General features: G+C 47.2%; 126 protein-coding genes, 1 other RNA gene, 3 pseudogenes and 1 other annotated feature (1 of these 131 running past the window's edge). Of the genes and pseudogenes, 34 read left to right on the forward strand and 96 right to left on the reverse strand.

Translation table 11 applies throughout. The features are described 5' to 3' along the window. Positions 1-46: the 3' end of a L,D-transpeptidase gene (locus HPY27_RS20205; RefSeq protein ID WP_017247654.1), read on the forward strand. The gene continues 326 nt to the left of window position 1, outside the view; 46 of the gene's 372 nt are visible here — the last part of the coding sequence; its start codon lies off the left edge, out of view; it ends in the stop codon at positions 44-46. 47 nt (positions 47-93) lie between these two features. On the opposite strand, the gene HPY27_RS20210 is transcribed toward HPY27_RS20205, so the two are convergent. From HPY27_RS20210 to HPY27_RS20225, 4 genes are all read right to left on the reverse strand, one after another. After that, positions 94-315: a hypothetical protein gene (locus HPY27_RS20210; protein WP_017247653.1), complete on the reverse strand. Its 222-nt coding sequence runs from the start codon at positions 313-315 to the stop codon at positions 94-96. A gap of 90 nt (positions 316-405) precedes the next feature. Beyond that, positions 406-2,322 carry an ABC transporter ATP-binding protein gene (locus tag HPY27_RS20215; RefSeq protein ID WP_069850380.1) on the reverse strand — a complete coding sequence of 639 codons (1,917 nt, stop codon included), beginning with the start codon at positions 2,320-2,322 and terminating at the stop codon, positions 406-408. A gap of 250 nt (positions 2,323-2,572) precedes the next feature. Beyond that, a complete protein-coding gene (locus HPY27_RS20220) occupies positions 2,573-3,295 on the reverse strand; it encodes an NAD-dependent deacylase (RefSeq protein ID WP_017247651.1) in 723 nt (240 codons plus the stop codon). A 103-nt stretch (positions 3,296-3,398) separates the two neighbouring features. Then, positions 3,399-4,154 (reverse strand): cupin domain-containing protein, encoded by a 756-nt coding sequence (locus HPY27_RS20225; RefSeq protein WP_173622490.1) that lies wholly within the window; start codon positions 4,152-4,154, stop codon positions 3,399-3,401. Positions 4,155-4,332: 178 nt separating this feature from the next. On the opposite strand from HPY27_RS20225, the gene HPY27_RS20230 reads away from it, so the two are divergent. The 6 genes from HPY27_RS20230 (at position 4,333) to HPY27_RS20255 (ending at position 8,665) form a co-directional block, all read left to right on the forward strand. Then, positions 4,333-5,118 (forward strand): metallophosphoesterase family protein, encoded by a 786-nt coding sequence (locus HPY27_RS20230; RefSeq protein WP_017247649.1) that lies wholly within the window; start codon positions 4,333-4,335, stop codon positions 5,116-5,118. A gap of 171 nt (positions 5,119-5,289) precedes the next feature. Next, positions 5,290-5,718, forward strand: coding sequence for a disulfide oxidoreductase (locus HPY27_RS20235; RefSeq protein ID WP_017247648.1), 429 nt, complete (start codon positions 5,290-5,292; stop codon positions 5,716-5,718). Between the two features lie 3 nt (positions 5,719-5,721). After that, positions 5,722-6,192, forward strand: coding sequence for a thioredoxin family protein (locus tag HPY27_RS20240; protein WP_017247647.1), 471 nt, complete (start codon positions 5,722-5,724; stop codon positions 6,190-6,192). A 177-nt stretch (positions 6,193-6,369) separates the two neighbouring features. Next, on the forward strand, positions 6,370-7,239 hold the full coding sequence (ctaG, locus tag HPY27_RS20245; RefSeq protein WP_017247646.1) for a cytochrome c oxidase assembly factor CtaG: 870 nt from the start codon (positions 6,370-6,372) through the stop codon (positions 7,237-7,239). A gap of 34 nt (positions 7,240-7,273) precedes the next feature. Next, positions 7,274-7,885, forward strand: coding sequence for an SCO family protein (locus HPY27_RS20250; protein WP_173622488.1), 612 nt, complete (start codon positions 7,274-7,276; stop codon positions 7,883-7,885). A 6-nt stretch (positions 7,886-7,891) separates the two neighbouring features. Then, positions 7,892-8,665, forward strand: coding sequence for a FixH family protein (locus HPY27_RS20255; RefSeq protein ID WP_174225810.1), 774 nt, complete (start codon positions 7,892-7,894; stop codon positions 8,663-8,665). 59 nt (positions 8,666-8,724) lie between these two features. On the opposite strand, the gene HPY27_RS20260 is transcribed toward HPY27_RS20255, so the two are convergent. Next, on the reverse strand, positions 8,725-9,075 hold the full coding sequence (locus HPY27_RS20260; RefSeq protein ID WP_174225811.1) for a transporter: 351 nt from the start codon (positions 9,073-9,075) through the stop codon (positions 8,725-8,727). 132 nt (positions 9,076-9,207) lie between these two features. Further along, entirely contained in the window at positions 9,208-10,374 is a 1,167-nt protein-coding gene (locus HPY27_RS20265; protein WP_173622546.1) for a UDP-N-acetylmuramoyl-tripeptide--D-alanyl-D-alanine ligase, read from the reverse strand. Between the two features lie 151 nt (positions 10,375-10,525). On the opposite strand from HPY27_RS20265, the gene HPY27_RS20270 reads away from it, so the two are divergent. Together HPY27_RS20270 and HPY27_RS20275 are read left to right on the forward strand one after the other, a co-directional pair. After that, entirely contained in the window at positions 10,526-11,593 is a 1,068-nt protein-coding gene (locus HPY27_RS20270; protein ID WP_026042978.1) for a CapA family protein, read from the forward strand. A 151-nt stretch (positions 11,594-11,744) separates the two neighbouring features. Further along, on the forward strand, positions 11,745-12,713 hold the full coding sequence (locus HPY27_RS20275) for a GNAT family N-acetyltransferase (protein WP_174225812.1): 969 nt from the start codon (positions 11,745-11,747) through the stop codon (positions 12,711-12,713). Positions 12,714-12,781: 68 nt separating this feature from the next. Here the strand turns inward: HPY27_RS20275 and HPY27_RS20280 are convergent, their stop codons facing one another. The 5 genes from HPY27_RS20280 to HPY27_RS20300 all read right to left on the reverse strand — a co-directional run bounded on the left by HPY27_RS20280 (position 12,782) and on the right by HPY27_RS20300 (position 15,657). Next, a complete protein-coding gene (locus tag HPY27_RS20280) occupies positions 12,782-13,285 on the reverse strand; it encodes a CarD family transcriptional regulator (protein ID WP_017247639.1) in 504 nt (167 codons plus the stop codon). 102 nt (positions 13,286-13,387) lie between these two features. After that, positions 13,388-13,855 (reverse strand): DMT family transporter, encoded by a 468-nt coding sequence (locus HPY27_RS20285; RefSeq protein ID WP_017247638.1) that lies wholly within the window; start codon positions 13,853-13,855, stop codon positions 13,388-13,390. Between the two features lie 21 nt (positions 13,856-13,876). After that, the gene (locus HPY27_RS20290; protein ID WP_017247637.1) at positions 13,877-14,575 is read right to left on the reverse strand and encodes a Crp/Fnr family transcriptional regulator; all 699 of its coding nucleotides are present in this window, start codon (positions 14,573-14,575) and stop codon (positions 13,877-13,879) included. A 23-nt stretch (positions 14,576-14,598) separates the two neighbouring features. Beyond that, entirely contained in the window at positions 14,599-15,024 is a 426-nt protein-coding gene (locus HPY27_RS20295) for a DMT family transporter (protein WP_069850407.1), read from the reverse strand. Between the two features lie 138 nt (positions 15,025-15,162). Then, positions 15,163-15,657 (reverse strand): DUF1648 domain-containing protein, encoded by a 495-nt coding sequence (locus HPY27_RS20300; protein WP_017247635.1) that lies wholly within the window; start codon positions 15,655-15,657, stop codon positions 15,163-15,165. 314 nt (positions 15,658-15,971) lie between these two features. Here HPY27_RS20300 and HPY27_RS20305 point away from each other — a divergent pair, with 314 nt between their 5' ends. From HPY27_RS20305 to HPY27_RS20320, 4 genes are all read left to right on the forward strand, one after another. Further along, the gene (locus HPY27_RS20305) at positions 15,972-16,160 is read left to right on the forward strand and encodes a hypothetical protein (protein WP_017247634.1); all 189 of its coding nucleotides are present in this window, start codon (positions 15,972-15,974) and stop codon (positions 16,158-16,160) included. A 210-nt stretch (positions 16,161-16,370) separates the two neighbouring features. After that, positions 16,371-17,162 (forward strand): DUF2935 domain-containing protein, encoded by a 792-nt coding sequence (locus tag HPY27_RS20310; RefSeq protein ID WP_026042976.1) that lies wholly within the window; start codon positions 16,371-16,373, stop codon positions 17,160-17,162. Positions 17,163-17,363: 201 nt separating this feature from the next. Continuing rightward, positions 17,364-18,251 carry a discoidin domain-containing protein gene (locus HPY27_RS20315; protein ID WP_174225813.1) on the forward strand — a complete coding sequence of 296 codons (888 nt, stop codon included), beginning with the start codon at positions 17,364-17,366 and terminating at the stop codon, positions 18,249-18,251. Positions 18,252-18,443: 192 nt separating this feature from the next. After that, positions 18,444-18,596, forward strand: coding sequence for a hypothetical protein (locus HPY27_RS20320; protein WP_170831622.1), 153 nt, complete (start codon positions 18,444-18,446; stop codon positions 18,594-18,596). Positions 18,597-19,181: 585 nt separating this feature from the next. Here the strand turns inward: HPY27_RS20320 and HPY27_RS30165 are convergent. The 11 genes and pseudogenes from HPY27_RS30165 to HPY27_RS20375 form a co-directional block, all read right to left on the reverse strand. Continuing rightward, positions 19,182-19,355, reverse strand: a pseudogene (locus tag HPY27_RS30165) (glycoside hydrolase domain-containing protein); the annotation flags it as partial. A gap of 47 nt (positions 19,356-19,402) precedes the next feature. Continuing rightward, positions 19,403-19,549, reverse strand: coding sequence for an XkdX family protein (locus tag HPY27_RS30625; RefSeq protein ID WP_174225814.1), 147 nt, complete (start codon positions 19,547-19,549; stop codon positions 19,403-19,405). Beyond that, positions 19,495-19,671, reverse strand: a complete 177-nt coding sequence (locus tag HPY27_RS20335; protein WP_174225768.1) for a hypothetical protein — start codon at positions 19,669-19,671, stop codon at positions 19,495-19,497. Before HPY27_RS20335 ends, HPY27_RS30625 begins: the two co-directional genes overlap by 55 nt. A gap of 28 nt (positions 19,672-19,699) precedes the next feature. Continuing rightward, positions 19,700-20,074 (reverse strand): annotated as a pseudogene (locus tag HPY27_RS20340) (sigma-70 family RNA polymerase sigma factor); the annotation flags it as partial. A gap of 185 nt (positions 20,075-20,259) precedes the next feature. After that, a complete protein-coding gene (locus HPY27_RS20345; protein ID WP_174225815.1) occupies positions 20,260-20,814 on the reverse strand; it encodes a GNAT family N-acetyltransferase in 555 nt (184 codons plus the stop codon). A gap of 383 nt (positions 20,815-21,197) precedes the next feature. Then, entirely contained in the window at positions 21,198-21,857 is a 660-nt protein-coding gene (locus HPY27_RS20350; RefSeq protein ID WP_254612949.1) for an anti-sigma factor, read from the reverse strand. A 59-nt stretch (positions 21,858-21,916) separates the two neighbouring features. Further along, positions 21,917-22,462, reverse strand: a complete 546-nt coding sequence (locus HPY27_RS20355; RefSeq protein WP_174225817.1) for an RNA polymerase sigma factor — start codon at positions 22,460-22,462, stop codon at positions 21,917-21,919. 96 nt (positions 22,463-22,558) lie between these two features. Beyond that, positions 22,559-23,047, reverse strand: a complete 489-nt coding sequence (locus HPY27_RS20360; protein ID WP_017247625.1) for a hypothetical protein — start codon at positions 23,045-23,047, stop codon at positions 22,559-22,561. Between the two features lie 38 nt (positions 23,048-23,085). Continuing rightward, positions 23,086-23,889 carry an extracellular solute-binding protein gene (locus HPY27_RS20365; protein ID WP_173622481.1) on the reverse strand — a complete coding sequence of 268 codons (804 nt, stop codon included), beginning with the start codon at positions 23,887-23,889 and terminating at the stop codon, positions 23,086-23,088. 255 nt (positions 23,890-24,144) lie between these two features. Beyond that, positions 24,145-24,459: a hypothetical protein gene (locus tag HPY27_RS20370; protein WP_017247623.1), complete on the reverse strand. Its 315-nt coding sequence runs from the start codon at positions 24,457-24,459 to the stop codon at positions 24,145-24,147. A 440-nt stretch (positions 24,460-24,899) separates the two neighbouring features. Continuing rightward, the gene (locus HPY27_RS20375) at positions 24,900-26,399 is read right to left on the reverse strand and encodes a recombinase family protein (RefSeq protein ID WP_174225818.1); all 1,500 of its coding nucleotides are present in this window, start codon (positions 26,397-26,399) and stop codon (positions 24,900-24,902) included. A 245-nt stretch (positions 26,400-26,644) separates the two neighbouring features. Here HPY27_RS20375 and HPY27_RS30630 point away from each other — a divergent pair, with 245 nt between their 5' ends. The 3 genes from HPY27_RS30630 to HPY27_RS30640 all read left to right on the forward strand — a co-directional run bounded on the left by HPY27_RS30630 (position 26,645) and on the right by HPY27_RS30640 (position 27,348). Beyond that, entirely contained in the window at positions 26,645-26,749 is a 105-nt protein-coding gene (locus tag HPY27_RS30630) for an IS3 family transposase (protein ID WP_174225819.1), read from the forward strand. 252 nt (positions 26,750-27,001) lie between these two features. Then, entirely contained in the window at positions 27,002-27,247 is a 246-nt protein-coding gene (locus tag HPY27_RS30635; protein ID WP_174225878.1) for a DDE-type integrase/transposase/recombinase, read from the forward strand. Further along, positions 27,181-27,348 (forward strand): IS3 family transposase, encoded by a 168-nt coding sequence (locus tag HPY27_RS30640; protein ID WP_100169671.1) that lies wholly within the window; start codon positions 27,181-27,183, stop codon positions 27,346-27,348. The genes HPY27_RS30635 and HPY27_RS30640 overlap by 67 nt, the downstream gene beginning before the upstream one ends. A gap of 188 nt (positions 27,349-27,536) precedes the next feature. Here HPY27_RS30640 and HPY27_RS20395 read toward each other — a convergent pair whose 3' ends face one another. The 4 genes from HPY27_RS20395 to HPY27_RS20410 all read right to left on the reverse strand — a co-directional run bounded on the left by HPY27_RS20395 (position 27,537) and on the right by HPY27_RS20410 (position 30,189). Further along, complete coding sequence (locus HPY27_RS20395; RefSeq protein ID WP_017247620.1) at positions 27,537-27,722, reverse strand: hypothetical protein; 186 nt, start codon at positions 27,720-27,722, stop codon at positions 27,537-27,539. 249 nt (positions 27,723-27,971) lie between these two features. After that, a complete protein-coding gene (locus HPY27_RS20400) occupies positions 27,972-28,559 on the reverse strand; it encodes a hypothetical protein (RefSeq protein ID WP_017247618.1) in 588 nt (195 codons plus the stop codon). Between the two features lie 132 nt (positions 28,560-28,691). Continuing rightward, the gene (locus tag HPY27_RS20405) at positions 28,692-28,892 is read right to left on the reverse strand and encodes a hypothetical protein (protein ID WP_174225820.1); all 201 of its coding nucleotides are present in this window, start codon (positions 28,890-28,892) and stop codon (positions 28,692-28,694) included. 106 nt (positions 28,893-28,998) lie between these two features. Next, on the reverse strand, positions 28,999-30,189 hold the full coding sequence (locus HPY27_RS20410) for a hypothetical protein (protein WP_174225821.1): 1,191 nt from the start codon (positions 30,187-30,189) through the stop codon (positions 28,999-29,001). A gap of 369 nt (positions 30,190-30,558) precedes the next feature. On the opposite strand from HPY27_RS20410, the gene HPY27_RS20415 reads away from it, so the two are divergent. Next, positions 30,559-30,969, forward strand: coding sequence for a hypothetical protein (locus HPY27_RS20415; RefSeq protein ID WP_173622475.1), 411 nt, complete (start codon positions 30,559-30,561; stop codon positions 30,967-30,969). A gap of 143 nt (positions 30,970-31,112) precedes the next feature. On the opposite strand, the gene HPY27_RS20420 is transcribed toward HPY27_RS20415, so the two are convergent. Next, positions 31,113-31,649: a sigma-70 family RNA polymerase sigma factor gene (locus HPY27_RS20420; RefSeq protein ID WP_254612950.1), complete on the reverse strand. Its 537-nt coding sequence runs from the start codon at positions 31,647-31,649 to the stop codon at positions 31,113-31,115. A gap of 127 nt (positions 31,650-31,776) precedes the next feature. Continuing rightward, positions 31,777-32,337, reverse strand: coding sequence for a hypothetical protein (locus tag HPY27_RS20425; RefSeq protein WP_174225822.1), 561 nt, complete (start codon positions 32,335-32,337; stop codon positions 31,777-31,779). Positions 32,338-32,448: 111 nt separating this feature from the next. On the opposite strand from HPY27_RS20425, the gene HPY27_RS20430 reads away from it, so the two are divergent. Further along, a complete protein-coding gene (locus HPY27_RS20430; protein WP_174225823.1) occupies positions 32,449-32,646 on the forward strand; it encodes a hypothetical protein in 198 nt (65 codons plus the stop codon). A gap of 20 nt (positions 32,647-32,666) precedes the next feature. Here HPY27_RS20430 and HPY27_RS20435 read toward each other — a convergent pair whose 3' ends face one another. From HPY27_RS20435 to HPY27_RS20445, 3 genes are read right to left on the reverse strand one after another with little or no spacing between them, the layout of a single operon-like run. Next, positions 32,667-33,161, reverse strand: coding sequence for an ankyrin repeat domain-containing protein (locus HPY27_RS20435; protein ID WP_254612951.1), 495 nt, complete (start codon positions 33,159-33,161; stop codon positions 32,667-32,669). Positions 33,162-33,174: 13 nt separating this feature from the next. After that, a complete protein-coding gene (locus tag HPY27_RS20440) occupies positions 33,175-33,603 on the reverse strand; it encodes an immunity 22 family protein (protein WP_017247611.1) in 429 nt (142 codons plus the stop codon). Positions 33,604-33,659: 56 nt separating this feature from the next. Next, a complete protein-coding gene (locus HPY27_RS20445; RefSeq protein ID WP_174225824.1) occupies positions 33,660-34,985 on the reverse strand; it encodes an SMI1/KNR4 family protein in 1,326 nt (441 codons plus the stop codon). 184 nt (positions 34,986-35,169) lie between these two features. Between HPY27_RS20445 and HPY27_RS20450 the strand changes: the two genes are divergently transcribed. The 4 genes from HPY27_RS20450 (at position 35,170) to HPY27_RS20465 (ending at position 40,373) form a co-directional block, all read left to right on the forward strand. Further along, positions 35,170-36,870, forward strand: coding sequence for a molecular chaperone HscC (locus HPY27_RS20450; protein WP_174225825.1), 1,701 nt, complete (start codon positions 35,170-35,172; stop codon positions 36,868-36,870). Continuing rightward, positions 36,870-38,864, forward strand: coding sequence for a J domain-containing protein (locus tag HPY27_RS20455; RefSeq protein WP_174225826.1), 1,995 nt, complete (start codon positions 36,870-36,872; stop codon positions 38,862-38,864). The genes HPY27_RS20450 and HPY27_RS20455 overlap by 1 nt, the downstream gene beginning before the upstream one ends. A 20-nt stretch (positions 38,865-38,884) precedes the next feature. Further along, entirely contained in the window at positions 38,885-39,577 is a 693-nt protein-coding gene (locus HPY27_RS20460; RefSeq protein WP_174225827.1) for a DUF1266 domain-containing protein, read from the forward strand. A gap of 166 nt (positions 39,578-39,743) precedes the next feature. Beyond that, on the forward strand, positions 39,744-40,373 hold the full coding sequence (locus HPY27_RS20465) for a LysE family translocator (protein WP_174225828.1): 630 nt from the start codon (positions 39,744-39,746) through the stop codon (positions 40,371-40,373). Between the two features lie 73 nt (positions 40,374-40,446). Here HPY27_RS20465 and HPY27_RS20470 read toward each other — a convergent pair whose 3' ends face one another. Both HPY27_RS20470 and HPY27_RS20475 read right to left on the reverse strand, forming a co-directional pair. After that, positions 40,447-41,013, reverse strand: a complete 567-nt coding sequence (locus tag HPY27_RS20470) for a GNAT family N-acetyltransferase (RefSeq protein WP_017247605.1) — start codon at positions 41,011-41,013, stop codon at positions 40,447-40,449. A 190-nt stretch (positions 41,014-41,203) separates the two neighbouring features. Then, positions 41,204-42,268 carry an HD-GYP domain-containing protein gene (locus HPY27_RS20475; protein ID WP_017247604.1) on the reverse strand — a complete coding sequence of 355 codons (1,065 nt, stop codon included), beginning with the start codon at positions 42,266-42,268 and terminating at the stop codon, positions 41,204-41,206. Between the two features lie 217 nt (positions 42,269-42,485). On the opposite strand from HPY27_RS20475, the gene HPY27_RS20480 reads away from it, so the two are divergent. Next, the gene (locus tag HPY27_RS20480; protein ID WP_082192159.1) at positions 42,486-42,977 is read left to right on the forward strand and encodes a Mov34/MPN/PAD-1 family protein; all 492 of its coding nucleotides are present in this window, start codon (positions 42,486-42,488) and stop codon (positions 42,975-42,977) included. Here the strand turns inward: HPY27_RS20480 and HPY27_RS20485 are convergent. From HPY27_RS20485 to HPY27_RS20525, 9 genes are all read right to left on the reverse strand, one after another. Continuing rightward, positions 42,889-44,715, reverse strand: a complete 1,827-nt coding sequence (locus HPY27_RS20485) for a peptidoglycan D,D-transpeptidase FtsI family protein (RefSeq protein WP_174225829.1) — start codon at positions 44,713-44,715, stop codon at positions 42,889-42,891. The genes HPY27_RS20480 and HPY27_RS20485 overlap by 89 nt on opposite strands. Before the next feature lie 106 nt (positions 44,716-44,821). Next, positions 44,822-45,466, reverse strand: a complete 645-nt coding sequence (gene udk, locus HPY27_RS20490) for a uridine kinase (RefSeq protein WP_017247602.1) — start codon at positions 45,464-45,466, stop codon at positions 44,822-44,824. Between the two features lie 36 nt (positions 45,467-45,502). Continuing rightward, positions 45,503-46,153 (reverse strand): O-methyltransferase, encoded by a 651-nt coding sequence (locus HPY27_RS20495; protein ID WP_017247601.1) that lies wholly within the window; start codon positions 46,151-46,153, stop codon positions 45,503-45,505. Positions 46,154-46,259: 106 nt separating this feature from the next. After that, entirely contained in the window at positions 46,260-47,360 is a 1,101-nt protein-coding gene (mltG, locus tag HPY27_RS20500; RefSeq protein WP_017247600.1) for an endolytic transglycosylase MltG, read from the reverse strand. 147 nt (positions 47,361-47,507) lie between these two features. Beyond that, positions 47,508-47,798 carry a DUF1292 domain-containing protein gene (locus tag HPY27_RS20505; protein WP_007727932.1) on the reverse strand — a complete coding sequence of 97 codons (291 nt, stop codon included), beginning with the start codon at positions 47,796-47,798 and terminating at the stop codon, positions 47,508-47,510. A 5-nt stretch (positions 47,799-47,803) separates the two neighbouring features. Next, positions 47,804-48,220 carry a Holliday junction resolvase RuvX gene (gene ruvX, locus HPY27_RS20510; protein WP_012685619.1) on the reverse strand — a complete coding sequence of 139 codons (417 nt, stop codon included), beginning with the start codon at positions 48,218-48,220 and terminating at the stop codon, positions 47,804-47,806. Between the two features lie 9 nt (positions 48,221-48,229). Beyond that, positions 48,230-48,490: an IreB family regulatory phosphoprotein gene (locus HPY27_RS20515; RefSeq protein WP_007727936.1), complete on the reverse strand. Its 261-nt coding sequence runs from the start codon at positions 48,488-48,490 to the stop codon at positions 48,230-48,232. A 110-nt stretch (positions 48,491-48,600) separates the two neighbouring features. Beyond that, the gene (alaS, locus tag HPY27_RS20520) at positions 48,601-51,249 is read right to left on the reverse strand and encodes an alanine--tRNA ligase (RefSeq protein ID WP_173622470.1); all 2,649 of its coding nucleotides are present in this window, start codon (positions 51,247-51,249) and stop codon (positions 48,601-48,603) included. A 313-nt stretch (positions 51,250-51,562) separates the two neighbouring features. After that, complete coding sequence (locus HPY27_RS20525; protein WP_174225830.1) at positions 51,563-52,627, reverse strand: AI-2E family transporter; 1,065 nt, start codon at positions 52,625-52,627, stop codon at positions 51,563-51,565. 379 nt (positions 52,628-53,006) lie between these two features. On the opposite strand from HPY27_RS20525, the gene HPY27_RS20530 reads away from it, so the two are divergent. Beyond that, positions 53,007-53,693 carry a TerC family protein gene (locus HPY27_RS20530; RefSeq protein WP_017247595.1) on the forward strand — a complete coding sequence of 229 codons (687 nt, stop codon included), beginning with the start codon at positions 53,007-53,009 and terminating at the stop codon, positions 53,691-53,693. A 119-nt stretch (positions 53,694-53,812) separates the two neighbouring features. Here the strand turns inward: HPY27_RS20530 and HPY27_RS20535 are convergent, their stop codons facing one another. The 7 genes from HPY27_RS20535 to cymR form a co-directional block, all read right to left on the reverse strand. Further along, positions 53,813-54,007 carry a hypothetical protein gene (locus HPY27_RS20535; protein ID WP_371814350.1) on the reverse strand — a complete coding sequence of 65 codons (195 nt, stop codon included), beginning with the start codon at positions 54,005-54,007 and terminating at the stop codon, positions 53,813-53,815. 27 nt (positions 54,008-54,034) lie between these two features. Further along, positions 54,035-54,241 (reverse strand): hypothetical protein, encoded by a 207-nt coding sequence (locus HPY27_RS20540; protein ID WP_007717618.1) that lies wholly within the window; start codon positions 54,239-54,241, stop codon positions 54,035-54,037. Between the two features lie 34 nt (positions 54,242-54,275). Continuing rightward, positions 54,276-54,755 carry a PRC-barrel domain-containing protein gene (locus HPY27_RS20545; protein WP_017247593.1) on the reverse strand — a complete coding sequence of 160 codons (480 nt, stop codon included), beginning with the start codon at positions 54,753-54,755 and terminating at the stop codon, positions 54,276-54,278. Between the two features lie 74 nt (positions 54,756-54,829). Continuing rightward, positions 54,830-57,091, reverse strand: a complete 2,262-nt coding sequence (recD2, locus tag HPY27_RS20550; protein WP_069850476.1) for an SF1B family DNA helicase RecD2 — start codon at positions 57,089-57,091, stop codon at positions 54,830-54,832. An 80-nt stretch (positions 57,092-57,171) separates the two neighbouring features. Then, complete coding sequence (locus HPY27_RS20555; protein ID WP_174225832.1) at positions 57,172-58,836, reverse strand: methyl-accepting chemotaxis protein; 1,665 nt, start codon at positions 58,834-58,836, stop codon at positions 57,172-57,174. A 168-nt stretch (positions 58,837-59,004) separates the two neighbouring features. After that, positions 59,005-60,150, reverse strand: coding sequence for a cysteine desulfurase family protein (locus HPY27_RS20560; protein WP_174225833.1), 1,146 nt, complete (start codon positions 60,148-60,150; stop codon positions 59,005-59,007). A gap of 27 nt (positions 60,151-60,177) precedes the next feature. After that, entirely contained in the window at positions 60,178-60,597 is a 420-nt protein-coding gene (gene cymR, locus HPY27_RS20565; RefSeq protein ID WP_017247589.1) for a cysteine metabolism transcriptional regulator CymR, read from the reverse strand. Between the two features lie 97 nt (positions 60,598-60,694). On the opposite strand from cymR, the gene HPY27_RS20570 reads away from it, so the two are divergent. Beyond that, positions 60,695-60,868, forward strand: a complete 174-nt coding sequence (locus HPY27_RS20570) for a hypothetical protein (protein WP_016739245.1) — start codon at positions 60,695-60,697, stop codon at positions 60,866-60,868. 16 nt (positions 60,869-60,884) lie between these two features. Here the strand turns inward: HPY27_RS20570 and HPY27_RS20575 are convergent, their stop codons facing one another. The 7 genes from HPY27_RS20575 to HPY27_RS20605 form a co-directional block, all read right to left on the reverse strand. Next, entirely contained in the window at positions 60,885-62,243 is a 1,359-nt protein-coding gene (locus tag HPY27_RS20575; RefSeq protein WP_173622467.1) for an AAA family ATPase, read from the reverse strand. A gap of 6 nt (positions 62,244-62,249) precedes the next feature. Next, the gene (locus HPY27_RS20580; RefSeq protein ID WP_017247587.1) at positions 62,250-63,005 is read right to left on the reverse strand and encodes a tRNA threonylcarbamoyladenosine dehydratase; all 756 of its coding nucleotides are present in this window, start codon (positions 63,003-63,005) and stop codon (positions 62,250-62,252) included. 92 nt (positions 63,006-63,097) lie between these two features. Further along, positions 63,098-63,279: non-coding RNA, 6S RNA (gene ssrS, locus HPY27_RS20585), on the reverse strand. Between the two features lie 50 nt (positions 63,280-63,329). After that, positions 63,330-65,120 (reverse strand): aspartate--tRNA ligase, encoded by a 1,791-nt coding sequence (aspS, locus tag HPY27_RS20590; RefSeq protein WP_017247586.1) that lies wholly within the window; start codon positions 65,118-65,120, stop codon positions 63,330-63,332. Between the two features lie 24 nt (positions 65,121-65,144). After that, the gene (gene hisS, locus HPY27_RS20595; RefSeq protein ID WP_017247585.1) at positions 65,145-66,419 is read right to left on the reverse strand and encodes a histidine--tRNA ligase; all 1,275 of its coding nucleotides are present in this window, start codon (positions 66,417-66,419) and stop codon (positions 65,145-65,147) included. A 600-nt stretch (positions 66,420-67,019) separates the two neighbouring features. Next, a complete protein-coding gene (locus HPY27_RS20600) occupies positions 67,020-68,543 on the reverse strand; it encodes a coproporphyrinogen III oxidase (RefSeq protein WP_174225834.1) in 1,524 nt (507 codons plus the stop codon). Positions 68,544-68,637: 94 nt separating this feature from the next. Then, positions 68,638-68,808, reverse strand: coding sequence for a hypothetical protein (locus HPY27_RS20605; RefSeq protein WP_017247583.1), 171 nt, complete (start codon positions 68,806-68,808; stop codon positions 68,638-68,640). A 155-nt stretch (positions 68,809-68,963) separates the two neighbouring features. Here HPY27_RS20605 and HPY27_RS20610 point away from each other — a divergent pair, with 155 nt between their 5' ends. Both HPY27_RS20610 and HPY27_RS20615 read left to right on the forward strand, forming a co-directional pair. Further along, positions 68,964-70,853, forward strand: a complete 1,890-nt coding sequence (locus HPY27_RS20610; RefSeq protein WP_017247582.1) for an N-acetylmuramoyl-L-alanine amidase family protein — start codon at positions 68,964-68,966, stop codon at positions 70,851-70,853. 235 nt (positions 70,854-71,088) lie between these two features. Then, positions 71,089-71,583 carry a DinB family protein gene (locus HPY27_RS20615; RefSeq protein WP_026042973.1) on the forward strand — a complete coding sequence of 165 codons (495 nt, stop codon included), beginning with the start codon at positions 71,089-71,091 and terminating at the stop codon, positions 71,581-71,583. Between the two features lie 65 nt (positions 71,584-71,648). On the opposite strand, the gene HPY27_RS20620 is transcribed toward HPY27_RS20615, so the two are convergent. The 8 genes from HPY27_RS20620 to HPY27_RS20655 form a co-directional block, all read right to left on the reverse strand. Then, the gene (locus tag HPY27_RS20620; RefSeq protein WP_017247580.1) at positions 71,649-72,209 is read right to left on the reverse strand and encodes a short-chain dehydrogenase; all 561 of its coding nucleotides are present in this window, start codon (positions 72,207-72,209) and stop codon (positions 71,649-71,651) included. 26 nt (positions 72,210-72,235) lie between these two features. After that, a complete protein-coding gene (dtd, locus tag HPY27_RS20625) occupies positions 72,236-72,673 on the reverse strand; it encodes a D-aminoacyl-tRNA deacylase (protein ID WP_017247579.1) in 438 nt (145 codons plus the stop codon). A gap of 51 nt (positions 72,674-72,724) precedes the next feature. Further along, on the reverse strand, positions 72,725-74,896 hold the full coding sequence (locus HPY27_RS20630) for a RelA/SpoT family protein (RefSeq protein WP_017247578.1): 2,172 nt from the start codon (positions 74,894-74,896) through the stop codon (positions 72,725-72,727). Positions 74,897-75,279: 383 nt separating this feature from the next. After that, a complete protein-coding gene (locus HPY27_RS20635; protein ID WP_017247577.1) occupies positions 75,280-75,792 on the reverse strand; it encodes an adenine phosphoribosyltransferase in 513 nt (170 codons plus the stop codon). A 12-nt stretch (positions 75,793-75,804) separates the two neighbouring features. Continuing rightward, entirely contained in the window at positions 75,805-78,153 is a 2,349-nt protein-coding gene (gene recJ, locus HPY27_RS20640; RefSeq protein WP_173622462.1) for a single-stranded-DNA-specific exonuclease RecJ, read from the reverse strand. 164 nt (positions 78,154-78,317) lie between these two features. Further along, positions 78,318-79,235, reverse strand: a complete 918-nt coding sequence (secF, locus tag HPY27_RS20645) for a protein translocase subunit SecF (protein ID WP_083261699.1) — start codon at positions 79,233-79,235, stop codon at positions 78,318-78,320. Beyond that, positions 79,225-80,463, reverse strand: coding sequence for a protein translocase subunit SecD (secD, locus tag HPY27_RS20650; RefSeq protein ID WP_083261700.1), 1,239 nt, complete (start codon positions 80,461-80,463; stop codon positions 79,225-79,227). The genes secF and secD overlap by 11 nt, the downstream gene beginning before the upstream one ends. A 185-nt stretch (positions 80,464-80,648) precedes the next feature. Beyond that, complete coding sequence (locus HPY27_RS20655) at positions 80,649-80,885, reverse strand: post-transcriptional regulator (protein WP_017247573.1); 237 nt, start codon at positions 80,883-80,885, stop codon at positions 80,649-80,651. Positions 80,886-80,972: 87 nt separating this feature from the next. On the opposite strand from HPY27_RS20655, the gene spoVB reads away from it, so the two are divergent. After that, positions 80,973-82,559 carry a stage V sporulation protein B gene (spoVB, locus tag HPY27_RS20660; protein WP_017247572.1) on the forward strand — a complete coding sequence of 529 codons (1,587 nt, stop codon included), beginning with the start codon at positions 80,973-80,975 and terminating at the stop codon, positions 82,557-82,559. Positions 82,560-82,562: 3 nt separating this feature from the next. On the opposite strand, the gene HPY27_RS20665 is transcribed toward spoVB, so the two are convergent. After that, positions 82,563-83,276: a DUF421 domain-containing protein gene (locus HPY27_RS20665; protein WP_017247571.1), complete on the reverse strand. Its 714-nt coding sequence runs from the start codon at positions 83,274-83,276 to the stop codon at positions 82,563-82,565. A gap of 67 nt (positions 83,277-83,343) precedes the next feature. Further along, a complete protein-coding gene (gene corA / locus HPY27_RS20670; RefSeq protein WP_007717563.1) occupies positions 83,344-84,321 on the reverse strand; it encodes a magnesium/cobalt transporter CorA in 978 nt (325 codons plus the stop codon). A gap of 131 nt (positions 84,322-84,452) precedes the next feature. Between corA and HPY27_RS20675 the strand changes: the two genes are divergently transcribed. Continuing rightward, positions 84,453-84,869: a TIGR04086 family membrane protein gene (locus HPY27_RS20675; RefSeq protein ID WP_017247569.1), complete on the forward strand. Its 417-nt coding sequence runs from the start codon at positions 84,453-84,455 to the stop codon at positions 84,867-84,869. A 49-nt stretch (positions 84,870-84,918) separates the two neighbouring features. Here HPY27_RS20675 and yajC read toward each other — a convergent pair whose 3' ends face one another. The 9 genes from yajC to HPY27_RS20720 form a co-directional block, all read right to left on the reverse strand. Next, the gene (gene yajC, locus HPY27_RS20680; RefSeq protein WP_017247568.1) at positions 84,919-85,239 is read right to left on the reverse strand and encodes a preprotein translocase subunit YajC; all 321 of its coding nucleotides are present in this window, start codon (positions 85,237-85,239) and stop codon (positions 84,919-84,921) included. 18 nt (positions 85,240-85,257) lie between these two features. Beyond that, positions 85,258-86,388: a tRNA guanosine(34) transglycosylase Tgt gene (tgt, locus tag HPY27_RS20685; RefSeq protein WP_007717557.1), complete on the reverse strand. Its 1,131-nt coding sequence runs from the start codon at positions 86,386-86,388 to the stop codon at positions 85,258-85,260. 117 nt (positions 86,389-86,505) lie between these two features. Further along, positions 86,506-87,534: a tRNA preQ1(34) S-adenosylmethionine ribosyltransferase-isomerase QueA gene (gene queA, locus HPY27_RS20690; protein ID WP_173622460.1), complete on the reverse strand. Its 1,029-nt coding sequence runs from the start codon at positions 87,532-87,534 to the stop codon at positions 86,506-86,508. Positions 87,535-87,577: 43 nt separating this feature from the next. Beyond that, positions 87,578-89,512, reverse strand: coding sequence for a SpoIID/LytB domain-containing protein (locus HPY27_RS20695; RefSeq protein ID WP_069850505.1), 1,935 nt, complete (start codon positions 89,510-89,512; stop codon positions 87,578-87,580). A 173-nt stretch (positions 89,513-89,685) separates the two neighbouring features. Further along, positions 89,686-89,904 carry a DUF2905 domain-containing protein gene (locus HPY27_RS20700; RefSeq protein WP_012685583.1) on the reverse strand — a complete coding sequence of 73 codons (219 nt, stop codon included), beginning with the start codon at positions 89,902-89,904 and terminating at the stop codon, positions 89,686-89,688. After that, complete coding sequence (gene ruvB, locus HPY27_RS20705; RefSeq protein WP_012685582.1) at positions 89,901-90,899, reverse strand: Holliday junction branch migration DNA helicase RuvB; 999 nt, start codon at positions 90,897-90,899, stop codon at positions 89,901-89,903. Before ruvB ends, HPY27_RS20700 begins: the two co-directional genes overlap by 4 nt. A gap of 4 nt (positions 90,900-90,903) precedes the next feature. Next, positions 90,904-91,521: a Holliday junction branch migration protein RuvA gene (gene ruvA / locus HPY27_RS20710; RefSeq protein WP_012685581.1), complete on the reverse strand. Its 618-nt coding sequence runs from the start codon at positions 91,519-91,521 to the stop codon at positions 90,904-90,906. Then, complete coding sequence (ruvC, locus tag HPY27_RS20715; protein ID WP_017247564.1) at positions 91,518-92,018, reverse strand: crossover junction endodeoxyribonuclease RuvC; 501 nt, start codon at positions 92,016-92,018, stop codon at positions 91,518-91,520. Before ruvC ends, ruvA begins: the two co-directional genes overlap by 4 nt. Before the next feature lie 163 nt (positions 92,019-92,181). After that, a complete protein-coding gene (locus HPY27_RS20720; RefSeq protein WP_017247563.1) occupies positions 92,182-92,373 on the reverse strand; it encodes a hypothetical protein in 192 nt (63 codons plus the stop codon). Between the two features lie 129 nt (positions 92,374-92,502). Between HPY27_RS20720 and HPY27_RS20725 the strand changes: the two genes are divergently transcribed. Then, positions 92,503-93,591, forward strand: a complete 1,089-nt coding sequence (locus HPY27_RS20725; protein ID WP_174225835.1) for a hypothetical protein — start codon at positions 92,503-92,505, stop codon at positions 93,589-93,591. Positions 93,592-93,677: 86 nt separating this feature from the next. On the opposite strand, the gene HPY27_RS20730 is transcribed toward HPY27_RS20725, so the two are convergent. Further along, a complete protein-coding gene (locus HPY27_RS20730; protein WP_017247561.1) occupies positions 93,678-94,250 on the reverse strand; it encodes a BofC C-terminal domain-containing protein in 573 nt (190 codons plus the stop codon). Between the two features lie 217 nt (positions 94,251-94,467). Between HPY27_RS20730 and HPY27_RS20735 the strand changes: the two genes are divergently transcribed. Then, positions 94,468-96,456: a bifunctional 2',3'-cyclic-nucleotide 2'-phosphodiesterase/3'-nucleotidase gene (locus HPY27_RS20735; RefSeq protein ID WP_174225836.1), complete on the forward strand. Its 1,989-nt coding sequence runs from the start codon at positions 94,468-94,470 to the stop codon at positions 96,454-96,456. A 55-nt stretch (positions 96,457-96,511) separates the two neighbouring features. On the opposite strand, the gene HPY27_RS20740 is transcribed toward HPY27_RS20735, so the two are convergent. Together HPY27_RS20740 and HPY27_RS30400 are read right to left on the reverse strand one after the other, a co-directional pair. After that, complete coding sequence (locus tag HPY27_RS20740; RefSeq protein WP_017247559.1) at positions 96,512-97,540, reverse strand: phosphotransferase; 1,029 nt, start codon at positions 97,538-97,540, stop codon at positions 96,512-96,514. Between the two features lie 183 nt (positions 97,541-97,723). Next, on the reverse strand, positions 97,724-98,410 hold the full coding sequence (locus tag HPY27_RS30400; RefSeq protein ID WP_256436655.1) for a hypothetical protein: 687 nt from the start codon (positions 98,408-98,410) through the stop codon (positions 97,724-97,726). Between the two features lie 147 nt (positions 98,411-98,557). On the opposite strand from HPY27_RS30400, the gene HPY27_RS30175 reads away from it, so the two are divergent. Next, positions 98,558-98,986, forward strand: a complete 429-nt coding sequence (locus HPY27_RS30175) for a hypothetical protein (protein ID WP_254612953.1) — start codon at positions 98,558-98,560, stop codon at positions 98,984-98,986. Between the two features lie 125 nt (positions 98,987-99,111). Here the strand turns inward: HPY27_RS30175 and HPY27_RS30645 are convergent. The 6 genes and pseudogenes from HPY27_RS30645 to HPY27_RS20770 form a co-directional block, all read right to left on the reverse strand. Then, positions 99,112-99,234 (reverse strand): annotated as a pseudogene (locus tag HPY27_RS30645) (LysM peptidoglycan-binding domain-containing protein); the annotation flags it as partial. 80 nt (positions 99,235-99,314) lie between these two features. Then, a complete protein-coding gene (gene pheA / locus HPY27_RS20750; RefSeq protein ID WP_017247555.1) occupies positions 99,315-100,178 on the reverse strand; it encodes a prephenate dehydratase in 864 nt (287 codons plus the stop codon). 22 nt (positions 100,179-100,200) lie between these two features. Then, on the reverse strand, positions 100,201-101,130 hold the full coding sequence (thrB, locus tag HPY27_RS20755) for a homoserine kinase (protein WP_174225838.1): 930 nt from the start codon (positions 101,128-101,130) through the stop codon (positions 100,201-100,203). Beyond that, on the reverse strand, positions 101,127-102,209 hold the full coding sequence (thrC, locus tag HPY27_RS20760) for a threonine synthase (RefSeq protein ID WP_174225839.1): 1,083 nt from the start codon (positions 102,207-102,209) through the stop codon (positions 101,127-101,129). The genes thrB and thrC overlap by 4 nt, the downstream gene beginning before the upstream one ends. Further along, positions 102,209-103,510, reverse strand: a complete 1,302-nt coding sequence (locus tag HPY27_RS20765) for a homoserine dehydrogenase (protein ID WP_017247552.1) — start codon at positions 103,508-103,510, stop codon at positions 102,209-102,211. The genes thrC and HPY27_RS20765 overlap by 1 nt, the downstream gene beginning before the upstream one ends. 38 nt (positions 103,511-103,548) lie before the next feature. Continuing rightward, positions 103,549-103,992, reverse strand: coding sequence for an ACT domain-containing protein (locus HPY27_RS20770; RefSeq protein WP_017247551.1), 444 nt, complete (start codon positions 103,990-103,992; stop codon positions 103,549-103,551). A gap of 185 nt (positions 103,993-104,177) precedes the next feature. Between HPY27_RS20770 and HPY27_RS20775 the strand changes: the two genes are divergently transcribed. Continuing rightward, positions 104,178-104,330: a hypothetical protein gene (locus HPY27_RS20775; RefSeq protein ID WP_007728640.1), complete on the forward strand. Its 153-nt coding sequence runs from the start codon at positions 104,178-104,180 to the stop codon at positions 104,328-104,330. A 50-nt stretch (positions 104,331-104,380) separates the two neighbouring features. On the opposite strand, the gene HPY27_RS20780 is transcribed toward HPY27_RS20775, so the two are convergent. The 9 genes from HPY27_RS20780 to HPY27_RS20820 all read right to left on the reverse strand — a co-directional run bounded on the left by HPY27_RS20780 (position 104,381) and on the right by HPY27_RS20820 (position 111,605). After that, the gene (locus HPY27_RS20780) at positions 104,381-105,559 is read right to left on the reverse strand and encodes an NAD(P)/FAD-dependent oxidoreductase (RefSeq protein WP_017247550.1); all 1,179 of its coding nucleotides are present in this window, start codon (positions 105,557-105,559) and stop codon (positions 104,381-104,383) included. Positions 105,560-105,602: 43 nt separating this feature from the next. Further along, a complete protein-coding gene (locus HPY27_RS20785) occupies positions 105,603-106,058 on the reverse strand; it encodes a helical membrane plugin domain-containing protein (protein WP_007728644.1) in 456 nt (151 codons plus the stop codon). 290 nt (positions 106,059-106,348) lie between these two features. Continuing rightward, positions 106,349-107,014 (reverse strand): PilZ domain-containing protein, encoded by a 666-nt coding sequence (locus tag HPY27_RS20790; protein ID WP_174225840.1) that lies wholly within the window; start codon positions 107,012-107,014, stop codon positions 106,349-106,351. Between the two features lie 8 nt (positions 107,015-107,022). Continuing rightward, entirely contained in the window at positions 107,023-108,300 is a 1,278-nt protein-coding gene (gene obgE, locus HPY27_RS20795) for a GTPase ObgE (RefSeq protein WP_017247548.1), read from the reverse strand. 13 nt (positions 108,301-108,313) lie between these two features. After that, the gene (locus HPY27_RS20800; RefSeq protein WP_017247547.1) at positions 108,314-108,898 is read right to left on the reverse strand and encodes a Spo0B C-terminal domain-containing protein; all 585 of its coding nucleotides are present in this window, start codon (positions 108,896-108,898) and stop codon (positions 108,314-108,316) included. Positions 108,899-109,006: 108 nt separating this feature from the next. Continuing rightward, positions 109,007-109,300, reverse strand: coding sequence for a 50S ribosomal protein L27 (gene rpmA, locus HPY27_RS20805; protein WP_005832382.1), 294 nt, complete (start codon positions 109,298-109,300; stop codon positions 109,007-109,009). Positions 109,301-109,307: 7 nt separating this feature from the next. Further along, on the reverse strand, positions 109,308-109,658 hold the full coding sequence (locus HPY27_RS20810) for a ribosomal-processing cysteine protease Prp (RefSeq protein WP_069850533.1): 351 nt from the start codon (positions 109,656-109,658) through the stop codon (positions 109,308-109,310). Positions 109,659-109,671: 13 nt separating this feature from the next. After that, a complete protein-coding gene (gene rplU / locus HPY27_RS20815) occupies positions 109,672-109,983 on the reverse strand; it encodes a 50S ribosomal protein L21 (protein WP_016739197.1) in 312 nt (103 codons plus the stop codon). 10 nt (positions 109,984-109,993) lie between these two features. After that, positions 109,994-110,072: a sequence feature (ribosomal protein L21 leader region), on the reverse strand. A gap of 57 nt (positions 110,073-110,129) precedes the next feature. Next, positions 110,130-111,605, reverse strand: coding sequence for an Rne/Rng family ribonuclease (locus tag HPY27_RS20820; RefSeq protein WP_174225841.1), 1,476 nt, complete (start codon positions 111,603-111,605; stop codon positions 110,130-110,132). 107 nt (positions 111,606-111,712) lie between these two features. On the opposite strand from HPY27_RS20820, the gene aac(6')-35 reads away from it, so the two are divergent. Further along, complete coding sequence (aac(6')-35, locus tag HPY27_RS20825) at positions 111,713-112,264, forward strand: aminoglycoside 6'-N-acetyltransferase AAC(6')-35 (protein ID WP_017247544.1); 552 nt, start codon at positions 111,713-111,715, stop codon at positions 112,262-112,264. On the opposite strand, the gene HPY27_RS20830 is transcribed toward aac(6')-35, so the two are convergent. The 3 genes from HPY27_RS20830 to HPY27_RS20840 form a co-directional block, all read right to left on the reverse strand. Further along, positions 112,261-113,097: a M50 family metallopeptidase gene (locus HPY27_RS20830; protein WP_017247543.1), complete on the reverse strand. Its 837-nt coding sequence runs from the start codon at positions 113,095-113,097 to the stop codon at positions 112,261-112,263. The two genes, aac(6')-35 and HPY27_RS20830, sit on opposite strands and share 4 nt — an antisense overlap. Continuing rightward, positions 113,090-113,875, reverse strand: a complete 786-nt coding sequence (locus HPY27_RS20835; protein WP_174225842.1) for a M23 family metallopeptidase — start codon at positions 113,873-113,875, stop codon at positions 113,090-113,092. Before HPY27_RS20835 ends, HPY27_RS20830 begins: the two co-directional genes overlap by 8 nt. Before the next feature lie 158 nt (positions 113,876-114,033). Then, on the reverse strand, positions 114,034-114,234 hold the full coding sequence (locus tag HPY27_RS20840) for a cold-shock protein (protein WP_005832370.1): 201 nt from the start codon (positions 114,232-114,234) through the stop codon (positions 114,034-114,036). Between the last annotated feature and the right edge of the window lie 234 nt (positions 114,235-114,468).

The following is a 114,468-nucleotide window of genomic DNA, read 5'->3' on the forward strand; positions in this document are numbered from 1 at the left end:
AAAAATCGTGCCCATTGGTACGCCCGTTCGAATCAGACAGCAATAAATAAACATGCAAAGACCCGCCTCTCTTAAACCAAGGGCGGGTCTTCTTTACATAAGATGAGTCTTTTTCGTTCTTTCTGCTTCCGTTTCATCCGCTTCCAAGAATACAAGATATCTTCTTGCTTGCTTGTACATGATCGATAACGTCATTTCCCTGATCTTGTTCATGATCACTTCTTTATCCTCTGGATGCACTTCGGAAGAGAGCTGTTGTTCTTGTAGCTCTAGGTAAGACATCACCCATTCCGGGTCTAACTTATAGGCAGGCAACGACAGCGACTCCTCTACTCTAGTAATCTACTCTAGTCTACAGGTGGAAGCGTCCCATTCCCAGCCCTCAATTACTGGCTACGCCACTAATTATTTCCCTTGCTCCAATTCCTCTACCAATGCAGATAATTCCGCCCAACGCTCAATGGTTGCTTCCAGCTCTGCCGCCACTTGCTGTTCTTCAGCATAGAGCTTTTCGATTTTGCCGTAATCGCTGCCAGACGCTGCAATCTCTTGTTTTAGCTTGACGCTGCGCTCTTCCAAAGCCGCGATCTTTCCTTCAATCGCATCCCATTCCTTCTGGTCTTTGTAGGACAGCTTGCGCGTGCGGTTGTTGCCGCGATTAGCCCCGCTGTTGCTTTGCGCCTTTTCTGCCTGCTGATCCGCTTCTTGCACCTGTGTTGCTTTTTCCTGACGTCTGTCTTCCAGGTACTCGGAATAGTTGCCGTAGTACTGACGAATGTTTCCTTGCCCTTCAAAGGCAAACAAATGGTCAACTGTACGATCGAGGAAATAGCGGTCATGCGATACCGTAATGACTGCGCCTGGGAATTGCTCGAGATAGTCCTCCAAAATACTGAGCGTTTGAATATCTAAATCATTCGTAGGCTCATCTAAAAACAGCACATTCGGCTCTCCCATCAGTGTACGGAGCAGGTAGAGACGACGACGTTCTCCACCAGACAGGCGGGAAATCGGTGTCCATTGCATATGCGGCGAAAACAGGAATCGCTCCAGCATTTGCGAAGCCGTGATCGACTCGCCATTGCTCGTCTGAATGACCTCTGCTGCTTCCTTTACATATTCGATGACGCGCAGCTTTTCGTCCATCTCGACGCTATCCTGCGTGTAGTAGGCGATTTTAACGGTCGTCCCGATTTCCAATGAACCACTATCCGGTTGAATTCTTCCTGCGAGCATGTTCAAAAGTGTCGTTTTTCCACTTCCGTTTGGCCCGATAATTCCCACACGATCACCCGGCAGGACAATATAGCTGAAATCGTTGATCAGTTTTCGCTCACCGTACGCTTTATTGATATTGGTAAGCTCGATCACCTTTTTGCCGAGACGACTGGCCCCGAGTGCCATTTCCATCTTGGCGGCAGGTCCATCTACGGCTTTATCTCGTAACTCCTCAGCCCGTTGCACACGCGCCTTTTGTTTGGTCGTTCGCGCTTTTGCTCCACGACGCAGCCATGCCAGCTCGCGGCGAAGCAGATTTTGCCGCTTGCTTTCTACGGCCGCTTCATTTTCTTCACGCTCTGCCTTTTTCTCCAAGAACATCGCGTAGTTGCCTTCATAGCTGTACAGCTTGCCGCGATCCAGTTCAAACGTGCGGTTCGTCACGCGATCCAAGAAGTAGCGATCATGGGTGACGAGCAACAAAGCACCCTTGTAGCGTGACAAATACTCTTCCAGCCACTCGACTGTCTCATTGTCAATATGGTTCGTAGGCTCATCCAAAATGAGCAGGTCTGCTGGTTGGATCAAAGCTCGTGCCATTGCTACCCGCTTTTTTTGTCCACCAGAGAGCTCTCCTACCTTTTGCGAGAAATTGTGCAGGCCAAGCTTGGTCAGGATCATTTTGGCTTGCGTATTGCTCTCCCACGCATCAGCCGCATCCATCCTGTTTTGAACAGCAAACAATCGCGCCTGCTTTTTCTCGTCGTCAGGCGACTCTTGAACAGCCTCTAGCGCTGTTTCATAATCACGCAAAAGCTGAATGAGTGGAGAATCGCCGTAAAATACTTGTTCCAGTACGGAGGAGTTTTCGTCAAAATCGGGATTTTGCGGCAAATACTCCACATGGAAATGATTCGCATGAATAATTTTCCCGCTATCCGCTGTATCCAAGCCCGCCACGATTTTCAAGAGCGAGGATTTTCCCGTACCATTTACACCGATCAGACCAATGCGCTCTTGCTCGGCAATATGAAAGGAAATGTTATCAAACAATACTTTTTCTCCATAGCCTTTGGAGAGGTTTTCTACTGATAATATTTGCATGAACGTCACCTGTACTTTTCTATTTGCGTATCGAGAAGCCATATGAATCTTACACTCGATGGTATCATGTTTTTCGCGCAAGCTCTAGGGTGATTCAAATGGATCGCACAAATATTGGAATACCATCTCATTAATGGTAAAATATTGAATATGAAGTAATAATGACGCAAGTATAAAAATAAAATACAATCAGGCATGTCAACGGGCCCAAACCGAAGAAGCGTACTCTTTTCATCGAGCACGCCTGCTTTTACTCTCCTAACGACTGTCCTACTCTTTGCAGCACGCTGCCAATCCGTTCATTTTGGATAACCTCATCTGCCCACGCATCCAATGGGGTTGGTTCCTGATTGACAATGACCAGCTTGGCTCCTCTTTCTTTTGCATGCTGCGGAAACCAATTGGCAGGACTCACGGTAAGCGAAGAACCTAATACGATGAACAAATCGGCTTGTTCCGTCCACGAGATGGCCTGATCGACTTGTGATTGCGGCAAAGATTCGCCAAACAGGACAACACCCGGACGCAAAAATCCTCCGCATGCGCAAATCGTCCCTTGATCCTCCAGATAACGTGTATTGGCATACTCGGTCCCGCAGGCAAGACAGCGGATTTTCGCAAGGGAGCCATGGAGTTCGGCTACAGCCAAGCTTCCCGCCTCTTGATGAAAGCCATCCACATTTTGTGTAATGACTCCATGAACCAATCCACGCCGCTCCCATTCAGCTAAGCACTCGTGTCCGGTGTGTGGCTTGCAAGACAGTAGACCTTGAATGCGCATCTGATAAAATTCCACAAACGCTTCCCGATTCTCCATCATTGCGCGTGTACTCGCGAGTTGCATCGGATCTTTGCCGCGCCACAGCCCAGACTGTGAACGAAAATCAGGCAAGCCACTCTCTGTCGACATGCCTGCTCCGGTGAATACAACGGTAAAGGAAGATGTCCGCAACCAGTGTGCCAGATGATCCATCATGGTTCTCCCCTTCATCTTTGAAAATGTTCTTCTCCTGATTGTAATAGAAGAATGCCGAATTTGGGAGACCTGCCCATCAAGGCACTATCTGTCTTACCATTCAATAGGATGGATAAACGGGTTGTGGCGTATATCCGGTATGGTAGGGATTCGTGCCATATTGTGGATACCCGGTCGATTGTTGATAGACTGGGTGCTGTCCATACCCACCCTGCTGCACATAGTTGGCATCGTAATAACCGTAACTGTCTGGCAACTGGCTCGAGTAGCCATAGTACGGGTACTGGCTTGAGGCAGCTCTATCTGGCAACTGCCCCTGCTGCTGACATCCTACTGGCGGGCCAATCACGACTGTTTTGGTAAGAGGCGCAAAGGTTTCTTTTACCTTTGCTTCATCTAAACAATACGTATGTGCCCACACACTTGCTGGAGTCAACCGCAAAATATCGGAGCCAAAGATCACCTCAGGAGTTGGCGCATCAAAAATAGCCAGTAAGTGCGTATCGTCAGTCAAGGCCATTTCATAGTGCCACCAGCCCTGCGGGATATTGGCAACTTGTCTCGGTTTAATATTGTAATTGAGCAATTGATTGGTAAAAGGATTGATTAGGGACACAATGGCCTCACCAGCGATGCAGTACACCAGCTCCGATGCATTTTGATGGATGTGTGGCTCGACAACATTTCCGGTTGTCAGGAAAATATCCAGCAACGAACTGTTACCTAATGTATTTAACTGTGCGATTCCCAGGGAATCGATGAAATTCCGATCGTCCTTTTTAAAAAACAGATTATTTCTCATATCGTACGTGAACTGAGTATTTGGCGATGTATAGTCGCGATAGGAAGTAGCCATCTGTCGTTTGATCCTCCCACCGTATGGGTATTTGACTCATTTTTGTATCTTTATTCTCTTTCACAAAATATGTGCACCCATCTATTCCATCGAGAAAGAGACACACCTTTCACCCTCCCCTTTACACAAACATATCCTACTAAAAGGCATAACGGGTACTCGAGGAGGGTGATCTTGTTTGGCTACTTATTTGGTCTCGGACATACATGGTCAGAATCAAGCTTTTCAAAAGGCGCTGCGGGACGTTTCCTTCTCTCCCCAAGCTGGTGATCGTCTGTACGTATTGGGGGACATGGTCGATCGAGGACCTGAATCAAAGGAAGTATTGCTCGATCTACTCGCTCTTCGGCAGGCGTATCCGAATCAAATCTATCTCATAAAAGGGAACCACGAGCAAATGCTCGAGGATTGGCTGTCCGGAAACGGCAATCCGGAGCTATACCTGCGCTACAATGGCGGCGATGCCACCATGCGTTCTTTCTTAGGGAATCACCCGCTGCGGCGAGCTTTTCTTAACCGGATGCCTTCTTTGCAGGAACAAGAAGAAGCGCGGCAATTTATTCTTTCTCACTATCCAACAATTTTGCCAGCCTTGTCGTCTCTTCCTTTGTATATAGAACTGCCAGCCGATCCGCGAACCGGAACTCCAGCCGCACTTTTGGTACACGCAGGCATTCGACCCGGCATCCCCTTGCAGGAACAAAACCCACAAGATTTACTATGGATTCGCGAGCCTTTTTACCTTTATTATGATGGAGAACTCCCTATCATCTTTGGCCATACCCCTGTTCCAGGATTACCTCAATACTCAGGCAGCGGTCCTTGGCGCAGAGACAATATGGTCGGCATTGATGGTGGCGCAGGATATTGGCGAGGCGTCATGCTCATCGAATGGCCTTCTCTTCAATCCATTTTCGTACCGATTCGGGATAGGCAATCCTCTCCACAAGTACGGGTCTACTGATCGTGCTAGGGAAAACTGGGAGCTTTCGCACTGGTGCTCCTACCTGCTGCAAGCGCATCGGGTAGTGCATCCAGTATGATTCGAGAGACAAGCCCATTCGTTCAACAAATTATTACTTTTTATAATCTACTTTCGATTTGTAATATGTTAAGATATGGACGAGGTGTTTATATGAAACGTCAGCAAATCGTGGAACAAGCCATGTTTGCCGCTTGGGGTGTGTCCCTGATCGCAACAGGAGGTAGTTTGTTTTTTTCAGAGGTATTAAAGTACATACCATGTGACCTGTGCTGGTACCAGCGAATCTTGATGTACCCGCTCGTCATCTTACTCGGGGTGGCCTCCGCGAAGAAAGATGACAAGATCGCTTCGTACGCCTTGATTCTCTCCATCATAGGAGGACTCACATCGCTGTATCATTACTCGATTCAAAAAATACCTGCTCTGCAAGATCTGGGTAGCGCTTGCGGCATTGTGCCATGCAACACGGACTATATTAACTGGCTAGGCTTTATCACTATTCCGTTCCTTGCTCTCATTGCCTTCACCTTGATCAGCATCCTGCTTATCATCGTTATGAAAAATGCAAAGGAGAAATGATTCATGAAGAAAGTCATCTTTCTATCCATCCTTGTGGCTGCGCTCCTGATCGGTGCGATCGTGTATGCTGACATTTCGAACCGTCAGCTTGCGGAAGGAAACCCTTACGGTAAAGCCAATTTGCACCCCGCTACTCTCGAACAATTGAGTGACCCACTGTACGATAATCTCATTATGCCTAATGAGCTCAAAGGTAAGCTCAATAATCAGGAGGACGCGTTTGTTTACTTTTACAGCCCGGTTTGTGAGCATTGTAAAGCAACTACCCCCGTCCTTGTACCGATCGTGAAAAGCTTGGACATCGATATGAAAAAGCTCAATTTGCTAGAGTTTAACGCCAGCTATGGTGAATACAACATCGAATTCACCCCGACCCTCGTTCATTACAAGGGCGGCAAGGAAGTAGCTCGACTCGTCGGTGGTCGCGAAGCAAGCGAATGGAAAACATGGTTGGAAGAACAGAAAAAATCATAACATTTGGTAGCCTCCCTCGATTCTTTGCGGGAGGCTCTTTTCATATTGGACATACGTGACAAATATGTGAAGATTTCTGTTCCCTTGGAAGAAATAGCCCGAACGAGTCATTAGGCTTTTCCAGTTATTTGCCTATAATGAGTACTGGGGATAATCCTTGAAAACGGAGGTAATCGCATGACCCTCACTTATTTCACTGAAACCTTTGGCTTTCGGGCGACATGGAATCCAGAGCTGATTCTTTTGACCTTTTTGATCGGTCTGGCTTATTTCGCGCTGATCGGACCATTACGCCAAACTTTTCAAGATTCCACACCTGTTACACGAAAGCAACAGACTTTTTTCACTCTCGGCTTACTTGGTTTTTACTTTAGTATGGGGAGTCCTTTAAACGTAGCTGGGCATTTTTTGTTTAGCGCCCACATGCTGCAGCAATCGTTACTCTATCTCGTAATGCCCTTGCTGCTCTTGGCAGGGACCCCGTCATGGTTGATCCGCGGCCTTTTCTATCGCCGAGGGCTCAAGCTTTTCATGCGAATAGCGAGTCACCCGATACCTGCTATTCTCATGTTCAATGCCCTGTTCTCGTTTTACCATATGCCTGTTATTTTAGACTTGGCAATGAACAACCTAGCCCTACATAATTTGATTCATTTACTGCTGCTGGTGACTGCGATATTGATGTGGATGCCTGTTGTCGCACCGATACCGGAAATTCACCGCCTGTCGGAACTGCAAAAGCTTGCCTACATCTTTGCTAACGGTGTTTTGATTACGCCTGCATGTGCACTGATTATTTTTTCAGCCACACCGTTGTATGCGACATATGTAGACGGTCCTTCCATGCTCTGCGCGCCATTCTTTTCCACGCCGATCGACAAATCGATGTTTGCCGTTCCACTGCTCCCTCTGGAGGATCAACGGCTGGGCGGAATTGTGATGAAGCTCATGCAGGAGCTGACGTACGGAGTCGTCCTGGCTTACATCTTCTCTACCTGGTATCGAAAAGAAAAGAATCAGGAAGAGGACGGCCTCATGACGCCATAGCCAAAAAGAATCAGAAAGGAGGCGCCACCCACACGTGAATATCGCCCCTGCTACCGCTATCCGAATCCGACGGTTGCTCTTGTTGTTACCCGTCCTTGTCCTTGTTGCTCTTGTCGCTTCTTGGGTTTGGTTTGGGCCCAAAAACGCCCAGGCGAAATTACCTGATGTGACTCTGCAAACCATCGATGGACAATCCTATTCGCTAGCACCGCAAAAGAAAACGTTTCGCTTGGTGGAGTTGATTTATACCCGTTGCCCGGATATTTGTCCCACGACAACGGTAAAAATGGTTCAGCTGCAAAAGCGCTTGCTCGAAGCAAACTTGATGGGGCAAGACGTTGAATTTTTGACCATCACGATTGATCCGCAAAACGACACCCCTGAGGTCATGCGCTACTATGCCAAGCAGTTGGGGATTCAAGACCAAGGCTGGACCCTGCTTCGGGGTGATGACGAAACGATCAAAACGGTTACAAATTCGCTTGGCTTTTTTGCCAATAAGATGGATGATGGATTCATCTCTCATACATCGAGTACGTATCTCGTGGATGATAACAATGCCGTTATTCAAAAATTCGGCATGGGTGACGATTTCGATCCCGAACAAATTTATCAGGAACTGTTGAAATTGAAGAAGGAAGGGTAAACCAACATGAAACGTACAACGATTCTGCTCTTATCCATGCTCATGCTCCTTTTAGCCGCTTGTGGAAAAGAGAACGAGCAACAAGCCTTGCTACCCGGATCTCCCGTCGAGGCTGCCTTTACATTGGAACCAAAGGAGCTAGTAGCGGGCGACACCGTTACCTTCTCCGTTACAGTTACACAAGATGGCCAACCCGTGGATGATGCCAAGGAAGTGAAGTTCGAATGGTGGAAAGATGGGCAAGAAAAGCATGAAACGATCCCGGCTTCGCTGCAAGGAGACGGTGTTTACACGGCCCAACAAACCATTAGCGAGCCAGGTTCTTATTTTGTCTACTACCATGTAACGGCACGTGATTTCCACAATATGCAGAAGACCCCATTTACCGTAAACAGCAAGGCTGGTGAGACGCCTGGGGTGACGCCATCTGCGCCGCAAGCTGACGCAGGTCAGGCACACGATCATGGGGCTGCAGGTCACGCGAATGGTGAAACAGTTGATTATCATTTCTCCCCAGCCGACAATATTCAAGTAGCATCACCTGCTGCTCTCACTGTTCATCTGATGAAGGACAACAAAGCTTTGGACAAAGCGACAGTCAAATTCGAGTTCTGGCTGGGAAATGACGAGAAGCACAGCTTCGTCGATGCAACGGAAACTGCGGCTGGCCAGTATGAAGGCAACGTACAGTTCCCGACAACCGGAGATTATACAGTGAAGGTCCATGTGGAAAAAGGAGATATTCATGATCACAAGGATTTTTCCCTCACCATAAAATAAGGACTTCAAAATAAAAAGGCCATCCTCCCAGGGATTGGCCTTTTTGCTCGTAAATGGAGTTAGCAGGTAAAATAAGCGATTCGATTCAAGTCTGTCCCGTAATACTCCCATCGATATCCTGTCCAGCGGTATCCAGTTACAGAGTGACGACTGACATGGACGGGGTAAAACCAGAAAGAGCGACCATTTCGCAGCCAAACGTATGTGTAACGATATAAACAGGGATAGAATCCGCCAGCATCAATCCGGCGTGTTCCCCCATAACCTCTTGCTCCCGGTGCACTTGGCGTCCTGCTCGGTGGAGGGCCTGATGGCGGAGGGGGAAAACCTCCTGGTGCACCGGGGGAACCAGGCGAGCCGGGAAAATCTGAGGAACCTTCGCGGCCGCCAGGGGGAAATTGATATGACATGACGTGTCACCTCCTACTAGTCTCCCTATAGGAAATGCATCAAACGCACAGATGGTATGTGCGTTTGCCCGCCGTCATTCACCTATTTTTTCCGCAATAGCCTGTATAGTCCCCGCTGACGTCCTCACTCTTTCATCCTTGCTGATTGCTCCGATTGGCTGTTACTCTGCACAAAAATTGTACAGTCTCTCCCATTTTCAACCGATGCGATCCTTTTACGAGGAAGGCTGTATTTGGCTTCAGTTGTTTTGCTAGACAACGATGCAATCCTGCCTTACTCAAGCAATGCCTGACCCGATTTGCCGGAAAACCGGAGAGAATCGCTGCTCTGGCAATATTCCTAGCACTTCTTCCCAGCGTATATAAGTAGTCTACATTTTTTTGACTCAAATATTTCCCGACATCCTCATGACCTTTCACGTCGTATTTGCCCATTTCCAGCATACTGGCGAGCACCGCAATCTTTGTGGTATGCCCTACCTGGCTTAACACATCAATCGCTGCCTTTGCCGCATCTGGATTCGAGCTGTAGGTATCATCCAGCACCTGAATGTTATTCACAAGTCGATAGCTGGTTAGGCGTTTTCGCTGTCCGCGAAACTGACTTAATCCGCGACGAATATCATCAACGGGAATCCCCATCGTATGAGCGACTGCGATAGCAGCCAATGCATTGTATAAATTATGCTCGCCGGGAATAGGGACAAAAAATGACTCCTTTTCTCCACGCAAAGAACATTCGAATCGAAACCCATTGCCCTCTATTTTCGTTCGCCCCGCCTTATAGTCCGCCTCCTGCTCCTTGCCAAATGTAATGATTTTTCCCGTGAACGAACCCAGATAAGGCTGTTGAATAAACTGGCGAGAATAGGGACAGTCCCTATTCAGAAAAATGGTTCCTGTGGGTTTCATATGACGAATTAACTCCGTTTTTGCTAATGCCAGCTGCCTAGCGTCACCGCCAAAATTTCCGATATGAGCCGTGCCAATATTCGTAATGACTCCCATCGACGGCTGTATGATTTTGCAATGCTGTCGCAAATGACCACTTCGATAAATACCATACTCAAGCACTGCGGCCTTGTGCTCGTCCCGAATTCTTTTGGTATGCGCTCTTGTATTTCCCAGGAAGTTCTTGTTGTGCATCGATTTATATGTGGGCATGCGAAGATTCAGGATGGTATAGATCATTTCCTTTGTCGTGGTCTTTCCTGCACTTCCCGTCACAGCGATAACCGGCTTGTCGAGAATCAGTGTCTTTACCGGTACAGCAGCTCTTCTCTTCTTTTTCACGGGTATCACCCCTTTGCCTCGTTCTTCTCTCGATCAGCTTACCTATTGTATGAACGGCATAGACAGCCTGTATAGACCATTATCTATGAAAACGTTCCGCTACTATCCAAATCAGACGGACGACTTCTGGAATAGAGTGGGAGGGGAGGTGAAGCGCATGAAAAAGAAGGCCACCATCGCCGCTGTAGGCGACATCCTAATGTGGAAAGAGCAGGTGGCAACTGCCAGACTGCCTGGTACAGATCAATTCTCTTTTACGGATATGTTTCATTCCGTGACACCGATTCTCTCAGCGGCAGATCTCACGATTGGCAATTTAGAAACCACCTTTTCCGGGAAAACACAGCCCTATCAAATCGGTTCGGCACGAACCGGTTACCCTCGCTTCAACTGTCCAGATGAATTGGCTCGGGACTTGAAATCATCTGGCTTTGACGTATTGACTACAGTGAATAACCACTGTCTGGATGGCGGAGTAACCGGACTATGCCGAACCCTTGATGTTTTGGATCGATACAAGCTTGCTCATACCGGAACCTATCGAAGCCCTGAGGAGGCAAATACCTACCTGATCAAGGAGGTAAACGGCATTCGCATCGCTATGCTTGCTTACACCTACGGGACAAACAAGCAGGTGATCCCCGCTCATACGCCATGGATTGTCCGACTTCTCCATCTTGACACGATATTATCCGACCTGAGAAAAGTCCGTCCTCTCGTCGATGTTGTGATCATCTCCCTTCACTTTGGGATTGAATTCCGCTATACACCGACGACTCGCCAGCGACAGCTCGTACAAAGCCTGCTCGACAACGGTGCTGATGTCATCCTCGGGGCTCATCCACATGTTCTACAGCCTGTTGTCACCCCGAGTATCACGACTGCTCACGGAACAAAGAGACAAACGCTAGTCGCGTATTCTTTGGGCAATTTCACATCAGAGAAAATGCTCTCGTTTGATCAATCTCTGTGCGGAGCAATCCTGCGATTTACTGTCGAAAAGGATGAGAGGAATCAGATTTCACTCGAGCAAATTTCAGTCATCCCGACGTTTTCGCAACGGTATGTAAGTCAAGGGCGTATACGCTTTCGTGTCATCCCCATGCGTTCCTATTTGAAAAGCCCTGATCTGTATGTACGACCCCTGCAGAGAAAAAAGCTCCTCTTGCTATGGAATCGCGCCATTCGCATCATAGGCAGGTCGCGGGGCGTATTGATTGAATAACACGGGAGCAAACGAGGGAGCGGGCAGTTTGCTCCCTACCCTTCCTCTTTTCCTACATAGACCACGATTGACGATTCACAGAACATTTTGGTAAAATTCTTTTGTAACTAACGAAATTAATTTAGGTAGTTACAAAGGAGAGATGACTTGCATGATCACTGTTCGCCGTATCCACCCAGAAGATTTACCTGCATTTCTTGCCTTCCCGGATCACCCTGCGTCCGTTCTGGATGATATCGCTCTTTACCTCGACAAAATGTTCACACAAGGAGCCATGCGTCAGGACTGGTGCTTCATTCTGGAGGTACAGGGTAAGATCGCTGGTCGTCTTGCCTTCTGGACATTGCCTGGCAGTAAACAAGCAACCGATTTGGTATTGTGGGAGCTTCCATGGAAAGAAACAGAATGTCCTTCGCTCGGAGCTCATTTCTTACGCGAAGTCTTCACACTCATGGCAGGGAATCTTTCGGAGAAAATCGGCTATATTCTGGATTCACCTTCCTCCTCTCCCCAATGGCAAACGGATCACCAAGAGCGAAGAAATGTTCTGGAAGCGCTCGGTTTTCGAATTAGCCGGGAAACAAACCGCTTCGAATGGCATGCACCGATTGAGGCAACTGCTATACCGTCAGAAGGAACGCATGATCTGATCGTGTACAGCAGTCTTCCTGAGGTTGGTGAGGCTGCATTTGTGGATGCCATCATGCGCGTCTCGCAATTCACCCATGATCAACAAATTACAGAGGAGCGCTTGGAAAAAGGCCCTCTAGCCCAAGCACAGGAAATGTTCCAAGATTTGCAACAAATGAAATACGAACCGGAATGGTGGCAGCTCGCCTATACAGAAAAAAATGAGCTCATTGGTTTCTTGATGCCTACGGTCAGCCCCACCTTTGCTACAATTGGATACATCGGTGTTCTCCCCGAGCAGAGAGGACACGGCTATATTGATCGATTGCTGAAGCAGACCACTGACGTTCTTGTACAAGCAGGAGAAACATACATCCGCGCAGATACCGATGTCAAAAACACGCCAATGGCTAAAGCCTTTTTACGGGCTGGATACCACCAGTTTGCCAGTCGCCAAGAATTTTCTCTAGATTCTGGCTTGTTGCTGTAATGGACATACAAAAAAGGGGGCGATTGTAGTAACAATCACTCCCCTTGCTTACCTCATATGAACAAAATTTATGGCACAATCTCAGACATTTCTTCTGGGCATACAGCTTGCTTGAGCATCTCTGTTGCCTGATCTGTATTTACGTCTTTTACCAGTTCAATCTCACTAATGAGGAGCTGCTGCGCATTATCCAGCATCACTTTGTCACTCGTTCCCAATACTTTTTCTTTACTCATGCCAACCAAATCACGAATGACCTCAGATTGCTCGTAAATATCGCCACTCTTCATTTTCTCTGTATGAAGCTTGTAGCGCTGCGCTGCATTCAAGGTGGTGTCGCGTTGCCCCTCTCGCATGGCGGCCAAAACATTCTCCAGAATGTCGGCTTCGACCACCTTTCGAATACCAAGAGCGGACATCTTTTCAACCGGGACCATGATGTTTAACTCTTTCAGCAGCATGTTGAGCACATAATAGAGGTGTTTTTCACCCAGAAATTCTTTCTCCTCCATCGCCTCGATTACGCCTGCCCCGTGCATCGGATAAAAAACCTTGTCTCCAACTTGAAACATACGTCCACCTCCTTCAAAGCAATCTATATCCATTATAGCACAAATATTGAATTTAAAATTTTTTATTTTATCATGACGTTTAAAATTAAGTCAACAAAAAAATTACATCTTACTTATTGAGCGATTCTGTTGCCATTCGCCGCCTAGTTTAAATACGATCACACCGCCGACAATGACCAGAACCCCTAACAATTGCGTAAAAGTAATCGGCACTTGAACCAGCCCTAACCAGCCGATTGAATCCGACCATAAAGCGAAGCCAAGCTGGGCAGTGAGAACGATGGAGATGGCATACGTTGGGCCAAGCAGTCTCATCCCTTGCACCAGACAAAAGACCACCCCAACGCCGATCATGCCACTGAACCAGTACCACGGCTGCATAGATGGAAGTGAAAACAACTGAGTTCCTTCGAAAATGAGACCCATCGTCAAAGAAGACAGAAATCCCATCCCAAGCACAAGTGTCGTCGTAGACCATGTTCCTGCCTGTTCACTTACTTTCCTGTTGAAAATATTTTGCAGGCTGACCAACAAGCCAGCCAGTAACGCGAAGAATAGCCCGACTACCATGATTTTGACACTCCTGTCTCATTATTCATTCGGAGTCTCGCTCGCCATTTTAGCTAAACCTTCCCGATCCTTGATCAGAAGGAATCCATTGGCACGCTCAATCAGTCCCTCCTTGCAGAACTGCTGGATGACCCGATTCAAATGTCTGTAGCTCGTTCCGATCATATTCGCTGCATCCAAGAGATTGCTCGTACTGATCTGTTCTTTGTTGGCAGGATTCCACTCTTCTATCGAAACGGACAACAAATAACGAGCAAAACGTACTTCTACTGGGTACAGAAGGTTGATACTTAATGAGTTGGACTTTACACAAAATTTATGCGTAATGATTTGCAGTAAAAATTGCAGGAGTGGAGCGTAGTCTGTTCCGTATTTTTTTAACCAGCGATAATGAATTCCGATCATCAGAACAGTCGAGGCCGCTTCCACCGAATTTAGATAAGGAATTCCCCTTACATACTCAATATCTCCGATCACTTCAAGCGGTTTTTTAAAGGAAAGGATCAGGGTTTTTCCTTCGGGGGAAGTCGTAAAAATCTTTACTTTTCCCTGCACCAAAACGTACAGATGACAGGCTGATTCGCCTTGAGCACAAATGAGCTCCCCTTGATCAAATTGATACAAGGACAAATGCGGCAGAAAAGGCTCATGAAAAACAGACGCTAACTGATGGGCATGGAGATAATCTTGCAAAAGCTCACGATTTTCGATTTCCTTCATTCCTCTGTTTCACCCTCTCGTCATCAGGCCCTCAGTATCAGTACCCCCAGAATCATCATCCCGATCCCGATAAAATGCGGTAGCCTCATCTTTTGTTTATCAACACCGAACCACCCATTACTGTCAATGAGAAAAGTCAGACTAAGCTGCGCAATCAAGAGGGCTGAAATCGTCATGGTTACCCCGATATGGTGGATAGCCGTAACATTGCTAAAAATGATAAACGCGGCGAATGCCCCACCTGTCAAATATAACGGTTTCACTCGCCTGTATGCCTGCCATTTTCCATCTCGAAAAATCAACAGGAGTAAAAAAGCCGTGAGGAAGCCCGTTAACTGAGTAAGTGTCGCGGTTTGCCAAGTACCAATATCTTGACTGATTCTTGAATTCGCTACACCTTGCAAGGTAATGAAAACACCGCCCAAAATAGCAAAAATAATTCCTTTCATCCTCTCACCTCACACTGATCTGTTCCTAATTAAAAAGGATCGCAAGGTGGATAGGGAAGGACATATGTCCTCATGATTTTCGTTACAAAAAACAAAGGAGAGGACCTTCCCGTTAGAAGGACCTCTCGCTCATTCTTCTCATTGAATCTTCTTTTGTTTCACGATTCCTATCACAAGCAGAACGATCATCCCAATGATGGTGATCGGCAGAAACCACTTCCCAAAGCCGCCTCCCCATCCTAGAGCAATGGAAACCGACTCCAACAAGATTACGGAAAAAATAATTAAGCAGCTATTTTTTATTTGGTTCACGATTTTTCGACTGTGCAAATAAAACTGATCGGCATTCGATTCAGTGAAGCGTGCCGGATAGTTATGGAGCTCCGGATGTTTTTCGAGTACCTGCATGAGGAAAATGATAAAGACGCCAATCCCAGGTAAAAGAAGCAGTTCCCATTTTGAGCCCCAGCGATCTACTTCCCCCAAAGCATTGTAATGGGCAGGCACCTCGTCAGGAAGCTGATTCCAGACAAAGACTAAAAAGAGAAGTGATCCCACGAAAAATAAACAACCAACTACATCCCATAACCATTCGCTGCCTGTCTTTGGTATATCTATGATTGGTCGCTTCATATTCTCCCCCCTTACTGCTGCTCCTCCTACAAGTATTTTACCATTAATGTTTATTTGCGAGTCAAGGTCAATCCGTCACACACTTCTGGGCGATTATGCCCGCTTTATTTTTCAATCACTCACTCCGAATGAAGAGCAGGCGATTGAAAGAGCCGTATACATCGAGTAGAGGATTAACCTTTTTCAGAACAGGGCGAAAGCTAAAGGCTTTACGCCTCTTTTTCATTCCTTCTTTGCGATATCCACTCATGCATAAGCAAGCAGGAAGCTGTCCTCATATCCTATAAAGTACCAACCGTTAAGGGGGAAGTGTCATGGATCCGATTGAGCATCATAGACAGCGAATGCATCACCACATGAGGCAAGCAGAACGTTATCGCTCTTTAGCTTTTGAACATCGCCATGATCGCATGCGTCATCATACCTTTAGAGAAAGAGAACACTTCCATCGCATGCGGGCCCATCACCACAGAACGCAAATGCATTCGATGCGTCGTTATTAACTTGGAAAACTCCCGTTATTGGGAGTTTTTTTTATGGGACAAGCGAGAAAACGCCCGAAACAATCGTATGGAGAAATGGGCTTGGTTCGGATGTGGATTCTGTGCTCATGCCCATTCACGAAACTGGGTAAACGCATAGACATACATCATGTGTGATCAAAAGTGGAAAATGGGCTATGATCCGCCCACATCCTTATGCGGAGGTACTATATGACAAATGTTTTTGTTGAACGCTCGTTAGAGGAAATACGTTTTTGGTCTCGCATCATGAAAGAACACTCCCTGTTTCTCAAATTAGGCTTTAACTGCGAAGACACAAAATTGATTGAAGAAGCGAATCGCTTTTACAGCATTTTTGAAGAAATTGAAAGCCAAGCCCTGGCCTTTTCTTCTGACGTAGACCCCCAACGAATCTATGACTTTAATCAAATGGTTCACAATGCCGTTTCGTATATTTGGGCCTTTAAACGCAAAGTACTCGGACTCATTATTCGTTGCAAAATCGGTGGTAACAACTTTCCGCTGTTGGTCGATCACACAAGTAGAGAGGCTGCCTATTTTCGGAATCGATTAGAACAACTGAATACGGGAAACCTTGATCCCTTACCAGATGCGGTGATTAATGAAAATGTCTTCTTCCTACGAATCATGGCTGACCATGCGAAATTTATTAACCATTTGCTCGATCCTTCCGAAAGAAAGCTAGTGGATCAGGCTAGAGAGTTTAGTCATGATTTTGATCAATTATTGTTCCAAGCTCAGGATCTAGATTCCATGCGCCCCCAGTCTCAAACGAAACCGCTACTGAATCAATTTGTCGATCAAAATCGCGTATCCGTCCGTCAATTGCGTGACTTCAAAAAAACAGCTCGTGATCTGATTGAGGAATGCAAAATTAAGAGCATAATCCCCCCATTGCTCGCTGACCATGTGTTTAGAGAAGCCTCGCATTTTCTAGAGATTTTAGATGCCTTTGAGGTATCCCTTACACACACAAAATAGCTATCAGAAATAAGAATAACCCGTCTCCTATAAAAACAGGGACGGGTTTTGTATTTCTTGAACGACCTAAATAAAATTACAAATTTATCCTTTTATTTGTAATTTATTCCTTTTTATGTTTTGCTTAAACGAAAGAACTATACTATATTTTTATTGAAAATAGACAAATTATCCATTTTTAACAATTCAGGGAGGTTTTTGATGTTTTTAACAAAAAGGTATCGTAAGCAAATTTTTAGTTTGGCACTCATGTTTTCTATTCTATTTTCTGGTCAAAGCATTGGGCATGCAGAAGATCATAACTCAGTTGATTTAATTCCAACGATGACGAGTAACACATCACCTACAGGCATCGCAAGTGCGAATAACATTTGGAATGCAGAAAATGATGCATATAAAGCCTTCGACGATGATGAAAAAACCTCTTGGCATCCGGCCAATATTAGTCATTTCCCCTATTATTTGGGGTATGAGTTTCCAACTGAAACAGTAGTTGGAAAGTATACGATAAAATTAGCCTCTGACATGACATATAGACATTTAGAAGCTCCTACCACTTGGACGTTTGAAGGATGGAATGGTACGAACTGGATTACCCTTGACATAAAAACGAATATAACCGGATGGAAGCTTGGTGAGAAAAGAGAATTTACATTTGATAACTCCAAGCCCTATAAAGCGTATCGCTTCAATATTACTGCCAATAATGGGCATGGCAATACTCATACCGTAATTAGTGAAGTTGAATTCATGCAAGGAAATGCTGAGATGCCAGATCCAGATCCTAATCCAGACCCTAATCCAGACCCTAATCCAGACCCTAATCCCGATCCTAATCCCGATCCTCAGCCATCCGGTGATAACGCACTTCTTGTTATCAAGATGATCAGTGGACTCGAGAAAGAGTTTGAATTAACTACATCCGAAGTTCAAGACTTTATCGACTGGTATAATGGCCGTGCAGACGGACGTGGAAAAGAAACTTATATGTTCGATAAGGACTTTAACAAGGGGCCATTTACCGCTAGAAAAGATTATGTAGCATTCAGTAAGATCCAATCCTTTGAGGTCATGGAATATACCAAATAATACAACGAGGCACCTCCTATAAAACAGGATGGTGCCTCATCGTGTTGATATCTATACTGTCGATATTATCTGTGGCGACCTTCCTAATACCTTTTTTTGCGTCCATTTCCGTCACTTGAGAACACTCGTACAGTCAAAAGGAAAATTATGTTAATACCTTATTTTAGATCATTATAAAGGAGGAAATATCCCATGAAAAAGAAGAAATCTAATTCTAAGAAATACAAGAAAGTAAAAGGTCAATTGGTACAACATTCATCTTATTATCCAGCTCAAGCTGGAGGTTGTATCTGGATTTGCATGCGTCATGGGTGCGGTTGGTGGTGCCCAGAACCCGTTATGTAATGTGACCTTCTCCAAGAAACATCATGCTAAACACATTGGTTGCGTTATCACCACTCCCTGATTATTAGGGAGTTTTTCTTGTTACAATTCCTGGCACCAATTTAAAAATCTTGTGTTTAGTAAACATTGACTATCAAACAACAGACTGATGGCATTCGCTGTAGTGCATACAATCAAATCATCTGTTAAAATTGTTGCGAAAAGGAAAATACTGGTGATCGTTCATGAAAAATAGACCTCTTTGGTTCAATATCTTTTCAGTAGTTGCCCTTTCCATGGTAGTAGTGAACGTTTTTACACATGTGACTTTCTTACGAATAGTAACGATGCTATGCCTTGCCGTTGTCATGGCTTCTTTAGGAACATTTGAACGGAAGAAAAACCGTAAGTTCACAATGATTCCATTGTAAGATACTGGTATTCGACATTATGAGAATGATAAAAATGAGTAAAAAGTTTGTCTTATACACGTTCATTACAAGTTTCCTTTTAGTCGCTTTCACTCCGCTTATTTTTCCAGTGACCATTACTGATGTTAAGCAACTGAATCATGTGCTTATTGGAGCGCCATTTCCTTAAAAGTAACTAAAGGATTTGGAAAGCTGCTGCTTTTCCGTCCCTTCTGCCATTGATTGCTCCACCAGCAGCATCGTTTGTTCCCCGCTGAAAGACGGAGACCATTTGCATCCCAGCTACCGTGATCGCCTCCGCTTCTGCTCGTGTGAGACGTTTCCATTCATACTGCACAGGAACAAGATAGCGGCAGACAAATTACATACCCCACTGCCAAAGTCACTACAAGACGCTTATTGCACCGTTTCCTGCTGTTCTACTACCGATGCATCATATTTTTCACCGGTAATCCCTTCATATTGTTCGGGTGTTAATTTTCCTAGCTCTACAAACGGGTGACATCTTCTGCCGTATACTCGCCGAAACGATACAGCAAGCAAATAGAAAAGCCACCCGGCATCCGAGTGGCTTCATCCCTTTCACTTGTCTGTATGTTACTGGAATAAGCTTTTGTAATGAAATGTCCTTTCTTTGCAGAGAACGAACTACGAAATGCCTCCATCAAAATAGCGTCCTCCGCTGCGAAAAAACTACCGATTCTGCGGCTGTTTCGTCCGATAAAACTCATTAAACAACTTCATTAACGCTCGCTTTTCGATACGGGATACATACGAACGAGAAATGCCCAGCTCACGCGCAATTTCGCGCTGTGTCTTTTCTTTGTCCTGATCCAGCCCAAACCTGCCGATGATCACCTCTTTTTCGCGCTCATCGAGGATGTGGATGTGCTGGTAAATTTTATTGGACTCCAGCTTGAGCTGCACAGCGTCGACCACTTCGTCGGTTTCTGTGCCAAGGACGTCGATCAAAGTGATTTCGTTGCCTTCTTTGTCCGTTCCGATTGGGTCGTGCAAGGATACGTCTTTTTTGGTTTTTTTCAAGCTTCTCAGATGCATGAGGATTTCAATCTAAATGTCAAAAGGGGAGCATCGACAGATTTAGATGTTCATTGAAAATAAGGCAATAGACTGGAATCCTTGATATGCCGGGAGTTGTTTCAAGAAAAATTTATTCCCAAACTTGGGGAATGTCTTAAAGAAGCTGCCATTATTTCGGCTTTTTAAGACATATGCTGAAGATCAATCACTTATTAATCAAGCATGAGATACCAATAAATTGCTATCTCATCACTATCTTTATCTAGACCTCTGTAGACGTAGGAATCGAAACCTCCGATGACAAAACCACAACTTTCGTAGAATTTACATGCGCGGACATTATTACTTTGTGTCTCCAGCATGATTCCCGTCATGCCGCCTTCCTTCGTCCAGCATTTAGCCTGTTCGATTAGTTTTTTACCGACGCCGTATCCTCTATATTGCTTATCAACTTTGATATCTTCCACATAGGCATATTTGTTCCAATTTCTTTTCAAAACAATTTGACCCACAACTTGATTGTTTACGAGCGCTAAATAAATAATTTGATGGGGATTGCCGATATAGTTCGAATAATCCTCAACAGTATCTTCTTCAAGCTGTTCATCATCGTAGCTTTTATTCCTAAGAGGTCTCTCCATCACCGTATATCCGATTCGCTGTCCCATTAGTTGCAAGACAAGGGTAGAGTCTACGATAAAGCTCCCATCAATGTTTGCACCACACTCATCGTCCCCAGCTCTCAGTTCTCTAACTAAAATATCCATATTCGTCCTCCTATATTTTTATAAGGTGAGAATAGAGATAGCAAGGGGGACCACGGACTTAACGGAATACATATTGCTCCATCATTTTCATAACCTCCAAGTATTATGTAGCATTTAGATTCTTTAGATAATTGTACAAGCATTGCTTAGCAGGTGCGACAGCTTTATAATCGTTAAGCCCGTTAGCTTGATCACGCGTATAAACACTGCCTCGTTGTTCCTACTACTTCCGTTAATTATAGGGTGTTTCCTTTTCAATCAACTCACGAATCATGGCGGATTACACGAATCGATCTTGCTCTTGCCACACAGTAATATGCTCTTACAACACGTCAGTCCCGGCCCGCCTCGTAAAACTTCTGCGATAGGTTAGCCAGATATTTCTATGACCCGGCTATTTTTTCCCCCCTTGGTTGTCTGCTATTGGCGTCCGGTTCGACAGTGATGCCGATTTGATCAAAAGTCTGCCCTTCGGCAAGCTGGTAGGTCAGTATTCCGGATCCGTTTTCGTCCGGCTTGAATATGCCACCATTTTCCCTCGTGCTGTTTTTCAGCAGCCAAACCTGATAAACCTGTGAACCTTCGACGCCGGGCAATTCGTGAACCTGCACCACCAAATTTTTCTCTGATCCCTGCTGGACAATATAGGCGATGCCGTTTGTTCCCGGGTGGCTTTGATTGGCTGCTTTTAAGGGAATCGCCGTTAATATTTCAATGGGTATATTTTCGACATGACGATTTTTTACCTGTACATTCGCTATTCCAAGACCAATAAACGCGAGTAACAAGACGGCCACGATACTGGTTGAAACTGGAGTGAACTGGCTTTTGAGCCTCATGGCGAGCTTGCTCATCTTAGCCATGAATGTTTCCGTACCGCTTTTCCTTTTGTGCTCAAAAACAAACCCCAGCACCTCGCCTTTTAGCGATTCAGGCACCTCGATTTCGGTATAATCGAATGGCAAAGCATGCCAGGCCTGGGATAATTCCTGATATTCTTTCTTACACTCCGTACAATTCTTTAAATGTTCAGCAAAGGCCATGTGTTCGCTCTCCTTGAGCTCATTTGCTATATATGGAATTAACTGATCACAAACCCTTCTCATTTTAAATCCTCCAGTTCCAGATGCTTCCTCAATCCTTTAAGAGCCTGGTGAAGCCTGCTTTTAATCGTACCGAGCGGCTCTTGTTCCAGCTTGGCGATCTCTGAAAGAGAATACCCTTTCCAATAAAGCAAATCGATTAATTTTCTTTGCGCCGTCGGCAATTTGTTTTTCGCCATCGCAATATCATTCGTATTTACTCGTTGCTCGACTGCATTAGCAGGGTCAGCGATCTCTTCATGTTCCTCTTGATGGTGTTGCGTATGCCTCTTCTCTTTTCGGAGGTAGTCAATGCAAATATTGCGAGTAATCGTGAGCAGCCAGTTTACAAAGCTGCCTTGAGCAGGATCGTAATAGCAGTTTGTTGTCCATAGCCTCAAAAAGACCAACTGAATAATCTCTTTCGTCTTATCCTCATTCCCATTGCAAAACTTCATAACGAAGCCGTAAACAAGCTTTATATATCGATCATAGAGCTCCTCTAATGCGTGACCATTTTTTTCGTTTACCAATCGCATTAATTCCGCATCGTAATTTTCTTTCATGTGGCACTCCCTGCTTTTGGATAAAAATATATTGCCATAACACTATTTTAAAAGTAAAGATGGGAACGACCGCGACTAATCGTTCCCTGGGCAAGCTTATTCAAATGCTGTTTCGCTGTTTATGACAAACCATACATCTTTTACTCCTTGTCCGTTTACATCCCCTTTTTGCTGGTCTTTTGCAAAATAATAGAGAGGAAAGCCTTTGTACGTAACCTGCTTCTTCCCGTTGTCTTCTCTTGTGATCGTATCGAAATCCTTTTTGTCAAAACCTTCTGGGACGGCGAAATCCTCCTGGGTAAATGCCGGCCAGTTTGCCAGGCAGTCTCCGCTACAATTGCTTTTTCCTGCTTCGTCCTTTTTAAAGTAATACAGGGCCCTTCCCTGTGGGTCCGCCAGGTACTCTCCAGCTTTCTCATTCTTCAAAAGCTGGAGGCTGTCAACCGGGGCTTGTTCCGATTTAGTTGGTTCCGTTTGGGCTTGATCGGGTTGAACCGTCTCTGTTTTTACCTCCGTGCTTTTTCCACAGGCAGCCAAAACAAAAATAATCGAAAGTATCGCAAGGGTAAAAACTGCTTTTTTCATGTATGTTCCTCCCATTTTTTTAGATGTATGACTCGACCTTACTTCCAGCCCCATTTTTGAAAGATTTGGTGAGATTTTTCCGTTCTTAAATAATCAATAAATTGCTGTGCCTCTTTTTTCTGATCAGTGATTTTCGTCAGAGCGATCGGCGTTCCACGATAGAGCTTTTCTTCTTCGGGCAGTTTGACCAGGTCAGTCACATCCTGGAGCCGGTAATGCCACGATTCATAGGTAATCCAGGCGTCCAGGCTGTCATTCGATTTCCATCGTTCAATGGCTTCGGCACTCGACTTTACAGAAAGGTTAATATTTTGGGAAATGCCTTCGATCAGCCCTTTTCTGCCTGCCAAGTCTTCCCACAGGCCAAGCTGGCCAGCCCCATTCACATCGATTATTTTTACTCCCTTTTTCGTTAAATCCTCCAGGCTTTCAATCTTCTTAGGATTTCCTTTCCTCACCAAGATTCCTGCAGCACGCGGGTAAAGCTCCGTACGTGATTTAGTGTCGATCATTTCGGGGTGGTTAAAGATGAAGTCCTGCAACATATACACGGAGCCGCCGAAAATAATATCTGCATCTTGCTTTGCTTGGCCGATCCAATTGCCCTCTGGTCCGGCTGTTACTTCCACCTTCATTCCTGTTTCAGCTGAAAATTGTTCAGCAGCTTCCTTGATCGGTCCAAGTGGTCCACCTGGTCCGTACACCCGGATGACTTTATTACTTTGGCTGGCATTTGATGTTGCCTGGGACGCCTGCTTACCGTCCATTTGTGCATAGGCTGACATTCCAGCAGCTGTAAAGACAAAGAGCAGTAGAGCTGCTAGAAACACGGTCTTCTTCATGATTCTTCCTCCATTTCACACATGTTTTTTAACGGTACTATCAAAGGAAACGAAGGGAGGCTGTAAACGGTTTGATTGTAATCGCAAAATAGTTAGAAAGTTTCATAAATCTATGGAGAACTAGTCTGGTAAAGAATAAAGAAAGATCGCCACACAACCTATGCCAGCTTGGCCAGGTTTTACGGAAGCCTCAAGACGATCCATGGTCTGTTAACATAAATAAAAAAGCCCACAATTTGTGGGTTTTTTGTTACGTTACTTTTTTTGTGTAGGTGTAGCAGCAGGAGCTACTTTTTCCACTTTCTTTTCGACCTTCTTTTCTGAATGCCTGATTGGTCGAGCCATAAATTCAAATACAATGTACCCCATAAAAGCACACAACAATATACCAAGCTGACTAACGGCTTTTAACAAATACTCATTTGAAAGTTGGGTCGCTTGAACAGCAGAAGTATTAGCCCCAAGTTCTACATTAAAGCGGTAACTACTTTGTAATCCACTGAGGTCTGAACCTGTTTTAAAAACCAATAATAGCATGACGATACGGAATAGCCAGATAAAATAGCGCAATGATATCTCTCCCTATGGTTATGATTCTACAAATCTTTTCCCTTTATTTTGGAAGTTCAAACGCATGTTAGTTATTGTGGAGAATGCTTACAAATTAATATGACATTGGTAATAACAAAAAAGCCCACCTTATAAAGAGGCAGGCTTTTGACTTAGAATAAACTCATTTGTTCCGATCCGATTGGTGATACCTCCCCCTCTTCAACAAGGTCTATTTGTAAGGTCTGCTCCCCAAGAACGCTAATGTCCGTCCGCTTATTCCACTCATACCAGGAAGCGCGAAATTGATTTGAGCTGATTTTTTCCTCGTACAACAGGGTTATGACTATATTTCTAATATTTCTGATTGGAGAATTGTAACTATCGGCGGCTCTGTCTAACGCTTTATTTTCCGGTCTAACTCTTAATTTTTCAGTCCACAACTTTATTTACTCAGAACATTAGAACGTGAATATCTCCACACCCTCTTCGAAAACTCTTACTTCCCTAACCACATGACGGATCAGCTCTCTTTTATCCTCAAAGGTGAGCTCATCCTGAGCTTTTGATAAATAAAATTCAGCAGCTTCTTGAATCAAGTTGCGGCTAGACTCATAATCGACCTGCTGTTTCGTTTGTTCCAGCAGCTCGTTTAGACGCTGATTCAGTTTATCTTCCTTCTCCTTCAGTTCTTTCAACTCCTGGCGAATATCTTCTTCACCAATATCTCCTTCACCAGACGCAAACAATTTAAGCAATCTCTTGCGTCCTATTTTTGTTTTTTCGAGTTCCTTTTGCAATCGCTCCAACTCCACTTGCTCGAATGGAGTTTCCACTTTATCTTCCACTACCGCCGCAATCTCATCAGGATTATTCAACCAGGACGCAACCGCTTCCCAAACCTGATTGTCCAATTTCTCACATCTTACACGACGACCGCACCCCTTAGTTTTTGCACCTGCTGTATTCTTAACATCAATATACTCAAAAACATGCTGGCTCCAGTTTTTCGCTTTTCTTCCTGACATCGTATTTCCACAGGACCCACAACGTACTAGGCCGCTTAAGAGGTACTCGTTGAAGCTCCGTCCCGCCCATCTTCTTCTGGATTCCTTTAGTAGTCGCTGGGCATGTTCAAATTTCACTTCGTCAATAATGAATGGGCAGGGTAAAGATATCCACTCTTCTTTTGGGCGCATTTTCATACGGACTTTCTCATCTAGCTGGCGAAACTGATTACCCAGCATCCCTTCTGTATTCCACTTATTTTGATAAAATCTCCCCACGTACGCCTCATTCATCAACATCTGTCGTACCACCTGACGATGCCATACGCTCGCACCGCGCTTTGTAGGGACTCCTTTATTGGTTAAATAAACAGCTATCCCATTGATACCTTGAACTAGCTCGTTGGGCTGAGTAAACAGATCGAATACTAGTCGCACTACTGCTGCCTCAGCTTCATTAATTACGATCTGTTCTTTCTCTGAATCATAACTGTATCCATATATTTGAAAGTCACGGAGAACGCGGCCTTGTCTTGCCTTTTCTCTTCTCCCACGACTCATACGTTCATTAATTTTTGCCTTCTCAAATTCAGCGATCGCTCCACGCATGCTATAAAAGAGTTGACCTTCAGGCGTTTTTGCATATTCGCCATTCACGAACACAAGCTCTATACCACGCTTATCAAATTCATCTGTAATAAGCAGCTGGTTCATTAGCTTACGCGATAAACGGTCAGGGTCCAGACAAACAATTTTTGTAATGACTCCATCTTTCACATCTTGTCTTAGCCTTGAGAGAGCCGGACGATCTAGAAACTCGCCAGATACATCATCTATGTACTCGGCAGCTTCACTCGTCGCTGCCTTTTTCCTGCATTCCCTTACCTGATCGTCGAGGCTGAACCCGCTTTTCGCCTGCTCCTCTGTACTCACTCTGGCATATATTCCGATCATACGGCTTCTCCCTCCTGTATTTTCCTAATAAATAGTGGTAACAGGCGGAACGAATACTGTCAGTAGAACTGCCCGGTATCATCTTTACATTCACCGTTCATCCCCTCCTGTCGAGAAGATATGCGTGAACGGCTTGTCAAAAGTAGTGGAGAAACATGAAAAACCCGTCTCCTCAAAATGAAGTGCACCCCTTAAAGTAGACAGTGGAATAACCCCTGTGGTTCACCCATGAACTTTAAGGGTCTTTGAAAGAGAAGATCAGGTCGCTCTATAAGCAAAGGAAAGGAATTTACGGCTACCGCAGAATCCAAGCAGAACTAGTACGTCAGTATGGCTGTAAAGTAACCTAAAAAAAGTGTTACGGTTGATGCAAAATTTGGGGATAAAAGCAGTTATTCGTCGTAAATGAGCCTATATCACCACTTTTCGAGCCCATTGTATCCGATGGACGTGTAGCCGAAAACATGCTAAATCGTGACTTCGTTGCTCAAAGACCAAATCAAAAATGGGTAACTAACCTTACCCAATATCGAATCGGAGATGAACGCATCTATCTCTCAGCCATTAAAGATTTGTGTACGCGCTAAACGGTTGCCTATCATATCAGCTCTCGAAACGACAATGCGCTAGTTCTTGAGACTTTCAAGAAAGCATTTAAAACACAAAAAGACGTGACTGGTGTGATCGTTCACAGCGATCAGGGTCACCAGTACACGTCCCATGCATACCACGACATGCTGCCTACGGTTGGCGCCCAGATCAGCATGTCACGACGAGGTAATTGCCTAGACAACTCCTCGATGGAAAGCTTCTTTTCTCATTTGAAAACCGAAGCTCTAAATCCCTAAGAAGAATTGAAGAATATATCCATTTTTACAACGACGAACGTCTTCAACTGAAATTAAAAAAGCTGACGCCTAGTGAATTTAAGCGTCAGTTAGCAGCCTAACGGCCTTGTTTTTTCTTACTGTCTCCGAAATGGGGTCTTGACCATTCTTAAACAAAGGTCTTTTCTTTTCTTTTCTTTTCTTCCAAATCCGATTTTCTGCTGCGTGAACATTAGGTACCGCTACCTGAGTGTATCCAGTAAATAGAAAAGCTGTAGTCAATGCGACTGCTAGTAACGATTTAGTTATTTCATTTTTTTTTACCCTTCTTGCCTCCACCTTTATTATCCAGATAAATAATCCCAAAAGCCACCACAACTGTGAGGACTACAACAATCTTTCTGCTTATTCCCATGCTAACGTCAAGATCAAAAAAACTGAAAGCTAGCAGCACCAGAAGTAAGACCAAAAGAATTTTTCTGATAATATCACTCACCTCAAATCATCGTTCTCTTAATCATAATAATAGTAATTAATTGAAAATATTGCAAAAACGTCGACACAAATTATAAAACTTTGTAAAATCATGAACGCTTAGTATGAATAAACAGGAGTCAGCTCGAATCCTTTACTCTTTTTCCATGTACGATTTTTCGCTTGGATATACGCGGTAAGCCCTACAACTGCACCCACTGTCTCACCTCCAAATAGAAAAACCACCTAAATAAGATGGTTTTCGCTTTTGCTATGTATTAGTTAATACTCTCATAAACTCTACAGGAACCTCTTCGTTCTCCAGTCTTATCGAATAGAATACCATTTGTTCCACTCTTCTACTTTCTCTTTTCAAAACAAATCCATTGTGACTAACCTGATCTGTATCTTTCTCTATGCTTGTTTCTGTTATTTGCTTGATTTTTTCATTGGATTCATCTAATGTCCAGCCTGCCGCAGTGGTTATCATCTGGGCTGATGCAACTGCCTTTTCACTCGCGTTCTCATTAAACTTTGGATCCAAAACCGACATTACCAGAACCTGAACTAACTTGTTCTCGTTTTTGTTTACAACTAATCCGAATGCATGAGTACTGTCCTCAGAAAAAGTAAAATATGTCTTGAATCCGTTACCTTCGTCACGTTCGAACCATTTTGATGAAGCTTTAAGATTTGGGAACGATTGCGAATTTTGATACCAGTCAGACGTATTGGTCAACTTATCTTTTATTTCACTAGTAGATTCGCCAAATACCTCAACCAAGGTCTTTTCTTTATCCGATACATTAGAACAGCCAGCTAAAAGCAGAAATACTAATAAAATTAAAATCTGTCTCATATATACTACTCCCTCCTGTCTACATTCTACCTCTCCTACCAAAAGGCGTCAGTCCATATAATTCGAGTGCATACGACAAAATGTGACTTTCTTCCTCTCCCCAGCCCCCTATCGCTCGGGAGAAGGAGAAAGCTATGTGCTAACTTTCTCCTCTTCTTCTGCTTCAATTGCTTGGCAAGCCATAATGAGCTTTTGCATATAAGGATCGACCTCATAATCTAGGTTGTCTGCTGGTCGTCCTCTGCCGTTGAGAAATGCCCGACAGAGGTGGCTTGATTCTCCAGCGGTTCGAACTGGACGAAAGACTTTTACAATCTCGTCCGACTGGCGCACTACATTTCACCCACCTCCATGAAAAAAGCACCACACGGGTGCTTTTGTTCGATAATTGTATATAGATAATTAGGAATGGCCCTCCCCAACCGTTCTCGTCGGACGCTCACCGAATATGATCTAGTACGCTTTTCATAACCTGCGGCGAGTCCTGCCGATCGAATAAATTATAGCGGGCTTTGACTGTTTGAGAGACCTGATTCAGCGCTTTTTGGCTCTTCGTTTTCCGGTACTCGCTCACAAGTTTGACAAAGGAGGGATGCCGGATTACGTCTGTTCGCCAGTCCCACACGCGCGGTTTTTGGACTTCTAGCCGGACCTGTTCCACCATCTCAATTACTTTAGGTGCAAGAGAGGCGCTGAACTGCGTTTCGGCCTTCTTCTTCTCCGGAAGATCAGACAGCATCACATAGTTGGGAAGGGAAGACATTGGCTTGTTGTTAACAAGCAACAATTCGCCCGAATAGTTGTGCACGGTCTCTAGCAACAAGTCTTGATTGACTTCGTATTGAAAATACTCCCATCCAGTCGCAGTTTTTTTGCTCGGCAAAAACAGATGGATGAAGTTGAGCATTTCTGTGTAGTACGGCTGCGATTGCGGATACACATACCCTTTTGCATCGACCTGGAATCCCGGCACTCCCACCTCTACTGCCCAGCGGACCGCTTCACTTTGGCTGTCCTTGGGAGCTACACTCCCCTTGTAAGGCCTAACTTTTTTGTACATGCGGTACAACGTCTCCGCAACAAATTGCTTCGTAAGCCGTTGGTCATTCAGGTCCTCAGGCAGTACGTACCCCGCCTGGACAAGTGCGTTTATCCGCGCTTTTAGTTCCACTTCTCCCCGCTTTTGCCGTAGCTCGCCTTCCCATTGGCCAGAGGCTTGCTGCTGCTTTATTTGCTTGCTGATGGCGGCCGGATCGTAACCTTGGGGATAGACGGGATCCAATATTCCGATCTCATTGTACAAGGTCAGCAAATACCCATCTTTAGAGACACTGAATTCATCGATCATGAAACCGCGCGGCGTGTCTGTACCGTTAAGTTCGCCGACGATTTCCGTGAGGCTTTTTCTGTTTTTGTCCAGGATGTTTGCGGGATGCGGATTTTTGATCTTAAGCGCATCTTTTAGGAGAGAATGAAAAACTTCTTTTTCTTCCAGCGTATGAACCGTGGGCAAATTGTAGGCAATGCGATAGGATGCCGCCGTTGCCGCTCCTGCTTCTTGAATTGGATAGGCGATCTGTCCGACAGACAGAACGGCTGCGATTGCAGCGGTGAACACAACCTTTTTCATGGATTTTGTTCCCTCCTCAGTGTGGTGGCAAACGTATCGGAATTTGATTCACGGGAGTTTGCAAATACATTTGATAGACGAACGCTTCTTGAATAAAGTTACATCTCACCCATGATTCCCCTGAGATACTCAACCTTCGGGCAGAGGTCTCCTCCGCAAGCCACCCCCATTGATGTCCTTTACTAATTTAGGCAGTTAGACTAATCTACACACTTTCAAAAATTATTTGAACATTATTTCGCAAAAAGAAATTGTAACAAAAAATTAAAATTTCCATATATTTACACATATTGGAAAAAGGTGTATATTGTGGTTGTCCAAACAAACCTGTTTTGTATCGGGCGCAAGAAAATAGAAGGAGTGGTTAGAATGAAGAAGTTTATTACTGCTTTCGCAACACTGGCATTATTGACTTCAGCGACACCTGTATTTGCGCAAGAGGGACAGCAGCTTGCACCAGTTACCAATGTTGCCAGCACGAAAAAAGCATCTGATAAACAAGCGGTAAAGCCTTTCGCTGAGTTTGTCACCATAAACTTATATTGGAATCAACCACCAACTGCAACAAGATTTGAAGTTATTGTTACAAACGTTACAGATGGTTATGTTTTGGAAAAAAGCCGACAAACATCTACAGAATTTTCGGCTCGTAGCTTAAGAGTTGGAAATCATTACAGTATTATGGTTCGTGCTTTAGACCAGTTCGGTAATCAAGTCGGACAATCATGGTATAAAGATTTTGAAGCAAAACAAAATGACAATTGGCGTTTTTGGTTTTAATTGGTTGATGATGTAAGTTCAAGCGTGGAGATTGTTAGACTGTCGATTTTTCGACAGTCTTCTTCTTTTCAAATAAAATAATGATACTGTTCTTAGAGTTAGTTTGCTTTAGTACCTATTTTGATTTTTCACTAATCCGCTTTTTATTGGTGGAGAATCTGGACCAGGTGCTCGTCCAAAAAGCAAGAGTGGGTTCGGCGTTCAGAAATATCAAAACGGAAGCATGATTGATGGCCTAACATACGATGAATGCCCAAATCACTTGATAACAGTTTAAAGGGACCATAAGGGTCCCCTTTTTCATAACTCTTCATCACAAGACACCCTTTTGACTTTAATATCTCATTCTCAATACAACGCGCAGCATACGTAGCCAGCTTGGTGCCCTTATCCACCTGATAACTCTCGATTGCTTTGATTAATCCAATGGTACCGATGGAAATCAGATCTTCACTGTCCTCACCTGTGTTCTCGAATTTCTTCACAATATGCGCCACCAAACGCAAATTGTGCTCAATCAGCTTGTTACGGGCGTAAGGGTCGCCTTTGGCCATGAGTCGGAGGTACTTTTCTTCTTCGGTGTCCTGAAGCGGTTGCGGGAAGGCATTGTTCTTGACATAAGCCACGAAAACAAGAAGTTCTTTAAAAACAAGGGAAAGCGCCGCGATAATGCTGGACATGGCTGCCACCTCCACGTCTGGAATAGCTTACTTCTATCCTTATGTGGGCGGTCGCCTATATGTGCATGTACGTTAAAATAACCGAGTCAGTAAGCGAATCCTTCATTGTTACAAAAGACGAAATCGATTAGTGGTTGATTAAACGAAGGTAAATGAACACAAGCGAGTCAGATATTCCAAAAACCGCATGGTCATCCCAGTCGTCTTTTATAGAAATAATTTCAAGATTACTTAATTGCGGTTGCAACATTTGAATAAACTCCTCAGACACACCATCTTCTCTCAGTTCCTTATTCAAGTTTTCCATGTACTCTGTACGGTTCATCCGTTTTATTTGATTTGCATTTACATACTGTGGAAAAATATAGGTATGTAGAATATGAGCGATCTCCTCTTTTGAGAAATCATCCCCATAAAGATCGGACCAACTCTCCCAATGATGGACATACTTTTTAAAGACACCTACAAAGGCATCTTCCCATGACATGAATTGTTTTCTTGGAGCAAATACCAAGGTACCCGTGAAGCCGCCTTGCTTAACATATTGATTAAGTCTACCATCGAGAATCAAAACGCTATCCAATGGAAGATAGATTACGTAAATCTCCTCATGACTTAATTGAGAGTGTAACCATTTTTCGGCGAACACCTCTGTGTATTCAACTAAGTTTCTTATTTTGTCGGGCATATGCGCCTCCCTATTTGTTTTCATTACAATATTTTTAAAATATTACATTTTTTGGTGAAATAATCCAAGCGAATTGACAAATCCAAACCAAACTGATTGGAGTGAACGCGCATGCTAGAATTTGGTGCCGTATCGATCGAATGGGTTACTGTGCTCTTTCAGCTCTTTATCTTCTTCATGCCTATAGCACTAGTCATTGCTTGCTGCTTGTTCATCGTAAAACGCACAGCAACCAAGCAAAAAGCCATCGACGAGCTGGAAAAACGCGTCGCAACACTCGAGCAAGAAATAAAGCGTCCGAAATCATAACGGACGCTTCCCTTTTTCCCCTATTCAAATAAAGCCATCATCTCTTCGTCTTCTCTCTCACGTGCTATATCGTATGGTGTTTGCCCCTCCATGTCCTTTTTGTTAGGATTCGCACCTTTAGCCAGCAGCAGCTCTACCACATCCACACGCTCCTCTCCATCCGCTACCTGTGTATGCAGCGGAGTACTTCCATCATGAGCGCTGGCATGTATGTCTGCACCGTGCGCGATTAGCGCCTCTGCGACCTCTGGATAGAGCGCGATATGCAACGGAGTAATACCCTCATCGTTTTTCCCATGGACATCTGCTCCCTGTGCGACCAAATACGCAATAAGGTCAACATCGTCTGTCATCACAGCGCCATGCAGGACGGAAAACTCATACTCATCCTTTTCATGCAGCAATTCCGGCTGTTTCGTGACGATCTTTTTTACGAGCTCAAGGTCTCCCACTTCAGCTGCATCATATAAATCTGCGAAATTGTAAGCCATATCTGTCTCTCCTTTCTTACGCATTCCTCCCTGCCCCTTACCGCTCCTCTGTCTCAAATACAAGTTTGGCGAGCAGGACCACCGGTGAATCTTTTTCTAACCCGCCCTCAGTGAGATCGAACAATTTTTCGTTAATCGGACCATAGCGTGATTCATTGCCGTACAGCAAAATGACATGGGGGTACTTGCCAATCTCCTCTGTTAGCTGTTTGGGCCATTCTTTTCTATCGAGCGTTGCATTCATCGCATATTCGTTTTCCAAATACGTGAAAAAGTCAGCTCTGGCTTCTGCATCCTGCACCTCATGCACTTCAAAAAAATCTTCGTCTACCCATTCAAGGCCTGACGCTGTTAAAAAGCCAGACGGTATCACATCCCCGTCCTCATCGTAAACCGGAGTCAGAAAATCCGCTAGTTCATCAGAAGACTGCAAGGTTGTTCCCCATACTGTTACCACATTTCTCATTGTCTTTCCCCCTTGGTCCATTCCTCTTGCACAAACACGGGTCAATGCCCCTTCGTCTAATGCTTTGCTGTTTCCAAGGAAGAGAGAATGCGATCTACACGCTCCTTTTCCTTGCGCAAAATGGCTTTCTCGTACGCTACATCCAACAACCGATTGATTTCTTGCCAATTCGCTTCACCAGAAGGCGACTCGCCACTCGTCAGCATTTTCCCCCAAGCACTTAACGCAATCTGCCGCTGTGCTTCATTTCCGTCCAGCCAGCGAATCAGATCATCCCATTGTGGACGTGACATCGCGAAAAGCTCATCCCAGCCTTCAATCGGGTACGCCACATGCGGTTCCATCCACAAAATGACTTCACGGGAGCGAAAGTGATGCAAATGACTGTTGGCAGCATAGCCTACCAGACATTCTTTTCTGGCAACAACTTCGTCCATCTCAGCCAAAACTCGCTGCAAGCCCTCTTCTTCTGGCAAACAAGCTGCCGTCACGTATGCACGTAGACTCGAGCCTATCCGTTCATAATGTGGCCCGGACTCCCAGAGCGAGCGCACCCACCCCTCTGCCTTTTTACCTACTGTCTCGACAATGAGCTGGCACCAGAGTAGCAGATTGCTTGATGAGGTTTCCTGCTCGATTTGCGCTACCCATTTATGCAAAACCGGCTCCCAACCGTACTGAGCAAATGCCTTTTGGATACGTGTATCTCCTGCACCATGCATTTTTGCAAACAAGACCAGCTTCTCGAAATCTTGCGCCGCCTCTTCAAAGGTGAGCGTTCGATAGATTTGCAGCCATTCTTTCCACTCTTGTGCGACTTGCCCCTCGACATCGAGCCCATCTGCACCAGCGAGTGCTTCATAATTCCAGCACTCTGCCCCAATACAGCCCAGCTCCGTGACTCGCTCTACGAACTCTGTGAAGCTTTTGCCGAGTAATTGGAACTCGTCTGTCTCATGCCCCCAAGAATAGACAGGTGGGTCATCCGCGCCTGTCGACAAATCGATGAGGAGCATGTCGCCATTACCGCCGACGTGAAAACAGAGATACCTTTTCTCGTCCTCACTCTCTTCCTCTCCGCCAAAGTACGGCCACTCAAATGCATCCAATGACCATCCCAAATCTCCACTGAGTGAAAAAGGATCTAACGCTCGAGATGGCAACGACCAATTTATTTGAACTTGACTGCTGCCCGCAAGCAAAATGGTACGGATCGTCGGGGGAAAGCTAACCCCGAGACTTTCCTCTCTTCTTTCGATTTCTTCCAGCGCCGCCGGTGGTTCTACCGTGAGCGGCCAAACCTGGGCACCTTGTCGCTCCATATCATACATAAGTAACTTCCACGCTTTAAACCACTTTTCCATTCGCTGCTCCATTGGCATAACGACCTCTCTCGTTTGTCGTTTTCTATCTTCCGAATTCTATTTCTATTTTCTTTATCTAAAATTCGATTTCATATCCTACTAAAGCACCAATTATATCCATTTTTTTCATGGTAAAATTATCTACAAAGTCTCTAATTTTACCGATATTAGTAGAAAAAACACGGAAATGAGGACCTAACTGATGACCACCATTGGAATTGATTTGGGCACGACGAACAGTCTGGTGGCCTACTGGACTGAGAATGGACCCGTGCTCATTCCAAACGCGCTCGGAGAAACACTGACTCCTTCTGTGGTCAGCGTCGATGAGAACGGCGAGATCTTGATTGGAAAAATCGCCAGAGAGCGCCTCTTAACACACCCAGATCGTACTGCTTCTACCTTCAAACGGTTTATGGGGACAGAAAAAAGATACCAACTGGGGAGATATTCTCTTTCTGCCGAAGACCTTTCCTCCTTTGTGATTAAATCTTTGAAGGCCGATGCTGAGGCTCATTTCGGGCACTCCGTTCACGAAGCGGTTATCAGTGTACCTGCTTATTTCAATGACACACAACGCAAAGCAACGAAACGAGCAGCAGAGCTCGCTGGACTGAAAGTAGAGCGTTTGATCAGCGAACCAACAGCCGCCGCGATCTCATATGGGCTCCATCAAGAGGAATCCGAGACACAATTCCTCGTATTCGATTTAGGTGGCGGAACGTTTGACGTTTCTATTTTAGAAATGTTCGAAGGTGTGATGGAAGTAAAATCAATCGCTGGAGACAACTTTTTGGGCGGCGAAGACTTTACCGATCTGATTGCCTCTTATTTTTTAGAAGCCCATCGACTCGATATCAACACGCTGGACAGCAAAACGCGTTCGTCCATCCACAAACAAGCTGAGCTGTGCAAGCGCGCCTTGTTTTCCGACCAAGAAGGGAAAATGAGTGTCAATATCCAGGGAGAGCTGGTTGAAACAACGCTCAGCCGGAATCAGCTGGAAGAACTCGCGTTTCCTCTGCTGCAACGACTGCGTCAGCCGATTGAACGTGCTTTGCGAGACGCTTCCATCTCACCCCGGGAACTGGACGCAATCGTGCTTATTGGCGGTGCGACACGGATGCCGCTTATCAAATCCATCGTTAGCAAGATATTTGGGCGCCTGCCCCATTCCCATATTAATCCCGATGAGGCTGTTGCATTGGGAACAGCGATTCAAGCAGCACTCAAGGAACGCAACGAGGCGTTAAACGAGCTTGTTTTGACCGATGTTTGCCCATACACACTCGGTACGGGTATTGTACAAACCATGGCAAACGGCAAACACGAGGATGGCTACTTCTTTCCGATCATCGAGCGCAATACGCCAATCCCGGTCAGTCGGGTAGAACGGCTATACACCGTTCTCGATAATCAACGCTCTATTCTCGTTGACGTGTATCAAGGGGAAAGCCGACGCGTCGAACATAACCTCAAGCTGGGCGAATTGAATGTAAAAGTTCCTCCTGCCAAAAAGGGCGAGGAATCTATCGATGTTCGTTATACATATGACATCAACGGGATTCTGGAAGTCGAAGTGACTGTCGTATCCTCAGGTGTCAAAACCAAGGCCGTCATCGAAAAAAATCCGGGTAGCCTATCAAAACAAGAAATTGAGGAGCGTTTCCAAGCTCTTCAAAACATTAAGATCCACCCTAGAGAGCGAACCGAAAATCGATTGCTTCTGGCAAAAGGCGAGCGTATGTATGAGGAAGCGTTGGGCGAAGACCGTATGATCATTGCGAATTACTTACGCCGCTTCGAAAGTGTCCTCTCCACCCAAAATGAAAGAGACATCGCCAAAGCAGCAGAAGAATTGAAGCAGCAGCTGGACATGTTTGAAGGGTGGAATGAGTATTAATGGGGATTTGGGAGATTCTCGGGATTGAACCGACGGACAATCCTGCCCAGATAAAAAAGGCGTATGCCAAAATGTTGAAGGTGCACAATCCGGAGGTTGATCCTGAAGGCTTTCAGCGATTGCGAGAGGCGTATGACCTCGCCCTGAAGTACACACGCAATACCAAGCGCAATCGAATGTTCGAAGAAACGCCCCTACCGGAAAGAAGACAGCCGAGACAGCTCGATGAGGGGGAGAATCATGAATCGGAAGAAGAAGAGCAGCCTAACTACGATCCACCGCAGCGACTCACCCTGTTTGACAGGTTTTTAGAGGAAACAACGCAAGAAGTGGTCTCTCAAGAAGAAATCCCCATTCCCCAGCGGTACGATTTCACGGAGAGCTACGCTCATTTCGAACGCTCCATGAACCCCAATGATATGGTGGAGCGTTTTTTCCGCCGTACGCAAGAGTTGTACGATAACTATCACGAACGAATCAAGCTTGAAAACTGGCGTGAGTTGCTGAATGACGAGGCCATGTGGAATGTCGGTTGCCATCAACTCATCGATACGCAATTTCTCCACTTTTTAGAAGAACACTATCACTTGCCTCATGAGGTGTGGAAGCTGCTCGATTCCCATTTTCAATGGCGGGAGAAATCGGAAAAGCTCGCAAGCCAGCTCTCAGGGCGTTTTGTCGCTTACCTGAACGGCCAGCTCAATCAGACCTTCACACTGCGTTACCACTCTTTTGAGAATCGCGAGGACTTGGATATTGAAGCGTTTCTAGAATGGCGCAGCGATGCGTTATTTGCCCTCATGGAAAATGATTGGGAAACGGCTCAGAGCTATTTGGCAAACGCCCATGCCCTGTACCCTCTTGATCCCGATTTGATCCGTTTACAGGGCGAATATTTTTTACGAACCGGAAATAAGAATCGTGCCTTTCATACCTTTGATCAACTGATACGTCTTGATCCAGATAACATCGATGCGTATTTGTATCGTGCCCGACTTTTTCTCGAAAAGGGAGATGCTGCTGATGCGATCAAAGATTGCGAGGAAATCCTCACTCGCATGCCAGAACTGTGGGACGCTCGCAGCTTGCTGGGGAAAAGTTATCTTCAACTGGGCGAATGGGAGAAGGCTCAAGAGGTTTTCCAGGAGATGCTTTCGCATAATCCCTCCGATATTGATGCGAAGATATGTCTGACGCAAATACAATTTCCGTTTAACAAGATGACCGAACCAACTGCGAACAAGCAAGCCAAAGCAGCTAGGAGAAAAACCTTACGCGTACTCGGGCTTCCTGGCAAGCTAGCAAGGTTCAAGCAATTTTTTGCCATCTACACGAGACGTAACATTTGGACGATTATTTTTCTCCTTCTGCTCCATTACGCTATGTTTGCTGTTGTATCCATGAAGCTGGAGATGACTTCGGAGCAGATATTTGACTCCTTGGTCAATAAATATAAGCCTGTCCCAATTGAGACGATGGACGAGTTGAAACAAACGCCTCTTGGCTACCAGGTGCAATTTACATTGACCAAAGCTTCTTATATCAATATGCTTCGCGTCTATGACAAAGAGAAGCATCCCGAGCCAAAAGCCGAGTTCATTCCTGCTGCCAAAGCCGAAGAGCGAGATCTGTTAAACTCTGACACCGGTTATGTAAATGTGGGTTATCTGGATCAACAAGCGATCATTGTCATTACGGACTACGATCATGCCAAAGAAATTCATGACAAACATTCCATTACGATGCGAGGAACGCTCCAGGCGATACCGGATGGTGAGATGTTACCTGTCATTGTGAATGCTTTGGACAAACGCAAGCATCCTCACAATGCAGTTCTCGTGACCGATATGTATATCAATGCCAAGCCTGACTTAGAAGAAAAAGGATGGACGGGATCATGGCTTCTGGGCATTCTCGCAATCATCTCCATGCTGTATTACATCCGCATCATTCGTGAGATTCCCAAAACTCGCAAAGCATTGACATTCCACTAAAGGAGGCAGAGAGGAATTCCATGACAAAAGAAGCAGAAAACGAAAAAGAGATCGACCCAAAATTAAGCCGCTACTTGCATGCTCTCTCCTCTGTTTGCTTAAATCAGAAGCAACTCGCGTATTATTTGGCCATCCACGAATACAACCGCCTGCGCGATACGTTTTTGCGGCTTCGAATTGATAACAGATGGGACACGGGAGATGCCGCCAAAACGCAAGAGCGCTTGACTTGGTTTTTGGAACATGGGCGAAGAGCTGAATTTGATCAGCATCGCCACGTATTATCTGCACTCAGCGCTGCCAATCGTTCCAACTACATCGAGTCCTTAAAAAAAGGCGACACGGAGTCAGCCCGGCAGTTGATCGTGTACTCGTATATGAACAGACTCCCACATGTCGGCATTGCCGCCTTTGATTACGCCTGGTACCTCATTATTTGCAAAGCAGGCGCCCAACAGTCCTATCTTCCCAAGGCGGATGCCGTAGAAAGCATGCTGGACGTAGCCAAGCGAATCCAACTCGCTTATTCGAGCTGGGAAGAGTATTTATTTGCGTATGCCTGTGGCAATCTTTTCGACGAAGCAGGGGCGTCCAAAAATACGAGTAAAGCAACCGAAGCTCATATTTTGAAGCTCCTGACGGGTAAGTACAGTCCGATCCGTGAATTTGACTGGAAATTTGATCTCACACCTTACCTGCCCTCACCCAATTAATCTCTCTGTAAAGGCAGGTTAATAGAAAGAAACTGGGGCTAGACACCGCTTTGCTGCCCCAGTAAGCTGGCTTCGCTCGCCGATGTGTTGCCTGTCTTGGCAGTTTAATGGAATAGTTGCAGCGATCTTGGTAACTTTGATGAACCACGGAGAGGAGTAATGAAAATTGGTGAGTTTTGGTACTCTTATTACCTTTGTATTTGTTTCGCTTGGTATGGTCTGTTCTCCTGGTCCTAACATGATTTACCTCATTTCTCGTACGATTTCGCAAGGTCGCACAGCCGGAGTCATCTCGCTTCTTGGTGTTATACTTGGATTCGTAATTTACATGATCGCAACCATGTTCGGTCTCTCGGCTCTTTTCATAACGGTTCCGTTCGTTTACGAATCAGTCAAGTGGGCCGGGGCTGTCTACCTGCTCTGGCTCGCTTGGAATGCGGTCAAACCAGGTGCTTCCTCCATTCTCAAGCCTGATACTCTTCCTATTGAACCGCCGAAAAAGTTATTTTTGATGGGATTGATCACAAATCTACTGAACCCCAAAATTGCTATCTTGTATGTTTCACTCTTACCGCAGTTTGTAGATCCTGCGCGGGGATCGATGCTCCTGCAAAGTGCTACGTTAGGTCTAACACAAATAGCTGTCAGCTTTACCATTAACCTGCTTATTGTTCTTGTAGCGAGCAGAGTTGCTCTGTGGTTTGGTACACGCCCAATATGGCTACGGGTGCAGCGCTGGCTAATGGCAAGCGTCTTGACAGGTCTTGCTGCGAGTCTTGCTTTTGATCGCAGATAGATCGTTCAATAAAAAACAGCGACCAGTCTAAGACTTTATTTTCAGGTCTTAGGTGGCCGCTGTTGTATTCTTCTTACGCCTTTTCCGCTATGTCCTTCACCATATGGCTCAATTTATGCCCGCTTACGATCACTGTCCCATCCTCACGATAGCCGAGCGATTCATACAGCTTGCGCGCACGTGGTTTTTCCTCGTCTACGAGCAAAGCGATTCGGTCATGCCCGCGCTGAATCGCTTCTTTTTCAAAGGCATCCAGCAGAAGAGATCCGATCCCCTTCCCTCTGCATGAGGAATCAACCGCGACAGAATCCAAATAGAATTCGTCATCCTTTGCTTCTTTTACAAGCGTAATCGTCTCGCCAGTCAAACGTTGGACATGCTCAACGAATGGGCGATCGAGTGCCTCTGTTTGGCTTCCATGATAAAAGAGCGCAAGTCCTACCGGTACATCTCCATCCATGGCAATCACCGCGTTTTCGTAGCTGAGTCGGTTATTTTCCTTCGCAAAAAACTCCTCCATCATGCGAATCGCATCCGCTTCCTCCGTTGCACCTGTCAACGTATGGGCGATATCTCCAATGGCATCATAAATTAATGGCGCAGCAAAAGCTGCATCTGTGGGTTCCGCTTTGCGTATCATGTGTTTCCTCCTTGCGTTTCGAGCATTCGCACGACACGGCTCTTTTCTTTTCTTGGTCTATCATGCACACTTTCATTGTGTCACAATCTGCCAATCTGATCGAGCTTTCCCGATGATCGTTCACAGATCAGCAACAATGAAACCGCTCTCATTTCCCAAGAGCGGTTTCACCTTCTTTGCATCGACTTTCCTATCCTATCATTTTTTCAATCGTCAGTTTACGATCATGCCGCAAATCGAGGAATTCACCCATTCTTCTTACCAACGGACGCATTGGCTCATCCTGATGGATAAGAATCACTTCGACTTCTTCCCCGCTACTCAACCTCGCCTTCGCGCCTACGTACAGCAAGGCAATGTAGCGGACAAACTGTGCAACAATCTCAACGTTCAACGTCCCGTTACAGGCTTCCTTCCACAGGAGCTGTGCCGCCTCGAATGGGGACGTCCTCCCTTTGTACACCCGATCAGAACAGATCGCATCAAACATGTCGGCAACGGCGAGCACCTGACATTCGATCGGAATGCTATCGCCTTTTCTTTGCTCCGGATAGCCAGACCCATCGAGTCGCTCGTGATGCAGCAAGGCACACAATGCCAACAGCTCAGACCCACCCTTCATCTCACGGATCATTTCATAGCCGTAAATGGTATGCTTCTTCATGATCGCAAATTCTTCTTCACTTAGCTTGCCTGGCTTAAGTAATATTTCTTTTGGTACTCTCATTTTTCCAATGTCATGCAAAAATCCGGCTGTCCCCATGAATGATATTCGCTCTTCATCCCATTTCATCAAGCGAGCAATGAGCGAACAGAGAATGCCTACATTTAATGAATGTCGGTATGTATAGCTATCTGCCCCTTCCAGTACGTACAAGTTCCGGAACAAACCCAAATGCTTCGTCGATTTTTCTGATACATCAAAAAAGATGTTGCTAAAATGATCGAGACTCGGTGTCCCGCCAACTGTCAGTTCATCGAAGAGTAGTCTCGTTTTGTCGAGGGCTTGTACATAAGCAGCAACGGTCTCAGAATCTGCCTCTAGTTGGAATAGTTGAGAAGTTACTTCCTCACCGGTTCCCTCCGTAAGACTCTGTATAATGTCAACCTCGCGGACTCGTTGCTTTTGCAATAGGATCACATGGGCCGGCGTGATCGTCGTGTTTTGTCCCAGCAGCAAAATTCCTTGTTCGGTGTACAAATCAGCCGCTAAAACTTGTCCAATCAGTGAGAGATCAACAGGTGCCAAAGGCATACAATCAACCTTTCCAGTCTCCGTCTTTTTAGAGGTTGTTCAAAAAGGCGACTTTTTGAACTCACACTTTTACTCAAATTATAGAAAGGAAGAGGGTGAGTTACAATCTTTTTTTCGACCATTCATAACTTTGCTGGACAACGGTACATTTCACTATTCGCATACATATGATATCAAGCAAATGTCAGTGGTTTTATCAAGGAGGGACGAACGTCTCATGACGACGCTGTACATCACACCAAAAGCGTGGAAACAGATTGAGCAGGCCGTACGAAAAAAACCCTCGCTGGAAACAGGAGGGGTGATGATGGGATACCCACTTGGTGAGGATAGATGGGTCGTTACGTATGCAAGTGAACCAGGCCCAAATGCGATTCACCAGCCACATTCTATTTTTTTCGATGACACACATCTCAATAAGCTCGTCCGCAAATTAAGCACACATCGACAATGGAAATACATTGGTGATTGGCATAGCCATACGGTAAAACGCCTATCTCCCAGCAAAGGTGATAAGCGAACCATTTGGGCAAAAGCGTCGCAATCCATGTACATGTCCTCCTCTCCCCTCATGCTGATCGTCGGGCTAGGTAAAAACAATCAAATTAACGCAAGAGGATTCATCCTCGGAAATACTCTTCGCGAGGTTGGGAAGATTGAGCTGTATGATCGGCAAGCCCAGCGACAGCTCGGTGAAAAAGCTCCATAGCCTGGTTTTTTCCCCAGCTCGGCTGATTTTCTGCCACGACACAAATGGCGTAACGCGGATCTTCTAGCGGAGCGTACCCGAGAAACCACAGATGGTTGTTTCCATTCGCATCCCCGATTTGCGCAGTCCCGCTTTTACCTGCCACCTGCCAAGCGGCATTCATGAGCATCTGTCCTGTTCCCTCTGTGACGACTTTACGCATCATTTTTCGCAATTTATTGGCTGTGACGTAGTCAATTCCGTCCAAAGAGAGCTCCTGCTCGGGGAATGTGTGGAACGACTGACCATTTCGGTATGCGATCTCTTTTACCAGCCGTACCTGAGAGCTTTGACCGCCACGCAAAATCGTTACCATCATGTTGGCTGCTTGCAAGGGGGTAATACGTACATCCCGCTGACCAATGGCGCTTTGAATCAGGACGCCTTCATCGTCGCGGGATATACCCTCTGCAAAGACTCTCCCCGGCTCTTCGCCATCCAACTGCTTAAAGTTTTTGAGTTTATACAGATGAGGGGTAACATGCCCTACTTGAGTGGTCAAGCCTAGCTTTTTTGCATATTCCTCTAACTTTTCTCCACCCACCAGCTTGGCGATATGGGCAATCGCAATATTGCAGGATTGGGCATACGCTTCTTCCAGCGTCACACTGCCGTGACCTTCTTTTTTCCAGCAGGAGAAATGGTACTTCCCGTACTCCCCCGTGCATGTGAAACGGTCAATTGGTGAAACCATTCCTTCCGCCAAAGCGGCTGCCGCTACCACTGTTTTATAGACAGAACCAGGCGGGAGTTGTTTGAATGCGCGATTCTTCCAGTCGCTGATGTTTCCTGCAACATTCGTTTGATCATAGGTAGGGCGGCTCACAGCTGCAAGAACATCGGCTGTTTGTACGTCCAAAACGACGATACTTCCCTCTTTTAATCCTACTTGATCGGCTGCTGACTCCATACTTCTCTGGATTGCTGCATCCAAGGTAGTCGTTAATGAAAGCGGATAGTATTGATTCGACTGCTTCGTATAGCGAATATCCAGCCCTCGGAGCGGTTGTCCGTGCCCATCTACATAATAGGACAAGACAGACGGCTCTACTCCCTGTAAAAACCGGTCAAAGCTTCGCTCCAGACCCGATGCCCCCAGCGTGCTCTCGGCATTCATTTTGCCGCTTGTCCATTCATCTGGATACAGCTTCTGCACCATGTCGGGATTTTTATGAATAAAACCAATCAGATGCTTGGCTACTTCATCAGCGCGGTATCGTTCTGTCACCGCCAATGAGACAACTCCTGGGATGGCAAGTGCATTGATTTCCTCAGCCTGCCGCTCGGTGAGCATCACCAGCTTGCCTGACTCCTCTCGCATGAGCAGTGGTACTTTTGCCTTTTCCATGGTCTCCGACAGCCGTTCCTTGGATTCTCCGGTTATTTGAGCCAATCGCTGCAAGCCATCTGTTCCTTGCAGGCTCCCACGCGCCAATGGGAACAAAATCAAGGCGAGATGCTCTTCTCCGGTAAAGGAGTACCCACTTCGATCCACGATATCGCCACGCCCGCTATGCAGCACGATGCTTTGCTGTCTTTGCTTTACTGCTGCCTTTACCAAATCAACGCCATGCCGAGAAAACCGATGGGGCGATCCGAGTTGAATCCACCACAATCGCATGACCAAACCGAGCCATAACAACGACATGGACAATAATACAAGAAAGTGACGTCTTTTGATTCGTCGATCCAGCTGCATCGAATTCCCTCCCTGGCTTTTTTCACCAGTATTGCCGGAATGTACGCGACAGAAACAACGAACAAAGAAAAAAGCACACCGTATGTCACGGTGCACTTTTAGGTATTTAAGATTGATTGGCGAACTGTTGCTTCTCCAATAAAATATTGCTGATCTTCGTGGATAACAGATCCAATGCTACTCGGTTGTAGCCGCCCTCTGGCATGATGACATCTGCATATCGCTTGGTCGGCTCAATAAACTGCAAATGCATCGGTCGAACGACGGTTAGGTACTGTGTCACGACAGAATCGAGGGAACGACCGCGCTCTTCGATGTCACGTACGATTCGGCGTACAATACGCACGTCCGCATCGGTATCAACGAATACCTTAATATCCATCAAATCACGAATTCGCTCATCCTCCAGAATCAGCATTCCTTCCAGAATGATGACATCCTTCGGGTCGACCTGGATCTGCTCTGGCTTACGGTTATGCTCCTTGAAGTCGTAGATCGGTTTTTGGATCGCCTTTCCTTGCATCAGCTCTTGCAAATGCGTAAGCAACAAATCGTTGTCAAAAGCGAAGGGATGGTCGTAGTTAGTCAACGCCCGCTCTTCTGGGCTCAAATGGCTTTGATCCTTGTAGTAGGAGTCCTGCTCAATCATCGTTACACTATCATTTTGGAACTGGCGGTACAGCTCCTTTGCTACAGTCGTTTTTCCAGAACCACTGCCTCCCGCTACCCCAATCAATACGGGGTTACCCATGCTTCATGTCCCCTTCCTCATGATGCTTTACACCGTTTACGACCCTATGTTTTTACTCTTTTTCATACTGATGGCCAGCCCGTCTCCGACTGGAATAAATGTCGTTTCTAAATCAGGACGCTCCATCAGATGCGAATTATAAGAAAGCAGCTTGTCCACCATCGGACGCTGGCGCTTGCCCGCTTCTTCTGGGGTCGCCACCAGTCCTCGGAACAGGACATTGTCGCTGATTACCAAACCGCCTTCGCGGAGAAGCGGTAGATACAAATCGAGGAATACTCGATACTGACCTTTAGCCGCATCGATAAACAAGCAGTCAAATTGATATGACTCCGGCAACCCTAAAGTGGCGTCACGTGAGAGTATTTCCACACGATCTGCACATCCTGCTTCTTTTATATTTTCCCGTGCTCTCGCCAATCGATCTTCATCTATGTCCATCGTGACAATTCGCGCTTCCGGCGCAGCTTCTGCAAGCCAAATGGTGGAATAGCCAATTGCCGTACCCACTTCCAGAATCGCTTTGGGACGATGCAGCAATAACAACATCCGCATGACTTGAGCGGACGGGAGCTGCACAATCGGAATGTTTTCCTCTGCCGCCTCCTGCTCCAGTCGCTTGAGCAGCGGAGAACGCTCGGGTACCAGGCTTGACACGTAGTCGTCAATTGCCGGATTGGTAATCATGATTTCACTCCTCTTTCGTTACAACCGAATTATTATAGCACACCTTGAGAAAGCTTGGCTACGTCAAGCGCTGTTGATCGCATGCAAAAAAAAAGAGGAAACTTGGTTAGTTTCCCCTGCTTTTCTTATCATTTGCTTCATGCTCTTGCAGTGTTTTGGAAAAGTAATGCTCGGCCGTTCCGTCTTTTTTCGTCACGTAGAAAAAGTAATCGTGTTTAGCTGGATTGACGACGGCTGCAAGCGAAGCTCTGCCTGGGTTGGCAATCGGCCCCGGTGGCAATCCAGGATTTGTGTATGTGTTGTACGGACTTTTTACTTTTAGGTCCTCGAAGGTCAAACGGTCTCGTTGTTTGCCGAGAACAAACTGGACGGTAGCATCAGCCTGCAACGGCCACTTATCGCGAATCCGATTATAGTACACGCCTGCTACAAGTGGGCGCTCCTTGTCTACTGTTACTTCACGCTCAACGATCGATGCGAGATTAACCGCCTTATCCAGTGTTAAATCGTGCTGCTTCAACTGCTCTGTCCACTCTGGCTTCCATTCCTTTTGGAATTGAGCCAGCATACGCGAGACGACATCATGTGCTGTAGCATCTTTGTCCACCTCATACGTTTCCGGGAACAGATATCCTTCCAGACGGTGTTTTCGGTCTGCATGCTTCGGTATGGCTGCGACAAAAGGATAGTCGGGGAATGCACCTTCATTTACTTCTTTTAAGAATGCCGCCTTCTCTACAATGCCTTCTTTATCGAGATGATCTGCGATCTGTTCAACATTCCAGCCTTCTGGGATCGTAAATCGGTTCGCATTGATCACCGTGTTTCCTTCCACCATAGCAGTTAGTATCTCATCAATGGCTTGACCAGTCGTAAATTGGTATTCTCCCGCCTTAAGATCAGGGGCCACGCCTTTATACTTCACGTAGTAATTAAATACATCGGCATTTCGGATCAGACCTTGTTCTTCCAGAAGTCGACCAATTTTTTGTACGGATGACCCGGACGGAATCGCCACGTTTTTCACCGTCTGTTCACCTGCAACGGGTTGTAATTGCTGGTACACGTACCACGCTGCTCCCCCCGCAGCCAAAATGATCAACAACAACAAGGCAACCAGCCACATCACAATTCGTCCGCCGCGTCTGCGTCGATGCGCCAGAGGGCGGCCGGGGTTAAAATCAGGCTTCGCTGACATTGGTTTCAAGCTAGAAATCCTCCCTTTAGGGTCTCTTTATCTCCATCCCATCCATTATACAAGAGGCTTATCCAACTGTCACTTCATGGATGATTTTGGCGAAAAAAGTCATAAAAAAAGAGCCCGCCAGTTGCGGACCCTTTTCTCACGAATCTATTAAATTCCGTCTTTCTCCAAATCGGCAATCAACGTTTCGAAGGTAGCTTCTACTTGCTCCCACTCTTCATCATCTTCGATTGGCATAAGCATGTCTGTACCATCATAACGCAGGAAGTGAACCTCGTACTCTTCTTCCTCTTCCTGATCTACTGGTACGAGCACCAAATAGCTGCGGTCTTCAATGTCAAAAATGTACATGATACGAAAATCTCGCGGTTCCTCGGTACCTTCTTCCGTTAGCGCGATCACATCGCCCACTTCGAACTCTTCCATCATCTCTTCACTCATTGTGGTCACCTCGATTTCGCGTCCAAATATCCTTGGAGGATTAAAGTGGCCGCCATTTTATCTATCACTGTCTTTCGCTTTTGACGGCTGACATCAGCAGAGATCAGCATACGCTCTGCCGCCATGGTCGTCAAGCGTTCGTCCCACATGTGGACAGGAAGAGACGTGCGTTCCTCCAAAAGCTTGCCAAATGCTTGACACATTTCAGCACGCGGGCCTATGGTTCCGTTCATGTTTTTGGGCAGACCAACAACGAAAGCCCCAATTTGATACTGCGAAACTAATTCGCTCAGGCGAGCAAAGTCCTTTTCCTTGGATTGTCGCTTGATGGTCTCTACTCCTTGCGCAGTCCATCCCAGCTCATCGCTGACAGCCACTCCAATCGTCTTGTCGCCTACATCCAAACCCATCAATCGTGTCATCGTTAAGGTCTACTTGCGCTCTGACAAGTAAACGGTCACCAACTCTTCTATGATTTTGTCCCGTTCCAATTTGCCGATCAGGCTCCGCGCGTTGTTGTGGCGTGGGATAAACGCCGGGTCGCCAGAAAGCAAGTAACCGACGATCTGGGTGATCGGGTTGTATCCTTTTTCCTGCAGGGCTTTGTACACCTCTGTCAATGTTTCTTGCACATCCGCCGCATTCGCTTCCTTGGGCACCGTGAATTTCATGGTATTATCCAACGAACTCACAATCAACACCTCGATTTCCTTTGAGACTCTTTTAGTTTCATACTCTTTTTTGTATTCGACTCGGATTTCGTTTACTCCTGTCGATTATACAAATTTCTCGTGCAATCGCACTATTTCCCTACTGCTTGACTCTTCACGAAGTCAACCACTGCATCCAGGGCTTCTTGCAGCTTGGATGGGTCCTTACCGCCGGCTTGTGCCATATCAGGACGTCCACCACCGCCGCCACCGCAACGAGTTGCGACTTCCTTGATGATCTTGCCAGCGTGAATGCCTTGATCCATGAGATCTTTGGTTACACCTGCAACGAGGTTCACCTTGTCGCCATCGACTGCACCCAACACAATGACAGCGGAGCCGAGTTTGTTTTTCAGCTCATCTACCATGCCGCGCAGGTTGTCCATATCGACAGCGGAAACACGTGCAGCGAGTACATTCATGCCGTCTACTTGTTGGAGTTTATCCGTCAACGACGCTGCCTCGATGTTCCCCAGTTTTGCACGCAGGGACTCGTTTTCGCGCTGTACTTCTTTCAATTGTTGTTGCAGACCTTCTACACGTGCAGGTGCTTCTGCCAGTACTGGTGCTTTGAGTGCTTGCGCCACTTCTTTGAGTGTAGTGAACTGCTGGTTCAAGAACTGATAAGCGCCGCGTCCTGTTACTGCTTCGATCCGGCGTGTACCTGCGCCGATACCGCTCTCGCTAACCAGCTTGAACAGACCGATTTCTGCGGTATTGTTCACATGGCATCCACCGCACAGCTCCAAGCTGTATTCGCCCACTTTTACAACGCGTACAACGTCGCCGTATTTTTCACCGAACAACGCCATCGCGCCCATCGCTTTTGCCTCAGCCAATGATTTGTTGGAGATCTCGACACTCAGGTTTGCCCACACTTTTTCATTCACGATCGCTTCGATACGCTCCAGCTCTTCTGGAGTAATGGAGCTAATGTGCGTGAAGTCAAAACGGAGACGCTCTGGTGCTACCAAGGAACCTGCCTGATTGACATGCGTTCCCAAGACATCCTTGAGTGCTTGATGCAGCAAGTGAGTCGCTGTATGGTTTTGTGTGATAGCCAGACGTGCTTCACGGTTCACTTCCGCGCGAACCTCATCGCCTTTGCGCAGGGTACCTGCTTCGACGATGACGGAATGTACATTTTGACCCATTGGTCCTTTTTGTACATCTGTCACACGTGCTTTCACGATATCAGAAATCAGGAAACCTTCGTCATTGATCTGACCGCCGCTTTCTGCATAGAAAGGAGTTTGGCTCAGAACGAGTTGTACGGTTTGACCTTCTTCTGCTTCTTCTACCAGCTGGTTGTCCAAAATAATCGCTTCAACTTTACCTGTTGCTACCAATTCAGTATAACCAACAAATTGGCTCGTAACCGTCAAATCAGACAATGGACCACCTTGGATTTGCATGCTGTCTACATCTTGACGTGCTGCACGTGCACGCTCACGCTGTTCTTCCATCGCTTGATCAAAGCCATCGCGATCGACAGTCAGCCCTTGCTCGTCAGCAAAGTCTTCTGTTAAATCAACAGGGAATCCATACGTATCGTACATTTTGAACACATCTTGACCAGACAGTTGTGTCTTTCCGCTTTCTTTTGCTGCCTTCACCATGTCAGACAGGATCGCCAGACCGTCGTTCAGTGTCTCGTGGAAACGCTCTTCCTCGGCACGAATAACTTTTTCGATAAACACACGCTTTTGGACAACCTCTGGGTAGAATTCGCCCATCATCGTGCCTACTGTCTCAGTCAAGCTGTACAGGAATGGCTTCTCTACGCCCAGCTTTTTCCCCATACGTACGGCACGGCGAAGCAGACGGCGAATGACGTAGCCACGTCCTTCATTGGATGGAAGCGCCCCGTCACCGATCGCAAACACAACCGTACGTGCATGGTCAGCGATTACCTTCAAGGCTACATCCATCTCAGGGCTTGTTTTATATTTCACACCGGAGATTTCCGTGGTCTTTTCGATCAGCGGGAACAGCAAGTCTGTCTCAAAGTTGTTGTCTACGCCTTGGATGACAGACGCCATGCGCTCAAGACCCATCCCCGTATCAATGTTCTTCTTAGGCAGCGGCGTGTAGGTACCGTCTGGATTGTGGTTGAACTGGGAGAATACCAGGTTCCATACTTCCAGGTAACGCTCATTCTCCCCACCTGGGTACAGCTCAGGGTCGCTCGGGTCGTTTCCAAATGCTTCTCCACGGTCATAGAAAATCTCCGTGTTCGGTCCGCTCGGGCCTTCTCCGATATCCCAGAAGTTGCCCTCCAGTCGGATGATTCGCTCTTCTGGAACACCGATTTTCTTGCTCCACAGCTCAAATGCTTCTTCGTCCTCTGGGTGAATGGTAACGGAAAGCAATTCTGGATCAAAGCTCATCCATTTTGGGCTTGTTAAAAACTCCCATGCCCATTCAATCGCTTCTTCCTTGAAGTACTCACCAATAGAGAAGTTACCCAGCATTTCGAAAAAGGTATGGTGGCGAGCAGTACGTCCCACATTTTCAATATCGTTGGTACGAATAGACTTTTGTGAGTTCGTGATGCGCGGGTTATCCGGGATGATACGGCCGTCAAAATATTTCTTGAGAGTCGCTACACCGCTGTTGATCCACAGAAGGGAAGGATCGTCGATTGGAACCAATGGAGCGCTAGGCTCAATGCGATGTCCTTTTTCTACAAAAAAGTCGAGGAACATCTGGCGGATTTGATTGCCTGTCAGTTTCTTCATCTACATTCTCCTCATCTAAAAATAAAAAAAGCCCCCATCCCCTCAGGGACGAGAACTGATTTTCTCGCGGTACCACCCTGCTTACAGGCTCGCTACACGTATCTGAGCCAAGGCCTGTCGCTTAAGTGGCGTCTAACGGTGCCAAGCCGCCGGGTTTTGCCCGGTCTTAGGAGTAGCCTTCTGCTGCTCTTCTTTTGGTCGCCCTCTCAACCATGGAGCGCCCTCTCTGTAAAAGGTCTGCAACATACTCGTTCCCTCATTGATTTCACATAAATCACTTTGTCCATATTATAAATATTTTACCTGATCACTGTCAACTTTCATGCATCATGACAGCGATTCGGCTGACGATCACTTTGCAAACGGCAAGAATCGGGACAGCAACGATTAGCCCGATGATGCCCCCTACAGTCTCCCCTACTAGCAGGGCCAAGATAATGAGAAGCGGGTGCAAATGCAACGAACGACCAACGATGTTCGGGGACAAAATGTTCCCTTCCACGATTTGAATGATGAGATTGACAACGAGAACGAGTAGTAGTGTCTTGGTTGAAATCGTAATGGCGATCACAACTGCCGGGGCCGCCCCAATCAATGGTCCGATGTACGGAATGATGTTGGTGAGACATACGAATGCAGCCAGTACAAAAGGATACGGCATGCCGATCCACCAGTAGCCCAGATATGCAAAAACACCTACGATCAGGGCGACAATCATTTGTCCATGTATGTATTTGCCCAAGGATTCATTAATATCCCGAAGGACGATCAGTACTTGCTTCCGGTAAGCCTTTGGAACAATCGACATCCCCGTCTCATGCAATTGCTTCATATCCTTCAAAAAGTAAAAAGCGATAAATGGTACGATAGCAAAAGCAAACAGCTTTCCCATCGAATGACGAGCATTATCCACGATTTTCGATACGGAATGAGACATTCCCTCATTCGACTGGATGATCACCCGGTCCACACCCTTCGAGATGCTATCCGGCAAGAAATACTTTCGTGCCTCCCACTCACTCATCCATGTATAGTACCAATCCATCAGGCGGGGAATATCGTCTGACAGCTCCACCAATTGTTTCGTAAAAACAGGGATGGCGTTAATGATCGCAATGGTAATCACCAATACAAATGATCCATATATGAGCAGCACTGCCATTAAGCGCGGAACCCTTCTTTTTTCTAGCAATTGCACGACCGGATGGAGCAAGTAAGCGATGACGAGTCCCAATATGACGGGAACGAGCACTTCCTTCATGAGCGAAAACAACTGTGAAAGGACTGGTCGGAGCAGCCAAAGCAGATTGCCGATGACCAAAAGTGCGATGAGCCAAACAGTAGCAGCAAATAGACGACTTCGCCGAAGTTCATCCACGTTCCCCAACTCCTCTCTATTTGCATACATCTTTTTTAGCTTGTCTCATTCACATTAATTTCATGTAACCTATTGACACACAATTTCGTGTTCAGTAGTATGTAATTACAAGAGGATATCTCCAAAGGGGAGTAGCTTTTTCGCAACATAGTCGTCATTACGGGATTTTTCCCCGGCTATGTTGGCAACATTTTCGTAAATGTTGTAAGCAAGACCTTTGCCGACCAGGTAAAAGGTCTATTTTTGTATTTTAAACGACCTTTTCCTGTCCCGGGAAAGGTCGTTTTCTTTTTCGCCCCTTTACACACACTACAGGAGGTATCAAGAAAACGGCCAGCGGATTATTCGCTTCTAAAATGGATTAGGAGGAGGAGTAGAAATGGATTTATTGTTAAGCCCTGAGTTTTGGACTGCATTACTCTCTATCGTTATCATCGATCTGGTGCTGGCCGGGGACAATGCCCTCGTCATCGGGATGGCGGCTCGTAACCTGCCTGCTCATCAGCAAAAGCAAGCTATCATCTGGGGAACGGTTGGTGCAATTGTCATTCGTGCATTGGCGACACTCGCTGTCGTTTGGTTACTGAAAATTCCTGGTCTGCTGCTTGTAGGTGGTTTGATTCTCATTTGGATCGCCCTCAAGTTGCTGGTTCAAGATAATGGTCATGAGAATATGAAGGCAAGCGGAACACTTGGAGCAGCGATTTGGACGATTATCGTAGCCGACACGGTAATGGGCTTGGATAACGTTATCGCGGTTGCTGGTGCAGCACATGGTGATTTCCTTCTGGTAGTTATCGGTTTGATCATCAGTGTTCCGATCATGGTTTGGGGTAGCACATTGATCTTGAAGCTGATCGAGAAATATCCGATCGTTATTTATATCGGTTCTGCCGTATTGGCGTATACCGCTGCGAACATGGTAACGAGCGAGAAGTTCCTCACACCATTCTTTGCCGCTTACCCTTGGGTAAAATGGTTATTCATCGTAGCTGTTGTGGTTGGTGTCCTGTTGATCGGACGCATGAAAAGCCAACAGCAAAAACGTTTGGCAGAACAATCTTAATGCAAAGCAAGACTCCGTCGTTTTACGCGACGGAGCTTTTTCATGTATGGCGATGTAAAAAAAAGCACCCGAACACAGTGTATGTTCGGGTGTTTATTTACGTTCCAATTCACATTTTGTTAACGAGTCACGGCACGTATCAGCTTGCGACCTGATTTCCACATACGCGTTACATCACGCATGGAGAAGGGCAACTGATTCCAATTCAATGAAAACCGACTGCGACGTCGCGGAGCCATCCAATAGCCAATGATCGCCACAATTCCGCTTGTGGCCAGAACCCGCAACAGGCCTCGAATGAACAAGCGTGCCACCTCCATTGGTTTTGCCGCTCAAATCCACTACATATTCAAGTGAGCGGTTACTGTCTGATCCTCAATAAACAGATCGTTGAGCGAATGCAAAGATCCATCTTCCTCAACCTGGTAGACAGAAGCGATCTGCTCATTGGAAACGCTCATTTCTATAAAGCAGTTCCAGCAATAGTATTGATTGGTTCCAATCTTTCCTACGTCTTTGGAACTGCAATTCGGGCATATGACACGCATCACGCTTTTCCTCCCTTTCACGCCTGGCCACGAACTAGTCCGGCACGATCAGGTTTTCTTCCCCGACGATAACGGATGCTGGTGCAGGGAGGCGCTTTCGTCCTTCCGTAATATCTGCAAGCCAGCCATTCGATAGTTCGTACCCTACAAGTTTCTCCCAGTTGGCTGAAAAGTAAACGTCTTCCAGCCTCCCCAAACACTCTCCGGATGCGGTAATCACCGCTTTTCCTTTTAACTTCGTCTTTCCCGTCACAATGCCGACAGGCTCTAGTCCGGCGAGATGAGGTAAGGGCGTGATCGCGTCTTTTCCCGATACGGTAAGGCAGGACTCCCCAACCGCATGAATATGTTCGGTAGGAATATAGGTACCTGATTGGAACCAGCCCTGTTCGCTCAGCAAGACTCCTCGTACATGCCAAGTGGAGTCGCAAAGAATGTCGCGCACGGTTCCAATCGTTTCCCCTGTTTGAAGGCAAACAACTGGCAATCCGACTGCATCCATTGCCTTGCGCATGTGGGACATCCCCCTTCCGCCTTGTTAGTATCAGGCGAAAAGGACACGTCCATTCGGCGCAAATGGTTCCAACTTCACTCTTGCTTTAGCCGTTCCTCCAGGTAACTGTACCGTACTCCCTCCTCATCAGACTCTACAGCAGCGCGGAACGCATCCGGCTCTCCACACATGATGAGGAATGATTTGCTCCGGGTAATCCCGGTATAGACCAGCTTACGTCTGAGCATACGGTAGTAGCTTTTGACAAACGGCATGATCACAATCGGAAATTCGCTGCCTTGAGACTTATGAACCGAGCAGCAGTAGGCAAGCGTCAGCTGATGATAATCCGAACGCTTGTACACCACTTCCCTGTTATCAAAGGCAGCGACCAGCATCTCCTGGTTCTCCGCATTTTCATTCGGGAAAAAGATGGCGACGATCTCACCCATGTCACCGTTAAACACCTGTTCTTCAGCATTGTTCACCAATTGCAGAACCTTGTCTCCTGTACGGAAAGTCGTCTCACCGAAAGTAACTTCACGCTTTTGCGGCGTTTTCGGATTAAACAGCTCCTGCAATTCTTCATTCAACCGGTTCACACCGGCATTACCTTTATAGATAGGGGCTAATACCTGAACATCTTTTGCCGTATACCCTTTTTTTACGGCTCCGAAGCAAATTTGTTTCACTGCTTCCGGAACTTCTTGTGGCAAACTTGTGAAGAATCGCCGATCCGGGGTGGTGTGAAGCAAATCTGCCGGTACATTCCCCTTGCGTACATCATGGGCCAACCGAATAATGGTTGATTCTTCTGCTTGCCGATAAATTTCTGTCAGCTGTACCAAAGGTAGCAATCCAGATCGAATCATATCCAATAGGACGTTGCCTGGTCCTACGGAAGGTAACTGATCAGGGTCACCTACCATGATGATCTGCATGTCATCTGGAACCGCACGAAACAATTGATTGGCGAGCCAGATATCAACCATGGACATTTCATCCACAATTAATAGCCGGCCACGGATTGGGTGCTCCGCATCATGCTCGAAGCTCTCTCCTTTGTAACCGAGTAAGCGATGGATAGTCATTGCAGGTAAACCCGTAGTCTCTGTCATACGTTTTGCAGCACGCCCAGTAGGAGCTACAAGTATGATCGGGAACGGATTTTCTTCGTTGTATTTTTTCAAGTCCAGAGACAATCCATGAAGCTGAGAAAAGACACGACAAATCCCTCGAATGACTGTCGTTTTCCCCGTCCCAGGCCCCCCTGTGAGAAGCATCAGACCTGCTTTGATCGCCTGTTCAATGGCATCTCGCTGCGTCTGGGCATATGTAATCCCCAGCTCATCCTCGACCGCCCCTAACGCACGGTAAAATTCCGATGTCGGGAACGTACCGAATTCATCCCGCGCAGCGAAGTGACGCAGTCTTTTGGCAAGACCGAGTTCGGCAAAAAACAGTGAAGGCAAATACACCCGCTCATCTTCCCAGGCAATTTTACTGGACACAAACAGGGCTTCCACTGCCAGTCGAATATCGTCTCCAGAAAAAACGTGCCCGCCGCACTCTTCGAGAAGGCGCAGTGTTTTTTCACACAGCTCCTCCACAGGCAAATAAACATGTCCCTCTGAATACGAAGCCTCCTGCAACATAAAGAGAGCTGCCGCCTTCACACGTTCTTCTGAGGAAGCATCGATTCCAGTTGCTCGCGCAATGTCATCTGCCCGCTTAAAGCCGATTCCAACGACATCTTCAATCAACCGGTAAGGCTCTTCCTTCAGTACTGTCATCGTTTCCAGCTTATAGGTCTGATAAATACGCAGCGCCATGTTCACACCAATGCCGAAGTCGTACAAGAAAACCATGGCACTTTCCAAGGAACGATGCTCGACTACTGATTCATAGATCGTTTTCGCACGTTGTTCAGAAATGCCTGGTACCTCAGCCAACCGCTCCGGGAAGTCCGCGATAATCGACAGCGCATCTACCCCAAGCTGCTCGACAATTCGTTTGGCCATCTTTTTTCCGATCCCTTGAAACAAGCCACTGGCTAAGTATCGCTCAACCCCTGCCAATGTTTTCGGTGTTTCACGTTCATAGCGCTTTGCTACGTACTGCTGGCCAAAACGAGCGTGTGTCTTCCATTCCCCGTAAAAGGTGTACAGCTCATCTGGATGTGGCCGAGGAAAATTACCGACAATAATGACCTCCGATTCTTTAATCGATTCGGTAGTCTCTTCTATCTTTAGACGGATAACTCCGTACCAGGTTTCATCATTGTAAAAAATTTCTTGAGAAACAAATCCTCGAATGTAGGTTTCCGCAAACAGCGAGATTGACTGCTGCTCGTCCATCTAAACGCCTCCTGACATAAAAACCGTTCCAGAAAGGAAAAATCCACTTCTCTTGAAAGTGGATTTCTCATATGCTCGTCTTAAATTGTAAATCGTTTTACTTGTTCTGACAACTGCTCGGCCATTTTCGCAAGTGTTTCTGATGCTGCCGTCATTTCCTCGGATGTTGCAGACTGTTCTTCGGACGCTGCTGCCACTTCCTGTGTATCTCTGGCCGCTATTTCCGCAAGTCCAGCTATTTTTTCGGAGTGACTCACCAATTGGACTGTATCGCGATGAATCCCTTGGGCTGCATCGTTCATACGATGTACTTGCTGGCTGACGTCTTGAACGGCCACCAAGATTTGCTGGAAGCTGTCTCCTGCCTGAGCCACTCCTTCGCGTCCATCCTGTATAGCGACTGCAGTCGTTCCCATTGCCGTTACAGCAGCGAGAATATCTGTATGGATTGTATGAATCAAGCCTGCGATCTCTTCTGCAGCCTCACCCGATTGCTCAGCCAGCTTACGTACCTCCTGGGCAACAACCGCAAAGCCGCGTCCCTGTTCCCCCGCCCGTGCAGCTTCGATGGCGGCATTCAAAGCCAATAGATTCGTCTGGTTGGATATTTGACGAATGATCGTGATGATTCCCATGATTTGCTCGGATTGAGAGCCAAGCTCGCGGATAACCTGCTCCGTACTACGGGCATGATCCGTGATTTGATCCATTTCTTGTACGAGCTCTTGCAGCTTGCCTTCACCAATCTGTGCCAATTGATTCGCGTCTGTCGCATCAGCATTTACTTGAGAAGTCGAGGCTGCAATGAGTTGGATATCTCCACCGATGCGAGACAAAAAGCGTACTGTATCCGTCACTGTTTGTTTTTGTTGTTCGGAACCTGTAGCAATTTCCGAAGAAGCCATAGAAATCTGTTCGGAAGCACGTGCACTTTCTGTCGCACTCGCTGTTAATTCTTCCGAAGCTGCCGCTACCTGCTGGGCTACTCGCTGCACCTCGTTGACCATGCTGCGAAATACCCCCATCATCTCATTGTACATCGACGATAATTCCCCAAGCTCGTCCCGGGAACGGACAGTCACTTGCGTGGTCAAATCTCCTGTCTCTGCACGCTTCATTGCCAATACCAGCTCTTTTAGTGGTCGTACCAGCTTGTTGACAATAAAAATGCCTGTGACCAGCGCTAAGGTGGCACTTATCAGGTTGAGGAGAAACATCATTGAACGACTGCTCTCAATCGTCGTCAGCAAATCATTCTCGTAGCTGCCAATGGCTAGAATCCACCCGTTTGGCAGCTGCTTATACGCCGCCACTTTGGTAGAGCCGCCGAAGTCATATTCGATCCATCCGTTTTTTTGAGCGAGCATGACTTGCGTGAATTCTTCATTCGCCAAAGAGGTATTCTCGACTTTCGGGTCTGGATGAAAAATGGCAATTCCACTCGTATCCAAGATATAGGCGTAGCCAACCATACCATTTGGCTTGTAATATTTTTCGGCCACCTCGCGTGTTATTTCATTAATTTTCTGTCTGTTCCCCTCATTAATCGTTGCATCTTGAGCGTATACAGCCAGCTCACGTGCCTTCATTTCCGTTATATATTGCAAGTCAGATACAGCCAGCTTGTATAGCGCGCTGCGTGCATTTTCAAATTGGATATAGCCGACGACCATTAATGGAAGCATGGTTAGGATTAGTATCGTAAACACCAGTTTGTAGCGAATAGAGTAGCCTCTGGGCAACATGAAAGTCCTCTCCTTATCGGATGATCCGAATTGTATAGTTCTTCAGGATTAGTACCACAGCATCATTTTACCATCCTCTTCCACAATTCACCACAAACTCCAATAAGAAACCCGCTTTTACTCAAATGAAAAAACCGCTTGGCTTATCCAAACGGCTTTCATTCTACGTTATTCGCGTACCAAGCGCTTTACAATCCCAGCAATCACTGTAGCAGCTTGTCTCGCCTCTTCCACCGTATTCGTTATTCCAAAGCTGAAACGAATAGCTGAATGCAGAATCTTCTCGTCCACGTGCATCGCTTTCAGCACGTGTGACAGCTCTAATGATCCGGATGTACAAGCTGAGCCGCTCGCTGCTGCAATTTTGGCGATATCCAGATTCATCAGCATGGTTTCTGTATGTGCACCAGGAAATGACACATTGAAAATATGTGACAAAGCCTGCTCGCTATGTCCATTCAGGCAGAACGTAATTCCTGCTTCCTGCCAGACTGCGATCATCGCTGCTTTCATCTGCTCATACTTTTCAACCCGCTCCGTCATTTCCTCGCCAGCGACCTTTGTCGCTTCGGCAAACCCAACAATCCCGGCCAGGTTTTCCGTTCCCGCTCTGCGTTTGCGCTCTTGTGAACCGCCGTGCAAAATCGGGGAAAACGGGACCTTACGCGCTACATACAAAGCGCCGACTCCTTTTGGACCATTAATTTTATGAGCGGATACCGAGAGCATATCAACTGGGAGCTTCCGTGTATGGATAGGCAGTACACCAAAAGCCTGTACGGCATCCGTATGAAAAACAATCCCTTTTTCACGCAAGAAGGTACCGATTTCCTCGATTGGCTGGATCGTTCCTACTTCGTTGTTCCCGTACATAATGGACACCAGTACCGTATCCGGGCGAACCGCTTGTTTTAGGTCTTCCAAGCAGATCATGCCTGTCTGGTCAACAGGCAAGTACGTGACTTCAAATCCAGCCTGCTCCAAAAATTCACAAGCATGCAAGACTGCATGGTGCTCGATTTGCGAAGTAATGACGTGACGACCACGTTCGCGCTGTGCCATTGCTGCGCCGATGATTGCCATATTGTCCGCTTCTGTCCCGCCACTCGTAAAGATGAGCGATTGTGGATCAGCATCCATAAAGTCGGCAATCGTGTCTCTCGCATGCTCCAACGCTTTTCGCGCTTCGCGACCTGCACCATGGACACTGGATGGATTCCCGAATATTTGAGTCAAATAGGGAGTCATTGCAGCAACTACACGCGGATGTACCGGCGTAGTCGCTGCGTGGTCAAAATACATTAGATCTGACACTGCTGTCACCTTCTACCAACTTATATTCTAGATATAAAACATATAATTATCGGCAGGACCATCGTCTTCAAAGCTAATCAAGTCCTGAAGGGAAGTCGAATCCAGAACAGCAGAAATACTATCCCGAATACGCAGCCACAAAAAACGCTTAGCCGGGTCTTCTTCCTCTGCAAATTCCACAGGGCTGATCGGTCCTTCCAGCACGCGAATCACATCACCAGCAGAAATCTCATCCGGCTGCTTTGCCAGAACGTAACCGCCATATGCGCCACGAATACTTTTTACCAAACCCGCGTTACGCAGAGGTGCAATCAATTGCTCCAAGTAATGCTCGGACAAATCGTGTTTCTGGGCGATGCTCCGCAGTGAAGTCGGCCCTTCTCCGCAACGGTTGGCCAATTCCATCATGATCGTCAGCCCGTAACGTCCTTTCGTCGAAATCTTCACGTTAACAACTCTCCTCTTTGTATCGGTAATACGCGCCCGCCCCCTACATGTCTTCTGTATCGTGGGACACACTAACATCTTAGGGGGTGATATGCAGATGACAACAAACAAACGCTCGGAACGAGGTCCCAACCACCCGTCCGAAACCTTGTACGACCAACCCGCAGGCACGATTGCTCACAAAGCCCGTTACGGAGCGAGTGAGCAGAGCAAACAACCGAATGAAAACGGTGACTTGCCCAATAAACCAGGCGGAAACGTCCGCACGTAAATGTTAGCTCCCCCTATTATTCGGGGGAGTTTTTCCTTGGCAATCCACGTCCATCCATCTTCTGTCTTTCTTCCTGGAAACGGCGAATGTGACGCTCATAGCCGTGATCCTTTGGCTGGTAGAACGAGTAGTTTACACCGTCAGGCAGATACTGTTGAGGTACATACCCATATGGATAGTTATGCGGATACAGATATCCCTGACCGTGTCCCAGCTTCGCAGCTCCCTTATAAGCAGAATCTCGCAGATGAATCGGTACTTGCTTGTGACCATCCGTTCGGATACGATCCAACGCAGAATTAATTCCGTTGTATGCAGCATTGCTTTTGGGGGCAGTTGCCAGGTACGTCGTCGCTTGTGCTAAAGGGATACGCCCTTCAGGCATCCCCACCAATTCTACCGCCTGAAAGCAGGACATCGCAACTGTGATCGCTTGCGGGTCTGCATTGCCGATGTCCTCTGAAGCCGAAATGACCAAACGGCGAGAAATGAACCGCGGATCTTCTCCGGCATCGATCATTCTCGCCAACCAGTAAAGAGCTGCGTCCGGATCAGAACCACGAATGGATTTAATAAAAGCGGAGATCGTGTCGTAATGGTTGTCCCCACTCTTATCGTAGCGTACAGCCCTGCGTTGAATGGATTCTACTGCGACGTCCAGCGTCACTGTAATTCGTCCATCCGCTCCTGGTTGCGTCGTTGTCACTGCCAGTTCCAATGCGTTCAGCAAACGTCTGGCATCCCCTTCCGCGTATTGAACCAAATGCTCTGCCGCTTCCGGTTCTACGCTGACAAATAGCTCCGCCAATCCGTTTTCTTCATCAGTAAGCGCCCGATCCATGACCTGCTTCAATTCCTCATGAGAAAGCGATTGAAGGGAAAACACTTGTGAACGCGACAAAAGCGCCGGATTCACCTCGAAAAAAGGATTCTCCGTCGTAGCGCCGATCAAAATGATCGTGCCTTCCTCCACATAAGGAAGAAGGGCGTCCTGTTGCGACTTATTGAAGCGGTGAATCTCGTCTACGAACAACGTTGTCCGCTGACTGTCCATGACGAGCCGCTCCTTTGCCGCATCTACCACTTTGCGGATGTCAGCAACACCGGCCGTAACGGCATTTAACTCGGAGAAATGCGTACGTGTGGTCCGGGCAATGACTTTTGCGAGCGTTGTTTTCCCTGTACCAGGAGGTCCGTAAAAAATGACAGAGGACACTTGATCTGCTTCAATCGCGCGTCGGAGCAGCTTTCCAGGAGCCAAAATATGCGATTGCCCGATTACATCTTGAATCGTTTGCGGCCGCATCCGTGCAGCCAATGGCTTCTGTTTGCCGCCACCCTGTTGGTCGTAGGCAAACGTGAATAAATCATCCATGTTCCACTATCCTTTTACAGGCTGCCACTCCAAAATATCTCTTGCCACTACACTGGCCAAAATTAAACCAGCCACAGAAGGCACGAAAGCATTGCTTGCTGGAGGCATCCGCACTTTGCTAATCGGTGAATTCGGGTTGGAAACGATTTGTTCGCGTACATCTACACGTACAGTTACGGGAATCTCACGGGAATATACCACTTTTACCCCTTTGTAGATACCGCTTTTACGCAGCTCACGACGAATGACCTTTGCAATCGGATCATAACTCGTTTGGGAAATATCGGCAACCTCAAAACGGGTCGGGTCCATTTTGTTGGCTGCACCCATGCTAGAAATAATAGGGATATTGCGACGCTTCGCTTCTTTAATCACATGCAGCTTCGCGGACATGGTGTCCATGGCATCCACGATGTAATCCAGTTCATGCTCAAACAGCGCATCCGCTGTTTCTTCATTGTAGAACATATTGAGAGTTACGACCTCGCACTCAGGATTGATCGTCGCAATGCGCTCCTTCATAAGCTCAGCCTTTTTTTGACCGACTGTGTTCAGCGTCGCATGGATTTGGCGGTTGATGTTCGTGATATCTACTACATCCTTATCTACCAAAACGAGCTTGCCTACACCTGTACGCGCGAGTGCTTCTACTGTAAAGGAACCGACTCCGCCAATTCCTAATACAGCAACGCGGCTATTTTTCATTTTTTCCAAACCTTCGGGACCGAAGGCCAATTCACAACGAGAAAATTGATGAAGCATATTTCGTGTCACCTTTCATTCGCAAGCGAGATTATTAGGGTTGTTCAACACACACTTATAGTCAATCGGAAAAGTAGGATTGAAGTTAAAAAAGGAGCCCCATTATGCCGTGTTGCTCCTTAGTTTTGAACCTGCTCATCGCAGGTGGGTGTCTTGCCGAACTGTTACAGACGTCCACTCTAAGGAGGCATGCCTTTACAATCACGGACGAAAAACTCCCTAAACAAACTTTGTGGCTCAAAACTATCGGATGTCACGAGCATAGCAGGGCTTTCATCATAGTATTACCAATGTATCAAAGAGCAATGCAGTTGCGCAAGTCGATTACGCTTCCACCTTTTCTTCTTCTGTGACAATTGTTGCAATGGACAGCTCTTTCAATTGTTTTCCGTCTACTACATCTGGAGCGTTTACCATCAGGTCGCTCGCACTTGCTGTTTTCGGGAATGCGATGACTTCGCGCAGGTTAGTGCGGCCAGCCAAGAGCATGATCAGACGGTCCAAGCCGAGAGCGATTCCACCGTGTGGAGGTGTACCGTATTCGAATGCATCCATGAGGAAGCCGAATTGTTTACGTGCCTCTTCTGGTGAGAAGCCAAGTGCGGTAAACATTTTTTCTTGCACTTCGCGCTTGAAGATCCGCATGGAACCTCCGCCGAGCTCATATCCGTTGAGAACCATGTCGTACGCTTGTGCGCGCATTTGACCTGGATCGGTGTCGAACAGGTGCAGATCTTCGTCTTTTGGACGAGTAAACGGATGGTGCAGGGCAACGTAGCGTTTTGCATCCTCATCCCACTCAACCAGTGGGAAGTCTACTACCCAGAGGAATGCGAACTTGCTTTGGTCAATTAGGCCAAGTTCAGCACCCAGCTTGGAACGAAGGGCACCCAGTGCATCTGCTACTACTTTTGGTTTGTCAGCAACGAACAGGAGCAAGTCGCCTTCTTCTACCGCCAAGCGTGCTTTCATCTCGTTGATTTCTTCTTCTTTAAAGAACTTCGCAATTGGCCCTTTGATTTCGCCGTCTTTGAAGCCGATCCAAGCCAAGCCTTTCGCGCCATAACGGGAAGCGAATTTGCCAAGGTCGTCTGCTTCTTTACGGGAGTAGTGTCCGCAACCTTTTGCGTTGATCGCTTTTACTTGTCCGCCGCCAGCTACAGCTGCTGCAAACACCTTGAAGTCGCTTGTCGCAACCAGATCAGATACGTCTGTCAGCTCCATGCCGAAGCGTACGTCTGGTTTGTCAGAACCGTAACGCGCCATTGCATCCGCATACGTGAGACGCGGGAATGGAGTTGGTACGTCTACACCAACCGTTTGCTTGAATACGTGAGCAACCATCTTTTCCATCATCGGCAGGATCTCTTCCATAGACAGGAAAGAGGTCTCAATGTCGATTTGGGTAAATTCAGGCTGACGGTCAGCACGCAGGTCTTCGTCACGGAAGCAACGAGCGATTTGGTAGTAGCGCTCCAAACCGGATACCATCAAAAGCTGTTTGAACAGCTGTGGTGATTGTGGCAGTGCGTAGAACTCGCCTGGATGTACACGGGAAGGCACGAGGTAGTCACGTGCGCCCTCAGGCGTACTCTTCTGGAGAATTGGTGTTTCGATTTCCAGGAAGTTGTTCTCATCCAGGTAGTCACGGAACGCTTTCGCTGCTTTGCTGCGCAAAATCAGGGAGCGCTGCATTTCTGGACGGCGCAAGTCCAGGTAGCGGTATTTCAGACGAACTTGTTCATCTACATCGATCTCGTCTTCAATCAGGAACGGAGGCGTTTTTGCATCGTTCAAGATTTCGATTTCAGAGATGTGCACTTCTACTTCGCCGGTTTTCAGCTTCGGATTGATTGCTTCTGGTGCACGGTTTACAACTTTCCCTTTTACAACCAGTACGTATTCGCTACGCACTTTGTCAGCCGCTTCCCAAGCTTCTTTGTTGTACTCCGGGTTGAATACGATTTGGACGATACCTGTGCGGTCACGGAAGTCGATGAAGATTACGCCCCCGAGGTCGCGACGCTTTTGTACCCATCCGTTCAGTACGACTTCTTGCCCAACGTGTGCTGTTGTTACTTCTCCACCATGTACGGTGCGATATTGCCAAGACATGATCATTTCCCCCAACGATTTGTTTTATTGATTTGCTTTTGCAGCGAGTACCGAAACGAGTTCCTCGCGTTTCACTTCTTGTTGCTCGCCTGTTGCCATTTCCTTTAGAACAACCGTGCCATTCGTTAATTCAGACTCGCCGATGATCGCCGTAAAACGAGCCTGTAGACGATCTGCTTGCTTCAACTGTGCTTTCATTTTCCGATCCAGATAATCCAGCTCAGCCGCAATCCCAGCTTGGCGCAATTGGTCGACGAGAACAAAAGCTGTTGTTTTCGCTTCTGGTGTCTGCACCACTACAAAGCAATCGATGCCACCCGAGATCGGCAGTTGAACACCTTGCTTTTCCAGAGCCAACAGCAGACGCTCGATACTGAGTGCGAAGCCGATGCCCGGCATATCGTCGCCGCCCAGCTCTGCAACCAGTCCGTTGTAGCGTCCACCGCCACAAAGCGTTTCTACCGCACCGATCTCTGCCATTTTGATTTCAAATGCGGTCAGTGTGTAGTAGTCCAAGCCGCGAACCAGACGCGGATTTACATGAAACGGAATATCCAGCGCGGTCAAGTAGTTTTGTACGGCTTCGAAGTGTGTCGCGGATTCTTCGCTCAAGTAGTCCAAAATGGACGGAGCATCCATCGTCAGTGTTTTGCATTTTTCATTTTTGCAATCGAGCACGCGGAGCGGGTTGCGATCGATACGAGATTGGCAATCCTCGCACAGCTCAGAGCGAACACCGTTCAAGTGTGCGAGCAAATGCTCCCGGTGACGCGCCCGGTCTTCTACCGTACCTACGCTGTTCAATTCCACAGAAAGTCCTGTCAATCCGAGCTCCTGATACAGACGAATCGCAAGGCCAATGACTTCTGCATCGATCGCTGGATCGCTTGAACCGATCGCTTCTGCACCGAATTGGACGAATTGGCGATAGCGGCCTGCTTGCGGACGCTCGTGACGGAACATCGGCCCCAGGTAGTACAGCTTGGTAGGCTGATTAGGCACACCGTACAGCTTGTTTTCCACGTAGGAGCGAACAACACCCGCTGTCCCTTCTGGACGCAGCGTGAGAGCGTCCGTACTGCGCGGATTGGCTACACTGTACATTTCTTTTTCCACGATATCCGTGGTCTCGCCTACACCCCGTTGGAACAACTCTGTGCTCTCAAACAGCGGCGTACGAATTTCCGCGTAATTGGAGCGGCGACACAGATCGCGGGCCTTGGCCTCCACGTAGTGCCACAGCTCTACAGTACCAGGCATGATATCCTGCGTACCGCGTGGGATCTGGATTCTAGTCATTCCTCTCGAACCTCCATGTCTTTTCAAAAACTCGGGCTAACGCCAAACCTTCAGGATCAAGGAACCTTTATTTTTGACCAAATAAAAAAGTCCCCCGTCTCCTGACATTTAGCAAATCGCCGCATGTCAGGGACGAGAGACTGGTTATACTCCCGTGGTGCCACCCTGTTTGAATAGCCTTACAATCACAAAAGGCTATCCCACTTATTAGCCGTTAACGCCGGCACACGCCTGCCAGTTACTGGGGAAAGAGATTTCTTTCAGCCGTTCACTGCGGTCTTCAGGGATGTCATTCACCAAGCCGTTATACGAAAGCACTCTCAGCCACGGCGCTTTCTCTCTGGGCATCCGGTTCCTGGATACTTGTTCCCGTCATCAGATCATTTCTTATTCAATAAAAAAGCTTAATGTGAATCATAGCAAACCCGCCAACTGCCGTCAACAGGCGCTCGAATAAAACTTTTTTTAACGTGTAAGAATTTATTAGCGACATGCTAATAAATTCTGGAGCGCATAAAAACTTTCCGCAAAAACGCGGTCGCTCCTCCTTGAAAAAGCCTCGATAGAGGTTTTTTTATTAATCAACAGTATATCCATCACTTACTTGCCACATACCTGTCCAGCCGTTTTCGCACCCGAATAGATTTGATCCAAATCACGAAGCTTGTTTTCAACCAGAACCTTGTATGTGTCATTGTACGTTTTTGGGTCCTTTGGATTCGGAAAGCGCGTCAGCTTGCCGCTTCCTGGAGCCATCAGCTTGGATACGGCACCACAGCCGAGACCAAGGATGGTTTGTACCTCTTCCATGATCATGATGTTGTAGATGCTCTCCTGCCCTGGCTTGGCATATCCGACATTCTCCAAATTTCCCAAAATGTTTTTTTGCCGATACAAATAGTAAGGGTCATAGCCATTCGCCGCTGTCCACTCGGAAGCCATATCCATCATCTTACTAATTTCTTCGCGACTAGCGACCTTGTAGCGGTCTTTGTTCTGCGTCATCTCAGATGCTCTCTTGAAAGACAGCGTATGCACCGTCAGCGAGGCAGGCATTAGCTTTTCTACCTCTTGGAGGCTGTGCGCCAGCTCGGCTACGCCTTCATTTGGCAGCCCGATGATCAGGTCCATATTAATATTAGTCAAGCCCATCTCCATAGCCAGATGGTATTTCTCAATCGTCTCTTCGACGGTGTGATGACGTCCGATTGCCTGGAGCGTCTCCTGCGTGAACGACTGTGGATTAATGCTGATCCGATCCACTTCCCACTGCTTCATCACATCAAGCTTTTCACGTGTAATCGTGTCGGGTCTTCCCGCCTCAACTGTCAACTCACGCACATCTCCCATTTGTGGAAAAGAGCGATGCATCGTCTCAAACAGCTGGTTCATGTCATCTGCGGTAATACTCGTAGGGGTTCCGCCCCCGAAATAAATGGACGTGATCCGTTGGTCATTCGCGCGAAGCCACTCTCCCATCCGCTCCATCTCGTAATGGAGACCTTCGAGAAACGGATTAACCGAAGCCGTATGACTGCGAATCGCGTAAGCAGGAAACGTACAGTACGCACACTTCGTCGGACAAAATGGGATGCCGATATACACAGACAGTTCACGATCAATTTGATACAAGTCAGGCACGACGTTGAGCTGCTTGTCTACGATTTCTTGCAAAAGGTTCAGCTTGTATGGACGCAAAATCACATCCTGCTGCAATCGCTTATGTGCTTCCTGTCTGTCTACACCAGCGGCGTTCAACTGGTGCAGCAGTTTCGTCGGGCGTATCCCGGTCAAAATACCCCAGCCTTGCTCCATGCCCGTGTATTCTTCCAACATCAATAACAGCGCATAGCAAAGAGCTTGCTTGGCCGTCTTTTTCATCGCTTTTTCATCACGTGCTACGTAGTCTCGCTCCACCTGATGAGAGATGCTTCGTTTGCCATCGCATAACTCTCCCGAAGCTACGACTCCATTTTCATGCACGGTCAATGCCAGCTTGATTTTCAAATCAGCCTCACCTGTCCACTCCGGCACAAAAGTGAGCGCTGGATCTTCGTAAAATAACGCGAGAATTAAGGAGAGTTCCCGCTCGAATGCGTGTCCCTCACATACGATCTGTATCATGGAGTTCACCTGCTTTTTTCAAAAATGCCACTCCTCATCATAGCCGACGAGAATTACTCGGGTCAACTAGACAAGTTGTGGCATCATGTGCAAGTCATCGCCGTTTTTGCCGTGGATGTTGGATATCCCGCAAGCCTGGATGAAAATCTTGGGCCATTTCTACATTTTGGAGTGACATTTCTTTCTCCAAATCGTCTTGAAAATCAACAGACAAAAACTGCCGATTCAATCCTTGCGCGAATGTTTCCTTCTTTGACTGTCTCACGATGAATTCCTCCTGAAAAGCTGCGTGTGCTAGCGTCTAGTAAAATCTAGTATTGCCTTGCCTGCCGAAAAGCAATCAGGGAAGCCATGCAGAACTTTGTCGTTTTTTGCAGGAAAAAGCAGGAGAACTAGCGAAGTGATTATTTTGGTAAAAACATGAAAAATCACAAGGAATTCAAGAAGCTACTTATTTCGGAAAGGATGTCTATCGTGTTTGTTCGTCAAAAGATCCTGAGGAGTCTCCTGACTGTCGTCTGTGCCATTTCCCTCCCCGTTTCTGCAGCTTGGGCCGCCGGTTCTGTTCAGGTCACCGTGGACAAGCTCAATGTCCGTTCAGGTCCTAGCCTCCAAGACGCTATTGTCACTACACTGCCGAACAAAACTGTGCTGCCTGTCATCTCCACCAAAAATGACTGGATTCAGGTAAAGCTTCCGAACGGCCAAAACGGTTGGGTAGCGAACTGGCTCGTCAGCACACAGCAGCAGCAACAGAAACCAGCAACTGCATCTGCCAAGCAAGTAGAGAGCACCACGACGAATGTCAATGTTCGTTCTGGACCCGGTCAGACATATGCAGTCGTACAAACAATCAATCCAGGTACGCGCTACCCCATCGTGCAAAAGAGTGGCGAATGGATCCAAATTCAACTCAACGCAGGAACAAAAGGCTGGGTCGCAAACTGGCTTGTAAAAGAAGTAGGTACGGGACAAGCAGTTACTCCTCCCTCTACTGGTAGCACACCCCCAACAACCAATCCTGCGGGGACAGGCTCACAACCGAAGCCTCCCGCCGTACAAGGAGCCAGCCTCACCTTGGACTTCGCTCCGTACGTATACGCCACGCCAGATGCCAGTACACCTGCTATCGGTCAACTACATGCGGGCGAGAAAATCACGGTCTTGAACAGACAAAATGGTTGGATTCAATTCCCATACGATGGAGTCAACGCTTGGCTCTCCACCGATCAAACCAACCCGGACACAGGTCAACCGACTCTGCCCGAAAATGGAAATGGAAGCACGAAACCTCAGACTGGGCAACCATCTTCTTCGAGTCAAACCGCCACAGTAAAAACGGACGGATTGAATCTGCGCAGTGAACCGAACACAACGAGTGCTATTCAAGCTACACTTCCAGTCGGAGACAAGTTGACTGTTTTGGAAAAACAAGGAGACTGGTACCGCGTCAACACGGCAGCCGGAAAAACTGGCTGGGTGGCAGGCTGGCACATTTCGGTGAACCAACCAAGCATGCCTACTCCGAGTGGCCCATACGTGACGATCATGAATCCAGATACCAATGTTCGTTCTGGTCCGAGTACAGATCACGATATTATCAAACAGGTGCAGCCTGGTGAGAAATACGGAATTGCCAATAAATCAGGCGAGTGGTTCCAAGTAAACTTCCTTGACGGCTCAACAGGCTACATTGCAGGCTGGCTTGTTTCAGCTAATGGTGCGCCAGCAGTGGTACGCAGTAATGATCTTGCCGGCAAAGTCATCGTCGTCGACGCTGGTCATGGTGGTACTGATGGTGGCTCGACTGGCTCCAGCTTCTCTACTTTAGAGAAAACAGTCAATCTGCAAGTATCTCTGCTCCTGCGTAACAAGTTGGAAGCAGCAGGCGCCAAAGTCATCATGACACGAGCTGATGATCGCAAGCTGACTCTGCAACAGCGCGTCGACATTGCGATTCAAAATCAGGCTCATATTTTTGTCAGCGTCCATCACAATACGCATCCAAACTCAGCAACGAATGGCTCGATTATTTTCTACTACAGCCAAGGTAACTCTAGCAAGCTCGCCTCCCTGGTTCAAACGGAACTGGTGAAAGCGACGAGCTACAAGGATATGAATTATCGTTACGGAAACTATTTCGTTCTACGCGAAAACCCGGTGCCGTCCATTTTGGCCGAGATCTCCTTCTTATCCAACTACAACGATGAGATTCGCGCACGTTCCGAGAAACAACAGGATCTTGCCGCAGAAGGTCTATTCAAAGGGATTGTCCAGTACTTTAATACACAAAGCAATCAGGGAGGCTGATCCCTCTCTGACAAAAACCCCCATGCGAAAGAAGCTGCTCAAGCTCTCTCCTATGGGGGTTTCTTTTATGGCGCATCCGATCACATCAAGGCAAGGCAGGAATTCCAAAAGGATATGCGAATATCATAAGGCATCGAAAGGAGTGATGACGGATGAAAAACAATCACAATATCAGCAAACGCACGGTATGGACGCAGGTGATCACAAGTTAACCTTTGAAAATGGAGTGATTTCTATTAAAACCATGTTTGAGTACAATTGGATGGTTCGTGAAGAATGGCTGAAATGGTGTGAGGATGTTCCGATGGAAGAATTGCTTCGTCCGCGCATCGGGGGTGTCGGGGGTATTTTGCACACATTGTTCCATGTTATTGATGTAGAGTGGAGCTGGATTCAAGTCATGCTAGGAAGGCCAGATTTTCAAGAAAGCTTCGATCTTCACAACCGGTTGGAAAAGGTTCGTGAGCTGGAGGCGACTTTTCGCCCGGATGTGCTTCAATTTTTGCGCAATTGGGATGAAAGTATGGAAACAAGAGCCTTTCAGGATACGAAGCCAGACGGCAGCATCGCTACATACACATGGGGTGAAATTATGCGACACATGATCGCTCATGAAATCCACCATGTCGGACAGCTATCGATTTGGGCACGAGAAATCGGGAAAAAGCCGATTTCCGCAAACCTGATCGGCAAAAATCTGATTCTCCCTTCAACCAATTTCATTCACTGACCCGAATCAGTACTGAAACGACAAAAACGATTGCATTCGGCAATCGTTTTTTGTTGTTGACTTCGCTATATGGATGAATACACCGGGCGTTTTTCCCACGGCTCGACCTGACCGACGATGACTTGCCGTTCTTTTGCTTGCAAAGCGTCAATCACCCCAGCTGCGATTTCATCATTTGTCAGCCAGCGTGCATGCTCACCTGCACATGTAAAACCGAGGATGACCCGTCGGTACATACAGTATTCTGATGTAGGCTCTGTCATTGGATTTTTCCAAGCAGCGCTCCCACACACATGCAGCAATTGCCAGCACTTCTCAGGACGCGACAGTTCTTCTACGATCACAGGCAGTGCATGCGGCGCAGTCGAATGAATCCACGCGACAACCACATCCATCGGCCCTCTCTTCTCTACGAGATCGGCGATAGCCTGACGCAAGCTGTCTTTCTGGTGGTAGTCTTGCGATAGCAAATGAATCGACTCTGGATGAGTTGAACCGTCTCTGACACTTCTTAATTTGACTGGATCACGACCAAGCACGGTTACTTCATAACCTTGGCGAGCCAGCCAGCGGGAGACCTCTGTAAGCATGCCACTCGCACCTATTACCAATGCTTCTTGCGCCATGTTTCCATCCCCCTTGATGGTTGTAATTACGATTCCACAATCAGTGTAACAGGACCATCATTTAACAGACGTACGTCCATCATTGCGCCAAAACGTCCTGTTTCCACCTGGAGCCCTTTTTCACGCAGCTTGGCATTAAACAGCTCGTACAGCGGTTCAGCTTGCTCTGGTCGTGCGGCAGCCATGAAGTTCGGTCGTCTGCCCTTTCTGCAATCGCCATACAGCGTAAATTGGGATACGGACAAAATTTGACCACCCTTATCTAATACAGAGAAGTTCATTTTGCCTTCCTCGTCTTCAAAAATGCGCAAGTTCGCAATTTTGTCTGCGACAAATTCTACTTCTTTTTCTGTGTCTTCATGCGTAATTCCTACCAGCAGCATTAAGCCGTGATCAATTTGTCCGACGACTTCACCTGCTACGGTAACACTCGCTTCTCTTGTTCTTTGTACGACAATCCTCACACTGACTCATCCTTTCTGTTATGTAAACAAGAACACCCAATCCACGAGGGATTAGGTGCTCAGTATCCGGCGAACCGAGTAAATATCTTTGATGCGCTTGATGCGCTCTACTACTTTCAACAGATGATCCACATTGCTAATCGAGATGGTCATATGAATCGTTGCTACTCGATTTTTATCGGACTTGCCACTGACAGCCGCAATGTTCGTCTTTGTCTCTGCTACAACCTGTAATACATCGTTTAACAATCCGCTCCGATCATTGCCCGTGATCTCGATCTCTACATGGAAATTATGTTTGAAATCGGTATCCCATTCGACATCAATCAGACGCTCTGTACATTCGTCCGTCAGTACGTTCGGACAATCCAATCGATGCACCGATACCCCACGACCTCTTGTAATGAAGCCGATAATCTGGTCGCCTGGGACAGGTGTACAACAACGAGAAATACGGACGAGCAAATTATCCAAGCCACGAACTTTGACGCCAGACTCACTCTTGGCAGAACGATTTGCTGGATTGGGTTTGACCTCAGGAATGGTCGGGTTTTGTTCTTCGCGCTCCCGACGGAGTTTGTCTAGAAGACGAGTCGCAATTTGCGAAGCCGTGATGCCGCCATAGCCGACTGCGGCAAACATGTCTTCTGCCCCTTGGAAATTAAACCGGGCTGCCGCTTCCTTCAGGTTTGTTTCCGTCATCGCTTCTTTTACATCAAAGCTGCGCGACTTGATCTCCGCTTCCACCATCTGCTGACCTTTGGCGACGTTCTCTTCCCGCTTCTCTTTTTTAAACCACTGTTTAATTTTATTTCGAGCATGCGCGGATTTAGCCATTTTTAGCCAGTCCTGACTAGGACCATACGAATGCTTGGAGGTCAGGATTTCGACGATATCGCCTGTTTTCATCGCATAGTCGAGCGGTACGATCTTGCCGTTCACTTTGGCGCCAATTGTTCTGTTTCCTACGGCAGAGTGAATCCGGTAGGAGAAGTCCAACGGCACAGAGCCTTTTGGCAGCTCGACTACATCGCCTTTTGGTGTGAAGACGAAAACCGTATCGGAGAAAAGATCCTGCTTGAGACTTTCCATGAACTCTTGCGCGTTCGGAGCCTCTTCCGATCCGCCTTCGATAATCTCCCGCAGACTGCCCAGCTTCTCTGCAAACGAGCCTTGCACGATGCTTTTGCCTTCCTTGTACGCCCAGTGAGCCGCGATCCCGATCTCAGCTGTCTGGTGCATATCCCATGTACGGATTTGCACTTCCAATGGCTCACCTTTTGGCCCAATCACTGTCGTATGAAGAGATTGGTACATGTTCGTCTTTGGCATGGCAATGTAATCTTTAAATCTGCCTGGCATCGGCTTCCACAAGGTGTGCACGATACCGAGAACCGCATAACAGTCGCGGATGTCATTCACGATGATACGCAATGCTAGCAGGTCATAAATCTCATTGAACTGCTTGTTTTGCCTTGTCATCTTTTTAAAGATGCTGTAGATATGCTTCGGACGTCCCGAAATTTCTGCCTCGATATTTAACTCGCCCAGCTTTTCTCTGATCGTATCTGATGCTTCATTCAGATAGGCTTCGCGCTCCACCCGTTTCTTTTGCATCAAATTTACAATCCGATAATACTGTTGCGGATTCAAATACCGAAGCGCCGTATCTTCCAGTTCCCATTTAACGGAAGCAATCCCCAAGCGATGGGCAAGTGGCGCAAAGATTTCCAGCGTTTCATCGGAAATCTCGCGTTGCTTCTCCTCCGACATATGCCGAAGTGTCCTCATGTTGTGCAGACGGTCTGCCAGCTTGATCATGATGACGCGGATGTCCTGTGCCATGGCAACCAGCATCTTGCGGTGGTTTTCGGCGAGCTGCTCTTCTTTTGACTTGTATTTAATTTTTTCCAGCTTGGTCACTCCATCTACCAAGAGAGCTACATCCGGTCCGAACTGCTCACGGAGATGATCAAGCGTAATCTCAGTATCTTCCACGACATCATGCAAAAATCCAGCCGCAATCGTAACGGCATCCATGTGCAGGTTTGCGAGAATACCAGCCACGGCGATTGGGTGCATAATGTAAGGAACACCTGATTTGCGTATTTGCCCTTCATGCGCTTTTTCGGCAAGCTGATAGGCACGCGTAATCAGGTCCATATCCGATTGTGATAAATAGGTGCTTGCTTTTTTTACTATCTCATCAATGCCGGTAATCATAGTTTCCTTCCCTTATCCTCTCAGTAAAATAACCTCAATCGAGGCCTTCTCACGGAGGAGCGACCGCATTATAGCGGAAAGTTTCACCGAAGTATTGCCGGAAGCAGACGCTGAGGCACTTCGTGATGCGCTCCGGAAAGTTTAAGCCTGGACGCATTATGCACTGTGAAGCACTTGAACTTTCCTATACGTCTAGAAAACTTGGGCTTTGCCAAGCCTTTTGGCGCAGGCGAAGGCTTACTTGCACGTATCATGTCTGTCTATTTCATACTATTATCTTGTATGTCGTTCGTCTTGTAAAGCTGAATTCCCCTGTAAAGTATGTACAGCCGCAGAAAAAAGAAAAAAACGGGCATTTCACCCGTTTTTCCTTGTTGCATCAATTAATATTGAACGAGCGATTTGATAGGAATTTCACCAATTTTGCTACGTCCATCCAAGTAGGACAGTTCGATGAAGAAGGCAGCTCCTACTACTTTGCCTCCAAGTTGCTCAATCAAATTGATTGTTGTCTCAATGGTTCCACCAGTCGCCAGCAAATCGTCTGCAATCAGAACACGCTGACCTGGTTGGATAGCATCTACGTGTACAGCCAGTGCATCTTTTCCATACTCCAGGTCGTAATCTGCCTTGATGGATTCATATGGCAGCTTGCCAGATTTGCGGATCGGCACAAAGCCAATTCCCATTTCGTACGACAATGGAGCACCTACTACGAATCCACGTGCTTCTGGACCCGCAATCACGTCTGCTTGTACTTCACGAGCGAAGACAGCCAAGTCTTGAATCGCAGCTTTGTAAGCAGGGCCATCTTTCAACAGAGTAGTGATGTCCTTGAAACGAATACCTGGCTGTGGAAAATCTGGGATAACACGAATGTATTGTTTAAAATCCATGAAAAATTCCTCCTAAACGGTGGTTGGTTCCACCAATTGATGAAGCGCTTGAATCATTGCATCAGAAGAAGAAAGCAATAAATCCGTAGCAAGCTGTGCCTCTTCTTTCCAATTCGCATAGAGCATAGAGCTCTCGAGCGGCCTTTTCGCAGTGTTGGTCTGCAACGTGTACTGCTCGGCCTCCTCTACTAAAAACTCCAGCTCCATAAAGATGGCGATCATGCCGTCTAATAGATTTCTTTTCCATTGCAGCTTTTTGGCCAATGCATCCATATGGATTTTTTTAACAGTTGGCACCTGGACGAAAAACTGGTACAACTGTTTAAAATGATCCCGGCCCGGACAGGAAAGCCGCTCCATTCCCAAATCCGGATCACCAAACAAACAGTATATACGCTCCGCTTGTTTGAGCAAGACACGAACCACTTCCAATTCGGAACGATGCTTCGGCAAATCATACAAAATCACGTTGGAAGAGGCTGTGATGTTCGTCCCCTCTCGACCAACCACAAACAAGGAATTCACCTGATCGCTTGTCGCTTTCGCTGCCAATGGCTCATAGCTATCCTCGCGAAACAGAATGGTCACCGAATTTGACTCCACCATCACTTGCTGCCATTTCTCTATCTTGTCACGACTGCCTCGCCAGTCAAACACTTGCTGGTGTCCAACAGACAAATCACGGATCGTCAGCTGAGGCTTTCGATTTCCGTTCCATTCGTTTACAGACAATTCTCCTAATACGTGAAAACGTGCCTTGGGCGTTACTCTCTTTGTTACATGTGCCCAGTTGAAGCCAATTGCATCCAAAGAGGTTCCCGCTTTGTTCAATGTACACTTCAAATGATTGTCATCTCGCCCAATGGTGCGCATCCCTTGTGTTTCTACTTCTTCTAATAAAACAAGCGGTGTTGGATTCCCCATTCCATATGGGGCGAGCTGTTCAAGTTGCTCCGCTGCCGTCAAGCTGATCTCTTCCATGCTCATCGCAACGTCCACTTTGGTCATCGGCGTGAAGTCTTCAGCGGACAACCACTCTCCAGCGAGCTCGTTTAATTTTTGGCGTAATAAGTCGAGATTTTCTACAGGCAAGGTCATCCCCGCTGCCATTGTATGACCGCCATAGTGCGGTAGCCATTCCTTGCAAGCAGTCAGACCTTCATACATATCAAAACCTGCAATGCTTCTTGCCGAACCTTTTGCCGTTCCTTTTTCCGGATCAATGCCAAGAACAATCGTTGGACGGTAAAAAAGCTCGACCAATCGGGAAGCTACGATCCCTACCACGCCCACGTTCCAGCCTTCTTTTGCCAGAACGAGAACATTGTTCTGGTCTGGTGGATACAGCTCATTCACCATTTGTACAGCTTCCTCAGTCATCGCTGCGACGATTTCCTGACGTTCGCGGTTTAAGTCGTCCAGCGCCTGGGCACATTTCTCTGCTTCGTCCATATCCGAAGTCGTCAGCAATTTCACAGCGGATTCAGCCGTCTCCAGCCTTCCACTCGCATTCAGACGCGGTCCTAGCGCAAAGCCTACATGTCCCGCAGACAGCTCGGTATCCGCTAACCCACAAACTCGGATTAAGGCTTGCAGACCAAGGTTCCTTGTATGATTTAAGCGCTTTAATCCTGCTCGAGCAAGAATGCGATTTTCATCTACCAACGGCACCAGATCCGCTATCGTCCCCAATGCAGCCAAATCAGCCAAATGCAGTGGCGGTTCTTTCAGCAAGGCATGCCCCACTTTAAAGGCGACCCCCACTCCCGCCAACATATCAAACGGGTACGAACAGCCGGGCTTCTTGGGGTTAATCACAGCAAATGCCTCCGGGATGATTGCCGGAGGTTCGTGATGGTCGGTTACAATGACGTCAAGACCCAACTGGTTCGCGTACGCTACCTGCTCCACTGCACTGATCCCTGTATCGACAGTGATGATCAGCTTATAGCCGCTATGATGCAGATGCGCCAATGCGTCTTTATGTAACCCATACCCTTCTGTAAAACGGTTGGGAATGTAGTAGTCAAAAACAGCGCCGAGTTGGCGCAGTAGATGTACCATTAACGATGTGGAGCTAACCCCATCGGCGTCGTAATCGCCGTATATGCAAATCGGTTCTTGCCTTTGAATGGCTTGTTGAATGCGATGCACGCTTTGTTCCATTCCATCCAGCAAGAAAGGGTCATGAAACAATTCTGGACCGGCTTGCAAAAAGTCACGAGCCTTTTGTGATGTGTCAATGCCACGTATCACCAGTAGCTTGGATACGAGCGGAGTAAGCTGGCAATCTGCGGCAATACTAGCAGCTAGCTGCTCATCATAGGTGGCCAGTTTCCAGCGTGTTTTCGCTTTCAGCATGGGCTTTCCTCCAATCCTCATTCATTATAGAGGATGGAGCAGGAAGCTGACAACTGCATAAAACATACCGTTTTTTGCAAAACTCTCATGTGGCTTCAAACTGCGGCAAATACAGAAACAGAGAATAGAAAAACCGCAGGGTTCACCTGCGGTTTCGTCCACCTTTACACTACTTCTTTTTTCTTTTTCATATTCCGTTCTTTCAAATTCACCCATACTTGAGCTGCAATAAAAATAGAGGAATACGTACCACTCACCAGACCGAACAGAAGGGCCAAGGAGAAGTTTTGAATGCTCTCGCTTCCCAAAACAGCAAGTGCAAGAGCTGTGAAGAATACAGTCGCTACCGTGTATACAGAACGGCGCATGGTTTGCCACAGTGACACGTTCACCAGATGTTCCAGTTCAGGAATTGTCTTGGATTTCATCGTTCTCAAGTTCTCCCGAATCCGGTCAAAAATAACGATTTTATCGTTAATCGAGTAACCCAAGATCGTCAGAAGCGCGGCGATAAAGGTAATGTCTACCTCCAACCCGAGGATAGAGAACAACGCAATCGGAATAAACACGTCATGCGCAAGCCCCACGACACATGCAATACCGAACAGCCATTGGAAGCGGATCGCGATGTAGATGGCAATTCCCACAGCAGCAATCGCAACGGCAATCCCTGCTTTTTTCACCATCTCTTGCGCAATACTCGGATCAACCGACGAAACCTGCTTCGAGACCTGCTCACCATATTTTGCTTTGAGAGCCATTTCCACTTTCATCAGTGTGTCAGATGAAATGGTTTGGTCAAAACGTGTATAAGCCTGATTTTTACCATACGGAGTGACCTTGCTGAAATTCACATTAGGAACCTCTTTCTTGATCACTGCTTCTAAATCTGTCGGATTGAATTCTTTTCCTATGAACATATCCAAGCGAGTTCCTGCCTTGAAGTCAACGCCAAGGTGAAGCCCTTGAAATAGCGTAAACAGAAGGCCGATGATAATAATCACAGAGGAAGCAATGAAAAACTTCTTGCGATTTTTCACGATGTCAAATCTGACTACAGTATGGTCTTTATCATAGCTCACGGATCTCACTCTCCTTTACCCCGAACCAGAACGGCTTTTTAAACATGTTGGAACGGACAACCAGCCAAAGGAGGAAGCGAGACCCAAACACGTTGGTAATAATACTTACGATAATCGTCATCGCCAATACAACAGCGAAGCCTTGTACGGAGCTCGTCCCGAAAAAGAACAGTACGCCCGTTGCAATCAGTGTCGTCACGTGAGCATCGATAATCGTAACCAAGGAACGGCGTTCACCTGCACGGAAGGCAGAGAGGACTGTCTTACCAGAACGAATTTCTTCCTGGATGCGCTCATATGTAATGATGTTAGCATCCACGGCAATCCCCACGGCCAAAATAAATCCAGCAATACCTGGCAGCGTCAACGTTGCATTCATCCAGTCGAGTACGACCATACAAAAATAGGTAAATCCAGCCAAGGTAATGTTCGCAATCATACCTGGCATACGGTAAACAACTACCATGAAAATAAAGATCAGCGCAGCTCCGATATACCCTGCATACAAGGTTTTCTCCAGAGCCAGAGTTCCCAAGGAAGCACCCACAGAGGTTACTTGCTTCTCAACCAGTTTGGCTGGCATCGCACCGGAATTCAGCAGATCAGCCAATTCCTGTGCCGTTTCCTGTGTGTAATTTCCAGTAATTTGCGCGCTACCACCAGTAATGACCGATTGAATGGTCGGATTGGTTTGCATCGTCTCATCCAAATAGATCGCCATTGGCTTGTGCAGGTTTGCACGTGTGACATCTTCTAGCTTCTTCGGCTCAGAGAATTTCAGGGTAACGAGCGGGCGTTTCAGCTCGTCATAACCAACTGCTGCCCCGTTTGGAGCCAAGTCACTTCCTTGCAACATAATCTTGCCATTTTCATCACGGAACGTCAGATGTGCAGGCTTTCCGATCAAGTCGCGAAGCTTGTCCTGATCCGCTGTTTGTGATGCGATTTGAACACGAATCCGGTTTGGCAATTCAGTAGTGGTGACTGGCTCAGCCACGCCACCGATGTTAATCCGCTTTTCAATCATGTGTGCTGTTGATTTCAAAAGCTCAATATCAACTTTGTGCCCAGCCTCGAGAGGCTCTACCTCATACAGAATCTCAAACCCGCCCTGCAGGTCCAGACCGAGTGTGATGTTTCCTGCCACCTGCTTGGTCGTAGTTGTTATAAGCGTAGCCAAAAGCCCTACAACGACCAGAAACAGGAGGAATCTTCCCCATTTAATCATAGTAGTAATACCCCTCTTTCCTAACAGGGTCCCGTCCTAGACGAGAAACCAATATGCCCATTATAACGAAGTACAAAAAAACGTGTCAATTATTGCTGGAAAAGTGAACCATGGTAACCAACCCCTTGCGTTTTTCGCGACATGTACGTATACGAAGAGGCCGCCCGGAAGTTTCTATAAAATCGCTACGAATTTTTATACATTTGAATCATGAGGTAATTCATATACTTGTTAGGCTTCAAGGACAAAATGTCGTTGACAAGCTGGTGTATCGGTGGCATTTCTTTATAGCTGTTCGTGACGCATTCCCAAACGTCTTCAGGTGCCACGTTGTCGTACCCCAAAAGAGCAAATTCCTCTGCCTTGCTTACACAAAGACTTGCGACTTGTCCATACCATTCCTGTTTTTGCGCTTGGTCCATCCCAATTTCCCCCTCAAAGTAGTCATGCCGACAGCGGCACGTCCATATTCTTTACTGAGTGAATTTATCCTTGCAAAGGAGCCTTCCATGAAACAATCCTTCTTTTACGGAACGGTCATCCTCATTATTGCTGGTGGCATCACCAAAGTGTTTGGTTTTGCTCACAGGATCGTGTTGTCGCGCATTATCGGAGCGGAAGGGATGGGGCTTTATCAAATGGTTGTGCCCCTTTTATACTTTCTGATTACTGTGACGACATTCGGACTTCCAGTTGCCATTGCAAAGCAAGTGGCAGAGACGGAAGCAGCTAATAATCCGCGGCTGACTCGCCGATTTCTGTTACTAGCCTTGTCGGTCACAGGCGGGATTAGCCTCTTCATCTGTGTCCTGCTCCTCTTGTTCGCTCAATGGATATCCGGAATGCTATTTGCTGACCCTCGTGCACACATTGTTCTGCTTGCAGCCATCCCGGTCATCCCGATTTCCGGCATTTCTCTTGTCCTGCGAGGATACTTCCAAGGCAAGCAAAACATGATCCCTACTGCCGTCTCTCAACTTGTGGAGCAAGTCGTCCGAATGGCACTGGTCGTTGTCATGACGATGTCGTTTCTATCGGCAGGGATTGAGTACGCCACAGCAGGGGCTGTCGCCAGCATTATTTTTGGAGAAGCCGCCGGACTCTTGTACATTCTCTGGCAGTATCGTAAAGGCAGCAAAAAAGCAGCAGCTCAGCTTCTGGATAAGCCCCTTCTCATGACGGTTTCAGCAAGCAAAAAGAGCTTGTCGCAACTCATCCATGTCGCACTCCCTGTCACGCTAAGCCGTATCATCGGCTCCATCGCTTACGTACTAGAGCCGATGCTCGTACCGTATGCGCTCGTCATCGCAGGCTTTACCACCTCGACTGCAACTGGTTTGTACGGACAGTTTGCCGGAATGGCCGTTCCTTTGTTGCTTTTTCCCACTTTTTTAACGTATTCCTTGTCCGTTTCCCTCGTTCCTGCCGTGGCGGAAGCGGCCTATCAAAAAAATGCTCCACTCGTGCATCGCCGCATTTATCAAGCCATGCGGATTACACTCGTCATAGGAGCACCTTGTACCGTCTTGCTCACCATTTTTGCAGAACCTTTATGTGTCCTGCTCTACGGCAATGAGTATCGGGAGGTTGGCGTACTACTAAAAGAGCTGGCACCGTTCTCCGTCTTCCTGTTTTTCCAAGCACCGCTTGCAGCCGCCTTGCAAGGCCTCGATTACGCTCAGGTCGTCTTTCGAAATACACTGATCAGTGCCATCGTCAAAACTGTCGCCATGTTTTTTTTCACGGCACATCCAGCATTCGGCATTCACGGCGCTGTCGTTGCTCTTAATATCGGCATTACACTTGGGACATTACTGCATTTTGCCAGCCTGATCAAAAAAATCGGGTTTACGATCGACCTTCGTGAATTCGGCAAAATCGCGGTCGCCATGCTTCTCATGGGTTATTCTGGTTCCTATATTGCCAAGCACTGGTTTATGGACGTATCCATTGGTCAGCTATTGACTGCAAGCACCTTCATTAGCACCTTGCTGTACTTTGTCCTGCTCGTCGCCATGCGTGTCTTGGGCAAACAAGACGTGCGTCGCATTCCGTGGATCGGCGAACAACTCGCCGTGTTCTTCCCTCGCCGCTAGCGCTTATTGCAGCGGCTTGTCTTTTTTGTCCAAATACATGATGCCACGTTCGTCAATGCTGCAAAAAGAGACATCTCGAATGTCTTTGATTCCATATTTCCGGATTTCTCGTTTCAGCCACAGCTGGTTTTGTCCGATCTTGTTCAATGCCTCCGTCCTCACCTTGCCATCGAGAATCAGTGGGATGGGCAGACCTTTGTACGAGATAGGACCGACTTGTGGCTTCTTCATCAACGATAAATCTTCCCTCGTAATCTTTTCTTTTTGCTCCTTTAAAAACACACTCATCTGTCCAGTTGGCTCCAACAACGCAAATTCAACATCGGCAATGTTTTTTACGTCTTTTTGCCGCAGATGTACCATCAAATCATCCATGTTCAAGCGATTGCGACGCATCGCCTGCTCCCTGATTTGCCCATTTTCTATAATCAAATCGGCAGAGCCGTCCACTGTATCGCGGAATTTCTTGCTCTTTAATGACAGATAAGCGAAGGCGACTTCCAATAAGGCAATCAACAGCATCGGCAAATAAAACCGAAGGGCAGGCTTATCGACATCCTCAATCGCCAGTGCAGCCATTTCTGCAAGCATAATCGAAATGACCACATCAAAAACGGACAGCTTTCCCAATTCCCGTTTTCCCATCAACCGCACTAAGATCAGGAGGAAAAAATACGAGAAAAGGGTGCGAAGTAACACCATTGTAAGATTATCCACTTACGCTGCCCCCCAAGAACATTTGATACTAGTGTTCAACAGGGGGCAGGGAAAGTATTAGCACCAATTACAGCCACTTTCGCTTGCGGAAAATGTGAAGCATGGCAAACGTCATGGCTAGCATAATCACGAGTGCCACGATCAGCATATACGGTTCTGCTTCTTCACCCAGCCATGCGAAAGTATTCATCCCGAATAGTCCGGTGATAAATGTCAACGGAAGGATGATCGTGGAGATGATCGTAAGAACCCGCATCGTCTCCGTTGTTTTGGCGCTAATGATGGTATAGTACGTATCCAACGCACCGTTTACCAGATCACGGAAGGTTTCCGTTGAATCGGAAATCCGCTCCAAGTGGTCTGTTAGGTCGGTGTAGAACGGAACGTTTTCCTCGGAAATATCGAAGGAGTAACGGCCATTGACGTTCGCGAAAATTCTTTTTTGCGGCATGATCACACGCCTGATTAAAATAATCGTTCGCTTCAACGCCAAGAACTCTTCGGTAATTTCCTCCATCTGATGCTCATAAATCTCGTCCTCCAGCTCGTCAATCCGCACACTAATCCGATCAATAATGGGAAAATATTCATCGGTAATCCCGTCTACAATGGCATACAGCAAATAGTCAGGACCTCTGTTCAAGTAAGAAATGTTGCGGTGACACATGGCAGCGATCCGACCGATGGTATTCATCGGGGACTTGTGGATCGTCACGATGTAGTTAGGGCCGAGAAAAACGTTCAGTTCTACCGTTGTGATCTCGTCATCACTTTCTTCATTGTAACGCAGGGCGTGAAAAACGAAGAAATAGTAGTCATCGTACTTGTCTACCTTGGCACGTGGACTGACGTGCAGGCAGTCCTCAATTGCCAGCGGGTGAAAGTCGAAAATCTTGGCAATATAGGGCAGTTCATTGTTTCCCACATCATACAGATCGATCCAGAGTAGATCCTCTGGTGATTTCAGCCATTGATCTTTCGTTGCCAGATCAACGTCGTGAAACATCTTCTGTTCAGAGTGGTTATAAAAGTACGTTTTGATCAATCTTCCTCACCCCCGTCTCGTTCCCCATCCATCATACGAAAATTCCTATCAATGTTCAACGCGAAGATGAATACGTGAGCCAAGCCTCTCATATAGATGTACAAACACTTCCAATAAAGGGGGTACATACCGTGCGAAGTGCATCTACCTCTGTACTGACAGGTCTATTGTATACGACATGTCTTGTTTTAGTTGGAGCGTTGCTCGCGACCTTGCTCCTTAGCTTCACCTCGTTACGGGAAGGCACGCTGCCCTATTTTACGTACGTAATCAATGCCATCGCCCTCTTGATCGGGGGATTCGTTACTGGACGTCGTTGCGGCGGCAGGGGCTGGTACTACGGCGGACTTACCGGACTCACTTACTTCCTTTTCATCCTCTTGATCGGTTTCCTCGGCTTTGACGCCCCTATGCAATGGGGGACCTTCCTGTTCTTGTTCGGCGCTTTCGGAGTGGCAGCGTTAGGTGGGATTCTCGGCGTGAATTCGGCCAATTCCAACAACAAGCATAAAAGCGGTAAACCTAAAGTTATCAAGCCTCGCCGCTAAAACAAGACAGAAAAAAGCAGGTGGATCACCCACCTGCTTTTCGCATGTATTATTTGGATTCTTCTTTTGCTTCTTCGCTCTTCGCTGGTTCACTCTTTGCAGGTTCGTTGCTGGAAGAAACTACGCTGTTGATCGCACCACGATCGAACGTAACGTTCACGTTATGAGCAATACGCAAAGTGATAGTATCATCAGACAGGTCTTGGATCGTTCCATGCACTCCACCGATTGTTACGATCTTGTCGCCTTTTTTCAGAGCACCAAGCATAGCGTTGCGTTGTTTTGCCTTCTTTTGTTGCGGACGAATCAGCAAGAAGTAAAAAATCGCAAACATGATGATAATCGGTAAAAACTGAGTCAAGCCATCCATGAAAAAAATCCCCCTCGATTAAAAAGATCTATCTTCACCCAATCCATATTGAGCGAAAAACTGGTCGCGGAAATCTTGCAAGCGGTCTTCGGCAATCGCCTGACGCACCTGTTCCATTAACTTCACCAAGAAATGCAAGTTGTGGTAGGTAGTTAATCGGATGCCAAAAGTTTCCTCCGACTTGACCAGGTGTCGGATGTAAGCACGGGTGTAATTTTTGCAGGTGTAGCAATCGCAATTTGGATCAAGCGGGGTAAAGTCGCGCGCGTATTTTGCATTGCGGATGACCAGTCTTCCCTGGCTTGTCATGCATGTCCCATTGCGGGCAATTCTTGTCGGCAACACACAATCAAACATGTCGATGCCGCGGATCGCTCCGTCGATAAGCGCATCTGGTGAACCAACCCCCATCAAATAGCGGGCTTTGCTTGTCGGAAGCAGTGGAACGGTGTGCTCCAGCACTTCATACATCAAAGGAAATGGTTCTCCCACACTCAAACCGCCGATCGCGTATCCTGGGAAATCCATGGAAACGAGATCGCGTGCACTTTGTGCGCGCAAATCGTTGAACATGCCACCCTGAACGATTCCAAACAAAGCTTGTTCGTTTGGACGAGTATGTGCCTTCAGGCAACGCTCTGCCCAGCGGGTTGTTCGCTCCATTGATTTTTTTACGTAATCGTACTCCGCAGGATACGGAGCACACTCATCGAATGCCATGAAAATATCGGCACCCAACGCATTTTGAATCTGTGTAGCCTCTTCAGGACCAATAAACAGCTTTTCTCCGTTTAGGTGAGAACGGAAGGATACTCCTTCCTCCGTGATCTTACGGAGGTTACTAAGGCTAAATACTTGAAACCCGCCGGAATCAGTCAGAATGGCACGGTCCCAATTCATGAAGCCGTGCAATCCACCCGCCTCGCGAACAATTTCATGCCCTGGACGAAGAAACAAATGGTACGTATTACTGAGGATGATGCCCGCGCCAAGTGCTTTTAACTCCTCGGGGCTCATCGTCTTTACTGTCGCTTGTGTACCGACAGGCATAAAGACAGGGGTGTCAATCGTCCCATGAGGGGTATGTAGCTTACCGAGACGTGCACCAGTTTGCTTGCATGTTTTGATTAACTCGTAGCGTACAGCCAAATCTTTGCACTCCTCAAGCTATGTATGTAAGTCTTACCTATTATAGAAAAACTTCTGGGTGAAGTAAACCCACCTGACTAATAAGTATACACTTATACAGGTGGGTTGTTCACATTTTTATAAAATGAACATCGCATCGCCAAAACTGAAAAAGCGATACTCCTCTTCCACAGCCGTTTTGTAGGCACGCATCACATTTTCTTTTCCAGCCAAAGCACTCACTAACATAACCAGCGTAGACTTCGGCAAGTGGAAATTCGTCAGGAGCCCGTCCAGAATGGAAAACGTGTAGCCCGGATAAATGAAAATATCCGTCCAACCAGAGGTTGCGACCAGCTTTCCTCCATTCGCGCGCCCTACTGTCTCCAATGTGCGGCATGATGTCGTCCCGACAGCGATTACTCTTCTACCTTCTGCTTTTGCCTGATTCACCAGCTTTACTGTTTCCTCGGGAATCTCATAGTACTCCGCGTGCATGACATGCTCTTCCACGGAATCGGCTGATACAGGGCGAAAAGTCCCAAGTCCCACATGCAGGGTCACGTAAGCCAGCTGTACGCCTTTGGCAGCGATTTGCTCCAAGTACGGCTTCGTGAAATGGAGACCGGCTGTCGGAGCTGCTGCCGAGCCGCGCTCCTTCGCATAGACTGTCTGGTAACGCTCACTGTCCTCCAGTTGTGCGTGAATATACGGAGGCAAAGGCATTGAGCCTAATTGGTCGAGAATCTCATAAAAGATACCCTCGTACAAAAAGCGCACGATTCGTCCACCCGTCTCTGTCACGTCTTCACATAGACAACGCAATAGACCGTTACCAAAAACCACTTCTGTCCCCGGCTTCATCCGCTTCCCGGGCTTCACCAGCGTCTCCCAGCGATCATCCCCCAGTGATTTCAACAAAAGGATTTCTATTTTTGCACCAGTCTCCGCCTTTTCTCCAATCAATCTGGCAGGTAAAACGCGGCTGTCATTCATGACGAGTACATCCCCTGCCTGGAGGTGATCGATTAAATTGGTAAATTGCTGATGAACGATATTACCTGTTTGTTTCTCTAATACGAGCAATCTCGATGATGTTCGGTCTTCTAACGGGTGCTGGGCAATCAAATGCTCCGGCAAATCAAAATCAAATTGTTGCACGTCCACGAAATCGTTACTCCTTTTTGCGGTAGATCTTGTGGCAAACGACTTACTTTTCGATTGTCACATCCTGGTAGTAGTGTTGCAAGATATCTTTGTAGTCATACCCTTCCTCTGCCATCGCACGAGCTCCGTATTGCGAAACACCAAGTCCGTGCCCAAAGCCAGTACCACGGAAGATGAATTGCGAACCATTGATCATTTCTACTTCAAACTTCGTGCTGCGCAGAGAGGAGCCACCTTGTTGAAAAACAGATCGGAAAGCATCCGGTGAAGATACGACGATCGGCGTCCCATTTGCTTCCATCGCGATCACACGTCCAGATGGACCGCGTTCTGTCACTTTCAGGCTCGTTACGTTCCCTGAAATGCGTGGAGCTTTGTTCTTGTCATGCGCGGCATTGATCATGGCTGCAACCTCTGTAGAGGTAAACGGTCCACGCGTCCACGAATACGCATTTTCTTCTTTTACTTCTGAGAGGATTGTTACTTCTGCGCCAGTAGGGAGTACCGACAACACACGATGAGTTGTTGTGCTTGGACCTGAGCGCAAATTGGTATTCTCGGTCGAAATGACCGCTATTCTTTGTCCCGCTGAATTGCTCTGGCCTGTTTCGGTGACTAGATCATTTCTTACATAGCCGAGCGATCCATCTGCTAAAGCCACGCGATACCATACGCTCGCATTGTCCATTGGATATGTGTCTTTACTCTCGACAGATCGCAAATAAGGAACTGGATTGCCCCATACTTCTGTGCCGTCCGCCGTCATACCGCCCGCATTGGAATAGAAGAGCGACTCAGCTGGTTTGCCTTGGTAGTAAATGATTTCGCCTTCTGTCTCGTCGACAGCCTCACGTACATCATCAGACTCTTTTGTATAGCCATAATACGCCTGTTCGAAAACCGTATCGGACACATTGGCAACTTCATACTTATTGCCTTGCCACACAGCACGAGTTCTCGACAGGACCGCCTGTGTTTTCAAAGCTTCCACCGGCCAGCCTGGAGCCATCTCAGAGCCAACGACTCCATATAAATATTCTTCCATTGGAAGCTCATTTACTAGCGTCAAGTGACCATTGTATTCCGACAGCTCCATCTCGCCGCGATATGTGCGCTGCTCTCGTTCTACAACGCCAATCACCGATTCATCGCCTGCTTTATTCGCTTCAACTGTCAGCTTTACTTGAGGGGAGAATACATATTTCCAAATCATTTCATCTGGTGATCCGTATACATCCTGCTTCAATATAACATAAGATTGGCTGGCTGGCTCCTGATAGGAGAAAGAAGGAAATGCGGCGTTTGCTCTTCGTTTCAATTCTTTCACAGCATCAGGACTAACCTCGTCTCCGATCCAAACCGCATATTTGACTTTATCCCCATCTGATACCATCACGGGATAAGCAGGAATACCGGCTGCTTCAAATGACGCTTGCCATTCTTGCGCTTCCTTTAAGCTTTTGAATTTACCCGCTTCGAGTCGATGCGGACCTTTTACCAGCGGATTCTGCCCGATTGCTTGGGCAACCGTTTTTGCCTGATTGGCTGCAGCCTGATACGTGTCATACGTTCCGCTTACGACCTGATAGACGGTCTGACTGTTACGTTTTGTCACCTGGATTGAGCCCTCGTATTTTCGTTGGCTCATTTGCTGTGCAATCTGCTGTGCGCGATTCCAGTCACCTGTTTCGGCAACGATCAAATGATATTCATCAACCCGGTAACGAGCTGCATCTCCCTTTAATTCAGGTAAATCTGTCTTGCCCTCGGGTCCATTGAGCACGACTCCCATTCCATTTTCAGCAGTTAGCGTAACGGAAGGAACTACTCCCCGATAGCCTTGTCCTGTATCGACAAATAGCGCAACTCTGATATTGTCGCCGGCAGCCTGCGCTGGTACTTGTCCTCCTACGAGAACTACTGATAGCAGGCCCACCGAAAGGACTTTCCCCATCCATTTCTTTCTCATGTCGTCCATTGTCCTTTCTCCACCTGATTTTGTCTAAGCTTGATTTCGTCAAAAATTGGCATGTCTTCCCATGTTTTTCGACAATCGCAGGCTGATCTCCTGCCTTTTTCGTAAAATGGGACCAAACACCCGCATGCAAAAAGACCACCGGAACAATGAGCTCCGATGGCCTTCACACTTGCCTATTTAAACAGCCGGAATAAATACATGCCAAGAGACAGGACGATGCTAATCACAATACAAGTCACAATCGGAAAGTAGAACTTGACGTTTTCCTTTTCTACCACGATATCTCCCGGCAAACGCCCCAGTGGCAAAAATCTGCCTCCTACCTGCCACAAAAGACCGATTACGATTAAAGCAGCACCACCAATAATAAGTAGCTTGGCTACAGGATTCACGATTTCATCTCCCGACCAAAGTGTTGGTACGCACTCGGGGTGAGTACACGCCCCCGCGGCGTCCGCTGCATAAAGCCGATCTGCATGAGATATGGCTCGCAAACATCTTCCACCGTTTGTGACTCTTCTCCAATTGTTGCTGCGATTGTATCCAGCCCAACCGGTCCACCGTCAAAGCGATCAATAATCGCTAGCAACAGTTTATGGTCAATATGATCAAGACCACAGGCATCCACTTGCAATCTTTCCAGTGCTTCTTTGGCAATCTCTGTCGTAATGACGCCTTCACCTTTTACTTGGGCAAAATCGCGAACCCGCTTCAGCAAACGGTTTGCCACCCGGGGTGTTCCACGCGAACGTCTGGCAATCTCCTCTGCCCCGCCTTCTCGAATGACGACCTGCAAGATGTCGGCTGCCCTCGAAACGATAAAGGTCAGTTCCGGAACTGTATAAAACTCCAGGCGATTTACAACCCCAAAGCGATCTCGAAGCGGCGCGGACAGCATTCCAGCTCGCGTCGTGGCCCCAACCAGTGTAAAGGGCGGCAAATCCAAACGAACACTGCGAGCGCTTGGCCCCTTACCGATAATGATGTCCAGCGCAAAATCCTCCATAGCCGGATACAAAACTTCCTCGACGCTTCGGTTGAGCCTGTGAATCTCGTCGATAAACAGGACGTCGCCTTCTTGCAAATTCGTCAAAATCGCCGCCAAATCACCCGGACGCTCAATAGCCGGACCTGACGTCGTGCGGATGTTCACACCCAGCTCATTTGCGATAATTTGCGACAAGGTCGTCTTCCCTAGACCAGGCGGACCGTACAGCAGTACGTGATCCAATGACTCTTTTCGCATTTTCGCTGCTTCAATAAAAATTTTCAGGTTTTCCTTTACGTGTTGTTGACCGATGTATTCGTTTAAATAGCGAGGACGGAGGCTCAGCTCCGCCGCATCTTCTTCCCAATTCATATGCGTCGTGATGATCCGAGAATCCAAAATCCTACCCCCTCATGAGCAACGCAAGCCCTTGTTTGATGAGCTTTTCTACACCATCGCCCTCTTTTGATTTCTCAGACAGCGTGTTTCTGATTTTTTGCAGTTCACCATCAGAGTAACCCAGTGCGGTCAATGCATCGAGCGCTTCGTTCAGTGCAGATACAGCTTGCTCGCCTGCTGTCAAATCACCCGCTGCAACAGTCAAAATCGCAGATGGTGTGTATCCTACCAATTTATCCTTCAAATCAAGGATAATGCGCTGGGCAGTCTTTTTCCCAATCCCCGGAAATTTCGTCAAATAGGTAACATTCTCCTGTTGAACCGCCATCACCAACTGCTCAGGCGTCGCTGCAGCCAGAATGGCCAATCCGCCCTTTGGCCCGATTCCGCTAACATCAAGCAGTTTACGGAACAAATCGCGTTCGTCACGGGTAGCGAAGCCGTACAGCAGAATGGCATCCTCCCGCACATGGTGGTGGGTAAACAATTTGGTTTTGTTGCCTTCATACCGAACGAATTGGTACGGGTTTGGGCAAAACAGTCGATAACCAATTCCGCCCGTTTCGATAACTATGTATTCCGAATCGAGATAACTAAGTGTACCTTCTACAAAATCAATCATTTCTTGACCCCTTCCGAAATGGAAATGAACGCGCGAAACTGTGCGTGCGTAATCGCAATACCCAATGCGTCCGCCACGTCGTCAGGCTTTGGTACTTCTTTTAACCGCAATAGGAGCTTCGTCATTTCCTGAATTTGTTTCTTCTCTGCTCCCCCGTAGCCAGTCACGGCTTGCTTGACCTGCATCGGGGTATATTCATAGACCGGCACACCAGCCAGCTCTGCCGCAAGCAAAATAACCCCTCGCGCTTGACCAACTGTAAAAGCCGTCGTCACATTTTTATTAAAGAAAAGTTTTTCGACCGACATTTCATCGGGACGATATGTTTCCAGAAGGCTCTGCATTGCCTCAAAAATCTGTTTCAATCTAAGCGGTACTGACAATCCTGCTTCTGTCTGGATGCTTCCATATTGGACGGGACGCAATTGGCTGCCCTCTTTATCCACAACCCCGAAGCCAACAATCGCAATACCAGGGTCAATTCCTAAAATGCGCATAGTCCACTCTCCGTGAGCAAAGATTCTACTCTCTACTGTAACACAAAGCATCCAGAAAGCGAACGTGTATTTCCATTTTATATCCGAGTTCAAAAAGTCGACTTTTTGAACAATCTTATAAAAAACCCGCTCCTTATAAAAGGAACGGGTTATACGGTGTCTGTTAGTGTTTGTTCATTCCGAGTGAATCCGACACATCATGCTGCAAGTGGGCATATTCGTCCACGCCACTTTGCATGTGCTCTTTGATCTTGTTGATCTGTTGGTAATTGAGCTTGTTGTGCCCCTGGTTCAACTGAACGTACAAACGCTGATGGAACTGGTCTTTGTAGCTACCTCTAGGCATGGTAGACATGGTCTAAAGACTCCTCCTTCGATCACCGTATGAAATCAGTATGGCGTAAGCGCAAGGGCGTTATGATACCAAGATTTACGCAACATGAGCCAGACATTTAATTGAAACGATAAGCAGTGGAGGTGTTGGTTGTTGCGAAGCAAAGTCCTTATTTTTTGTATATGCCTTTTCGTAATCGCACTGTCAATGCCACACTCTGCATTTGCCAAGGTCAAGAATGACATCACGGTCACCGTTTCAGTCTCACCTGAGTCCTCTTTCCAAACGACCATGTCCTTCCGTGATCAAAAGCAATTTACGAAGCGGCTATTAGGCTCTACTACCGAAGTCGCCTCCTACAACCCCCACTGGATACGAGCTACACTGACCGTAAAAAAACGAACGTATGTATATGATCACGATGGACAGCTTTATGAAAAAGAAATGCCCCGCCGTTATGTTTTGGCAAACGATGTTCGCCAGCGGATCGAAGAAATGGTCAAGTCCGTTGAGGCAGTCCATTTTGCACATGCCATACCCTGGGAACAGGTGAAAAAAACGTTGAAACGGATGGAATTCGGTACCGTGATTGATTTAGAGACAGGACAACGTTTTGATGTCCAGCGCAGAGCAGGTAGTCGCCATGCCGATGTCCAACCGTTGACACGCAAGGATACACAGATCATGAAGAACATTTATCAGGGAAAATGGTCGTGGAAGCGCAGAGCCATTCTGGTAGAGGTAGACGGTACTTATTTTGCAGCATCCATGCACGGAATGCCTCACGGCGCTGGCGCGATTAAAGGAAATGAATTCCCGGGGCATTTTTGCATCCACTTTTTCGGCAGCTCCACTCATCGACGCACAGAGCCCGATCCTAGTCACAGCATGATGATTCTAAAAGCCTCCGGAGCACTTGCGACTACAATAAAAGGGGCGTCTCCAGAAGAGCTGGTCGGTTATTTCCTCACTGCGTTGCATGAGCACGACACCCATGCAATGCGAATGACAACGGACGGATTCTCACTTCCTGAAGGGCTGTCCGCGATCGAATCTGTGCGAACGTCAGAAATCGTCATCCCGTCAGATGAACGTGGCCCCCTCTTGATAGAGGTTCCTGTTCGGCTCACGTACATCGCCCGGGAAGGCGGTAATTTCCGACGAACATGGAAGTTTCTTTTGCGCCGCGAAGTCCCGGGGGAACGCTGGCGAATCATTGCGGTTGAACTGAATCCATAGCAATTGAAACAAAAATCCCTTTCCAGTCCAATACGTGCTTGTTACACGAAAGGCTCGAAAGGGATTTCTTTTAGGTCCACCCGTTTTCATTGGCCACTCCATTGGTATTCGCCATAGGTGGACAATACACTGTTATACTCTGCCAGATTCCGAATGCGAATCCCTCGTTTCAGATTCTCCCATTCCTCTTTTGGCAGACTCGCTTCCATTTTTGCCGTATCGATTCGATAAAAGGTCTGTACGACATCTTGTTCAGCAGGCAGACCATGAAACAGGGCAAGCATGCCGTCTGACGCTATTCCGATATGTCCATTCTCCTTGCACGCTGGCGCTATATCCTGCTCGCGTTTCATTAAGATCATCTTGACAGGTTCTGCTTGTACAATTTCCCATCCATTATAGTTGCCCATGACGTCTGCCAGTTGATTGGTACGAACTGCCACATGTTCTTCGTCTCGCACCCCACACAAATAATGGCGAGCTAAAACCAGTTCGTACGACGTCCCCGCGACTACATCTGCTTTGCCTGAATGGTTCAGTAAACGAGCAAGACCCGAATCGTTTCCGTCCTTTCCTACTAACAGGATACCGATTACGACGCCAGTGGCTAATGCTGCACCCCATGTCGCGTAAACCACCCACTGTTTTTTCTCTGTCACATAGAACCCCTTCTTTTATATAGGCTTTTCTTCCTATCATTACCACAAAGAAAGAGGGGCATACGCGACCTATGGCGGATTGACGTTATATTTTTTTATTTTTGTCAATACAAAAAATTAATATACTATTTCATCTAGCTATCTATCCAGCGTCCTATTCTAATGATAAACTATTTTTGCTTGGCATTATTGTAAACTTATGGAGGTCATTTCAAACATGAAAAAAACGAACAAAAAAATGCTGACTGCTTTCCTCCTCAGCACTTCTTTGGTTGTTGGCGCTCTCTCTTTTCCTCTTACTCCTGTAAGCGCACAAACAGATTCTGTCCTGAAGCTCCGCCTGTTGGAAACGACAGATATCCACACCAACATCGTTAACTATGACTACTATCAAGACAAAAACACAGACGAGTTTGGCCTCGCAAAAACAGCGACACTGGTCAAAAAAGCAAGAGAAGAAGCAAAAAACAGCATCCTGATCGACAACGGTGACTTGTTGCAAGGAAACCCATTGGGCGACTACGTGGCAAAAATCGACCCGTTGAAAGCTGGAGACACTCACCCTGCTTACAAAGCAATGAACCTGATGGACTATGATGTTGCCAATATCGGTAACCACGAGTTCAACTTTGGTTTGGAGTTCTTGGATACCAGCTTGAAGGGTGCAAAATTCCCTTACATAAACTCCAACGTGTATGTAGACGACAAGGACAAAAACCCTGACAATGACAAAAACATGTACACTCCTTACGAAATCCTGGAGCGCACATTTAAAGATGAGAACGGCAAAGATGTAAAACTCAAAGTAGGCGTAATCGGTTTTGTTCCACCACAAATTATGCAATGGGACAAGGCTAATTTGGAAGGAAAAGTTATCGCGAAAGACATCGTGGAAACTGCCAACAAATTCGTACCTGAAATGAAGAAAAAAGGTGCAGACATCATCATCGCGGTTCCTCACTCCGGAATTGGCCCTACCGAGGGTGGTCCTCAATTGGAGAATGCTAGCTACCAGCTGAGTAAAGTAGATGGTATCGACGCGATCCTGTTCGGACACTCCCACTCTGTATTCCCTGGTCCTGGATTCGATAAGATTCCAGGCGTTGATGCAGAAAAAGGAACGATCAATGGTAAACCAGCCGTTATGCCTGGCTTCTGGGGTAACCACCTCGGTGTGATCGACCTGACGCTGAAACAAGAAAATGGAAAATGGAAAGTGGCTGAGTCCGCTACCAAAGTAGTTCCAATCTATGACAAAGCGAACAAAGCATCCTTGGCTGATGCAGACAAAACTATCGTAGATGCAGTAAAAGAAGATCACGATAAAACAGTTGAATGGGTTCGTTCTGCTGTAGGGAAAACATCTTCCCCGATCTTCAGCTACTTTGCACTTGTGCAAGATGATCCATCTATCCAAATCGTAACCAATGCACAAAAATGGTTCGTTGAGAAAAACGTGAAGGGTACAGAATACGAAGGCATTCCTGTTCTGTCTGCTGGTGCACCATTTAAAGCAGGCGGCCGTAACGGGGTAAGCTACTACTCCAATATCCCAGCTGGTACAATCGCCATCAAAAACGTATCTGACCTGTACATCTACCCGAACACATTGAAAGCGGTTCTGGTCGATGGAGCTACGGTGAAAGAATGGTTGGAGCGTTCCGCTGGACAGTTCAACCAAATCGATCTGAAGAAAACGGATGAGCAACCACTCATCAACGAGTCTTTCCCAACGTACAACTTTGATGTAATCGACGGTGTTACTTATCAAATCGATGTTACACAGCCATCCAAATACGCTGTAGATGGAAAAGTAGCAAGCAAAGATGCAAACCGCATCAAAAACCTGTCTTTTAATGGCAAACCAGTAAAACCTGAAGACAAATTCATCGTCGTAACGAACAACTACCGTGCAAGCGGCGGCGGTGCGTTCCCAGGTCTGGATGGCAAAAACATCGTAATCGATTCTCCAGATGAAAACCGTCAAATCGTAATCGACTACATCCTGAACCAAAAAAATATCGACCCAGCAGCAGACAACAACTGGTCTTTTGCTCCAGTAAATGCGAAGCTGAACGTTACATTCACTTCTTCTCCTGACGCGAAACCATTCGCTGAAAAATTGTCCAATATCAAGTTCATCAACGTATTGGAAACTGGGTTTGCGAAATTCTCTATTGATCTGTCCAAGCCTGCTTCCAAGTAAGCTTGTCACCAACACAAACATCCCTCTTTCGAGAGGGATGTTTTGTTTTATCCGACTATCCGACAAAATGGTAATGCCCCCATGGAGAGTGCTGGAAAATTCGTTCTCCATCGTTTAAAAAACGTTGGCGATTCGCCATCACTTTGCCTTCCATTTGGATCAGCTGCATGACGCCCTTCATGTGGTAGCCTGGGCGCTGACTATACAAGCCCGTTACCTCCCGCAAGAAATTATCCGGATAGCGAAGCAATTGATGAACAGCCCATATCTGGGTATCAGATAAATAGTTGATGTTACTATAGGCTTCCATCGCTTCCACAAAGGAATCCATGCGGTAGTCTTGCATCAACAGCATTCGTGACATTAATTGTACAAGGTCAACAAGCTGAAGATCATGACCTACTGTATCAAGGTCAATCAAATAGCAATTGCCTCGCTCCGTAAGCAGAAAGTTATGACTCGCCACGTCTCTGTGCGCGAGTGTCCCCTTCTCCATGGCTAAAAACATTTCTGGCGTCAAAGGCAGCTTGTAGGCAGATTGCAGCAGCTCCTTGCCATCTCGAAGAACGTGATCTGCCTGGTGCGAAATGAGTTGCTCCAGTTTGCTCTGGGGTCCTTTCTGTTCAATCGACCACATCAACCGCTCAAAGTATTCCAAGCGGCTCTCCCATTTATCTAAAAGAGCCGGTTTTCCTTCATACGCATACGTATGAGCAATAGGAAAACCCTGAGCTGCAACATGAAAACGGGCTAATGTTTCTGCTGTTTTTTTGACATCGAAAAGAGAAGCGTTATCTGCTTCATGCCCATCAATCATTTTCATGATGGTGTAATGACGGTCTTCAAATGCAAAAATTTTGGATCCTTCATGATTCTCCACATACTGCACAGTATGATGAAAGCCCTTCTCATGTAGTGCATCCGCTAACTCTGTCACCCACACAGCTTTTTCGACCTGCTTATATCCTTTGAGTATCCAGTGGCCCCTGTCTGTTTTTAACAGGTTGACGTTTCGCTTCGGCTTCACACCGTAGATTTGACAGCGAAAAGCCTTTTCAATGGTGGATAAGATTCCTTTGTTCATCCCATACCCTCTCAGTAAGAAGAGGAATCTTCATGCCCATCTCCCCAGTTCGGCCAAACCCCTTGTTCAGGCATGGTAGCCATACACGGGGAAGGCGGGAACATCATGTTATTGTGAATATCCTGTGGAGAACGATTGTACTTGCCTTTTCGGCCTTTGTACTCCCGGACTTCAGAAGAACACTCACATGATGATGACTCCACTGGTTCCGGGCACACAGGCCTTTTCGCTCGTGGCCGCTTTAATGGCATGGGTGGAAATGGTGGTGGGCATGGATAAGGAAACGGCGGCATCGGTCTGATCGGTGGTGGGACAATTGGAAATGGATTGATTGGTCGCATTTGTTCTGGACTCACAATCGGTCGTCGATTTGGATAAAACGGGCCAATCCACGGGTTCCCGAACGGTGGGCAAGGCGGAAATGGCGGGCATGGTGGCATGAACGGCGGTGGGAATGGCGGGAACGGACGCACCTGTGGCATTGGCCTGCGCTCTTGCTCTGGACTTACCCTCGTCGATGGCTTCAGCTTCTGTTGCGGACTCACTTTTGAAGGTGGCTTGAGCTGCTGTTGTGGGCTCACCTTTGAAGGCGGCTTCATCGGCCGCAACGGACTCACCCGTGATGGTGGATAGTTTGGCTGCATCGGTTGCAACGGACTCACCCGCGGTGGTGGATAATTTGGCTGCATCGGTTGCAACGGACTTACTCGTGGTGGGTAGTTTGGCTGTATCGGTTGCAACGGACTTACCCGTGGTGGTGGATAGTTTGGCTGCATCGGTTGCAACGGACTTACCCGTGGTGGTGGATAGTTTGGCTGCATCGGTTGCAATGGACTTACCCGTGGTGGTGGATAATTTGGCTGTGGGCAAGGTGGGCATGCATATGCTGGCGGTCTTGTAGGCTGTAATGGCAAGACCTGAGTTGGTGGTCTATATGGAATGCTAGGCACATTTTGATTCGGTGGAATCGCTGGTGGATAAATATACGGACTCACTCCGGTTGGAGGTGGAGTCGGTATGAGTGGACGTATAGGAACAGGAGGAACCGGAGGAAGCACATTTGGCTTGCCTGAAATGTTCGGTGGTTTATACGGTGTTGGCTTCTCGATTGGTTTCTCGATTGGTTTTTCGATTGGCTTTTCAATCGGCTCCGTTGGTTTTGGAATAGGCTGTGTTGGTGGTGGAGGTGGTAATGTAGGTGGTGCTGTTGGCCTGACTACCTCTGGTGAAACAGAAGGGACTGGTGGTCTTGGCATTTCTTTGGGTGGCCTTGGCATCTCCTTGGGTGGCCTCGTAGGAATGGGAGCTGGCAGTGGAGTAGGCCTGATCTCCTCCCTTGATTCGATTTGCACCTCTCCTGATTCTTCTGGCTCAATTGGCCGCCTTTCGATTTGTTGCGGTACCTCCATCTCTTCCTCTTCCGTAATCGGTCTTTCTTTCACATAAGGGGCCGCCTCACTCATTGGATGGGGGGGCGTCGTTCTTTGCTGTGGTCGGACAGGAACTTGTTTCGCCGGAATCTTGATTCTCGCTCCAGGATAAATTGTATCGGGAGTTTTTAATTGACTATTAAGGCGTAACAGTTCTTTGTAATCGACGCCATATCTTTTGGCGATCTTCCACATCGTATCGCCTTTTTGGACGATGTGTATTCTCAATGTTTTTCTCCTCCCTTGCACCAAACTCCCTAACATCGTATGCAGTCATGGGCGTTTTGCTCCTTGACGCCACTCCTTTGTTGGGAGGGAGCCAGAAAAAGAAAAAACCAATCCCTCTAGGAATTGGTCTGATGCATATAAAATGGATACGTCCCGAGCTGACGAACTTGACAACCAATGGCTTCAATCTCCGCAAACGCTCCTGGCAACAAGACGTCGTCCATCTTCTGCTCAATGTCGATGACAAAATAATAGCTTCCGAGTGCCCTCTTCGTTGGACGCGATTCGATTCGAGACAAGTTTACCTTTCTCCAAGCAAAAGCAGCCAGCACTTGATACAATGCTCCTGGGAAATCTTCCGGCAGCGTGACCAGAATCGTCGTCTTTTCCTTGCGGGAAACCGGCAGATCAAGACTTTCCAGACCAACGAGAACAAAACGCGTGTAGTTATTCGAATAATCTTGAATTTGTTCACGCGCAAACTCCAATGGATAAATCTCTACGTTCAATCGAGTACCAACAGCAGCCCACGGCTCTTCTGGATGCTCACTCACCATTTTTGCTGCCAATGCCGTACTGTTTACCGTTTCGATCGCTGCTTCCGGCAAATTCTCACGCAAAAAGTTGTGGCTTTGTGCAATCGCTTGAGGATGTGACAACACTCTCGTAATCGCTGACAAAGGCAATGGGTGCTCTCTTTTTGCCACCAGCAAGTTTTGCGTAATCGGTAGTGCGAGCTCCGCCAGAATGGGCAAATCTACTTCGTGAATGAGCCAATCCAGTGTAGAATTGACTGTTCCTTCAATGGAGTTTTCCATCGGTACGACACCGTATGCCACTTCCTTTTTGGAAACAGCGTCTAGTACTTCAATAATACTTGGGTACGGAACGAAAGATAACTTTTGTCCGAGCGACAATATCCTCGCTGCTTCTTCGGTAAACGTTCCACGCGGTCCTAGAAAAGCAAGTTTCTTCTCCATGGCTACTCCTATCCACTATGGTCTATCTCTGATGGATTTCTACCTGTACGCCATTTTCGTCCGGTTGCAAGATCATCACGCGGTACGAGATGTCGTGCCCTTTCATCACTCTGTCCACAAATGCACGCAGCTTCTCTAATTCTTCATCCGAAGAGAAAAAACAGAGGATCGTCGGTCCCGCGCCGCTTAAAGCAGCCCCCAGTGCCCCGTGTTCAGTCGCTTTGTCCAGGATTTCGTTCAATCCAGGTACAAGCTTTGCTCGATACGGCTGATGCAACCGATCCGACATTGCCCGTCCCATCAGGTCGAGTCTGCCTTGTGCCAGTGCAGCAACTAGCAAACTACTATGACCCACATTATATACAACATCCTCTCTGCTGTACACCTGCGGCAAGACGTTCCGCGCTTTTTCTGTCGAGAGCATGAATTCTGGGATCACGACGAGTGTTTGCAATCCCGCCGGAGCAGAAAACCGCACATATGGAATGGAGTCTCCTGGTACTTCAGGCATCGTCGCAACAATGATACCGCCAAACATCGAAGCTCCCGCATTATCCGGATGCCCTTCTAGGCGTGTTGCCTTTTCAAACAATTGCTCACGAGTAAATGGTTCGCCAGCGAGATGGTTGGCCGCTACAAGTGCACCTACAATCGCAGCCGCACTACTCCCCAATCCCCTCGTCAGGGGAGCATCACTGGAAGCACGAATCGCCAGCTCAGGAATGGCGAGACCTGCTTCTTGAAACAATCCCGCCGCAACCTTGTACAGGAGATTGTTTTTGTCCGTCGGTGTTCCTTGCAGCTCCTTGCCCATCATCTCTACTGTCGTATGATCACTGATTTCCATTTCTACGACAGAATACAACTGGAAAGCCATTCCCAGCGCATCGAATCCAGGTCCCAGATTCGCTGTTGTTGCTGGTATGGTTACTTTTACACGTTGTCCATTCATGATACAAATTCTCTCCCAGTTTGACGAACCAACTCCATCACAGCTTCATGTGTCGCGGGAACAGAACGCGGCTCTTCACCTACCAGCTTCAAAGCGATATTTGGATCTTTTAGTCCGTTTCCAGTCAGTACACACACGATCTGGCTGCCGGGTTGAAGCCTTCCCGCCTCATGCAGCTTGATAATGCCAGCCAGCGATGCTGCCGAGGCAGGCTCACAAAACACACCTTCACTCTTCGCCAGCAAATGATAGGCATGCAAAATTTCTTCGTCCGTTACACTATCGATAAGACCGCTTGATTTCGAAATGGCATTCAAAGCGCCATCCTTGCTCGCCGGGTTACCAATGCGAATGGCTGTCGCAATCGTTTCAGGGTTGGCTACTGGTTTGCCATGAACCAACGGCGCTGCTCCCGCTGCCTGGAAACCGTACATCTTAGGCAAGCGGCTCGATTTTTTGGCTGCGAAATATTCCTCGAAGCCTTTCCAATATGCTGTAATGTTTCCGGCGTTGCCAACTGGGATGGCCAAAATGTCAGGTGCGTCCGTCAGCGCATCGCACACTTCAAACGCCGCGGTCTTTTGTCCCTCGATCCGGTAAGGGTTCACGGAATTCACCAGTGTAATCGGTTCTTTCGCTGTGATTTCGCGAACGATATCCAGCGCTTCATCAAAATTACCGTCAATCGCGATGACTTCTGCACCATAGGCGATAGCCTGAGCCAACTTGCCTAACGCGATATTGCCGTTCGGGATCAGGACGATGCAACGCAATCCTGAGCGTGCCGCATACGCCGCAGCTGCTGCTGATGTATTTCCCGTCGAAGCGCACATGATTGTGTTGCTTCCCTCTTCTACCGCTTTGGCTACAGCCATGACCATGCCTCTATCTTTGAAAGAGCCAGTCGGATTGAGCCCCTCGTACTTGACGTACAGCTCCACCCCCAATTGTTTGGAAAGATTCGGAGCGTGGATTAGGGGTGTGTTTCCTTCATGCAAGCTGACCAGCGGAGTTTTTTCTGTGATCGGGAGAAATTCCTGATAACGTGCCAAGATGCCAGACTGTCGATCAAAAGCCATTATTTGTCTCCCCCTTCTACACGGTAGCAGCTCTGCACAGTTGATACGATATCCATCTGCTCCATGTAAGCCAGTACCGCATCCATGTCACTTTTTGAGGACAGGTGTGTAATCATGATAATCTCCGCTTCACGTCCGTTGTTGAACGGTTGCTGGATGACCTGCTCAAGGGAAATATTTTTGTCTGCCAATAGCTGCGTAATTTGAGCAAGAACACCGCGTTTATCTGCAACTACGATGCGCAGGAAGTATTTAGAGAATTTTTCGCTGTCTTCTTTCAATACTTTTTCTTTGTAGGGAGCAACCATTCCGCGTCCATTCACTCCTAGCTTTCTGTTTTTGACGACAGTGACCAGGTCAGACACAACGGCGGTAGCAGTCGGCATTTCACCTGCGCCCGGCCCGTAAAACATGGTTTCTCCTACCGCTTCCCCATGTACGTACACGGCATTAAAGACACCATTTACGGAAGCGAGTGGATGGGATTTTGGAACCAGAGTCGGCTGCACACTTACCTCAATCGCCTCTTCGTCACGACGAGCCAGGCCGAGCAGCTTGATTTCGTAGCCCAGTTGTTTGCCATAAGCGATATCTTCCTTGCTCACGGAGCTGATCCCTTTTACGTCCACATCTTCGAGCTTCATCGGTACACGGAAGCCCAGCGTTGCCAGAATCGCCATTTTGCGGGCTGCATCAAAGCCCTCCACATCGGAGGTTGGGTCCTGCTCCGCGTAGCCCAGTGCTTGCGCTTCTTTCAATACCTCACTATATTCTGCGCCCTCTTGACTCATTTTGGTCATGATGTAATTGGTCGTCCCGTTGACAATCCCCATCATTTTCGCGATACGGTCTGAGGAAAACCCCTCTACTAGCGCACGCAAAATTGGTATTCCACCAGCCACGCTTGCCTCGTAGAAAACGTCACAGCCCTTTTCTTGCGCCTTCTCTAAAATTTCGGCTCCGTGCAACGCCATCAGATCCTTGTTGGCTGTTACTACGTGCTTGCCTCGTTCGAGTGCACCCAAAATGTACTCTTTTGCAGGGTGAATGCCACCAATTACTTCTACGATGACTTCAATTTCTGGATCATCCAAAAGACTAGCAGGATCTGTGGTCAGCGCGCCCTCCATGGATGAAATATTGCGAGATTTTTCCGCATCCTGAACAAGAATACGGGAAACCTCAATACTGAGGCCGGTTTGCTTTTGCAAATCCTCCTGATGCGCTTGAATGATGCGTACTACACCAGTCCCTACTGTTCCAAAACCCATTAATCCCAATTTAATGCTCTGCTTCTCCATGTCTCTCTCCCCTGCCTTTTCTTTGATTGTTTTTTTGCTTAGCCTCTACCGACGATCATCGCTTTGCGAACGCCCGGGATCAGCTGCAAGCTATCCAAAAACTCCGTGCTAGATACGCGAAGATTAGCCATATCGACTGACATGGATATAGTAGCAATCCCTTGAAGTGGTATCGTCTGATTGATGGTCAATACGTTTCCACCTTGATCTGCTACATATGTGAGCACTTTGGACAAGTAACCTGACATGTGATCCAAAGAGAACGTAAACGTCATAATTTTTTCGCTCATCATCGAATTGAACGGAAAAATGCCATCTTTGTACTTATAAAAAGCACTGCGGCTCAATCCCACCCGTTCAACCGCTTCGTTCACAGTATCCACTTCGCCGGATTCCAGCATCTTCTTGGCTTCAATCGTTTTGGCAATCGATTCTGGCAGGATGTCAGATCGAATCAAGTAGAATTTTTCTTCCTTTTTCATGCGTTGTGTCCTCCTGAGAAAAACAGTTGTTTCTTCATAGAGGACATTATAACGGAAAGCATGGAATGTGACAATCCTTATCCGCCACTTTTTTTCATCGGATCACATTTGGTTTACTTTGATTACATGAGGGGGAGCTTCTTCGCGCACAATAATGCGTATCGTATGGAGGAGGTGAAAGACAAATGGCCGGACGTGGAAAGTCAGATAAATCGGAGCGCCGTAACAATCACCCAGCTGGTAAGCCAAGCAGTCTCGAACAGTTTGGCAATGACATGCGTGGCAAAAAGATGGCACAATCCCCAAACGTGATTGAAGATCCAAGCGGAAACGGATAAACAAACACAAAAAACCCGGGATACCATGATCCCGGGTTTTCCTGATTCGATTAGTATGCCAAAGAGGACAGACCGTTGATATGAGTCAAGTAGCGAACGTTACTCGCTTCTTTCATCAAGGTTGCAGGCAGACCTTTCAGCTTCAGTTGGCTTGCACCGATTGTTCCGATCGCGTCTTTACGGCCCAGGCTACCCAATGTACCGGAGAATACCGGTTTGAAGGTATCCATTTTGGTGCCGTTGAAGTGTGCGAAGAGATTGTGACCTACTACTTCGCCCATTTGCCATGCCAGTTGCGCAGTCGGAGGGAATGGACGACCTTCTGGCCCCATTACGACCGCACTGTCACCTGCAAGGAATACATCAGGGTGAGAAGTGGATTGCAGGAATTCTGTAACAGTTGCACGTCCGCGGTTTACTTCCACGCCGCACTCAGCCACTACGCGATTTCCTTGTACGCCACCTGTCCATACCATTGTTTTGGTTTCAATGGTACCGCCATCTTTCAGACAAACTGTGGTTTCTTTCATTTCCGTTACAGGTACGCCTGTCAGGAACTGAACACCGCGTTTTTCCAAACTCGTTTTCGCACGTTCAACCAGGTCAGGAGCAAAACCAGCCAAAATGGATGGACCTGCTTCTACGCAGTAGATGGATACGTCTGCAAAGTCTACGCCGTGTTTGTGGCACAGATTTGGCAACATATCAGCGAATTCCCCAACCAGCTCGATACCGGTCAGACCGCCACCACCTACAACGAAGGTAGCATCTGCTTTATTTTTGCTCGTCTTGTATTCAATCACGCGCTCTTCGAGGTGTGCTCGCAGACGATTTGCTTCTTCTACCGACTTCAGTGTAAAGCTGTACTCTTGCAGACCTGGGATTCCGAAGAATGCGGTTTCACTACCCAGCGCAATCACTAAAGCATCGTATTTGATGGACTCGCCACTCCCCAGTGTAACGCGTTGGGAGTCGAGACCAATATTTTCTACCGTGTCTACTACGAGGTTAATCTCTTTGCCACGCAGCAATCTTTCCAGAGGGAGCGCCACGTTTTGTTCAGACAGGTTTCCTACTGCCAAGCGGTGCAGTTCCGTAATGATTTGGTGAGTAGGAAAACGGTTTACCACCGTGATCGACGCTTCTTCAGCCGTCATGTATTTACGTGCAGTCAATGCGCTGAGCAAACCGCCATAACCGCCGCCTAGAATCAGAATATGCTTCGCCATGCCCAATCCTCCGTCCTTGTCTTACATTCCATAATAAAAAATACTAGCGTTTTTGTTGTTGACGTTCTGCTGATACTTCCAGGAATGCTTGTGCGAAACGCAAAGTTTTTTGTACTTGCGGATCCTTGAGCATTTTGAGAATACCGAACAAACCGATAGTAGACTCTTCAACATGAACACGGTCATTGGCTTCAATGGCTGCTTGCGCAATACCTTTCGCTTTATCAGAGATCGGTTTTACGAACTCTTCCATTCCGCCTTTGATGTCGTCGATCAACACATGATCATTTGCTACTGTTTGTACCAAATCATATGTTTTGGTCAAAAGAGTTGTCAGTTCTGCCAATTTAGGCAGGTTCGCCACCAATACGTTAAGTGACTCTTGGATTTCTGGTTTCATCAACTGATCGAGTACATCTTGTTGCTGCGCTGGTGCCAGAGTTGCAGTGCTTGCTACTTCAGCAGCAGCTTGAGCTTGTTGCGTAGTTGTTTGAGACATAAAAAAAACGTCCTCCTTTGCTTTGGAATAGAGGCCTTTTATTCTCGATGCCTGTTCATACGAGTAACGGCCGCTATTCTCCCTGAAAATCCGGTAAAAAATTGCTTGTAACATTTTTCACAAAGTTAAGCAGAAAACGGATTCGAATAATAAAAAGTGAATGATTTCACAAGTATTTATTCAGGAAAGCGTACACAACAAATCATGAAGTGAACAGGCTCGATGTAGAACTCTATGTACTCTACTATATACCTTCTTCACAGGAACATCAAAGGAAAAAAACCGCTTCCTTAGGAGGAAGCGGTAGTTGAGAGCTTTTTATAGTAATCTTTGATGAGTTCATGGTGCTTTTCATTGATATCCGTAAAGATTAATTCAATGATCGATTGTTTGTCTTGGAACGTTTTTTCCACGATTTTCGCCATCATGACGATCTCCTGCGCTTGCTTCGGTATCTTGAAAGACAAGTGGAGAAAATCGCCCTTCGACACATAACCGTCCGTTCCCAAAACAAGACGGGTAGGAGAAAATTTCAGCAACACTGCCTCGCCTTTTTCTTCGATCGGTCTAGCTCCCATCACCTTGTAAGGGACAGAAATACCGAGATCTGGGGAGATGGGATCCTGCTTGCGCTTTTGTGTAATTTCTACCCCTATACTAATCGGAATCATCCCTAAAAGCTTGATCGGCCAAAGCATTTGCTCTGAAACTACTTCCAAATCAATGGTATTCACTGCCGCATCCGTTTCCCAACGAATGCGTACAGTTGATCCGAGAAGCTCTGCTTTCGTTTCAGCCTTCATCTCGTAGGAAACTACGAGATAACTGCCCTTTGCATGTTCAACCATAACTTGGACAGGTGTCTTCACCTGCTTGGAGATGATTAGCGGTAGCATCGCACCGCGTTGGAGTCGTTTATCCCCCAAAAATGGGTTCAGTGATGGGACATCAATCATGGTTTTTGTCACTCCACAAAGTCAAACTCTAATTTGCCGATCCGAACGGTATCCCCGTCTTTTGCTCCCAGCTTGCGCAGAGCATCATCTACACCCATAAAGCGCATTTGTCTTGCAAAACGCTGGGCTGCATCATAGCTGGTCAGATTGGTCATGCGTACGAGCTTCTCGATCTTTTCACCGCTGACAACAAATACTTCGTTATCACGCGTAATCTCGAATTCCTCTGGTTCTTTTTCTGCTCGGAACACCACGCGCTCTTCCACTTCCGCAACTTCCTCTACAGCAGGCTTGTCCGGAATCGTCGCCAAGGCATCCCCGATCGCATACATCAATTCTTGTACGCCTTGACGGGTTGCAGCAGAGATCTCGTACACCTTCACATCTGGAACCTTTTCCTTGAAAATACGCAGGTTTTCCTCTGCTTCTGGCAGTTCCATTTTGTTCGCGACTACAATTTGCGGACGATCTTCGAGCTTCAGGTTATACATAGTCAGCTCTCGGTTGATCTGCAAATAATCCTCGTATGGATCGCGTCCATCTACCGCTGCCATGTCAATCACATGAACGATCAAGCGCGTACGCTCTACGTGACGCAGGAATTGGTGACCAAGACCCACACCTTCATGCGCGCCTTCAATCAATCCTGGCAAGTCAGCCATTACGAAGCTCTGCTCGCCCAAGTCCACAACACCCAGATTCGGTGTCAGCGTCGTAAAGTGGTACGCTGCAATTTTTGGCTTCGCCGCTGTTACACTAGACAGCAAGGTGGATTTTCCTACACTCGGATAGCCAACCAAGCCCACATCTGCAATCAGCTTGAGCTCCATGACAATGTAACGCTCTTGACCTGGTTCTCCGTTCTCCGAGATGTGTGGGGCTGGATTCGAAGAGTTGGCAAAACGAATATTGCCTCGTCCACCACGTCCGCCTTTTGCGATCACAGCACGTTGACCCTGCTCCACGAGATCGACAATCACTTCTTTAGTATCATCATCAATGACAGTTGTTCCCGGTGGCACGCGCACGACCATATCTTCCGCGCCAGCTCCGTGCTGAGATTTGTTGCGGCCATGCTCTCCGCGAGGTGCTTTGAAATGTCGTTGATAGCGGAAATCTACCAGTGTACGCAGACCTTCGTCCACGACAAACACGACATCTCCACCTTGACCGCCATCTCCACCCGCTGGACCACCCAGCGGTACGTATTTCTCCCGGCGAAAGGAGACAGCTCCATTACCACCGTCCCCGCCTTTTACATATACTTTTACCTGATCGACAAACATGGTGTCACCTCTTTCATTCCGCGAATGGGATCACCAAATTCAGGACCCATTCTTCTTCCGTATGTATCCACTCGGTGACCTCCACCGTACTCTGTTCGCTTTTACGTATCAGCTTTTCCAATTCTTCCATTCCGGATGCACGTAGTACACCGGCCAGGTCAAAACGAAAATGAACGCCACGCTCATCCATTTGCAAGCTTACCTGCATGCTGGCTGCTTCGTAGCCGCTCTGATCTACATGATCGTTCACTGTGCATAATATCTCTGACACCAACTGGAACAAGTCTTGCTCGTTCAAAACTACTCGCGTGAGATCCACATGATTGCACACGTCTACTTCTAAAAGCAATTCATTGTTCAGTGCATTAAATGTCAAGAAGAAGACGGACAACAAGGAGCTATTCAATCGGGCAACCATCGATTCCTGCATCGCCATCTGTGCAATGCGTTTCAAATGGGCCTCTCCTTGTTCAGTACGGTTCAAATGCAAATAGCCGAGCAGAACCTGAACGTGGTTCAACCAGTCATGCCGCTGCCTGTTCAGAACGGTCAGCAGTTGGTCTGTCTGATGCGTAAACAGCCTCCGCTCGTCCCCCATCACATTCACCCAAGTCGATAAGAATATCTTTCCCATCTATTGTACCATAAAAAAGAGCCGGACAAAAAGAAAACCCAGCTATATCGCTGGGTTTTTCTTAACAAATATTTACGCTTCAGAAGCAACTGGCTCGATCACAACTTGTTTGCGATCACGGCCCAGACGCTTGAAACGAACAACACCATCTGCAGTTGCAAACAGAGTGTCGTCTCCGCCTTTCATTACGTTCGCACCTGGGTAAATCTTTGTTCCGCGTTGACGAACGAGAATGTTACCAGCAGTAACGAATTGCCCGTCGCCACGTTTCACGCCCAGACGTTTGGAAATGGAATCGCGACCGTTCTTTGTGGAACCTACCCCTTTTTTCGATGCGAAAAACTGAAGGTCCAAGTTAAACAGCATGTTCATATCAGACACCTCCCTGCCATTTATGATCATTTACTTTTACGTATTTGCCGTAATTCGCCTCAACCGACAAAAGAGCAATAACCATGCTCTCTGCCAAAAGCTGTTGTTTCTCTCGTGCAGTCTCATCATCCGAAGAAGAAAGGCTCCACTTCAAGAACCCACCGCCTTCTTGTGCGACAGCGACATCAGGAGTGATGCCCGTCAAAGGTTGGATGGCGTTTAATATACCAAAGCTGATGCCTGATACAGCAGAACAAACGATGTCTGCCCCATAGGCACCCGCATTGGCATGTCCGGAAATACTAATTTCATGGATACCGTGCGACGCACGGCTCACGATCACTTCAATCATAACAAGTCACCAATTAAGCGTTGATCTTTTCGATCACAACTTTAGTGAATGGTTGACGGTGACCTTGCTTGCGACGGTAGTTTTTCTTGGCTTTGTATTTGTACACGATAATCTTTGCAGATTTACCGTGTTTTTCTACTTTACCAGTTACCGTTGCACCAGCTACTGTAGGAGCTCCTGCAGTAACTTTGCCGTCTTTGCTTACGAAGAGAACTTTGTCAAAAGTAACAACGTCTCCTTCGTTGCCAGCCAATTTCTCGATGAAGAGAACTGCTCCCTCTTCAACTTTGTATTGCTTTCCACCGGTTTCGATAATTGCGTACACTGTGTGCACCTCCTATACTCAGACTCGCCTTTACAGGTGCGTCGACGAGCGACGGCTTATGTACCTGATTCGTGCGGTTACAGTATGCACGAGGCATATCTGCATGACAACCATTAGGTTATCATAGCTACAATAGCCCAGTCAAGTTATTTCGATTGTAAACGCTCCGCCTCTGCCCGATTTCCGACGTATCCAATTCGAAACTCATCCGGGCTCATCGCAGGAACAAGCTGCTTATAGACATGGACAGGCCATGTGATTGCTTCTGCTTTTTCCCACTCCTCTATCATGTCCAACAATCTTGGCGGCATGTCCACGAGAACAGCCTCCGCATCTTGGCTCTTTGCCAATGCGGTGACTTCGGCGTACATGCGCCGGAACAGCTCGTCTACTCGCCAAACTCTCCCTCGGCCCTTGCATGCCTCACACGGCTCCGTCAGCCGCTCCGTCAGGCTCGCACGCACTCTTTTTCGCGTCATCTCGACTAATCCAAGCGACGTCATCCCGAGAACAGTCGAAGGCACAGGGTCCTTCGCCAGCTCTTGTTTCAATCGCGAGATCACTCGCTCCTTATTGCTCTGCGCTTTCATGTCGATGAAATCAATGATCACGATGCCACCGATGTCTCGCAACCGCAGATGCCTGGAAATTTCAGTTACAGCCTCGAGATTGGTCGCTGTCACTGCCTGCTCCCGCTGTTGCCCTCCTCCACCTGTGAATGAACCGGTATTTACATCGATGACCGTCATCGCTTCAGTCCTGTCGATGACCAAGGACCCTCCACTCTTGAGCGGCACATGTCGATCACGAGCACGAATCAGCTCCGCCTCGACACCCAAGTAGTCAAAGAGCGGCTGTTTGCCCTGATACCAGCGAAGCTTCTCTTGTACTTCTGGAGCAAAAGCTGCCAACGCCGCTTTTACCTGCTGATGAGTCGTCGCACCTTCTACCAACAGCTCATCCATGCCAATTGCCAAGCCATCTCGGAGCGCCATCTCAATCAGCCCTGCATCCTGAAAAATCCGTCCGGTCGAACGGAGTCCATCCGCTGTTCGCAGCATTTCCTGCCAGCGATTGCGCAAATAGACCAGCTCGCTAATGAGTGTCTGCTCTTCTGCTTCCGCCGCTTCCGTGCGCAGAATACAGCCTTCTCCTTGCGCTACTGTCGAAGAGATCACCTGTTGCAGTCGTTTTCGTTTGGTATCATCGGTTATTTTACGAGAAAGCGATATGCTTTCTTCAGTCGGAAGGTATACCAGATACCGCCCCTGCAAGCTGATCTGCATCGTGATTTTTGGCGCCTTCATTTCCAACGCCTCTTTACTCACTTGAACCAATACCTTTTGCCCTACATGAACGCGTTCCGCAATACTTGGTTTCGCTGCTCCACCTGACTCCACACCGACTGTGTCATCTACATACAAATAAGCATTTTGGCCTGTACCAATATCAACAAAGGCAGATTGGATACCAGGCTTCACATCCGCGATTCGTCCCTGATAAATGTCACCAACGCTTGCGTGTGCTCCCACATCCTGTGTACGCCATTCCTGCAATTTCCCGTTTTCCATGAATGCGACGCGGATGCTGCTACCTTGTGCACTAATCGCTACTTGCTTCACTGTTTTCACTCCTTATTCCCCGTGCAAACGTTGCCCAAAAGAAGGATAACCGGGCTCATAGGAAGTAATCTAACATAGCTGCTAAGTCAAGGTAAAGGAGATCATCCATGATTCATGCTGGTGATTTAAAAATAAGAGCCTTATCCCCCGATGATGCCGTTCACTTAGTCAAATGGCTTTCTGACGAGCGCGTTTTGACCTATTATGAAGGTCGCGATCGGCCACATGACGAGTCCCTCGTGCAGCAAAGCTTTTTTCCGGAAGACGACGGTGAAACTCGCTGCCTCATCTTGTACACGGACAAACCGATTGGCTATGCGCAATTTTATCCACTTGATACTCCGGAAAAACAACTGTACGGGTACGTAAAAGACGTCGTTGTCTACGGCATGGACCAGTTCATCGGAGAGCCTGCTTACTGGAATAGCGGTATTGGCACTCAGCTCGTTACAGCCATCCTCCACTATCTCCACAAGGAAAAACGAGTACAAAAAGTAGCGATTGACCCGCAAGCCTGGAATGAACGAGCCCTCCGTTGCTATGAAAAATGTGGCTTTCGAAAAGTAAAAAAGCTTCCTCTGCACGAATGGCACGAAGGAAGCATGCGTGATTGCTGGCTGATGGAATGGACCTCTCCTGCTGATAAGACTAGAGACTAAAGGAGCTTGCCAACTGCGGCGTCGTGCTTTTGCTCAAACAAAAGGGCATACAATAGCTGTTCCTCTGCCAAGAGACCTGCACCTTGCACGTAGAAAAGATGGGAGTATCCCCGCCGCAGCTTGTGTGAGACTGCTAGTACCGTCTCCTCAGGATGCACGCGTATCGCTTGAACGGCAGCTTCTTCTTGCTGCCGATCGTATTTTTCTACAAGAAAGCGAAAAAATTGATAAGGAAACCGCAAAAATGCCTGAATGTTCAATACCAATAAATAAATCCCGATTACTGCTAAGTTGTACTTCAACTCCAAGCTGGACATCCCCACCATGATCCCCGCAAACAGCGTACTCCCCGTCATCGATATCATCGTCGCCTGCCTATACGACATAAACCAGCATAGAACGGCCAACAAGATTCTCCCGCCATCCAACGGCCAAATTGGCAACAGGTTAAACAGCGCAATCGTCAAATTGCTTACCAAGAAAAAGCGGGCCCACTCTTCCGTCCATATTCCCATAAACCAAAACAAGTACGAAGCAGCCATCATCACCATATTTAAGAAGGGTCCGGCGAGTGCCACGACAATCTCATCCATTGGGTCCGTGGCGTACGCGTCTTCCATCGTTGCTACTCCGCCAAAAGGTAGAAGCTGCACTTCTTTTACGGTCCATCCGAGCTCGCGCGCCATCGCTACATGCCCCAATTCATGGATCAGCACGATGACAAACAAGGTAATGACCTCCAAAAAATGGCCTGTCACCACGGACAAGCCGATCACTGCCCAAAATAGCAGGTGAATGCGAAACCGAATGTCAAGCCAGCCTCCCCTATTCAAACGGTATCACTTCCAGGGGATTAACAAATTGCTCATTCACTTTCGCCCCTACATACAAATGACGTGATGTCTGGTCCATTACCCGTGCGGTTCCGATGACTTGACCAGGTTTAAGGACCTCGTCCTTCGTCACCCCTATACTATCGAGATTGCCCAGCCATATCTCCCGTCCTTTGGTTAGACGAACAATCACTGTCGTCCCATAATCAGGCTTTTCTCCGACAAACGCGACCCAGCCAGCTTCTCCAATCGTGATTTGATCGTTCATTCCCGTAAGCAGGATCACATTAGCACTCGCTGGATCATAGGATTTTACGACTTTCCAGCTACTGGGGAGCTTCCACACAGCATTTGCGTCCTTTGTTGTACTCGTGGCTGGGACAGCAGGGGGATTGGTAGGTATCGAAGGAAGCATCGTCGGAATCGGACCAAATCTCGCTTCATACCAGTCCGCTACTCCTGAAAAATTAAAGTCCCGTGTCATGACTTCCCTCGCGGAGCTTTTCCAAGAAGCAGGGATCAGCGTTGTTTGAAACAAAATATAAGCAGCACCAATCAATAAAACAGATGCTAAAATTTGCACGCCCCACTTTTCATGGGACGGTGGCTGTTCCATCATATCTTTCTCACGTGGCGAGTAACTGAATGGGTCTGGCGATTCTTCGATGGGATCTTTCCAATCATCGACGTAGGGAGTATAGCTGTCTCGTGACTGCGTTCGGATTCTTTCCAAACGCTCTCTCCGTCTTTCTTTTACTCGATCTACTCTTTCAAACATGTCCATCCCTCCGCAGGCCAAGCCTTTAGTATCATCCTATGACTTGTCTACCTGCTTTATGACGACCATCGCCCCTCTCCAACGACCCAGTGTATCGGGTGGAAACACGCAAAAAAGACAGTCTCCCCATTGAGAGACTGCCTTTGAATCTGTCAATTTTACAGTTTAGTTACGCTAGCAGCTTGTGGTCCACGGCTACCTTGAACGATTTCGAACTCAACCTTTTGACCTTCGTCAAGAGATTTGAAACCTTCTGACTGGATTGCGCTGTAGTGTACGAATACGTCGTCGCCACCCTCAACTTGGATGAAGCCGTATCCTTTTTCTGCGTTAAACCATTTTACGATACCTTGTTGCATGAAACAAAACCTCCCTGAACATTACGCCCCACGAGGCGAAAGAGTGTAGCGTTAACCTCTTTTTTACAGATAAGCCTTTTGCGTCAAGGAAAAAAAGTCATACGAATTGAGATTGACAATTGGTGACGTCACTCACAATACGTACGACTCCATACCAATCACTCAAACACTATAACTTGTAAAAATGGTTAACTTAGGATGATTTTAGCATAAATTTTTGCATTTGTCACGCAT

This window comes from Brevibacillus sp. HB1.1 (assembly GCF_013332445.1).
Lineage (GTDB): Bacteria > Bacillota > Bacilli > Brevibacillales > Brevibacillaceae > Brevibacillus > Brevibacillus porteri.

What these genes read in the sequence shown, in the direction of transcription:
- HPY27_RS20215 (WP_069850380.1), bottom strand. Translation starts at nt 2,322, where the DNA reads ATGCAAATATTATCAGTAGAAAACCTCTCCAAAGGCTATGGAGAAAAA.
- HPY27_RS20220 (WP_017247651.1), bottom strand. Translation starts at nt 3,295, where the DNA reads ATGGATCATCTGGCACACTGGTTGCGGACATCTTCCTTTACCGTTGTA.
- HPY27_RS20225 (WP_173622490.1), bottom strand. Translation starts at nt 4,154, where the DNA reads ATGGCTACTTCCTATCGCGACTATACATCGCCAAATACTCAGTTCACG.
- HPY27_RS20235 (WP_017247648.1), top strand. Translation starts at nt 5,290, where the DNA reads ATGAAACGTCAGCAAATCGTGGAACAAGCCATGTTTGCCGCTTGGGGT.
- HPY27_RS20240 (WP_017247647.1), top strand. Translation starts at nt 5,722, where the DNA reads ATGAAGAAAGTCATCTTTCTATCCATCCTTGTGGCTGCGCTCCTGATC.
- ctaG (WP_017247646.1), top strand. Translation starts at nt 6,370, where the DNA reads ATGACCCTCACTTATTTCACTGAAACCTTTGGCTTTCGGGCGACATGG.
- HPY27_RS20255 (WP_174225810.1), top strand. Translation starts at nt 7,892, where the DNA reads ATGAAACGTACAACGATTCTGCTCTTATCCATGCTCATGCTCCTTTTA.
- HPY27_RS20260 (WP_174225811.1), bottom strand. Translation starts at nt 9,075, where the DNA reads ATGTCATATCAATTTCCCCCTGGCGGCCGCGAAGGTTCCTCAGATTTT.
- HPY27_RS20270 (WP_026042978.1), top strand. Translation starts at nt 10,526, where the DNA reads ATGAAAAAGAAGGCCACCATCGCCGCTGTAGGCGACATCCTAATGTGG.
- HPY27_RS20275 (WP_174225812.1), top strand. Translation starts at nt 11,745, where the DNA reads ATGATCACTGTTCGCCGTATCCACCCAGAAGATTTACCTGCATTTCTT.
- HPY27_RS20280 (WP_017247639.1), bottom strand. Translation starts at nt 13,285, where the DNA reads ATGTTTCAAGTTGGAGACAAGGTTTTTTATCCGATGCACGGGGCAGGC.
- HPY27_RS20285 (WP_017247638.1), bottom strand. Translation starts at nt 13,855, where the DNA reads ATGGTAGTCGGGCTATTCTTCGCGTTACTGGCTGGCTTGTTGGTCAGC.
- HPY27_RS20290 (WP_017247637.1), bottom strand. Translation starts at nt 14,575, where the DNA reads ATGAAGGAAATCGAAAATCGTGAGCTTTTGCAAGATTATCTCCATGCC.
- HPY27_RS20295 (WP_069850407.1), bottom strand. Translation starts at nt 15,024, where the DNA reads ATGAAAGGAATTATTTTTGCTATTTTGGGCGGTGTTTTCATTACCTTG.
- HPY27_RS20300 (WP_017247635.1), bottom strand. Translation starts at nt 15,657, where the DNA reads ATGAAGCGACCAATCATAGATATACCAAAGACAGGCAGCGAATGGTTA.
- HPY27_RS20305 (WP_017247634.1), top strand. Translation starts at nt 15,972, where the DNA reads ATGGATCCGATTGAGCATCATAGACAGCGAATGCATCACCACATGAGG.
- HPY27_RS20310 (WP_026042976.1), top strand. Translation starts at nt 16,371, where the DNA reads ATGACAAATGTTTTTGTTGAACGCTCGTTAGAGGAAATACGTTTTTGG.
- HPY27_RS20315 (WP_174225813.1), top strand. Translation starts at nt 17,364, where the DNA reads ATGTTTTTAACAAAAAGGTATCGTAAGCAAATTTTTAGTTTGGCACTC.
- HPY27_RS20320 (WP_170831622.1), top strand. Translation starts at nt 18,444, where the DNA reads ATGAAAAAGAAGAAATCTAATTCTAAGAAATACAAGAAAGTAAAAGGT.
- HPY27_RS20335 (WP_174225768.1), bottom strand. Translation starts at nt 19,671, where the DNA reads ATGGAGGCATTTCGTAGTTCGTTCTCTGCAAAGAAAGGACATTTCATT.
- HPY27_RS20345 (WP_174225815.1), bottom strand. Translation starts at nt 20,814, where the DNA reads ATGGATATTTTAGTTAGAGAACTGAGAGCTGGGGACGATGAGTGTGGT.
- HPY27_RS20350 (WP_254612949.1), bottom strand. Translation starts at nt 21,857, where the DNA reads ATGGCCTTTGCTGAACATTTAAAGAATTGTACGGAGTGTAAGAAAGAA.
- HPY27_RS20355 (WP_174225817.1), bottom strand. Translation starts at nt 22,462, where the DNA reads ATGAAAGAAAATTACGATGCGGAATTAATGCGATTGGTAAACGAAAAA.
- HPY27_RS20360 (WP_017247625.1), bottom strand. Translation starts at nt 23,047, where the DNA reads ATGAAAAAAGCAGTTTTTACCCTTGCGATACTTTCGATTATTTTTGTT.
- HPY27_RS20365 (WP_173622481.1), bottom strand. Translation starts at nt 23,889, where the DNA reads ATGAAGAAGACCGTGTTTCTAGCAGCTCTACTGCTCTTTGTCTTTACA.
- HPY27_RS20375 (WP_174225818.1), bottom strand. Translation starts at nt 26,399, where the DNA reads ATGATCGGAATATATGCCAGAGTGAGTACAGAGGAGCAGGCGAAAAGC.
- HPY27_RS20400 (WP_017247618.1), bottom strand. Translation starts at nt 28,559, where the DNA reads ATGAGACAGATTTTAATTTTATTAGTATTTCTGCTTTTAGCTGGCTGT.
- HPY27_RS20410 (WP_174225821.1), bottom strand. Translation starts at nt 30,189, where the DNA reads ATGAAAAAGGTTGTGTTCACCGCTGCAATCGCAGCCGTTCTGTCTGTC.
- HPY27_RS20415 (WP_173622475.1), top strand. Translation starts at nt 30,559, where the DNA reads ATGAAGAAGTTTATTACTGCTTTCGCAACACTGGCATTATTGACTTCA.
- HPY27_RS20420 (WP_254612950.1), bottom strand. Translation starts at nt 31,649, where the DNA reads ATGTCCAGCATTATCGCGGCGCTTTCCCTTGTTTTTAAAGAACTTCTT.
- HPY27_RS20425 (WP_174225822.1), bottom strand. Translation starts at nt 32,337, where the DNA reads ATGCCCGACAAAATAAGAAACTTAGTTGAATACACAGAGGTGTTCGCC.
- HPY27_RS20430 (WP_174225823.1), top strand. Translation starts at nt 32,449, where the DNA reads ATGCTAGAATTTGGTGCCGTATCGATCGAATGGGTTACTGTGCTCTTT.
- HPY27_RS20435 (WP_254612951.1), bottom strand. Translation starts at nt 33,161, where the DNA reads ATGCGTAAGAAAGGAGAGACAGATATGGCTTACAATTTCGCAGATTTA.
- HPY27_RS20440 (WP_017247611.1), bottom strand. Translation starts at nt 33,603, where the DNA reads ATGAGAAATGTGGTAACAGTATGGGGAACAACCTTGCAGTCTTCTGAT.
- HPY27_RS20445 (WP_174225824.1), bottom strand. Translation starts at nt 34,985, where the DNA reads ATGCCAATGGAGCAGCGAATGGAAAAGTGGTTTAAAGCGTGGAAGTTA.
- HPY27_RS20450 (WP_174225825.1), top strand. Translation starts at nt 35,170, where the DNA reads ATGACCACCATTGGAATTGATTTGGGCACGACGAACAGTCTGGTGGCC.
- HPY27_RS20455 (WP_174225826.1), top strand. Translation starts at nt 36,870, where the DNA reads ATGGGGATTTGGGAGATTCTCGGGATTGAACCGACGGACAATCCTGCC.
- HPY27_RS20460 (WP_174225827.1), top strand. Translation starts at nt 38,885, where the DNA reads ATGACAAAAGAAGCAGAAAACGAAAAAGAGATCGACCCAAAATTAAGC.
- HPY27_RS20470 (WP_017247605.1), bottom strand. Translation starts at nt 41,013, where the DNA reads ATGATACGCAAAGCGGAACCCACAGATGCAGCTTTTGCTGCGCCATTA.
- HPY27_RS20475 (WP_017247604.1), bottom strand. Translation starts at nt 42,268, where the DNA reads ATGCCTTTGGCACCTGTTGATCTCTCACTGATTGGACAAGTTTTAGCG.
- HPY27_RS20480 (WP_082192159.1), top strand. Translation starts at nt 42,486, where the DNA reads ATGACGACGCTGTACATCACACCAAAAGCGTGGAAACAGATTGAGCAG.
- HPY27_RS20485 (WP_174225829.1), bottom strand. Translation starts at nt 44,715, where the DNA reads ATGCAGCTGGATCGACGAATCAAAAGACGTCACTTTCTTGTATTATTG.
- udk (WP_017247602.1), bottom strand. Translation starts at nt 45,466, where the DNA reads ATGGGTAACCCCGTATTGATTGGGGTAGCGGGAGGCAGTGGTTCTGGA.
- HPY27_RS20495 (WP_017247601.1), bottom strand. Translation starts at nt 46,153, where the DNA reads ATGATTACCAATCCGGCAATTGACGACTACGTGTCAAGCCTGGTACCC.
- HPY27_RS20505 (WP_007727932.1), bottom strand. Translation starts at nt 47,798, where the DNA reads ATGAGTGAAGAGATGATGGAAGAGTTCGAAGTGGGCGATGTGATCGCG.
- ruvX (WP_012685619.1), bottom strand. Translation starts at nt 48,220, where the DNA reads ATGACACGATTGATGGGTTTGGATGTAGGCGACAAGACGATTGGAGTG.
- alaS (WP_173622470.1), bottom strand. Translation starts at nt 51,249, where the DNA reads ATGAAGAAACTGACAGGCAATCAAATCCGCCAGATGTTCCTCGACTTT.
- HPY27_RS20530 (WP_017247595.1), top strand. Translation starts at nt 53,007, where the DNA reads ATGGATTTATTGTTAAGCCCTGAGTTTTGGACTGCATTACTCTCTATC.
- HPY27_RS20540 (WP_007717618.1), bottom strand. Translation starts at nt 54,241, where the DNA reads ATGCGTGTCATATGCCCGAATTGCAGTTCCAAAGACGTAGGAAAGATT.
- HPY27_RS20545 (WP_017247593.1), bottom strand. Translation starts at nt 54,755, where the DNA reads ATGCGCAAGGCAATGGATGCAGTCGGATTGCCAGTTGTTTGCCTTCAA.
- recD2 (WP_069850476.1), bottom strand. Translation starts at nt 57,091, where the DNA reads ATGGACGAGCAGCAGTCAATCTCGCTGTTTGCGGAAACCTACATTCGA.
- HPY27_RS20555 (WP_174225832.1), bottom strand. Translation starts at nt 58,836, where the DNA reads ATGTTGCCCAGAGGCTACTCTATTCGCTACAAACTGGTGTTTACGATA.
- HPY27_RS20570 (WP_016739245.1), top strand. Translation starts at nt 60,695, where the DNA reads ATGACAACAAACAAACGCTCGGAACGAGGTCCCAACCACCCGTCCGAA.
- HPY27_RS20575 (WP_173622467.1), bottom strand. Translation starts at nt 62,243, where the DNA reads ATGGATGATTTATTCACGTTTGCCTACGACCAACAGGGTGGCGGCAAA.
- HPY27_RS20580 (WP_017247587.1), bottom strand. Translation starts at nt 63,005, where the DNA reads ATGCTTCATCAATTTTCTCGTTGTGAATTGGCCTTCGGTCCCGAAGGT.
- aspS (WP_017247586.1), bottom strand. Translation starts at nt 65,120, where the DNA reads ATGTCTTGGCAATATCGCACCGTACATGGTGGAGAAGTAACAACAGCA.
- hisS (WP_017247585.1), bottom strand. Translation starts at nt 66,419, where the DNA reads ATGACTAGAATCCAGATCCCACGCGGTACGCAGGATATCATGCCTGGT.
- HPY27_RS20600 (WP_174225834.1), bottom strand. Translation starts at nt 68,543, where the DNA reads ATGATACAGATCGTATGTGAGGGACACGCATTCGAGCGGGAACTCTCC.
- HPY27_RS20610 (WP_017247582.1), top strand. Translation starts at nt 68,964, where the DNA reads ATGAAAAATCACAAGGAATTCAAGAAGCTACTTATTTCGGAAAGGATG.
- HPY27_RS20620 (WP_017247580.1), bottom strand. Translation starts at nt 72,209, where the DNA reads ATGGCGCAAGAAGCATTGGTAATAGGTGCGAGTGGCATGCTTACAGAG.
- HPY27_RS20630 (WP_017247578.1), bottom strand. Translation starts at nt 74,896, where the DNA reads ATGATTACCGGCATTGATGAGATAGTAAAAAAAGCAAGCACCTATTTA.
- HPY27_RS20635 (WP_017247577.1), bottom strand. Translation starts at nt 75,792, where the DNA reads ATGGATTTTAAACAATACATTCGTGTTATCCCAGATTTTCCACAGCCA.
- recJ (WP_173622462.1), bottom strand. Translation starts at nt 78,153, where the DNA reads ATGCTGAAAGCGAAAACACGCTGGAAACTGGCCACCTATGATGAGCAG.
- secD (WP_083261700.1), bottom strand. Translation starts at nt 80,463, where the DNA reads ATGATTAAATGGGGAAGATTCCTCCTGTTTCTGGTCGTTGTAGGGCTT.
- HPY27_RS20655 (WP_017247573.1), bottom strand. Translation starts at nt 80,885, where the DNA reads ATGGACCAAGCGCAAAAACAGGAATGGTATGGACAAGTCGCAAGTCTT.
- spoVB (WP_017247572.1), top strand. Translation starts at nt 80,973, where the DNA reads ATGAAACAATCCTTCTTTTACGGAACGGTCATCCTCATTATTGCTGGT.
- yajC (WP_017247568.1), bottom strand. Translation starts at nt 85,239, where the DNA reads ATGGATGGCTTGACTCAGTTTTTACCGATTATCATCATGTTTGCGATT.
- HPY27_RS20695 (WP_069850505.1), bottom strand. Translation starts at nt 89,512, where the DNA reads ATGGACGACATGAGAAAGAAATGGATGGGGAAAGTCCTTTCGGTGGGC.
- ruvA (WP_012685581.1), bottom strand. Translation starts at nt 91,521, where the DNA reads ATGATTGATTTTGTAGAAGGTACACTTAGTTATCTCGATTCGGAATAC.
- ruvC (WP_017247564.1), bottom strand. Translation starts at nt 92,018, where the DNA reads ATGCGCATTTTAGGAATTGACCCTGGTATTGCGATTGTTGGCTTCGGG.
- HPY27_RS20720 (WP_017247563.1), bottom strand. Translation starts at nt 92,373, where the DNA reads ATGTCTACCATGCCTAGAGGTAGCTACAAAGACCAGTTCCATCAGCGT.
- HPY27_RS20735 (WP_174225836.1), top strand. Translation starts at nt 94,468, where the DNA reads ATGAAAAAAACGAACAAAAAAATGCTGACTGCTTTCCTCCTCAGCACT.
- HPY27_RS20740 (WP_017247559.1), bottom strand. Translation starts at nt 97,540, where the DNA reads ATGAACAAAGGAATCTTATCCACCATTGAAAAGGCTTTTCGCTGTCAA.
- HPY27_RS30175 (WP_254612953.1), top strand. Translation starts at nt 98,558, where the DNA reads ATGAGTGGACGTATAGGAACAGGAGGAACCGGAGGAAGCACATTTGGC.
- pheA (WP_017247555.1), bottom strand. Translation starts at nt 100,178, where the DNA reads ATGGAGAAGAAACTTGCTTTTCTAGGACCGCGTGGAACGTTTACCGAA.
- thrB (WP_174225838.1), bottom strand. Translation starts at nt 101,130, where the DNA reads ATGAATGGACAACGTGTAAAAGTAACCATACCAGCAACAACAGCGAAT.
- thrC (WP_174225839.1), bottom strand. Translation starts at nt 102,209, where the DNA reads ATGGCTTTTGATCGACAGTCTGGCATCTTGGCACGTTATCAGGAATTT.
- HPY27_RS20765 (WP_017247552.1), bottom strand. Translation starts at nt 103,510, where the DNA reads ATGGAGAAGCAGAGCATTAAATTGGGATTAATGGGTTTTGGAACAGTA.
- HPY27_RS20770 (WP_017247551.1), bottom strand. Translation starts at nt 103,992, where the DNA reads ATGAAAAAGGAAGAAAAATTCTACTTGATTCGATCTGACATCCTGCCA.
- HPY27_RS20775 (WP_007728640.1), top strand. Translation starts at nt 104,178, where the DNA reads ATGGCCGGACGTGGAAAGTCAGATAAATCGGAGCGCCGTAACAATCAC.
- HPY27_RS20780 (WP_017247550.1), bottom strand. Translation starts at nt 105,559, where the DNA reads ATGGCGAAGCATATTCTGATTCTAGGCGGCGGTTATGGCGGTTTGCTC.
- HPY27_RS20785 (WP_007728644.1), bottom strand. Translation starts at nt 106,058, where the DNA reads ATGTCTCAAACAACTACGCAACAAGCTCAAGCTGCTGCTGAAGTAGCA.
- HPY27_RS20790 (WP_174225840.1), bottom strand. Translation starts at nt 107,014, where the DNA reads ATGATTGATGTCCCATCACTGAACCCATTTTTGGGGGATAAACGACTC.
- obgE (WP_017247548.1), bottom strand. Translation starts at nt 108,300, where the DNA reads ATGTTTGTCGATCAGGTAAAAGTATATGTAAAAGGCGGGGACGGTGGT.
- HPY27_RS20800 (WP_017247547.1), bottom strand. Translation starts at nt 108,898, where the DNA reads ATGGGGGACGAGCGGAGGCTGTTTACGCATCAGACAGACCAACTGCTG.
- rpmA (WP_005832382.1), bottom strand. Translation starts at nt 109,300, where the DNA reads ATGCTGTTTAACTTGGACCTTCAGTTTTTCGCATCGAAAAAAGGGGTA.
- HPY27_RS20810 (WP_069850533.1), bottom strand. Translation starts at nt 109,658, where the DNA reads ATGATTGAAGTGATCGTGAGCCGTGCGTCGCACGGTATCCATGAAATT.
- HPY27_RS20835 (WP_174225842.1), bottom strand. Translation starts at nt 113,875, where the DNA reads ATGTTTGAAAGAGTAGATCGAGTAAAAGAAAGACGGAGAGAGCGTTTG.
- HPY27_RS20840 (WP_005832370.1), bottom strand. Translation starts at nt 114,234, where the DNA reads ATGCAACAAGGTATCGTAAAATGGTTTAACGCAGAAAAAGGATACGGC.